This window comes from Psychromonas sp. SR45-3, assembly GCF_014163575.1.
GTDB lineage: Bacteria > Pseudomonadota > Gammaproteobacteria > Enterobacterales > Psychromonadaceae > Psychromonas > Psychromonas arctica.
The window spans coordinates 152,788-268,130 of record NZ_JACJDP010000001.1; the positions used below are offsets into that span (position 1 = coordinate 152,788).

Annotated in this window: 93 protein-coding genes, 3 tRNA genes and 3 pseudogenes (2 of these 99 only partly in view); 47 read left to right on the forward strand and 52 right to left on the reverse strand. The window is 37.5% G+C overall.

From position 1 onward, the window contains the following. From argE to H5084_RS00705, 11 genes are all read left to right on the forward strand, one after another. Positions 1–849: the 3' portion of an acetylornithine deacetylase gene (gene argE, locus H5084_RS00655; protein WP_182689217.1), read on the forward strand. The gene continues 333 nt to the left of window position 1, outside the view; 849 of the gene's 1,182 nt are visible here — the last part of the coding sequence; its start codon lies off the left edge, out of view; its stop codon occupies positions 847–849. Between the two features lie 57 nt (positions 850–906). Then, positions 907–2,331: an APC family permease gene (locus H5084_RS00660; RefSeq protein ID WP_182689218.1), complete on the forward strand. Its 1,425-nt coding sequence runs from the start codon at positions 907–909 to the stop codon at positions 2,329–2,331. A gap of 142 nt (positions 2,332–2,473) precedes the next feature. Next, positions 2,474–3,865, forward strand: a complete 1,392-nt coding sequence (locus H5084_RS00665) for an aminotransferase (RefSeq protein ID WP_182689219.1) — start codon at positions 2,474–2,476, stop codon at positions 3,863–3,865. A 452-nt stretch (positions 3,866–4,317) separates the two neighbouring features. After that, entirely contained in the window at positions 4,318–5,250 is a 933-nt protein-coding gene (locus H5084_RS00670; protein ID WP_182689220.1) for a LysR family transcriptional regulator, read from the forward strand. 137 nt (positions 5,251–5,387) lie between these two features. Continuing rightward, entirely contained in the window at positions 5,388–6,875 is a 1,488-nt protein-coding gene (locus tag H5084_RS00675) for an aldehyde dehydrogenase (RefSeq protein WP_182689221.1), read from the forward strand. Between the two features lie 76 nt (positions 6,876–6,951). Continuing rightward, positions 6,952–8,274, forward strand: a complete 1,323-nt coding sequence (gene hisD / locus H5084_RS00680; protein WP_182689222.1) for a histidinol dehydrogenase — start codon at positions 6,952–6,954, stop codon at positions 8,272–8,274. Between the two features lie 695 nt (positions 8,275–8,969). Then, positions 8,970–10,049 (forward strand): ABC transporter ATP-binding protein, encoded by a 1,080-nt coding sequence (locus tag H5084_RS00685; RefSeq protein WP_182689223.1) that lies wholly within the window; start codon positions 8,970–8,972, stop codon positions 10,047–10,049. Further along, positions 10,046–10,930 carry an ABC transporter permease gene (locus tag H5084_RS00690; RefSeq protein ID WP_182689224.1) on the forward strand — a complete coding sequence of 295 codons (885 nt, stop codon included), beginning with the start codon at positions 10,046–10,048 and terminating at the stop codon, positions 10,928–10,930. The genes H5084_RS00685 and H5084_RS00690 overlap by 4 nt, the downstream gene beginning before the upstream one ends. Then, positions 10,930–11,748, forward strand: coding sequence for an ABC transporter permease (locus tag H5084_RS00695; protein WP_259396651.1), 819 nt, complete (start codon positions 10,930–10,932; stop codon positions 11,746–11,748). The genes H5084_RS00690 and H5084_RS00695 overlap by 1 nt, the downstream gene beginning before the upstream one ends. A 20-nt stretch (positions 11,749–11,768) precedes the next feature. Beyond that, complete coding sequence (locus tag H5084_RS00700) at positions 11,769–12,797, forward strand: extracellular solute-binding protein (protein ID WP_220485859.1); 1,029 nt, start codon at positions 11,769–11,771, stop codon at positions 12,795–12,797. A 132-nt stretch (positions 12,798–12,929) separates the two neighbouring features. Further along, positions 12,930–14,546 carry a GMC family oxidoreductase gene (locus H5084_RS00705; protein WP_182689225.1) on the forward strand — a complete coding sequence of 539 codons (1,617 nt, stop codon included), beginning with the start codon at positions 12,930–12,932 and terminating at the stop codon, positions 14,544–14,546. Between the two features lie 276 nt (positions 14,547–14,822). Here H5084_RS00705 and rarD read toward each other — a convergent pair whose 3' ends face one another. Beyond that, on the reverse strand, positions 14,823–15,746 hold the full coding sequence (rarD, locus tag H5084_RS00710; RefSeq protein ID WP_182689226.1) for an EamA family transporter RarD: 924 nt from the start codon (positions 15,744–15,746) through the stop codon (positions 14,823–14,825). 453 nt (positions 15,747–16,199) lie between these two features. Beyond that, positions 16,200–17,321: an alanine dehydrogenase gene (gene ald, locus H5084_RS00715; protein WP_182689227.1), complete on the reverse strand. Its 1,122-nt coding sequence runs from the start codon at positions 17,319–17,321 to the stop codon at positions 16,200–16,202. An 860-nt stretch (positions 17,322–18,181) separates the two neighbouring features. On the opposite strand from ald, the gene H5084_RS00720 reads away from it, so the two are divergent. Next, positions 18,182–19,441, forward strand: a complete 1,260-nt coding sequence (locus H5084_RS00720) for an NAD(P)/FAD-dependent oxidoreductase (protein WP_182689228.1) — start codon at positions 18,182–18,184, stop codon at positions 19,439–19,441. A gap of 835 nt (positions 19,442–20,276) precedes the next feature. Here H5084_RS00720 and H5084_RS00725 read toward each other — a convergent pair. The 3 genes from H5084_RS00725 to aspA all read right to left on the reverse strand — a co-directional run bounded on the left by H5084_RS00725 (position 20,277) and on the right by aspA (position 25,542). Next, positions 20,277–22,391 (reverse strand): methyl-accepting chemotaxis protein, encoded by a 2,115-nt coding sequence (locus H5084_RS00725; RefSeq protein WP_182689229.1) that lies wholly within the window; start codon positions 22,389–22,391, stop codon positions 20,277–20,279. Positions 22,392–22,443: 52 nt separating this feature from the next. Next, positions 22,444–23,685, reverse strand: a complete 1,242-nt coding sequence (locus H5084_RS00730) for a malic enzyme-like NAD(P)-binding protein (RefSeq protein WP_182689230.1) — start codon at positions 23,683–23,685, stop codon at positions 22,444–22,446. A 396-nt stretch (positions 23,686–24,081) separates the two neighbouring features. Further along, positions 24,082–25,542 (reverse strand): aspartate ammonia-lyase, encoded by a 1,461-nt coding sequence (gene aspA / locus H5084_RS00735; RefSeq protein WP_182689231.1) that lies wholly within the window; start codon positions 25,540–25,542, stop codon positions 24,082–24,084. Between the two features lie 557 nt (positions 25,543–26,099). On the opposite strand from aspA, the gene H5084_RS00740 reads away from it, so the two are divergent. Beyond that, positions 26,100–27,008 carry a LysR family transcriptional regulator gene (locus H5084_RS00740; protein ID WP_182689232.1) on the forward strand — a complete coding sequence of 303 codons (909 nt, stop codon included), beginning with the start codon at positions 26,100–26,102 and terminating at the stop codon, positions 27,006–27,008. Between the two features lie 526 nt (positions 27,009–27,534). On the opposite strand, the gene H5084_RS00750 is transcribed toward H5084_RS00740, so the two are convergent. The 5 genes from H5084_RS00750 to murB form a co-directional block, all read right to left on the reverse strand. Then, positions 27,535–27,609 (reverse strand) — tRNA-Gly (locus tag H5084_RS00750). A gap of 90 nt (positions 27,610–27,699) precedes the next feature. Further along, a tRNA-Tyr gene (locus H5084_RS00755) sits at positions 27,700–27,783 on the reverse strand. A gap of 10 nt (positions 27,784–27,793) precedes the next feature. Beyond that, a tRNA-Thr gene (locus H5084_RS00760) sits at positions 27,794–27,869 on the reverse strand. 117 nt (positions 27,870–27,986) lie between these two features. After that, positions 27,987–28,958, reverse strand: coding sequence for a bifunctional biotin--[acetyl-CoA-carboxylase] ligase/biotin operon repressor BirA (gene birA, locus H5084_RS00765; protein ID WP_182689234.1), 972 nt, complete (start codon positions 28,956–28,958; stop codon positions 27,987–27,989). Then, positions 28,951–30,012, reverse strand: a complete 1,062-nt coding sequence (murB, locus tag H5084_RS00770) for a UDP-N-acetylmuramate dehydrogenase (RefSeq protein ID WP_182689235.1) — start codon at positions 30,010–30,012, stop codon at positions 28,951–28,953. Before murB ends, birA begins: the two co-directional genes overlap by 8 nt. 119 nt (positions 30,013–30,131) lie before the next feature. Between murB and H5084_RS00775 the strand changes: the two genes are divergently transcribed. Beyond that, positions 30,132–30,584 (forward strand): GNAT family N-acetyltransferase, encoded by a 453-nt coding sequence (locus H5084_RS00775; protein ID WP_182689236.1) that lies wholly within the window; start codon positions 30,132–30,134, stop codon positions 30,582–30,584. On the opposite strand, the pseudogene H5084_RS20005 reads toward H5084_RS00775, so the two are convergent. From H5084_RS20005 to H5084_RS00805, 7 genes and pseudogenes are all read right to left on the reverse strand, one after another. After that, positions 30,564–30,668 (reverse strand): annotated as a pseudogene (locus H5084_RS20005) (peptide-methionine (R)-S-oxide reductase); the annotation flags it as partial. The gene H5084_RS00775 and the pseudogene H5084_RS20005 overlap by 21 nt on opposite strands. 200 nt (positions 30,669–30,868) lie before the next feature. Beyond that, positions 30,869–31,219 (reverse strand): ethanolamine utilization protein EutQ, encoded by a 351-nt coding sequence (locus H5084_RS00785; RefSeq protein WP_182689237.1) that lies wholly within the window; start codon positions 31,217–31,219, stop codon positions 30,869–30,871. Beyond that, positions 31,216–32,532, reverse strand: a complete 1,317-nt coding sequence (locus H5084_RS00790) for an FAD-binding oxidoreductase (RefSeq protein ID WP_182689238.1) — start codon at positions 32,530–32,532, stop codon at positions 31,216–31,218. Before H5084_RS00790 ends, H5084_RS00785 begins: the two co-directional genes overlap by 4 nt. Before the next feature lie 10 nt (positions 32,533–32,542). After that, the gene (locus H5084_RS00795) at positions 32,543–33,805 is read right to left on the reverse strand and encodes an NAD(P)/FAD-dependent oxidoreductase (RefSeq protein WP_259396658.1); all 1,263 of its coding nucleotides are present in this window, start codon (positions 33,803–33,805) and stop codon (positions 32,543–32,545) included. Beyond that, positions 33,794–33,955 (reverse strand): annotated as a pseudogene (locus H5084_RS19595) (rubredoxin); the annotation flags it as partial. The gene H5084_RS00795 and the pseudogene H5084_RS19595, both read right to left, overlap by 12 nt. Before the next feature lie 145 nt (positions 33,956–34,100). Then, a complete protein-coding gene (locus H5084_RS00800) occupies positions 34,101–35,537 on the reverse strand; it encodes an aldehyde dehydrogenase family protein (protein WP_182689240.1) in 1,437 nt (478 codons plus the stop codon). Further along, positions 35,537–36,727: an aromatic ring-hydroxylating dioxygenase subunit alpha gene (locus H5084_RS00805; RefSeq protein ID WP_182689241.1), complete on the reverse strand. Its 1,191-nt coding sequence runs from the start codon at positions 36,725–36,727 to the stop codon at positions 35,537–35,539. Before H5084_RS00805 ends, H5084_RS00800 begins: the two co-directional genes overlap by 1 nt. A 311-nt stretch (positions 36,728–37,038) precedes the next feature. On the opposite strand from H5084_RS00805, the gene H5084_RS00810 reads away from it, so the two are divergent. Further along, on the forward strand, positions 37,039–38,754 hold the full coding sequence (locus tag H5084_RS00810) for a BCCT family transporter (protein ID WP_182689242.1): 1,716 nt from the start codon (positions 37,039–37,041) through the stop codon (positions 38,752–38,754). Positions 38,755–38,823: 69 nt separating this feature from the next. Here the strand turns inward: H5084_RS00810 and H5084_RS00815 are convergent, their stop codons facing one another. After that, positions 38,824–39,750 (reverse strand): LysR substrate-binding domain-containing protein, encoded by a 927-nt coding sequence (locus H5084_RS00815; RefSeq protein WP_182689243.1) that lies wholly within the window; start codon positions 39,748–39,750, stop codon positions 38,824–38,826. Between the two features lie 583 nt (positions 39,751–40,333). Next, positions 40,334–40,768 (reverse strand): annotated as a pseudogene (gene msrB / locus H5084_RS00820) (peptide-methionine (R)-S-oxide reductase MsrB); the annotation flags it as partial. 328 nt (positions 40,769–41,096) lie between these two features. On the opposite strand from msrB, the gene leuA reads away from it, so the two are divergent. Both leuA and H5084_RS00830 read left to right on the forward strand, forming a co-directional pair. Beyond that, on the forward strand, positions 41,097–42,647 hold the full coding sequence (gene leuA, locus H5084_RS00825) for a 2-isopropylmalate synthase (RefSeq protein ID WP_028868924.1): 1,551 nt from the start codon (positions 41,097–41,099) through the stop codon (positions 42,645–42,647). 71 nt (positions 42,648–42,718) lie between these two features. Further along, positions 42,719–43,348: an MBL fold metallo-hydrolase gene (locus H5084_RS00830; RefSeq protein ID WP_028868925.1), complete on the forward strand. Its 630-nt coding sequence runs from the start codon at positions 42,719–42,721 to the stop codon at positions 43,346–43,348. An 80-nt stretch (positions 43,349–43,428) separates the two neighbouring features. On the opposite strand, the gene H5084_RS00835 is transcribed toward H5084_RS00830, so the two are convergent. After that, positions 43,429–44,637, reverse strand: coding sequence for a DUF945 family protein (locus H5084_RS00835; RefSeq protein ID WP_182689245.1), 1,209 nt, complete (start codon positions 44,635–44,637; stop codon positions 43,429–43,431). A gap of 307 nt (positions 44,638–44,944) precedes the next feature. Here H5084_RS00835 and cobO point away from each other — a divergent pair, with 307 nt between their 5' ends. Then, the gene (cobO, locus tag H5084_RS00840) at positions 44,945–45,553 is read left to right on the forward strand and encodes a cob(I)yrinic acid a,c-diamide adenosyltransferase (protein WP_037071722.1); all 609 of its coding nucleotides are present in this window, start codon (positions 44,945–44,947) and stop codon (positions 45,551–45,553) included. A gap of 147 nt (positions 45,554–45,700) precedes the next feature. Here cobO and prlC read toward each other — a convergent pair whose 3' ends face one another. Next, positions 45,701–47,752, reverse strand: a complete 2,052-nt coding sequence (gene prlC / locus H5084_RS00845) for an oligopeptidase A (RefSeq protein ID WP_051369146.1) — start codon at positions 47,750–47,752, stop codon at positions 45,701–45,703. Between the two features lie 205 nt (positions 47,753–47,957). Between prlC and H5084_RS00850 the strand changes: the two genes are divergently transcribed. After that, on the forward strand, positions 47,958–49,946 hold the full coding sequence (locus H5084_RS00850) for an ATP-binding protein (protein WP_182689246.1): 1,989 nt from the start codon (positions 47,958–47,960) through the stop codon (positions 49,944–49,946). Between the two features lie 95 nt (positions 49,947–50,041). On the opposite strand, the gene yihA is transcribed toward H5084_RS00850, so the two are convergent. Further along, positions 50,042–50,752: a ribosome biogenesis GTP-binding protein YihA/YsxC gene (yihA, locus tag H5084_RS00855; RefSeq protein WP_182689300.1), complete on the reverse strand. Its 711-nt coding sequence runs from the start codon at positions 50,750–50,752 to the stop codon at positions 50,042–50,044. A 116-nt stretch (positions 50,753–50,868) separates the two neighbouring features. Here yihA and H5084_RS00860 point away from each other — a divergent pair, with 116 nt between their 5' ends. The 5 genes from H5084_RS00860 (at position 50,869) to H5084_RS00880 (ending at position 55,450) form a co-directional block, all read left to right on the forward strand. Then, entirely contained in the window at positions 50,869–51,471 is a 603-nt protein-coding gene (locus H5084_RS00860) for a cytochrome c4 (RefSeq protein ID WP_028868931.1), read from the forward strand. Between the two features lie 198 nt (positions 51,472–51,669). Beyond that, positions 51,670–52,242 carry a Der GTPase-activating protein YihI gene (gene yihI / locus H5084_RS00865; protein WP_028868932.1) on the forward strand — a complete coding sequence of 191 codons (573 nt, stop codon included), beginning with the start codon at positions 51,670–51,672 and terminating at the stop codon, positions 52,240–52,242. A gap of 12 nt (positions 52,243–52,254) precedes the next feature. Further along, positions 52,255–52,737, forward strand: coding sequence for a DUF2489 domain-containing protein (locus H5084_RS00870; RefSeq protein WP_182689247.1), 483 nt, complete (start codon positions 52,255–52,257; stop codon positions 52,735–52,737). Between the two features lie 225 nt (positions 52,738–52,962). After that, positions 52,963–54,330: an oxygen-independent coproporphyrinogen III oxidase gene (gene hemN, locus H5084_RS00875; RefSeq protein WP_182689248.1), complete on the forward strand. Its 1,368-nt coding sequence runs from the start codon at positions 52,963–52,965 to the stop codon at positions 54,328–54,330. After that, on the forward strand, positions 54,320–55,450 hold the full coding sequence (locus H5084_RS00880) for an anhydro-N-acetylmuramic acid kinase (protein WP_310735722.1): 1,131 nt from the start codon (positions 54,320–54,322) through the stop codon (positions 55,448–55,450). The genes hemN and H5084_RS00880 overlap by 11 nt, the downstream gene beginning before the upstream one ends. A gap of 133 nt (positions 55,451–55,583) precedes the next feature. Here the strand turns inward: H5084_RS00880 and H5084_RS00885 are convergent, their stop codons facing one another. Further along, on the reverse strand, positions 55,584–55,829 hold the full coding sequence (locus H5084_RS00885; protein WP_182689249.1) for a DUF3624 family protein: 246 nt from the start codon (positions 55,827–55,829) through the stop codon (positions 55,584–55,586). Positions 55,830–56,010: 181 nt separating this feature from the next. Between H5084_RS00885 and nfo the strand changes: the two genes are divergently transcribed. The 3 genes from nfo to H5084_RS00900 all read left to right on the forward strand — a co-directional run bounded on the left by nfo (position 56,011) and on the right by H5084_RS00900 (position 59,620). Continuing rightward, positions 56,011–56,859, forward strand: coding sequence for a deoxyribonuclease IV (gene nfo / locus H5084_RS00890; RefSeq protein ID WP_028868937.1), 849 nt, complete (start codon positions 56,011–56,013; stop codon positions 56,857–56,859). Positions 56,860–56,949: 90 nt separating this feature from the next. Next, entirely contained in the window at positions 56,950–59,073 is a 2,124-nt protein-coding gene (locus H5084_RS00895; protein WP_028868938.1) for a bifunctional (p)ppGpp synthetase/guanosine-3',5'-bis(diphosphate) 3'-pyrophosphohydrolase, read from the forward strand. Positions 59,074–59,185: 112 nt separating this feature from the next. Then, positions 59,186–59,620, forward strand: coding sequence for an META domain-containing protein (locus tag H5084_RS00900; protein ID WP_182689250.1), 435 nt, complete (start codon positions 59,186–59,188; stop codon positions 59,618–59,620). 80 nt (positions 59,621–59,700) lie between these two features. Here H5084_RS00900 and H5084_RS00905 read toward each other — a convergent pair whose 3' ends face one another. Then, positions 59,701–61,374 (reverse strand): DUF2813 domain-containing protein, encoded by a 1,674-nt coding sequence (locus tag H5084_RS00905; RefSeq protein WP_182689251.1) that lies wholly within the window; start codon positions 61,372–61,374, stop codon positions 59,701–59,703. A gap of 403 nt (positions 61,375–61,777) precedes the next feature. Between H5084_RS00905 and H5084_RS00910 the strand changes: the two genes are divergently transcribed. Both H5084_RS00910 and H5084_RS00915 read left to right on the forward strand, forming a co-directional pair. Further along, a complete protein-coding gene (locus tag H5084_RS00910) occupies positions 61,778–62,131 on the forward strand; it encodes a hypothetical protein (protein ID WP_182689252.1) in 354 nt (117 codons plus the stop codon). Between the two features lie 357 nt (positions 62,132–62,488). Beyond that, positions 62,489–63,454 carry a metal-dependent hydrolase gene (locus tag H5084_RS00915; RefSeq protein WP_182689253.1) on the forward strand — a complete coding sequence of 322 codons (966 nt, stop codon included), beginning with the start codon at positions 62,489–62,491 and terminating at the stop codon, positions 63,452–63,454. 92 nt (positions 63,455–63,546) lie between these two features. Here H5084_RS00915 and recQ read toward each other — a convergent pair whose 3' ends face one another. The 5 genes from recQ to plsB all read right to left on the reverse strand — a co-directional run bounded on the left by recQ (position 63,547) and on the right by plsB (position 70,647). Further along, positions 63,547–65,361 carry a DNA helicase RecQ gene (recQ, locus tag H5084_RS00920; RefSeq protein ID WP_220485862.1) on the reverse strand — a complete coding sequence of 605 codons (1,815 nt, stop codon included), beginning with the start codon at positions 65,359–65,361 and terminating at the stop codon, positions 63,547–63,549. Positions 65,362–65,457: 96 nt separating this feature from the next. After that, complete coding sequence (hemG, locus tag H5084_RS00925) at positions 65,458–66,048, reverse strand: menaquinone-dependent protoporphyrinogen IX dehydrogenase (protein WP_182689254.1); 591 nt, start codon at positions 66,046–66,048, stop codon at positions 65,458–65,460. Positions 66,049–66,051: 3 nt separating this feature from the next. After that, positions 66,052–67,509: a TrkH family potassium uptake protein gene (locus tag H5084_RS00930; RefSeq protein WP_182689255.1), complete on the reverse strand. Its 1,458-nt coding sequence runs from the start codon at positions 67,507–67,509 to the stop codon at positions 66,052–66,054. Positions 67,510–67,521: 12 nt separating this feature from the next. Next, the gene (locus H5084_RS00935) at positions 67,522–68,154 is read right to left on the reverse strand and encodes a YigZ family protein (RefSeq protein ID WP_182689256.1); all 633 of its coding nucleotides are present in this window, start codon (positions 68,152–68,154) and stop codon (positions 67,522–67,524) included. Between the two features lie 183 nt (positions 68,155–68,337). Next, entirely contained in the window at positions 68,338–70,647 is a 2,310-nt protein-coding gene (plsB, locus tag H5084_RS00940) for a glycerol-3-phosphate 1-O-acyltransferase PlsB (RefSeq protein WP_182689257.1), read from the reverse strand. Positions 70,648–70,835: 188 nt separating this feature from the next. Here plsB and H5084_RS00945 point away from each other — a divergent pair, with 188 nt between their 5' ends. The 4 genes from H5084_RS00945 (at position 70,836) to H5084_RS00960 (ending at position 75,268) form a co-directional block, all read left to right on the forward strand. Continuing rightward, on the forward strand, positions 70,836–71,192 hold the full coding sequence (locus H5084_RS00945) for a diacylglycerol kinase (protein WP_182689258.1): 357 nt from the start codon (positions 70,836–70,838) through the stop codon (positions 71,190–71,192). Between the two features lie 26 nt (positions 71,193–71,218). Then, positions 71,219–72,619 carry a replicative DNA helicase gene (dnaB, locus tag H5084_RS00950; protein ID WP_028868947.1) on the forward strand — a complete coding sequence of 467 codons (1,401 nt, stop codon included), beginning with the start codon at positions 71,219–71,221 and terminating at the stop codon, positions 72,617–72,619. A gap of 115 nt (positions 72,620–72,734) precedes the next feature. Beyond that, positions 72,735–73,799 (forward strand): o-succinylbenzoate synthase, encoded by a 1,065-nt coding sequence (gene menC / locus H5084_RS00955; RefSeq protein WP_182689259.1) that lies wholly within the window; start codon positions 72,735–72,737, stop codon positions 73,797–73,799. After that, positions 73,787–75,268 carry an AMP-binding protein gene (locus tag H5084_RS00960; RefSeq protein WP_182689260.1) on the forward strand — a complete coding sequence of 494 codons (1,482 nt, stop codon included), beginning with the start codon at positions 73,787–73,789 and terminating at the stop codon, positions 75,266–75,268. The genes menC and H5084_RS00960 overlap by 13 nt, the downstream gene beginning before the upstream one ends. Here H5084_RS00960 and H5084_RS00965 read toward each other — a convergent pair. Next, positions 75,260–77,530: a sensor domain-containing diguanylate cyclase gene (locus tag H5084_RS00965; RefSeq protein WP_182689261.1), complete on the reverse strand. Its 2,271-nt coding sequence runs from the start codon at positions 77,528–77,530 to the stop codon at positions 75,260–75,262. The genes H5084_RS00960 and H5084_RS00965 overlap by 9 nt on opposite strands. Positions 77,531–77,851: 321 nt before the next feature. Here H5084_RS00965 and lpxL point away from each other — a divergent pair, with 321 nt between their 5' ends. After that, positions 77,852–78,772: an LpxL/LpxP family Kdo(2)-lipid IV(A) lauroyl/palmitoleoyl acyltransferase gene (lpxL, locus tag H5084_RS00970; RefSeq protein WP_182689262.1), complete on the forward strand. Its 921-nt coding sequence runs from the start codon at positions 77,852–77,854 to the stop codon at positions 78,770–78,772. 218 nt (positions 78,773–78,990) lie between these two features. On the opposite strand, the gene glnE is transcribed toward lpxL, so the two are convergent. Then, complete coding sequence (glnE, locus tag H5084_RS00975; RefSeq protein ID WP_182689263.1) at positions 78,991–81,846, reverse strand: bifunctional [glutamate--ammonia ligase]-adenylyl-L-tyrosine phosphorylase/[glutamate--ammonia-ligase] adenylyltransferase; 2,856 nt, start codon at positions 81,844–81,846, stop codon at positions 78,991–78,993. 440 nt (positions 81,847–82,286) lie between these two features. Between glnE and H5084_RS00980 the strand changes: the two genes are divergently transcribed. From H5084_RS00980 to H5084_RS00995, 4 genes are all read left to right on the forward strand, one after another. Then, complete coding sequence (locus H5084_RS00980) at positions 82,287–82,700, forward strand: YjfI family protein (RefSeq protein WP_028868951.1); 414 nt, start codon at positions 82,287–82,289, stop codon at positions 82,698–82,700. Positions 82,701–82,713: 13 nt separating this feature from the next. Beyond that, positions 82,714–83,397, forward strand: a complete 684-nt coding sequence (locus H5084_RS00985; RefSeq protein ID WP_028868952.1) for a PspA/IM30 family protein — start codon at positions 82,714–82,716, stop codon at positions 83,395–83,397. A gap of 120 nt (positions 83,398–83,517) precedes the next feature. Then, on the forward strand, positions 83,518–84,165 hold the full coding sequence (locus H5084_RS00990; RefSeq protein ID WP_182689264.1) for a hypothetical protein: 648 nt from the start codon (positions 83,518–83,520) through the stop codon (positions 84,163–84,165). 2 nt (positions 84,166–84,167) lie between these two features. Further along, positions 84,168–84,509, forward strand: a complete 342-nt coding sequence (locus H5084_RS00995) for a hypothetical protein (RefSeq protein ID WP_028868954.1) — start codon at positions 84,168–84,170, stop codon at positions 84,507–84,509. A gap of 170 nt (positions 84,510–84,679) precedes the next feature. Here H5084_RS00995 and H5084_RS01000 read toward each other — a convergent pair whose 3' ends face one another. Both H5084_RS01000 and H5084_RS01005 read right to left on the reverse strand, forming a co-directional pair. Then, positions 84,680–85,825 (reverse strand): methyl-accepting chemotaxis protein, encoded by a 1,146-nt coding sequence (locus tag H5084_RS01000; protein WP_182689265.1) that lies wholly within the window; start codon positions 85,823–85,825, stop codon positions 84,680–84,682. A 316-nt stretch (positions 85,826–86,141) separates the two neighbouring features. Further along, on the reverse strand, positions 86,142–87,653 hold the full coding sequence (locus tag H5084_RS01005; protein ID WP_028868956.1) for a CYTH and CHAD domain-containing protein: 1,512 nt from the start codon (positions 87,651–87,653) through the stop codon (positions 86,142–86,144). 179 nt (positions 87,654–87,832) lie between these two features. On the opposite strand from H5084_RS01005, the gene H5084_RS01010 reads away from it, so the two are divergent. From H5084_RS01010 to H5084_RS01020, 3 genes are all read left to right on the forward strand, one after another. After that, positions 87,833–88,513: a TIGR00153 family protein gene (locus H5084_RS01010; RefSeq protein WP_028868957.1), complete on the forward strand. Its 681-nt coding sequence runs from the start codon at positions 87,833–87,835 to the stop codon at positions 88,511–88,513. A 15-nt stretch (positions 88,514–88,528) separates the two neighbouring features. Beyond that, positions 88,529–89,794 (forward strand): inorganic phosphate transporter, encoded by a 1,266-nt coding sequence (locus H5084_RS01015; RefSeq protein ID WP_182689266.1) that lies wholly within the window; start codon positions 88,529–88,531, stop codon positions 89,792–89,794. 122 nt (positions 89,795–89,916) lie between these two features. Continuing rightward, positions 89,917–90,516 carry a TIGR04211 family SH3 domain-containing protein gene (locus tag H5084_RS01020; protein ID WP_259396653.1) on the forward strand — a complete coding sequence of 200 codons (600 nt, stop codon included), beginning with the start codon at positions 89,917–89,919 and terminating at the stop codon, positions 90,514–90,516. Positions 90,517–90,723: 207 nt separating this feature from the next. On the opposite strand, the gene H5084_RS01025 is transcribed toward H5084_RS01020, so the two are convergent. Continuing rightward, on the reverse strand, positions 90,724–91,515 hold the full coding sequence (locus H5084_RS01025; protein ID WP_028868960.1) for a general secretion pathway protein GspB: 792 nt from the start codon (positions 91,513–91,515) through the stop codon (positions 90,724–90,726). Positions 91,516–91,522: 7 nt separating this feature from the next. Continuing rightward, the gene (locus tag H5084_RS19885; RefSeq protein WP_028868961.1) at positions 91,523–93,238 is read right to left on the reverse strand and encodes an ExeA family protein; all 1,716 of its coding nucleotides are present in this window, start codon (positions 93,236–93,238) and stop codon (positions 91,523–91,525) included. Between the two features lie 254 nt (positions 93,239–93,492). Here H5084_RS19885 and H5084_RS01035 point away from each other — a divergent pair, with 254 nt between their 5' ends. Then, the gene (locus H5084_RS01035; RefSeq protein WP_182689267.1) at positions 93,493–94,722 is read left to right on the forward strand and encodes a multifunctional CCA addition/repair protein; all 1,230 of its coding nucleotides are present in this window, start codon (positions 93,493–93,495) and stop codon (positions 94,720–94,722) included. Positions 94,723–94,811: 89 nt separating this feature from the next. On the opposite strand, the gene H5084_RS01040 is transcribed toward H5084_RS01035, so the two are convergent. From H5084_RS01040 to folB, 3 genes are read right to left on the reverse strand one after another with little or no spacing between them, the layout of a single operon-like run. Continuing rightward, complete coding sequence (locus H5084_RS01040) at positions 94,812–95,609, reverse strand: undecaprenyl-diphosphate phosphatase (RefSeq protein ID WP_028868963.1); 798 nt, start codon at positions 95,607–95,609, stop codon at positions 94,812–94,814. Positions 95,610–95,646: 37 nt separating this feature from the next. Continuing rightward, entirely contained in the window at positions 95,647–96,132 is a 486-nt protein-coding gene (folK, locus tag H5084_RS01045) for a 2-amino-4-hydroxy-6-hydroxymethyldihydropteridine diphosphokinase (RefSeq protein ID WP_028868964.1), read from the reverse strand. Then, positions 96,132–96,485 (reverse strand): dihydroneopterin aldolase, encoded by a 354-nt coding sequence (gene folB / locus H5084_RS01050; RefSeq protein WP_028868965.1) that lies wholly within the window; start codon positions 96,483–96,485, stop codon positions 96,132–96,134. Before folB ends, folK begins: the two co-directional genes overlap by 1 nt. A 169-nt stretch (positions 96,486–96,654) precedes the next feature. Between folB and plsY the strand changes: the two genes are divergently transcribed. From plsY to gloA, 3 genes are all read left to right on the forward strand, one after another. Then, a complete protein-coding gene (plsY, locus tag H5084_RS01055) occupies positions 96,655–97,251 on the forward strand; it encodes a glycerol-3-phosphate 1-O-acyltransferase PlsY (protein ID WP_182689268.1) in 597 nt (198 codons plus the stop codon). A 113-nt stretch (positions 97,252–97,364) separates the two neighbouring features. Then, the gene (locus tag H5084_RS19890; protein WP_409077621.1) at positions 97,365–97,784 is read left to right on the forward strand and encodes a c-type cytochrome; all 420 of its coding nucleotides are present in this window, start codon (positions 97,365–97,367) and stop codon (positions 97,782–97,784) included. Between the two features lie 85 nt (positions 97,785–97,869). Then, on the forward strand, positions 97,870–98,286 hold the full coding sequence (gene gloA / locus H5084_RS01065; protein ID WP_028868968.1) for a lactoylglutathione lyase: 417 nt from the start codon (positions 97,870–97,872) through the stop codon (positions 98,284–98,286). 89 nt (positions 98,287–98,375) lie between these two features. On the opposite strand, the gene trpS is transcribed toward gloA, so the two are convergent. The 12 genes from trpS to pilM all read right to left on the reverse strand — a co-directional run bounded on the left by trpS (position 98,376) and on the right by pilM (position 110,208). Continuing rightward, the gene (gene trpS, locus H5084_RS01070; protein ID WP_028868969.1) at positions 98,376–99,377 is read right to left on the reverse strand and encodes a tryptophan--tRNA ligase; all 1,002 of its coding nucleotides are present in this window, start codon (positions 99,375–99,377) and stop codon (positions 98,376–98,378) included. A gap of 21 nt (positions 99,378–99,398) precedes the next feature. Further along, positions 99,399–100,070, reverse strand: coding sequence for a phosphoglycolate phosphatase (locus H5084_RS01075; protein ID WP_028868970.1), 672 nt, complete (start codon positions 100,068–100,070; stop codon positions 99,399–99,401). A 12-nt stretch (positions 100,071–100,082) separates the two neighbouring features. Next, positions 100,083–100,754, reverse strand: a complete 672-nt coding sequence (gene rpe, locus H5084_RS01080; protein ID WP_028868971.1) for a ribulose-phosphate 3-epimerase — start codon at positions 100,752–100,754, stop codon at positions 100,083–100,085. A gap of 124 nt (positions 100,755–100,878) precedes the next feature. Continuing rightward, a complete protein-coding gene (locus H5084_RS01085; protein ID WP_182689269.1) occupies positions 100,879–101,697 on the reverse strand; it encodes a Dam family site-specific DNA-(adenine-N6)-methyltransferase in 819 nt (272 codons plus the stop codon). Then, positions 101,690–103,597: an AAA family ATPase gene (locus H5084_RS01090; RefSeq protein WP_182689270.1), complete on the reverse strand. Its 1,908-nt coding sequence runs from the start codon at positions 103,595–103,597 to the stop codon at positions 101,690–101,692. Before H5084_RS01090 ends, H5084_RS01085 begins: the two co-directional genes overlap by 8 nt. A gap of 6 nt (positions 103,598–103,603) precedes the next feature. Continuing rightward, positions 103,604–104,674: a 3-dehydroquinate synthase gene (gene aroB, locus H5084_RS01095; RefSeq protein ID WP_182689271.1), complete on the reverse strand. Its 1,071-nt coding sequence runs from the start codon at positions 104,672–104,674 to the stop codon at positions 103,604–103,606. Beyond that, positions 104,674–105,189 (reverse strand): shikimate kinase AroK, encoded by a 516-nt coding sequence (gene aroK, locus H5084_RS01100; RefSeq protein WP_028868975.1) that lies wholly within the window; start codon positions 105,187–105,189, stop codon positions 104,674–104,676. The genes aroB and aroK overlap by 1 nt, the downstream gene beginning before the upstream one ends. Positions 105,190–105,343: 154 nt before the next feature. Continuing rightward, complete coding sequence (gene pilQ, locus H5084_RS01105) at positions 105,344–107,482, reverse strand: type IV pilus secretin PilQ (RefSeq protein WP_182689272.1); 2,139 nt, start codon at positions 107,480–107,482, stop codon at positions 105,344–105,346. Between the two features lie 26 nt (positions 107,483–107,508). Beyond that, the gene (locus tag H5084_RS01110) at positions 107,509–108,027 is read right to left on the reverse strand and encodes a pilus assembly protein PilP (protein WP_182689273.1); all 519 of its coding nucleotides are present in this window, start codon (positions 108,025–108,027) and stop codon (positions 107,509–107,511) included. Further along, the gene (locus tag H5084_RS01115) at positions 108,027–108,596 is read right to left on the reverse strand and encodes a type 4a pilus biogenesis protein PilO (RefSeq protein ID WP_051369153.1); all 570 of its coding nucleotides are present in this window, start codon (positions 108,594–108,596) and stop codon (positions 108,027–108,029) included. Before H5084_RS01115 ends, H5084_RS01110 begins: the two co-directional genes overlap by 1 nt. Then, positions 108,596–109,150 carry a PilN domain-containing protein gene (locus tag H5084_RS01120; protein ID WP_028868979.1) on the reverse strand — a complete coding sequence of 185 codons (555 nt, stop codon included), beginning with the start codon at positions 109,148–109,150 and terminating at the stop codon, positions 108,596–108,598. The genes H5084_RS01115 and H5084_RS01120 overlap by 1 nt, the downstream gene beginning before the upstream one ends. Further along, entirely contained in the window at positions 109,150–110,208 is a 1,059-nt protein-coding gene (pilM, locus tag H5084_RS01125; RefSeq protein WP_182689274.1) for a type IV pilus assembly protein PilM, read from the reverse strand. The genes H5084_RS01120 and pilM overlap by 1 nt, the downstream gene beginning before the upstream one ends. Before the next feature lie 207 nt (positions 110,209–110,415). Between pilM and H5084_RS01130 the strand changes: the two genes are divergently transcribed. Next, entirely contained in the window at positions 110,416–112,992 is a 2,577-nt protein-coding gene (locus tag H5084_RS01130; protein WP_182689304.1) for a PBP1A family penicillin-binding protein, read from the forward strand. Here the strand turns inward: H5084_RS01130 and yrfG are convergent. Then, entirely contained in the window at positions 112,984–113,655 is a 672-nt protein-coding gene (yrfG, locus tag H5084_RS01135) for a GMP/IMP nucleotidase (protein WP_182689275.1), read from the reverse strand. The genes H5084_RS01130 and yrfG overlap by 9 nt on opposite strands. 116 nt (positions 113,656–113,771) lie before the next feature. On the opposite strand from yrfG, the gene nudE reads away from it, so the two are divergent. Continuing rightward, positions 113,772–114,323 (forward strand): ADP compounds hydrolase NudE, encoded by a 552-nt coding sequence (gene nudE, locus H5084_RS01140; protein ID WP_028868983.1) that lies wholly within the window; start codon positions 113,772–113,774, stop codon positions 114,321–114,323. Between the two features lie 109 nt (positions 114,324–114,432). Here the strand turns inward: nudE and sthA are convergent, their stop codons facing one another. Beyond that, positions 114,433–115,343, reverse strand: partial view of a Si-specific NAD(P)(+) transhydrogenase gene (sthA, locus tag H5084_RS01145; RefSeq protein WP_182689276.1) — the 3' portion only. It continues 520 nt past the right edge of the window; the window shows 911 of its 1,431 coding nt (coding positions 521–1,431); its start codon lies off the right edge, out of view; the stop codon is at positions 114,433–114,435.

A 115,343-nucleotide genomic window follows, 5' to 3' on the forward strand; every position in this document is an offset into this window, starting at 1 on the left:
GTGCTTGGCGCAATACCTAATATGGTTTCTCAAAAACTCCTGACACCAATACACCTTGCTTTTTCTTATGATGAAGAAATCGGCTGTATAGGTGTGCGTAGCTTAATTGATATGTTGAAAAGTTCTCCTGTCAAACCCGCTGTTTGTATTATTGGTGAGCCCACATCAATGAATGTGGTTACATCTCATAAGGGAAAACTTGCAGCTAAAGTAACTGTTATTGGGAAAGAATGTCACTCAGGAATGGCGCCCTATGGTGTTAATGCCATTAATTACGCTGCACGTTTGGTTTCTTGGTTAGAAAATGTTGCCATAAATAAGCAAGCTAATGGCCCATTTGAAGACTGTTACGAAATACCTTATAGCACAGTCCATACAGGGGTCATTAGTGGTGGAAATGCCTTAAATATTGTTCCAAAACACTGTAGCTTTCTTTTTGAAATCCGCAATATTGCAGCAGAAGATCCAAAACATATACTCGCTGAATTTCAAAACTATTGCTCAGAATTAACTGATGAAATGCAAAAAAATGATGTTAATTGCAAGATTGATATTGAAATCACCACCGAATATCCAGGACTAAATACACCTGAAAGTGATCAAGCAGTTACCTTTGTCCGAAAGCTTGCCCAGTCAACTAGGCAAGCCAATATTAATTTTGGAACCGAAGGGGGGTTATTTAGCCACCATTTAGGCATTCCTACCGTTGTTTGTGGGCCTGGCAGTATGAACCAAGGGCACAAACCAGACGAATATATTCATGGAGAACAGTTAATTAAATGTGAAGAATTTATAGATCGCCTAATCCTAGAACTTAGTACAAATCATGACATTAATCTAGATATGTAGAGATGACTGATTCGTAAAAGCTCTTAAAATAAATATTAGAACTCAAAGGGAATTTCAATGATAGATATTCAACAGAATCATCCACAAAGCTCAGGTGAGCATTCAACATCAACATTTAAAAGAACACTTGGCCTTGGTTCGTTACTGGCAGTATCAGTTGGTTTGGTTGTATCACAAGGTGTTATGGTACTAATGTTACAAGGAGCAGGAATCTCTGGCTTAGGCTTTATAGTGCCGCTTATTATCGCTTACCTATTGGCAATAACTTATATTTATTCTTTTTCAGAATTAGCGCTAATGATTCCTAAAGCAGGTGGGCTTGCGAGCTATACCGAAGTCGCTATCGGGCACTTTTCTGCCATACTTGCGGTTTTTTCTGGATATGTTGTGGTAACCATGTTCGCTGTATCTGCAGAGCTTTTATTAGTGGACTACGTTATCAATAAAATTTTCCCAGACATATTCCCCAAATATACTGTTGGTTTTGGATTACTGGCAATATTTACTCTTTTGAATTTAAAAGGTATTGACCTCTTTGCGAAACTACAATCCGTTTTAGCCTTCGTCATGATCACTTTATTACTTGTTATATCTCTAGGTGCGATTTCCGGATCCATGGATGCTAAACCTATCAGCCTTGATCTTCTTACAACCGATTGGAATCCAATGGGCCTAGAGGTGATCACGCTCGCCGCATTGGCTATATGGGGGTTTGTTGGTGCAGAATTCGTTTGTCCATTAGTCGAAAATGCTAAAAATCCTAATAAGAACATTCCTCGCTCAATGATTATTGGTATGACGGTTATTTTTATCACCATCTCTCTGTACTGTTTTGCTGCTTTATTATATGTACCAGCTGAACAGCTAGCGGGTTCTTCTTTACCGCATTATGATTTTGCTCTTGCTGCATTTGGTGATGTTGGGCTCATCCTTATTGCTGTAATTTCAATTACTGCAACATGTAGTACCGTCAATACTTGCCTTGCAGCTATACCTAGAATGCTTTACGGAATGGCCTTGAATGGGCAAGTATTTCCACAGCTTAAAATACTTTCAAAGAAAAATAAAACACCTTGGGTTGCAGTACTATTTGTCTCAATCATTACAGGTATTCCAATGATATTACTCGTTGACCAGCCAGACTCTATCGGTTTGCTTCTTGTTTCAGCAGCCATAGCTTGGTTAATTTCTTACATCATTACACACATCAATGTCATTGTTTTACGCCGTCGATACCCAAACTTAAATAGACCCTATAAAACCCCCTTTTACCCGTTACCACAAATTATCGGCATTATTGGAATGATCTATTCCATTTATTATGCATCGCCAGCACCAGAACTTAGTTTTCAGATATTTAGTTCGGCAGGGATTGTATTAGGTGTTGTCTCCATTATTGGTATTATTTGGGTGAAATTTGTTATGAAAAAAGGTTTATTCACTCCTGAGCCAATTGAAAAGGTTTTAAATGTAGACGAATAAACTCTACCGATTAGTAAGAATATTCAAAAAAATAAGTTTTAAGATTGTAAAAATAAATATGCTTTCCAACTACATAATTCTGTCATTTATGTTGAAAGATGTAGTTAGAAATTCTTGTAATATGATAAAAGGATTACCAACAATGAACTATTTAGATAAAGAAATGCAAAATGTTTGGCAAAAAGACAAAGATCATCACATTCATCCTTGGACTGATTTTTCATCATTCAACGAAACAGGCGCTATGATTTTATCTGGCGGAGACAAAGCACATGTTACTGATGGTGCAGGTAAAAGATATTTGGATGGTATCGGCGGATTGTGGTGTGTCAATATCGGTTATGGTCGTCAAGAGATTGCGCAAGCAATGGCAGATCAGGTAATGAAAATACCTTATTATTCGGCATTTGGTCATCATACAACTCAACCAGCAGCTGAACTGTCCGCTAAACTTGCAGAACTCGCTCCAGGGGATCTAAATCACGTGTTTTATGGCTGTGGAGGCTCTGTCGCAAATGATACTGCAGTTCGTATGGTTCATTTTTATTTTAACCAACTAGGTAAACCATCTAAGAAAAAGATAATTTCACGCATTGATGGGTACCACGGCAGTACCTATATGGCGATGTCTATTACAGGGGTTAAATTTGATCATATTGGTTTTGATATCGAAGAAGAATTAGTACATCACATCTCATGTCCTAACCCTTATCGTCGACCTGTAGAGCAAAGTCTAGAAGACTTCTGCGATGAAAAAATTCAAGAGCTAGAAGATAAGATTCTTGAGCTTGGCCCAGATAATGTAGCTATGTTTTTTGCAGAACCGATAATGGGTGCTGGTGGCGTTATTGTTCCACCTCCTGGTTACCACAAAAGAACATTAGACGTTTGTCATAAATACGACATTCTTTATATTTCAGATGAAGTAGTCACTGCTTTCGGACGATTAGGTCATATGTTTGCTTCAGAAGATGAATTTGGCATCATTCCAGACATCATCACATGTGCTAAAGGGTTGACCTCTGGTTACATTCCTCTTGGTGCGACCATTATTTCTGATAGGATTTATGATGTCATCAATAAACCACAAGCAGAAGGCGCTTTATTTACTCACGGTTACACCTATTCAGGACACCCTGTAAGCTGCGCCGTCGCACTTAAAAACATTGAAATACTAGAAAGAGAAAATATCTGTGATCATGTAAAAGAGATGGGTGGTTACTTTGAAGAACAACTACACACACTCAGCGACTTATCAATCGTTGGTGATGTTCGTGGTAAAAAATTCATGATTTGTATTGAAAATGTAGCGAATAAAGAAACAAAAGAATTAATAGATAATAAAGCAAAAGTAGGTAATAGAATTGCAGATTATTGTGAAGATAAAGGATTATTAGTACGTCCCCTTGCTCATATGAATATCTTGTCTCCTCCACTTATTCTGACAAAAGAAAATATCGACTTTCTCGTTAGCACATTAAGAAATGCTATTGAAAGTACAATCAGTGATCTAAAAGAAGAAGGCTTTCTTTAATCATTAAAGTGCCGTTATAAGGTTCCCTTGGGCCTTATAACGGACTATTTGGCCAGTTAGATTAATCACTTCTAATTTGCTCAAAACACAATTTAAAAATAACATTAACAAACCTACTTTATTAAAAAGTAAGAGCTTTTCCAAACTATAGTAATATTTCGATTTAATTATCCTTAACAAAATATCCGGGATAAAAGTCATTAACTTATTTTTATAACCGTATGAAATCAGGTAACCAGAACCATTCTCTGGCCCCCTTCTCTTACCCTTCCGCCTAAAATCAACTAATTTTAAAGAAATAGTAATAAATTACTTAAAATATAAAATGGCCTTGATGATATATCAGAAAAACATGATATAACTTTACCGAAATGAATAACTGAATATATAAAAATCATAACTAAATATATAAAAGTCATAGCTGAATAGTAGTTATCTATCAAGGATTAAGAATGACACCTGTAAATTTTACATTAAAGCAATTACGTTACTTCGCTGCAGCAGGAGAGCTCAGCAGTGTTACTCAAGCGGCAGAAATGATGTTTGTATCTCAACCATCCATTTCTTCTGCAATTATGCATTTAGAAGATGTTACAGGCCTTAAATTATTTATTAGGCATCATGCTCAAGGCTTAACACTGACTTCTCAAGGCCAGCAATTTTACCGTAAAGCGAGAAAATTACTCGAAGAAGCAAATACATTGGCGAAGTTTGCTGAAAGCCTTGGTAGTGAAGTATCAGGCACCTTAAAATTAGTTGGATTTCCTAGTTTTACTCCTCGTCTAGTACCCGTATTAATGAAGCAATTTTCTGATAAATACCCAAATGTTATTCTCGATTGTGATGAAATGCATCAACGAGATTTAATTCGAGGGATACTTGATTCTCATTATGATATGGGTATCACATACGATATGGAATTACCAAGTACAATCGACTTTTTCCCTTTAGCTTCTTTGCCTCCTTATGCTCTACTAAGCAAAGATCATAAGTTCTCGGATCGAGAATCAATCAGCTTAAAAGAGTTAGAACCTTTCCCGTTAATTTTGCTAGATTGGCCCGTTAGCCGACAGTATTTTACTTCTTTATTTTTAAATAATGGTCTTAAACCAAATATCATTCACCGAACACAATCTATTGGTATGACTAAAGGAATGATAGAAAGTGGTTTTGGTTACTCCTTATTAAATGCCCCTATTACTGATGATAAATATATTAATGACTCAGATCTCATCGCTATACCGATTTCAGATTCAGTAACAGCTTTAACAATGGGGATTGCAACACTTCACCAAAATCCACTCACTCCAGCTGGTGAAGCTTTTTTGACCATTATGAAAGATTATACAGTACAAATTACAGCTTCACTTTCTATTAAAAATTAAGAATAGATGGATTTAAAAGGAAATTATTTACGCTTAGATTTGTTTTTCAAAAGCATTACCTCAGCATTTGATATATGCAAAATGTTAAAGATATGTTCCTATAAAGTTAATTAATTATAGATAACAAAGGATAAAATATGTCTGAAACTAACACTCAAGAAAGTTGGCTAAAACTAAAAAATAAATTAGTCTACCAAAATCAAGCTTGGATAGATGGTCAATGGCATACTCCGACGGGCGGTGAAACCTATGCAGTAACTAATCCTGCAACGGGTGAAGTGATAGTGAATATGGCAGCGTGCCAGCAAGATGATGTTGATCTAGCTGTTGCAGCAGCAAAACGTACCTTTGATGCTGGCGTTTGGAGCATGACATCACCGGCTCACCGTAAAGCTGTTTTAAAAAAATTAGCTGATTTAATTAAACAAAACACTAATGAGCTTGCACTTCTTGAGTCATTGAATATGGGAAAGCCAGTTGCCGATGCACTTAGTATTGATATTCCTGGATCAGCAGCCTGTATAGAATGGTATGCAGAAGCTATAGATAAAATTTATGGTGATGTTGCACCCACTGATGCAAATAATATTGCCACAATTACACGAGAGCCAATTGGTGTGATTGGTGCTGTTGTTCCTTGGAATTTTCCACTAGATATTGCCGTATGGAAGATAGCTCCCGCGCTAATAACAGGGAATTCGATTGTTTTAAAACCAGCTGAAGAGTCCCCACATACTGTTCTAAAACTAGCAGAACTGGCTAAAGAAGCAGGTTTACCTGATGGTGTTTTAAATATAGTTACCGGAGTTGGCGCAGTTACAGGTCGTGCGTTAGGGTTGCATAATGATGTTGATTGCCTCGTTTTTACTGGTTCAACAGCAACAGGAAAACGCTTTTTAAAATACTCAGCAGAATCGAATATGAAACAGGTTTGGCCTGAAACAGGTGGAAAAAGCCCTAACTTGATATTTGCAGATTGTGATTTAGAAAAAGCTGTTACAGGTGCCATAAACGGCATCTTCTTTAATCAAGGAGAAGTATGCTCCGCCAATTCAAGAATTTTAGTTGATAATAAAATAAAAGCAGAGTTTATTGATGCTTTCATCAAAGCGGCAGAAAAATTAGTACTCGGTGATCCTTTGGATCCAAAAACTCAAGTTGGTGCAATTATAGATCAAGCTCAAGTAGAGCGTATGCTAGCGATCATTGACCGAGCTAAAAAGCAAGGAGCTAAACTGGTTTTGGGTGGTAATACTGATAAAACGAAAAGATTTTTATATCCTACTATTTTTGATCAGGTCACCCCTTCCATGGAAGTAGCCACAGAAGAAATTTTTGGCCCTGTCGCAGTTGTAATCGGTTTTGATACTGAAGAAGAAGCCATTAAAATTGCTAATGACTCAATATATGGTCTAGCTGCTTCTGTATGGAGTAATAACCTTTCTCTTGTGTATCGTGTATCCCGACGATTACGTGTAGGTACCGTTTCAGTAAATACAGTAGATGCCTTAGATTTTTCAACGCCTTTTGGTGGTTACAAGCAATCTGGCTTCGGGCGTGATTTATCGTTATACGCACTGGATAAGTTTACTCAGCTTAAAACCACTTGGATTAAACTATCCTAGTTATTAAATGTTTTTGTAAATAAATCATCTGAGTAGAAGTCTCAGATGATATTTACTAAGAGAGAATAAAGTAAAAATGACACATAATATAAACACCTGGAAATTAGACGAATTAACCATAGCAAAAAGACAGCAATTATTAGCACGCACAGAATCTGATTTAAGTGACTACCTCGCTAAAGTTCGTCCTATTGTTGATCAAGTAAGAGAACATGGAGATCAAGCTTTAATTGAATTTACAGCTAAATTTGATGATGTGACTTTGCAATTAAATCAGTTAAAAGTAACTGACAATGAATTTAAGGTCGCAGAAGAAAGCATTGATACAGCAACTCTTGAAGCAATTCGTTTTGCTGCAGATAATATTCGCCGCTATCATGAATCTCAAAAGCCAGGCGAAATGACAATGCAAGAGGTTCGCAAAGGCAGCTTTGTAGGAGAGCGTTTCTTACCGATTCCATCTGTTGCTTGTTATGTCCCTAGAGGAAAAGGATCTTTTCCTTCTGTTTTGCTAATGAATACAATCCCAGCTCTCGTTGCCGGTGTTAAAAATACAATTGTAATTACGCCTCCCGGTATAGATGGCTCTGTTGATGCGGCAACATTAGTTGCAGCAAAAGAGATAGGTATAACAAATGTTTATAAGTGTGGCGGTGCACAAGGTGTTGCTGCTGTTGCTTATGGGACAGAAACAATACCCAAATGTAGCAAGATTGTTGGTCCAGGTAGCCCATGGATGGTCACAGCAAAGAAACTCTTATCTAATATTATTGACCCAGGTATCCCTGCAGGCCCTTCTGAATCCATTGTTTTTGCTGATGATTCAATAAATGGGGGATTAGCTGCTCTTGATTTATTAATAGAAGCAGAACATGGCCCAGACTCTTCAGCTTATTTAGTAACGACGAGTAAAAAAGTTGTTGAAGAAGCTTTAGCTTCATTTCCTGATCATTGGGGAAGAATGGGAGAGCTTAGAACGTCCTATGCATCTACCGTTTTATGTGGTGATATGGGTGGCATTATTTTAGCTCCAGACACAAAAAGTGCGTTTGATTTTATAAATGATTATGCGCCAGAGCACTTACAAATATTAAGTTCTGACCCATGGCAATACCTCAACTTAATAGAAAATGCAGGTGAAGTATTACTCGGTAAGCACTCACCGAGTACCTTAGGCAATTATGTATTAGGTTGTAATGCAGTTTTACCAACTTCAGGTGCAGCGACAACTGTTTCACCGCTCGGAGTGATGGACTTCATGAAGTTTATGTCAGTCGCTTACGTCACTGAAAGTGGTTATCCAGAGATGGCAAAACATGCAGAAAAATTAGCAATATATGAAGGATTTGAGGCGCATTCTAATGCAGTGTCTGATATCAGGTCACATTACCTGAAATAATCGTTCCTCTATCTTTAAAAAGAGTGAAGAACTAACTTTTTCACTCTTTTCTTCTTACTCTTTGCGTTAATTTTTCAATTTCATAATCTGTACGTATCAAGATGTAGTAAATAGATGCATATTCGTTAATTTCTCCCCCAACTCTAAAAAACCTCCAAAAGCGTAAATTACGATCTTAGAGTCGAATGATATAGGCTAAATATAGCGACTATTTAATTGCTCTAAAACAATAGGGAATACCAATTTTTTACTTTATCCCTTCCCCTTTAGGGTACTTTTCTATAGTAATAATATCCCATCTAATAGTTAAATGAACATCCCACACAAAAACACAACCACACTTCCAAAGTAAAAATAGTGACATAGATCAGTGAACTTTTACAAATCAAAATTAGAATTTAAATTATTTTTTAAAATTCAAATTGGTGCAAAAATAACAAATAGCCTTTTAATGGTGCAATCTTCCTAAAAAAAAACAACAAAATATTTAAAATCAACATGTTGCACAATTGTAAACGCACTGTTAAAAGGTGATGTAACGCACTGTTTTTGTTCATTGAAATAACTAATACAGAGGATTCAAAAAGTATTATTTATATGAGATAGCTATTCAAGTTAGTCTGATTTTAGACATAAAGTGAATGTTTTTTAGCTTTATCCCATTAATGAAGAACTATATAAATGTGAGTTTTAATATGAGTAAGTCTGTTCAAATTAAAAATATCTCTAAAAACTACGGAACATATCAAGCAGCAAAAAATATTTCATTTGATATTAATGATAATGAATTTTTTACACTATTAGGACCAAGTGGTTGTGGCAAAACAACGTTACTAAGAATGATCGCAGGCTTTGAAACTGCATCCTCAGGAACCATAAAACTGCATGGCCGAGATATCCACCAACTTCCTGCACACAAACGACGCGTCAATACGGTTTTTCAAAACTATGCACTTTTTCCTCACATGACACTAGAGCAAAATATCGATTTTGGTCTCGAAATGTGCAAGTGGGATAAGAAAAAACGTAAAGAAAGAGTTAAAGAAATGCTAGAGCTTGTCCACATGGAAGAGTTTTCTAAGCGTTACCCTTCTCAGTTATCAGGTGGACAACAGCAACGAATTGCACTTGCAAGAGCGCTTGCACCTGAACCAGAAGTACTGTTACTTGATGAACCCCTTTCTGCATTAGATCTTAAATTAAGACAAGCTATGAGAGATGAGTTGCTAACATTACAACGTAAAACAGGTATTACATTTATTTTTGTTACTCACGATCAAGAAGAGGCATTAGCAATGTCTGATCGAATTTGTGTATTAGCTGGAGGTAGTATTCAGCAATTAGATACGCCTATTAATATTTATGAAAACCCAAGTAATAAATTTGTCGCTGATTTTATTGGGGAGACAAATTTTTTCCCTGTTGATGTCATCGATATAAATGAAAAAACCATATCGATACAAACACCTTTAGGTATTGACCTTACTATTCCCAATCTGGCGAAAACAACAATATCTGTTGGTAATAATGTAACCATGTCTCTACGTCCGGAAAAAATCTACATTAATAAACCCGAAAATGGGCCCGAACTTGCAGGCAAAGTAGCGAGTCGTAATTACATGGGGGGTTATACACATTACTCGATAGCACTAGATAATGGGCAAAGTTTAAAAGTATCAAAGCGAAATAGTGTTAGTAATGACGTCAGTTATGAGATTCAGCAACCTGTAAAATTAAGCTTTTCACCAGAATCAGTAAGGGTGTTAAGCGAATGAAAAAAATAAACATACACTTTTGGGGAGTTGTTCCTGCTTACGTGATAATGATGTTTTTAATGATTATTCCACTTTTCATCATTTTATACGTCTCGTTTATGACATCTGATCCTTATGGTGGATATAAATCAATTTATTCTTTGGATTCATATATACAGATATTATATAGCTATGATTGGGATGAAAATTTAGTTTTAAATTTTCATTATCTACAAATTATAGGTAGGACTATTGTTCTATCTTTTTTAGCTGCAACTCTTTGCTTAATAATATCTTTCCCTGTTGCTTTTTATATATCCAAACAAAACAGTCAAGTTAAACAGCTTTTACTCTACCTGGTCACAATCCCTTTTTGGGTAAGCATGGTTGTGCGTGTATATGCTTGGGTGCTAATTCTAAGTGATGGAGGAGTTCTTGAAACAGGACTTAAATTTTTTGGTTTTGTTAATGACATAGATAGCTTGCTCTACAGCAATAATGCGATGTTAGTTGGCATGGTATATACCTACATCCCCTTAATGATACTCCCTATTTACGCAAGTATAGAAAAGCTTGATAAGCGCTTATTAGAGGCAGCAAACGATTTATATTCCTCTCGAATAATGTCATTCAAAAAAATCATCTTTCCTCTATGTAAACCAGGAATTATTGCTGGATTTGTCTTGGTCTTTGTACCTTGTCTTGGAGCAGTACTGGAACCTACATTGTTAGGGGGTGGCAAGACTATGATGATGGGGAATTTAATCCAAAACCAATTCGGTGTTTCACGCAACTGGTCTTTTGGAGCAAGTTTAACAATATTGTTACTCAGTATTACATTGCTATTCATGCTATTTCAAGCATACCGATCTTCGAAACTATCTCATCAAGGAATACAATAATGAAGATGCTATCAAAGATTTTTATGAGTGCCTCTAAAGAAAAAAGTAGCTTAGGTTTAGGCTTTATTACTCTTTTATTCTTTATCTTTCTGTACCTTCCAATAATTATTATTGTTTTATTTTCATTTAATGCCAATAAGATTGCCTCTATATGGGGAGGTTTTTCAACAAAATGGTATGTAAGTGCAATTAACAATTCAGCACTTCTAGATTCATTACAAGTTTCACTCACTGTTGCTTTTCTAGCTACATTATTCGCTACCAGCATTGCGGTTGCAGCTGCTTTAGCCTTAACAAGAAGCGATGAAATTAGATTTAAAAATGTATCTAATACTGTTGTAAACCTTCCTCTTATGCTGCCTGAAATTGTTTTTGCAGTAGCAATTTTGATTCTTTTCTCTCAACTTGGTATTAAAAACGGCATGTTTAAGTTAATTCTTGCCCATACATGTTTCTGTATTCCTTTTGCTTTTCTGCCAATTAGAGCTCGTTTACAGGGAATGAATACCTACCTAGAACAGGCAGCACAAGATCTATATGCATCGCCTTGGGTCACATTTAAACGAATTACTTTACCAATCATTATGCCAGGTGTATTTGCAGGTGGAATGTTGAGTTTTGTTATTTCTATGGATGATTTTATAACAAGTAACATTTTATCCGGAGGAGGAGCAACCACTCTTCCTGTTTATATTTTTTCGTTAGTTAAGCAAGGAGTTTCACCAGAGCTTAACGCTATTTCCACTTTAATCATGCTTGTCCCAATTGTTTTTGCAACACCAATATGGTTGTTAACAAAGCAAAAAATAAAATCTTAAATAACAATAGAGGTATTTTTATGAAAAAATTTAAAATAAAACTGTTTACTACTATTTTAGCTTCGGGTTTATCACTTTCGACTCAAGCCGCTGATTCATTAAATATTTATGCGTGGGCTGAATCCATTAAACCAGAACTGATTTCAGAATTTGAAAAAGAGACTGGAATTGATGTTGTTATTGATAGTTATACTTCCAATGAAGATTTATTAGCTAAATTAAAATCTGGCACAACCAATTATGATCTTGTATCACCTAGCCAACATTTTGTTGACATCATGATTAAAGAAGGATTACTTGAAAATATAAATGCAAATTCAATGCCAGCCTTTGAAGCAGTAGACGAAAAATGGAAAAACCAATGGTGGGACAAAAGTTCTGAATACTCTATTCCATTCGCATATGGTAGCGCAGGGTTTACTGTTAATCGCGATTTATATAAAGGTCCGGCAAACTCTTGGAAAGAATTTTTTGAACCAGGCGAAGCATTAAAAGGAAAAATTGCTGTTTTTGCCACACCTGATGAGGTAATACCTGCGGCTCAATTATATTTAGGTGTTCCTTTTTGTAGTGAAGATAGTAGTGAAATGAAAAAAGTACTCGATTTACTAACAAAACAAAAAGAGTATGTAGCAGTATATAGCTCAGATAATATTGGATCTAGGGTTGGTGGCGGAGAAGTTGCAATACATAGTTGGTGGGATGGTAACTCTCTTAAAGCACGTAAAATTGATAGTGCACCTATCGAATATGCTCAACCTAAAGAAGGATTAGTTGGGTGGATCGATTCTTTAGTTGTTCCCAAAGGTGCCTCTAATGTCAATAATGCAAAGAAATTTATTAACTGGATCAGTGAAAAAGATAATGCAACAGCACAAGCCAACTACTATGGTCACTCGCCAGCCGTTGCTATCGATTTAAGTAAATCAATTTATACACAAGTTAACTCTCCAGAGTTATTCCCAACAGTTCCCGTTGTTATGGCCCGTTCATGCTCACCTAAAGCTCAAAAACTAGTAGATCGTGTTTGGACATCTTTACTCGAATAATAATGAATTTTTTGTAATTTAAAACCGAGTCATTGGCTTAGTTTTTAATTTATTTAAATACAGCATTTTATTAAGGCATTACAGTAATGCAATGCCTTATAAAAGCGAAATTCTTTTGAATAGAGGTACAAAATGACTATTGCAGGCCACAAAAAATACGACTTTATAATTGTTGGCGCAGGATCTTCGGGAAGTGTTCTTGCAAATCGATTAAGTAAAAACCCAAATACTAAGGTTTGCTTAATTGAGTCTGGTGGCTCAGATGCAACACCTAGAGTAAGTATTCCTGCAGGTACAATAACGCTATATAAAAGTAAAAAATTTAGCTGGAATTATTTCACAACACCACAAAAATCAATGAATAATCGCTCTTTACATTGCCCTAGAGGTAAGGTCTTAGGGGGATCATCTTCTATGAATAGTATGATTTACATTCGTGGCGACAAAAGTGATTACGACCATTGGGAATCACTTGGTTGTAAAGGATGGGGTTGGCAGGAAGTATTGCCATACTTTAAAAAGTCAGAGGGGAATCAACTTAACCAAGACCCTGATTACCATGGTTTTGATGGTGAGCTTTTAGTAAATAAAGCAAAAGATCCAAATAAATTTTCATACAAATTTATTGAAGCGGCTAAAAAAACATTAAATTTACCTCATAACGAAGATTTCAATGCAGCATCACTTCATGGTTGTGGTATCTATAATTTAACTCAACAAAATGGACAGCGTTGTTCTAGTTATCAAGCGTTTGTGAGACCTATTTTATCACAACGATCTAACCTTGAAGTGATAACAGATTGCACGGTTGATTCGGTAATACTTGAAGGAGCACGAGTAACAGGGGTAATGGTGCAAAATGAAAGTGGTAGCCAAGTCATTACAGCAAATCAAGAAGTAATTCTGTGTGCAGGTTCATTAGGCAGTCCACACATCTTAATGAAATCTGGTATTGGGCCCGAAACCGAACTTCAAACAGCAGGTATTAAGCTAAAACATCACCTTCCAGGAGTAGGTAAAAACTTACAAGACCATATGGATGGTTTAGTCACCGTGCGCTCCAACAGCCCAAAAACATTAGGATTTTCTTTAGGCGCTTTACCTGCAATTATTCGATCTCCATTTCAATATATTATTAACCGAAAAGGCTGGCTATCGACCAACTACGTCGAAGCAGGAGGTTTTGCATTTACTTCAGAAACAGAGACTGTTCCAGATGTCCAGTTTCATTTTGTTCCTGGCTATCGTAGCCACCGTGGTCGATTATTTGAATGGGGTCATGGATACGCTATTCATACTTGCGTTTTAAGGCCCAAAAGTATCGGTGAAGTAACAATTAGTGAAAATAAAGAGCTTAATATAGATTATAACTTTTTAACTGATGATAAAGATGGCAAAACTCTTATTGAAGGTATTCGGTTAGCACGGAAAATTCTTGCTTCTTCGCATTTTGATGATGTCAGAGGGGAAGAGATGTTGCCTGGGAAGCACTTACAATCAGATTCAGAGCTTCTCGAATATATTCGAGAGTATGGAGCAACTGTATTTCATCCTGTAGGCACTTGTAAAATGGGTAGGGATGCCATGGCCGTAGTCGATACCGATCTTAAGGTGCATGGTTTACAAGGAATTAGAGTGGCAGATGCTTCTATTATGCCAAGCTTAGTGAGTGGCAATACTAACGCGCCATGTATCATGATTGGAGAAAAATTGGCTGACATTATATTAGCAGAGAACATAACCAATTGATAATATAGAAATTAAGCTAATGGCACATTAACCTAGTTAGGGTGTCATTAGTAAAAAACTACAAGCAATAAACTCCCTTTATAAAAATTTTAAATCTAAAAAATATCAGTTAGATTAATTAGGTCATAACTATTAAAACTAACCTTGTTAAGTCACTTTCCCATATACCAGTGATTGTAAGTTGAATAGCATTAATTGTTTCAAAAAATTTAATTTTCTTCTTTTGCAATTTAAAGTTCAGTCATAAGTAATATCAACGAGTATATAGCGAGTTCTTTAACCACGCCGTTTATAGCTGTCAACAGCAATGAATACTAAGGCAAGCATAATCGCGCCATAGGTTGGCCATTGGATTAGATCAATACGCTCACCAATTAACAGACCTACACAAAATACCAATACGGGTTCTAAATAACCCAACAAGCCAAACAAGCTAAGCGGAAGTTTTTGTGAAGCGTAAAGAAATAATAACATGGGTAGTGTGCCAGCAACGGCTAAACCTAGATAGTAAGCCCAAGACCAAATTTCGATTTGTAACCAATCATTAAAGGGTTGTAAATAAAGCATAGCAAGCAGTGCAATAGGCAATAAAAAAATGTTGTCTAGGCTGAAAACCAAATAGCTAGCCATTGGATAACGTCGACGGTACATAAAGTACAACGGATAACCTAAAGCAACCACAAACACAATCCAAGAGATGCCATCGGCAATTAAATAAGCATAAATAACGCCACAAGTTGCAATGATGCATGCGAGTAGTTGCGCACGAGTTAATTTCTCACCATAAACAAAATAACCAACGGCAACCAACGTCAGAGGCAGTATAAAATACCCTAAGGCGACAGAGAGTGTTTCCCCTTGTAGAGGTGCCCAGACAAAAAGCCAAAATTGTGGTGCAATTAAACAAGCGGAAAGTAAAAATCGAGGCCATAAACGCCATTGTTTTAATTGTATCCACAACGTTGATATTCGCCCAATAAAAATTAAACCTAATATCATAATGACGGCACTCCAAATGATTCTTTGCCCGGCTAACCAATGACCGGATCCTGCAGTAACGCTTGTTTCTGGCCAAGTAGGTTGAAACTGCACATAAATGGGCAGCAATGCAAATAAACAAGAAGCAAATACTGAGGCTATTAATCCCTTTTTGTGATCCGAAATATGAAGCGATATATTATTAATCTTGGAAAAAGTCATAAGTTACCAAATTAAACTTGTTAAAAATGAAAGAAAACGTAATTAAAAAATGATTTGAGTGTTACCGAGTTGCCTTTGATTCTATTTGATCTACTTAAAATTTTTTGCACTATCGACGTATGTTTCGTAACTTATAATGATGACTCGTGCTGAAAGCCTTCTTCAAGAGCGCAAAAGCTGAGTATAAAGCAATGCTAAACCTAAACTACATGATTGATGATTTGGGCTAGATAACTATAACCAGCTTAAATTATTAGATTTTTTATCCGAATAATGGGATTAAGTGTTGTTAAGTTGAAAGCAGTTATAACTGTAATAATTAGGATAATAATAATTCTATCAAGAGCATAACTGCTTTAAAGTTACATTATTGAAAACAAGTATAAAAAGAGTACAAACGATAAATTTGTACTCTTTCTTCATTCCTTTTAATTTTGTATTAATCTCGTGAGATTATAAACTGGCTACAGCATCTTCAGGAGCTAGGTACTCATACCCTAAAACATCGGCAACAGGTTTATAAGTAATTTTTCCACCGAGAACATTTAATCCAGCCAATAAATGCTTATCATCAAGCAACGCTTGTTTAGCGCCTTTATTGGCAATTTTTACAGCAAATGGCATTGTAGCGTTTGTAAGTGCCATTGTTGAAGTACGAGCCACACCACCAGGCATGTTGGCAACACAATAATGAACAATACCATCAACAACATAAGTAGGATCTTGGTGCGTAGTTGCTTTTGATGTCTCAAAACAACCACCTTGATCAATAGCAACATCAACAACAACCGCGCCTTTTTTCATCATTCCGATATGTTTTCTTGTCACTAATTTCGGTGCAGCTGCGCCCGGTATCAATACAGCGCCAATGACTAAGTCAGCTTCTACGATAAGTTGATCCATAGCATCAGCGGATGAATAAACAGTTTTTAAACGGCCATTAAACTCAGTATCTAACTGGCGTAGACGGGGTAAAGAACGATCAAGAATAGTTACATCAGCCCCCATGCCGACTGCCATATGCGCAGCTTGAGTACCAACAACCCCACCACCAACAATTAATACTTTAGCCGGAGCAACACCCGGAACCCCCCCTAATAAAGCACCTAAACCACCTTGTGCTTTTTCTAAAGCATGTGCACCTGCTTGAATAGACATACGACCTGCAACTTCAGACATAGGGGCTAATAATGGTAACCCTCCCTCTGCAGCGGTAACTGTTTCATAAGCAATACATGTTGCACCTGAAGCTGCTAATAATGCAGTTTGCTTTGGATCTGGAGCCAAATGTAAGTAAGTAAACAATATTTGTCCAGCACGTAGCATATTGCATTCAACTGGTTGCGGCTCTTTAACTTTAATAATCATGTCTGCGGTTTCAAATATCTTTGCTGCACTATCAATAATTTTTGCGCCAGCAGCAACGTAGTGTTCATTATCAAAACCAATAGAGGCTCCGCCATTATTCTCAACGATCACATCATGACCATTTAAGACTAACTCTTTAACGCCAGAAGGCGTAAGACCGATACGGTACTCATGGTTTTTAATTTCTTTAGGTACACCAATAATCATAGTTTTCTCTCTTTTTACGTTTGTTGTAGTCGCTTATAGATAAGCTACTTATTAATTTACTGTAGTAATTAGATCCAAACTTTAAGCTGTTCACTTTTAAGACATTATGGTGCCATGAAGCATTAGTAAAATATTAATTTGTAAGCCTTTGAATAAATAAAATCTATTCATAAACATTACACACATCTAAATATCTTTTATTCCAATATTCCAATATTCCAATATTCCTTAAATTTTAAATGGAAAGCGTGCGCCGAAAAGAAAAACTATCTTTTTGTATTCAAATCATAATGACTTAATAAATGGCACTAAAAAACTTTGAAGATCTAAAATGACTCAAATAGGTTTTTCAATTGAATTGGTTGAACTTGGCTCAGCTCAGAATTTTGAAGCACAGGCCTAAATAAAGACTGCAAACATAAGTGATTAGATTATTTTTTAAATTAATTAGATTTTGCTAAATCAATCAATTATGTAGAAATGGTCGTTAACAACATGAATTAGATGATTTTTAATTATCTAATTCATAATAGCTTGAATAACTTTTTATTATTTAATTGTTAAGTTATTAATATTTTACGAATACTAACTTTCTTAATATGCTTCACTGCACCTGAAAAGGACAATAGAAGACCTTTAAAAACTTGATAAGTTAAGTGAAAGATTGCAATCCAAATAGGGTATTTCGGCACAATTACCGAACATCAGTGTTGTTAATTAAATAACGCTATAAACAATGTGAAATGACTAAAGTAACCTAAATAAGCCATTTAGTTTTACTTACAATTGGCATCAAGCTCAAGTGGAAACAATCTTCGCTTAACCATCAGCCCCTAATGAAGAAATAATAAGGAAAAAAAATGACAGTTGAAAAAATAGATACACTTGTTATAGGTGCTGGTCAGGCCGGTATTGCAATGAGCGAGCATTTAAGTAAACATGATATTCCACACATTGTATTAGAGCGTAACCGTATTGCTGAACAATGGCGAACAGGTCGATGGGATTCATTAGTCGCTAATGGCCCAGCTTGGCATGATCGTTTCCCAGGTTTGGAGTTCGAAGCACATGATCCAGATTCTTTTGTACCGAAAGAAAAGGTTGCTGATTATCTTGTCGATTATGCCAAAAAATTTGATGCTCCTATTCGCACTGGAGTAGAAGTTAGCAATGTCGAGCGTAATACCAAGGGGCAAGGTTTTATCGTTGAAACTTCTCAAGGCACTATAGAAGCTACACGTATAATATCTGCAACAGGGCCTTTTCAAATACCTGTTATTCCACCTATAGCTAAAAATGAAAAAATTACACAAATACATTCTGCAGATTATCGCAACCCCGAGCAATTAGAGGAAGGTGCTATTTTAGTCGTTGGTGCAGGCTCTTCTGGTGTACAGATTGCTGATGAACTACAGCGTTCAGGTCGTAAAGTATTTTTATCTGCTGGCCCACATGACCGTCCACCACGTTCATATAGAAATCGTGACTTCTGCTGGTGGTTAGGAGTACTAGGAGAGTGGGATCGAGAATCCCAAGAGCCAGGAACAGAGCATGTTACTATCGCGGTAACGGGGGCTCATGGCGGTAATGGCACAGTTGATTTCCGTGTACTTGCTCATCAAGGAATCACTTTACTTGGTAGGACTAAAGCATTTGCTAACGGTAAAGCAACATTCGAAAAAGATCTTAATGATAATGTTGAACGCGGTAATAAAAATTATATGGATTTTCTTGATTTGGCAGATGCATATATCGAGCGTAATGATCTAAATCTTCCAGAAGAACCAACAGCAAGAGACGTATTACCAGACCCTGAATGTATGACCCATCCTATTCTTGAACTTGATCTGGCTGAAGCGGGTATTACCTCAATTGTTTGGGCAACAGGCTTTGCCTTAGATTACAACTGGCTAAATGTGAATGCATTTGATGAAAATGGTAAACCCGCTCATCAACGTGGTATTTCAACTGAACCAGGAGTTTATTTCATAGGTCAAGCATGGTTATCTCGTCGAGGATCTGCTTTTATCTGGGGAGTTTGGCATGATGCTAAGCATATCGCCGGACATATCAGTACACAACGTACATACACTGCATATAAAGACGCTTCTCAACGCTAATATATCAACTTAAAGGGTAGGTCTAACGGCCTATCTTTTTTGTTATAGCTATAAAATTTTATCCCCTCTGAATACTGCTATTAATTCGTCCGCAGAAATTGGTTTAACTCCCTGTCCTTAGACGGTAGTTGCTTAGTACACTAAAGATAGCAAATCATGATTAGGGGCACCTTTTTATTAATGGTTATTCATAGAATGTGTTTACATGGACTCCTCATATTATGTAATAACAATTTTTAAAATATTAGATTCGTGCTTATATACGGAATTTTATTGGCTGACTATACTGATTCACTTTGATGTATTTTCACCTTCATGCCTAATCTCCTGCACGATATTATAAATATGTTCAGAGCATATTACAGACTGTTGAAATCAGAAAACTATATCAATGTAATTATTGTCACGACCAAACTTCTGCTACTGCTCCTGCCATATTTGAAAACTCGAAATAATCATTAACCGCTTGTTTTTAAAGCATTAATTCAATGACTCAATCTAAAATAGGTATTTCATCCTTATCTATTAAACGATAGGTTAGTTTCTCGTACAATAAGGCTTAGTGTATTAAGCAGAAAATAATGCAGGTGATGAAAGGACTAGACAACAAGCAAAAACTATCAGGTGTAAAAATTGATAATGTTTACTATCGCGGTGAGCGACATGATGGAAAGCGAGGTTGAGGCTAAGAAAATACCCCCCCTTTCATTTCAGCAGTTTGAAGTTGTTTAAGTATAGGCTGACTATATACAAAAAATCCTATTTATTAACAAACCACTGGCAACCTCTGCATGGGAACTAACTTAATAGGTTTAGTGCAATAAGTTCTGAAGCACTAACATTTTAAGCGACTTAACTCTTCTTCAATCTGTTCAACGACCCCTTTAGAGTAAGCACTATTTTCTTGTAGTCGTTGTCCTAACTTAGCTAAGCCAGCACTACTATCAGAGATTGAGACTAATCGCGTATTTATATCTTCCGCTACATATCTTTGTTCTTCGGCTGCTGTTGCTACTTGCTCAGTACTTTCGCTTATTACTTTGATACTATCCATCGCTTGAGAAAGTCGTTCGAAGCTAATGCTAGTTTTATCAACCGTGCTTGTAATTGAATCTTTGTTGGCATCTAGTGTTTCAACGGCTTTATTGACATCAGCTTGTAAATTTCCAATTAAAACACTGATATCTTGGGTAGACATTTGAGTTCGCGCCGCCAAGTTTCTAACCTCATCGGCAACAACGGCAAAACCTCTGCCTTGTTCGCCTGCTCTTGCTGCTTCTATTGCCGCATTCAATGCGAGTAGGTTGGTTTGATCAGCAATAGATCTAATTGTTTCAACAATACCTGTTATATCTGTGCTATGAGCGGCAACTTGTGATATTTGCTGACTTGTTAATATCATGTTTTGCTCAAGTTTTTGCACGTTATGTACACTCGCTTCTAAGATGTTCTGAGTCTCTTGTAGAAGGGAATTAGCATGTTTTCCACCATTTGCGGTTCCTACCGCAAGCTTGGCAACTTCACCTGACGCAGCGGCCATTTCAGTCATCGCAGTTGCAATACTATCTAAATTAACCTGTTGTGTTTGCGTGTCACTTTCAACTTCATGAGCAATATTTTCTAGATCTGAAAATTTACCAACGAGTTCGTTAGAGAACCTCTTAGATGATCCGATCATTTCAGCCAACTTATTAATGAATTTATTAAACCCGCCGGCCAATAGTATTAATTCTTCATGACTTTCAACATTTACTTTTTGAGTTAGGTCGCCTTCACGATCTGCCAATTCTTGAATTGATGAAGAAAGCAGTTTGATAGGTGAAGTTATTGATTTCGCAAGCCAGATGGCAAAGAATACTGCCGCGGCTAGGAATAATAATGAAAAGTATAAAAGCTCAGTCAGTGCTTTATTATAGGAATCATTTGCGTTCTCTCTCATTTCAAGTACAGAGGCTAATGCAATTTTTTCAGGTACAGAAATAAGAAGAGTCCAAGTCACATTTGCTTCGCTAATAAATACAGGAATTTTAACGTGCCAATCAGATTCCGAGATAATTGAGTTCTTAGGATCTTTCAATAGCGTTGAAAATTCTGAATTAATATCACCTGCTCTTTTAGTTAATTCATCAGGGTAACGACTTGATGCAATAAGCAGTTGTTTTTGGCTGAACAAACTGATGGATGCATTACCTTCAAATAATGATTTTGACTGTTCTGTTATCCACTTTTGTACGATAGGTAAATTAATATCAACCCCCACTAACCCCCTAAATTGGTTTGATACAATGATTGGTGCAGTTAGTGTCGTCATCAACTCTTGTCGTCCAGGCTCTATCTCGTACATATAAGGATCGAGTGTACAAGGTTTTAGAGAGTCTTTACTGCATAAGTAAAATTCGCCTTTACGAATACCATTATCGTCTTTTTCACTGTTATATTTATCTTCTGGATTTTCTGTGGGATAAAAGGTTGCTTGCCCATTCTCTTTTACCCAATAGATTTCTAAACTTCCTGTAGGGCTCGAGTGCTGCTTGAAGTCAATAAACTGAGTATCAAGTCCATCATAACCATCAACCTCAAAATGAGTATAAATCGAACTAATGGTTGGCGTTGCATCTAACATGTAACGATTCAGGTTACTTACTACTCCTCTATTGAAGGGTGTATTGGGGTGCGCTGTTTTAGATAAGGTTTCAGCCAAAATTAACACAGGTGAAAAACTTTGTTTGAGTAGTTTACTGATACGCTCACTGGACAATTTTCCCGCATCCTTCATTGACTCAAGTACAGAGCCTTGTAATAATTTTGTAGTCGATGATATTTGCTCCTGAGATAAAGAGGATAAAATACGAGAAGTTAACACTCCAAAACCAATAGCGCAGAGTAAAACAATACTAACAAATAACACAGTGACTTTTTTTTGAATTGAATGTTGCTTCATTAACAGCATGATGAATCTTCCTTGATGTTGAATTACGATATGGTTGAGCTGGATGGGGTAATTACTGCATATAATTATCAGGTAGAGGTAGGGCTGCAACACCTGAATTTACTGCAGCTTTTGCTACAGCTAAAGCTACAGCGGAGAGTAAACGTGGATCCATTGGTTTCGGAATAATATAGTCACGCCCAAAAGAGAGCGAAGTCTCACCTGATGCTGTTAAAACGTCATTTGGAACATCTTCTTTTGCGAGAGCTCTAATTGCATGCACCGCTGCCATTTTCATTTCATCATTGATAGTACAAGCACGAACATCTAAAGCACCGCGGAAGATAAAAGGGAAACAAAGTACATTGTTCACTTGATTAGGGTAATCAGAACGGCCTGTTGCAATAATTGCATCATTACGAGCGACTAACGCTAATTCAGGCTTAATTTCAGGATCTGGGTTGGAGCAAGCAAAAATAATAGGATTAGGTGCCATTAATTTAACTTGCTCAGGAGCCAGTAAATTTGGGCCAGACACGCCAACAAATACATCAGCACCTACTATGGCATCATCTAAAGTACGCTTATCAGTATTATTCGCGAAAAGCCTCTTATATTCATTTAAGTCATCACGACGAGTATGTATTATGCCTTTTGTATCAAGCATATATACATTTTCACGCTGGGCACCACACTTGATCAATAGCTCCATACAAGCGATGGCAGCGGCCCCTGCCCCTAAGCAAACAATATGAGCTAATTTTATATCTTTGCCTTGAATCTCTAAGGCGTTAATCATACCTGCCGCTGTTACTATAGCCGTACCATGTTGATCATCGTGAAAGACAGGAATATTACAACGTTCAATTAATGCTTTCTCAATAGCAAAACATTCTGGTGCTTTAATATCTTCAAGATTTATCCCACCAAAGGTATCTGCAATATTCGCAACAGTATTTACAAATTCATCAATTGTTTTGTGTTTTACTTCAATATCAAACGAGTCAATATTAGCAAAGCGTTTAAACAATAATGCTTTACCTTCCATCACGGGTTTAGACGCCATTGGGCCTAAATTACCTAAACCTAAAATGGCAGTACCATTGGTAATAACGGCAACCATATTTCCTTTTGCTGTATATTTATAAACATCATCAGGATTAGCGGCTATTTCCCTGACTGGCTCAGCAACGCCTGGACTATAAGCGAGTGATAGATCTTCACTAGTTTCAGCAGCGGTCGTTAATGTAACACTTATTTTACCTGGTGCAGGTAAAGCATGGTAATCAAGTGCTTGTTGACGAAAATCTGTCATGGTAGTTCCTAAATGTATTTGGGCTTTATTTAAAATTAATATTCAGTAAATATTGAATTATTAGGTGTAATTTTTAATGAATCGATAATTTTAAAAATAAATGAGCAACGAAAAATATTTCACAAGTGAGCATAGGTGGCGCCTTAGTGAAGTAAGCTTGATGTTAAAAGTATCTTTAAAAGTAGTGGATTATTATCCAAAAAAGCAAGAACCTCACATCAAGCTGTCATTGAATAAACTTGGATGATTAACGGTTAGAGAAATCGTTTCTTAAAAAGTCCTTAAGTTAATTACTTTAATACAGCTATAACCTGAGCATTATTCAATATTTGAACTAAATCACTTCAATTACCTTAGGCAATTACAACTACTCTGGTGCATATTTAGATAATTAGATTAGGACTTTTTCTCAAAAGAAAATTGTCGCCTAGGCTGAGTCATGTTTTCAGGATTAAGAATGTCAGCAAGTTGTAGATCAGTTAATAAGCCGTCTCGTTTAATCAAATTGATAATATTCTCCCCTGTTGCCAACGCCTCTTTCGCAATCCGAGTTGACTCTTCATATCCCAAATAGGGATTGATGGCTGTAACAATACCAATACTATTGTAAACCATTGATTTGCAATGCTCTTCATTAGCGGTAATACCTGAAATACATCGTATTGCAAGTGTATTAAATGCATTGCTTAAAAATTTTATTGATCTTAATAAATTAAAAGCAATAACGGGTTCCATAACGTTTAATTGAAGTTGCCCAGCTTCTGCAGCCATCGTTATAGCAAGGTCATTGCCTATAACTTGATAAGCAACTTGATTTACAACTTCTGGGATAACAGGGTTTACTTTGCCTGGCATAATTGATGAACCAGGTTGCATAGCAGGCAAATTAATCTCATTCAAGCCAGCTCTTGGACCACTGCTCATCAAACGCAGATCATTACAAATTTTTGAAACTTTTATTGCTGTTCTTTTTAGCATACTTGAGAGGGTAACAAATGCTCCCATATCACTTGTAGCTTCAATCAAGTTAGTTGCTCTAACGAAATGTATATCTGAAATCCAACATAATTCTTCAATTACTAAACTTGAATACTCAGGGTCAGTATTAATTCCTGTACCTATAGCAGTAGCACCTAAATTAATTTCTTTAAAATTATTCGAAACAGCCTTTAACATATCCAAATCTTCTTTCAGAGTAGCGTAGTAAGCTTCAAATTCTTGACCTAAAGTCATAGGTACAGCATCTTGTAATTGGGTTCGACCCATTTTAATCACACGACTAAACTCTACGGCTTTTTGCTTACACTGATAACCGAGTGATGCTATTGACTCGTAAAGTTCAGGTGTCGACATGATTAAAGCTAAACGTAGGGCTGTTGGATAAACATCATTAGTAGATTGTGACAAATTGACGTGGTTATTTGGACTAATTATTTCATAGCGGCCCTTTTCATGCCCAAGAATTTCTAACGCTCTATTTGCTATCACTTCATTAGCATTCATATTGGTTGAAGTACCAGCTCCGCCTTGTATCATATCGACTACAAATTGATTATTAAACTTACCACTAATAACTTCGTCGCATGCTTTCGTTATAGCCTCTGCTTTTTCATTTTCAAGTAAATTCAATTTAGCATTAGCGATAGCGCAGGCCTTCTTCACCATTCCTAAGGCCTTCACTAGATTAGGGAAGTCACCAACACATATAGAGGTAATATTAAAATTTTCCATTGCGCGTAAAGTTTGTACTCCATAATAAACTTCTTTCGGTAAGCTTCTTTCACCCAAAAGATCTTTTTCTATTCGTTCTTTAGGCGCATCTATACTTTGAACTTTACTAATCTGTTTTTTTGACATCAATCAAATCCTTACAAAATTTACAACATAATGACGTTTAAAAATAATAGTTAATAGATAGATAATGCCTATAGGCTTTGAAAGCCAAGTAGAACTATATAGAAAATAACCATTACACCTTCCGAACTGACTAAACTAACCGTTGTAGCTAATAGCCACTTACAATTACCAATTGTTAGTATTAAGAAAATTTCATCTAACTAGTTTTATTTCTATTTATTTACCAAAGACATTAATTGATAAATCACGTCCAATATCTATGTCATGCATAGTATGATTAAACATCAGTTTCCAGAGACCTTTAACGCCATATTTAGGAAAGTATTTGATAGCTATAGCTATCAAATTCCTTTATACCTACCGCGTGTTGATTTAAATTATCTTGCATTTATGAAGCATATAACTGTATACGTAAAATATAATTTTATTAAAAAATGCATAAATAAAATTTATGCAAATATTTTTTCTCACTTAAGAAGTTAATCCGTTTTTCTATATAAAAATAAATTATGCTAGAGCTGATAGACATAAATTTTCTTTACTGGTAGATTTTAAATATGATTAATTACACCTTAAAACAACTCAAATATTTTGTTGCTGTAGCCGAGTCTGGCAACGTCACAGAAGCAAGTGAGAAGCTATATATATCGCAGCCTGCGATATCAAATGCAATTTCGCAACTCGAAGAAACGTTAAATACGCAATTGCTAATTAGACATCATGCTAAAGGTGTTTCTTTAACGCCGGCAGGTAAAGAGATGGTCTCTTATTGTCGTACTTTGTTATCGCATGCAGAGGAAATTAATGGTTACATGATTCAACATAGCACCTTAATTTCAGGCACAATAAATATTGGCTGCTACGCGAGCTTAGGCCCAATTTATGCCCCTAAGTTAATTCAAGGATTTACTAAACTCTACCCAGAGGTTAATTTCAAATTATTTGAAGGGGACATTGAAGAGCTAAATGAAGCACTGGTTACTGGCAAAATAGAAATGGCCTTAATGTATGACTTAAATAACAACTGTCAAATTGAATCAACGAAGCTTGCGAAAATTAGCCCACATGTGTTGTTATCAGTTAAACACCCACTGGCGAATAGAAAAAAAATTAATTTAATGGCCTTACAAGATGAACCTTTGGTTTTATTAGATTTACCTCATTCAAATAAATATTTTCAATCATTATTTGAGCAATATGATAAAAATCCTTTCATTAAACACCGCACTAAGAGTATAGAAATGCTCCGAAGTCTAGTGGCTAATGGCGAAGGATACGCTTTGATGAATGCACATGTAAAATCAAATACTTGCTTCGATGGTTCTGAATTAATTAGCATTCCATTATCTGATTATGCAACACCAATTTCGTTAGTTATTTCTAAGGTTTTAGGCGTTAAATTACCAAAAAGGTGTGAAGCTTTTTTAGAGTTTTGTATCAAGAATTTTAATCTCGACAATAAATAGGATACTGTCAACTTATCCAAGTGGGATGATTAAAAGCAATAAAATAACCCTCAATCTAAATTTTGGACACCACTCACCCTATCCCATTCGACAAAGGAACGATCGCGGAAAAGACGATAATGTATCGCTTGCATTAAATGGCGCCCAGGTCGAAATAAGTTATTAATCACAGCAGAGTAGCTTGCCAATTTACCTGTCAAAATTTTCAACGGTATGACTCCCTGCCCTTTTAATAATCGCTAAAGAGATAAGGTAGTTATTAAATGACAATACCCAAATAGTTACGCAGGTGGAGTTAAGTGTTGTACAAATGTAGTATTAATATTTAGAAACTGAGCTTGCTGAACTTTAAGAGCTTCAAAGTAAAAAGTAAAATCAGAGGAATAGAAACGAGAAATGTATTACTATCGGCACCATTTAAAAATAGACTTTGGCACCAAATGGCCACCGAATATTTTTAAGAAAGCAGAAACAAAAAAACCAAGCACAAGTGCTTGGTTTTAAAGTTGCTTTCTATAAAGAAAGTTGGAGCGGGCAGCGGGAATCGAACCCGCATTATCAGCTTGGAAGGCTGGAGTAATAGCCATTATACGATGCCCGCAAACTGCATCTAGTAGCAAAAGCTACCAAGCAAAAAACAATGCTGTGCATTGTTATTTACTGACTCACTGTGACAAGTGAGATAAAAATATGGTGGAGGGAGGTGGATTCGAACCACCGAAGCTTTCGCGACAGATTTACAATCTGTTCCCTTTGGCCACTCGGGAACCCCTCCAGTACTTAGATGGTGCCGACTACCGGAGTCGAACTGGTGACCTACTGATTACAAGTCAGTTGCTCTACCTACTGAGCTAAGTCGGCGCTGTCTAAGTGCCGCGAATATTAAAGAACTTGAGCACACCTTGCAAGTGTTTCTTAGTAAAAAATTGGAGTTTTTTGATTGTTTGCTTAAAAACAAATCAATTTTTCACATTTAGCCTAATTATTCGCCAAACGTAACGAAATTTCTCCACCAATATACGCTTTCACTTGTTCATCTATTTCCAATAACAGGGCACCTTGATCATTAATACCTCTGCAAATGCCTTTTTGCACCTTATCAGCCACCAGTAAATTCACCTGTTGATTAATAAAGCAGTCCAATTCAAACCAACGCGCTAAAAATGGAGCCAGTCCTGTTTCTTCATAGGCATCCAATAGCGTATGCAATTCTTTAATCAATAGCCCTGATAGTTTATTACGATCAACAGGTTGTGTACTGATGCTATTTAAATCAATCCAAGGCTGATCAATCAATTTACCTTGTGCTGCTGGCATTCTCACATTAATACCAATACCAATCACGGTATGGCAAACATCTGAGGCCTGTGCATTGAGTTCGATTAAGATACCCGCAAGCTTTTTACCTTGATAATAAAGATCATTAGGCCACTTTAACCCTACGCCTTGAATTCCTAGCTTTTCCAATGCATTAACGGTGGCGATGCCAACCAGTAAACTTAAACCGGAGGCTTTTTCTATACCTGCATCTAATCGCCAATACATTGAGAAGTAGAGGTGCGAAGCAAATGGAGAGATCCACTCTCGTCCTCGTCGCCCACGTCCAGCGGTTTGATATTCTGCGATACAGGTTTGGCCGTTATCAAGCGAGGGAATTTTATCTAATAGGTATTGATTGGTTGATTCCAGAATTTGTTCTACATGTACATGTTCTGCACCACTCACAAGCTTAATCGCTTGTTGGTCCAATAATGCTAAGGGTGTGGCACTGCAATAACCTTTTCCAGTGATTTTATAAATATCTAAGCCAATCTCTTGCAAGGCTTTGATATAGTTATTAACCGAGGTTCTTGATACTCCTAATAACTCACCAATTTTTTCACCAGAATGAAACTCACCGTCGGCTAATAGCGTTAATAACTTGTTACCTTGCTCGTTTAATTCAGACATTTTGGATCACCTGTTGTAGCGATGTTTCACCAACAGCGTCAATGAAGCGCACCTCATGCTCTAATAGCACAGCAAATTTTTGTAATACTTGCTCTCTAACAAACCATGCTAATTCAATCACATCCTCTGCCGTTGCTTTTCCATTATCATTGATAAGCACTAAGGCCTGCTGTAGATGCACTGCAGCGCCACCTACTTTTTTACCTTTTAAACCACATTGGTCTATTAACCAACCTGCTGCTAATTTAACATTACCATCGGGCTGTGGGTAATGTGGCATATCCGAATGATGGGATAAAAGCTGTTGGCTTAAGTGTTCGCTGACAATAGGGTTTTTAAAGAAGCTACCGGCATTGCCTAATATTTTAGGATCAGGTAATTTTTCGCTGCGAATACGACAGACACTATCAAATATTTGCTTTGCACTCACCGACTCTTCAGTCTCATTGAGCCCTTGCAACAGACCATAACGACAATGTGCTTGCCATTGCTTAGGTAATTTTAAAGACACTGATGTAATTAAAGCGCGATCTTTTAAAGACCCCTTGAAAATACTATCGCGATAGGTGAATAAACATTGTTCATTGGAAAGTGTATTGAGACTGCCGTCGATAAGGTCAATATAATCAACACTGACACAGAAATCTTTAAGCTCGACACCGTAGGCGCCAATATTTTGTACTGGCGCTGCGCCTACGACTCCCGGTATTAATGCTAGGTTTTCTAAGCCATAAATACCTTGTTCGATGGTGCTTTCAACCAGTTGATGCCAATCTTCACCTGCACTCACGGTGAGCAAATGATGAGTTTGATCTGCACTATGAGCCACGCCCATTAATTCAACTTTAATCACTAAACCGCTGAAATCGTCACAGAATAAAGTATTACTCCCCCCACCTAATACTAAAATAGGCTTATCATTAGCGCGCATCTCTTTGATCAATGCTAATAATTCAGGTAATTGCGAAAGCTGTCGAAAATGAAAAAGAAGATGCGCATGAGCATCAATTGAAAAGCTGTTAAAAGCCTTGAGTGAGCTGTTTTTTTCAATCATGATAATCCCTTATGGCATTAATATAGTCGCCCCTACTTATCACTGATAAAAAATTCAAGTAGGCCACGGTTAGATAGTTTACCTTATCAACCACTTGAAACAAGTCACTCGGGATTTAGATGGATCTTAGCTCACTTCAATTCAGCCAATTACAAAAACATCACATTCCTTTAGTGAATCAATTTTATAAGCAGGTGTATAAAAAAGGACTCGCGAATAAAAGTGAACAAGTGTTTGTATTAAAAAACCAAGAGATACTATGTGCGGCGCGTTTAAAAGAGGTACAAGGTGCATTACTTTTAACCGGTGTCGCTTGTAATGAAGCAGCACGGGGGCAAGGTTTAGCGAGCACTTTAATATCCCAATTACTGCTTTCTCAAGTGCAAACTATTTATTGTTTTCCTTACCCTCATTTACAAACATTTTATCAACGATTAGGGTTTACACTTTTTTCTGCGGACGAATTACCCGAGAAACTCAGTATCCAATATCAGCGCTATAATAGTCGCAAACCCTTACTATGTATGAGTAGAGCACTTCCTAATGAGAATTTACGCTTCAAACAACCTTAATAAATCTGCATAACCTTGTTCTGCCATTTTTTCTTTTTCAATAAAACGTAATACAGCGGAATTAATACAGTAACGCAAACCGTTGACCTTAACTTAAATGACAAAGCTTGACGACTATTTACAGTACATTTTACTTATCAAGAAAAAATAACCACTCTATATAAGTTCCGCCAGCATACAAAACCAGAAATTGTTGCAAAAATATACTTGGAAGGTCAGCAGTCTCTAGCAACTATATAGTAGTCATATAAATCAATTAGCGACTTATCTAGCAAGTATTTTAATTATTTAATCCCGTGTATTTCTTTCCAATTACCGGGATGAACAACATAGCCGAACAAAGCATGGCCTCTATAAATTAACTCAGTCCCTTCGGGTATCCATAACATTTGACCTGGGTAGATAAAATGAACTTTATCATTCGCAGTGACTTCAAGGCACCCTTCAATAATAAAAATAACTTCATCATATAGTACTGTCCAAACAACCTCCGCTCCCTCCCACCTTGCAAACCCGACTCCAATGTTCGGTGACACTTCAGGGCTGAGTGCACGAGCGACATAAGCCATTCCAGGCATATCTCCTCTGATATTAAAATCTAGTTCCTTACTATCAACAAGCTTTACTTCTTTCATCGTTCACTCCTACTTTGCCATTTTGCCATCTGAATGCGAGCTTTTACTCCCAGACCTAAGAATGGTTCTGGCGGATTTAAACTAGGCATGCCAGTCACTTTTTGAATATCATTCAGCGCCGAAGTTGAAGCACCAACGACATAATCTGCAAGTAGAGTACCTGAGATAGTCCCCCACGCGACACCGACTCCATTATCACAGGCACTTGCATAGACGCCATCTTCTAGTTGACCAAAAAAATTAGTGAAATTTCTAGAAATAGCATAAACACCGCCCCAAGTATGAGTAAGAGGGACATGACATAACTCAGGATAACGAGCAATAAATGCCTGATAATGCTCAGCGTTAATTTGTTTTTTGGCGCTTTCATTTATGCTAGAACCATATTTAGGAACATGCTTGTAAGTATTACGGATCATGATTCGTCTATCTTTAGTCATTCTTAAAGTCGTTCCTGCATGATCCGCCGGCGTTAACCCCCAGTTTATTTTGCCGCTATAAATACTCATTTCATGATCGGTTAAAGGCCTAGTCCAGCTAGCAAAAGTCATAACAGGTAACAGTCTATTTTTTAAATACCCAAATTCTCGAGTGAAAATGCTGGTACCAAGCAGTAACTGTGGTGTTTTTATAACCCCATGCTCAGCTTGTAGTGACCAATTGCCATTTTCTTTGCTAAGTGAGCGAATAGGTGAATTTTCAAAAACCTCTACATTGTCAGGAAGATTATCCCCTAAGCCCCTTACTAGCGCGGCGGGATGCATTAAGAAACCACCAGGCGTATAAATAGCACGGTTGTAATAATTTGTTCCCAATACTTTAGATAACTCAGAACCATTAACATGCTGGTAAGGCTCTCCTAAATCCTTCATTAAGTATTCAAAGTGATCAAGATAAGCTTCACCTCGCTCACCTACAGCACCTTGATATTTACCCGTAGCTGACCACTGACAATCGATATTATATTTACCGACTAAACCATCTAACTGGTTAATTGCAGAGCGATTTAATGACAATAATTTTTGTTTATGCTCAGGATCCGGATGCTCTAATGCAAATTTATGAGGTAAATCAATCACAAACCCTGAATTTCTACCAGATGCTCCCTGTCCGATTTTTTGTGCATCAACGAGAATAATACGAGCATTCGGCTTATGCTCAGCGAGACGCCTAGCCATTGCTAGACCTGCAAAACCTGCACCTAATACAACATAATCAGCCGCTTGATCTCCTTTTAAATAAGGTTTACATTTTGCTTGTGGTAATGAGTGGTACCAGCCGCATGTTGAGTCATCATTTGGTAGGTTAATCATAATTTATTCCTTATAGCACTGTAGATTTATTAAGTGATAACTGCTCTAACCAATTTTGTCTTTGTAACTGAACTTGCTTACCAAGCAACACAAAACCAAGGAGTTGACCATTCGGTGAATAAAATGCAGCTTTATACTCATCGCCTTCTAGCTCTATATGCCAGCTTCCTTCCTGCGCGGGATGAACAGGAAACATAGATAAAGGGATGACAGGTGTTTTCACTAATATAGGGGCAGGTTTTAAAGCTATTTTAGTGAGTTGCCCTAATAAACTTTCGGCAAGTGCAGGTATCATCTGATTAATAGGTGAAATATAAGGTAACCATCCACTTTCTGTTTCGCAGCAGTCCCCCAAAGAAAAAATAAATTGATCACTAGTTTGACCATAATGATTCACTTTAATCCCACGACCGATATCAAGCCCAGCCTGACGAGCTAAGTTAACATTAGGTATTAAACCAACGGCGCTCAGCACAATGTCAGCTTCAATAATTTTGCCACTTTCTAAGTACAATGATGAAGCAGATGTAGCATTATGCTCAATTTTCGAAATGCTATCCTGCAGGCACCATGAAACACCGAGAGAAGCAAGTGCAGCTTGCAGTGACAAGCCTAGTTGCTGAGGAAGCAATCGTTCCATAGGCCATTTCCCAAGGCCAATAACCGTTACTTCGTAACCATTTTCAATAAGATCGTTTGCAAATTCACAACCAATTAAACCATCTCCTAAAATGGCAACTCGTTTTTTACCAACTAATTGAGAACGAAAGGCTCGGTAATCTTCTAAATTATTGACACTGAATAGATTTGAACAACTCCCTTTGATAGAGAGATCAATCGCAGATGCACCAGTAGCCATCACTAATCGGCTATATTTACAATCGCCGATATTGGTGTTGACTGTCATATTTTCACGATCAATATGGTTAACCTTTGTATTGGGGTAAACTCGAATATTTAATCTTTTCTCCCAAGCCAGTGCACTTTCATTTTTTAGCATCTCACTATCTTTACCCATAGAAAATGCATTCGACAATGCAGGCTTGCTATAAAGGGCACCATCACCTGCCGTAAAAACAATAATAGATATTGCTGAGGACTTCGCTCTAAGTGCAGCAGCAAGTTGGTATCCGCTATGACCACTACCGATAATAATAATTGGAGCATCAAAATAAGAGGCTTTAGTCACTTCAACGTCTTTTTGCTGAAGTGGTACTTCTGCAGAGACTTGCAATGAAATAGCCGTTATTTCTTCATCCGTAACTTCTATCATTTCAAAATCAGCTTTACCTACTAAACAATCCGGACAAACCCAATCTTCAGGCACATTTTCCCAAGTTGTCCCAGGAGCAATACCATCAGAAGGCCACCCCTTTGCTTCGTCATAAATTAAACCGCAAATTATACAGAGCCACTTTTTCATGAGTTTTCTCCCTTATTGACTCCAACACCTCACAATAACGAAGGTGTCAGAGCGCTTAAATACTTTATGATGATGGTTTCCCTCATCATATTATTAAGAGTTTCATTGCTTATTTAGTAGTAAAAAGAAGCAATACCCCGAAGTTCTACTGACTGCTATCCATTTCTAATCGGATAGCAATATTACGAGTATGAACATAACTATAAATAGCCTCTTGTCCTTTCTCTCGCCCAAAACCAGAGAGCCCAACACCACCGAATGGGGTTTCAACACCACCAGCAAACCATTCATTAATGAATACTTGCCCTCCCCTAAGCTGCTGTGCAATACGAAGTGTTTGATTTAAACTGCCACCAAAAACACCTGAGACTAGTCCAAAATCGGTGCCATTAGCGATAGAGATAGCTTCTTGCTCTGTTTCAAAAGGCGTTATAACCAATACCGGACCAAAAATTTCTTGTTGAGAAATTTGCATACTCGGGGTTGCTTCAATAATGGTAGGTGCAACAAAATAACCAGGTAAGTCTGGGGCGCTACCTCCAGTAACAATCGTCGCCCCGTCTTTTCGTGCCTGTTCAATCATTGTTAACACTTGATTCTTTTGCTCGAGAGAAATTAATGGCGTTATATCTGCTTTATCTTCCCCCTTACCGATCGTTAAACTTTCAGCCATATTCACTAGCGCCGCTTTGATTTCTTCATATCGTTCCGTATGGATTAGCAAACGAGACATCGCAGAGCAGACCTGTCCAGCATTAAAAAATATCCCAACCTTTACGCTGTTAAGCAATACATCAAGGTTTGCATCTTGCAGTGCTATAGCAGCTGATTTCCCCCCTAACTCCATGACCGATGGTGTAGCTCTTTTAGCTGTGTTTTTTAAGATCATCTGCCCTGTTGCGACAGAACCAGTAAAGACAATTTGATCCACCTCTTGGTGTCGAACCAAATGATCTCCAACCACTGAACCTTGACCGCAGAGCAAATTAATCGCTCCATTAGGAAACCCAGCTTTATCAATGGCTTCTATCAATAAAGTCATTGCTAAAGGAGAGACTTCCGGTGACTTAATAACCACTGAATTACCCGCTGCTAAAGCAGGTGCTAAAGAGCGTGCACAAATTGAGACGGGAAAATTCCAAGGAACGATTTGAACAGAAACACCAAAAGGTACGTATTGAGTAAAGTCTATATAATCTATTCCAAGTGGAATAGATTTTCCCTCTAGTTTATCTGCCATACCTGCGTAATATTCGAAATAGCGAGCAGCCTCTAGAAACTCATCTTTGGCATCAAGCAAAGTTTTACCATTTTCTAAACAGGAAATTAATGCGCCTTCATCAGCTATCTCACGGATCAACTCCGCAGCCTTAAGCATTAAAGTGGTTCTAAGTGCAGGCCGAACTGCAGTCAATACCCCTTCATCAACGCAACGTCGAGCTGCAGTCATTGCACGGTCAGCATCCTGGATGTTAGCTTCAGCGATAGTCGCGTATGCTTCTGCTGTGCCGGGGTTTATAACGACAAGCGAGTTAGGAGCATCACACCACTCCCCGTCAATATAATTAAGATAATGTTCCATTATTTTTGCTCCATCGCAATTTTCACTTCCTTTGCCACCCATGTTTGGAAGAAATGAGTTGGGACGTCCATTTCAGGTGAGAATACTCCCCCACCAAAACCAGGTGAATGACGGCCCAATTGCATTCCTTCAACCGCGCTAATATCTTCACCAAAGACCACACGCCATGATTCAACGGTTGCTGAACGGCAAGCGGCAAACTCATCTTTAACAGCATCATCGCCGACGTATAAAATGCGTAGGTGCTCTACACTTTTTTCTGCACTAATAGGCTCAATCATCATCGCAAACGCATGATCAGCTTGAATACCTAACAATACGTTTGGAAATAAAGCGATATACTCAGCGTGGCGTAACTTATCTTGTGGCCAGCTAGGAAATTTAGGAAGGTGTGTACCAGCAGTATCTGACAAGTTATATGCTAGGCTACCCTGACCTGCAAATCGCTCATCAAACATAATGTTATAATGATCTTCTAATCGCGAGTAGCTATTCAAACTTGGATGAACCCATGGTAGGTGGTAAGCTTCACAGTAATTTTCTACTGCTAATTTCCAGTTACAATTAACTTCAATTTCAAGATTCCCTCCCATATTGACACGACGCAAAAGGCTAAACCCATCATCACCAAGAAAAGATTTCCATCGTTGCTCCAACGGTGCGATATGTTCCTCAAAACTCTTCGCATCACCAGATAAATTAACAAAAACCATATCCATCCAAATAGCAGAGCGAAGAGGCTTTAATCCATGCTTTTCGCATTTGAAACGCTCATCTTTATGTTTACCTATGCCCCCAACATGCGGAGTCCCCTTAAGATTGCCATTAAGGTCATAAGTCCATGAATGATAAGGACAACGGATCATTCCCTGTACTTCCCCAGCCTCATGTACAAGTTTCATACCTCGATGGCTACATACATTGTGAAATACTTGAACTTCTCCCTGACGACTTTTCATCATTAGTAAAGGTAAATTCATAAAGTCAATTGGCTTTACAGAACCATTTTTCAATAAATCAGAAGCAAAACCAATACAGGCCCATGTATTACCGAATAAGCGGTCACGCTCAAAGGTAAAATAATCAGAGTTTGTGTAGGCATCATTTGGCATACCCGTCGCTTCTGTTATTGGATTAAAAACCTTTTCGATCATTTCAATAGGAATGATGGATTGATTAACATTGCTCATATTATTACCTCTACAGGAAAGTTAAATTACATTATTGACATGCTGCTTTTGCTTACATTCGAGCCAATTATTATTAACAATCCGATAACAAACAAACGACTTTTTTTAAGGGAACTCATGAGTTTTTATCATCACAAGATCTTAATGAAACATCAAAAGTGTGATGTAAAACAACAATTTAAAACTCATTAGTAAAACTCATGCATAGATGACAATTAATAGCTTGATACAAAACCACCTTATAATTAAGTTCACACTCCAGTAACAATTAATTAACAAGCCGTGTATGGAACACATAATGAGGTATGTATATGAAAGCAACATATGGAATGCTAAAAGGCCTAAACCCAACAGTGACGATAGCGTCTAAAATCATCATTATTGGATTTGTACTTTTCTGCGCGATTCTGGCGAACCAAGCTGGTCAATATTTTGAAACTATTTCAGGGGTATTGTTAAATAACATGAAATGGTTTTATATTGGGCTAGTATCATTGGTTGTTGGGTTTCTTATTTATTTAATGGTTAGCCGTTATGGGCACATTAGATTAGGAAAAGATGACGATAAACCTGAGTTTAGTTATCTTTCGTGGGTCTCAATGCTTTTTTCCGGCGGAATGGGAATTGGTCTTATTTTCTGGTCCGTAGCTGAACCCATGTGGCATTATTCTAGTAATCCATTTACAGAAGGGTTTACTAATGAATCGGCTGCTAAAGCAATGCAGTTGACCTTTTTTCACTGGGGGCTACACCCTTGGTCAGTTTTTATTATTGTTGCGCTAGCGCTTTCCTATTTTTCATATCGTAAAGGCCTCCCATTCACACTTCGCTCCATTTTATACCCGTTAATTGGAGACAAGATCTATGGCCCTATTGGCCATACTGTCGATATATTAACCGTCGCTGTCACTGCTTTTGGTATTTCGCAAACATTAGGTATGGGAGTCATCCAAATAAATACAGGATTAAACCTCACCTTTGGCATCGACATTAATCTCCCAACGCAATTTTTAATTATTGTCATACTTTGCACTCTCGCTGTGGCCTCAGTACTTTCTGGTGTGGGAAAAGGTATTCGTCGTCTGTCAGAATGGAATATGCTGCTCTCTTTAATTCTTGTTCTTATCGTCCTTTATGCAGGCCCTACTCGATATATATTAAATACGCTGCTAGAAACGACCGGATCCTATGCTCAGAATATTGTTGGCATGAGTTTCTGGAGTGATACACAAAATGACTCGGGATGGCAAAACTGGTGGACGGCTTATTATTGGCCATGGTGGATGACTTGGGCGCCGTTTGTTGGCATGTTTATAGCAAGAATATCCAAAGGACGAACTATTCGAGAGTTAATTGGAGGCGCGCTAATTGTGCCAACACTTATCACCTTTATATGGATGTCTGTCTTTGGAGGTTCAGCACTTAAGGTTGAAAAGGATGCTCGAATTTTGTATCAAGAGCAAGTCATTAAGGCTAAAGAAAATAACCAAGAAGCCCCACCAGCATTCACAGGAGGAGTCATATTAGAAGCCAGTAAAGCGGATACCACAAAGGCTTTGTTTACGCTGTTTGACAATATTGGCAGTGATATTTTTGGGAAAGTCCTCAGTGTATTAGCATGTTTACTTTTAGCGACCTATTTCATTACCTCAGCAGATTCAGGCACCCTTGTATTATCAACTTTAGATGCGGAAGGTGATCCTGAACCCCCTAGGTCAATACGTATTCTTTGGGGATTTATTATTGCAATAATAGCAGCAGTTCTTTTATACGCAGGAGGCTTAAAAGCGATGCAAACTGCTTCTATCATTGCAGGGTTTCCAATTGCTATTTTCATAGCGGTGATGAGTTTGACTTTATTTCATAGCTTGCGAAGAGAACCAAAGCCTTGGGCAATGCTGCCACAACATGTCCATCCTGAATCGGATAAGCTTGATGGACCGGTAATGCCACAGTCAGTGAATCCTGAATCAGATCAACTTGATGAGTCAGTGAAACCTTCATTCACTACCGAAGTCACTAGTTAATCTCAATATTCAAGCCTTAGCGCTTAATCAATATGCTGTTACTTAGCTTAAAGTAGCAGCATTCAATAATTATAATAATCCCTTCTCTCCGACTTCTTCAGGTAACTCTTTAAGTAACCAAGCTTTGAATGCCTTAACACTATTAGGTATGAATCCTCTATTTTTAGGCTCTAACAGACAAAAACTCGATGACGTTGATAAAACATGCTCAACAGGCCTAACTAGAGCACCCGATTGTAAATAGTCATCAACCAAAGATCCCCAAGCAAGCGCAATACCCTGTCCATTAATGGCAGCTTGCAACAACAATGAGTAGTTATTAATGTTCATTGTATTTCTCGGGATTATATTGGGTAAATCCACACCACTAAACCATTCATCCCAACTAAGCCAGTCTTTTTGGCCATCATCCAAATAAAGAAGAGTTCTATTCAAAATTTCTTCCGGTTTTGTTGGATACCCAATCTTACTCAAGTAACTAGGACTACAAACGGGGAATACCTCTTCAGGAAAAAGAGTCGACACCTCCATATTTGATGGTGGATTTTTACAATAAAATAATGCGATATCACAATCTAAACGCTTTAAATCAATAACATTATCAAAGGTTAAAATTCGTAGATCTATATTTTCATATTCATTTTGAAATTCAGCGACTTTTGGCAGCAACCATAATGATGCCATCGTATTAGTCGTTGCAACTGTGATTTTCTGCTCTCCCTGCCATTTTTTAACTTTTCCAGTGACTAAAGCAATATCAAGAAGTGATTGATTAATAGATTGATAATACTCAAGCCCTGTGGGTGTTAAGACTATCTTTCTACTAGAGCGCAAGAACATATCCTTACCTAAATACTCTTCAAGATGCTTAACCTGTCGACTTATTGCCCCCTGTGTGACATTCAGTTCTTCAGCGGCAAGGGTAAAACTTAGATTTCGAGCTGCAGATTCAAATGCAATTAAGCTATTTAGTGGCGGTAGTGGCTTTATTCTCATGCTTTTTCCTTAGGGGGGAGGAATTATAATTATTTTTATTGGATATTTTTCATGACTTGAGTTGGCCTCCATTGTGATTAAAATAAAAAAAACAACAAATCATGAATAGTAGAAAGTTGATCTACACCAACAATATGAGGCATTTCATCAGAGGTTAAAAAAATTGAATGGAATGAAATATTTTTTGATTGATTAATAATAAAAAGTAGTTTTTTATTATTTTAAATTAAAATAATGAGTTGCTGGCATTAATACATATTCACTGCCCTTAAGCTTAGAAAGTAATTGAGAAGGTTGGAACAACTAGTCATAAATGATCGTTAATGAAGGGAGCAATCTGATGCCATTTTTTGAACTTTAGATGTATCATGCGCACACCACGATTTAAATATCAGTAAAAACTAAGGCTTTAATCCATTACTTAAATATTCCAATCTTTTATAAAAGGGCGTCTATTAACTTACTTTTTATGATTTAATTAAAAAGATCACCCCACTTTCAGCTTTAAATCATTAACTTACAAAACTCATGTCCATAGGTAAATCAGCACCAAACTTCATATCCATTCTGTTTATTTCTTCGATTATGTAAACAACCTTAATAAATCTGCATAACCTTGTTCTGCCATTTTTTCTTTTTCAATAAAACGTAATGCAGCGGAATTAATACAGTAACGCAAACCGGTTGGTGCTGGGCCGTCATCAAAAACATGACCTAAATGCGAATCGGCTTCGACACTTCTTATTTCTGTACGTTGTGAAAATAGCTTATTGTCTACTTTCTCCGTTAGCTCTATTTCAGCGATAGGTTGTGTAAAACTCGGCCACCCACAATGCGCATCGAATTTATCTAATGAACTAAACAAGGGTTCGCCAGATACGATATCAACATAAATACCTTCCGCCGTATTATCCCAATATAAGTTATTAAAAGGTGGCTCCGTGCCTTCCTGCTGTGTCACCTGATATTGCAAGTCATTTAGTTGTTGCTTTAACTCATCTTGAGATGGTTTTTTAAATTCGCTCATTATCTTTCCTCTCTATTCAATATATTCGATAATACGACTTTATTAACGAGAATAAAACGTTACAAACACTGCGGTCATTATCTCGGTTATGGTAATAAGCGCTTGACGCACAATTTAAAAACCGTAATTATTCATATAACTATCATATATCGAGTAAATTGATGACCTTTCTTTCTGCACTCCTGCCAAATTTACTGCTGACGCTTAATGCGTACGGGGTATGAGTGTCTGAATCAATATCAGTTAAACTCTAAAAACCCGTGCACTGCGCGGGTTTTTTTATAGCCACGATAAACCACTATCTATAAGAGGGATTTCTATGTCTGAGCAAGTAATTATTTTCGATACCACTTTACGCGATGGTGAACAGGCGCTAAGTGCAAGCCTTACAGTAAAAGAAAAACTTCAGATTGCCTTTGCGCTTGAGCGTTTAGGGGTGGATATCATGGAGGTAGGTTTTCCTATTTCATCACCGGGTGATTTTGAATCTGTTCAAACCATCGCTAAAGAGATTAAAAATAGTCGCGTCTGTGCCCTTTCTCGTGCACTGCCTAAAGATATTGATGCCGCAGCACAGGCATTAAAAGTTGCTGATGCTTTCCGTATTCACACCTTTATCTCAACCTCTACTATCCATGTAGAAAGTAAATTAAAGCGTTCATTTGATGATGTATTAGAGATGGCCGTGAAAGCCGTTAAGTATGCACGTAACTTTACCGATGACGTTGAGTTCTCCTGTGAAGATGCAGGCCGTACACCAATTGATAACTTATGCCGTATGGTTGAAGAGGCGATTAAAGCAGGTGCAAGCACCATTAATATTCCAGATACCGTCGGTTACACTTACCCAAGTGAGTTTGGTGGTATTATTAAAACATTATTCGACCGCGTGCCTAACATTGATCAAGCGGTTATTTCTGTACATTGTCACGATGACTTAGGTATGTCGGTTGCTAACTCAATCACTGCTGTCGAAAATGGCGCGCGCCAAATTGAGTGTACAATGAATGGTATCGGTGAGCGTGCTGGTAACTGTTCATTGGAAGAAGTGGCGATGATTTTACATACACGTAAAGCTAAAATGGGCTACTCAACCAATATCAACCCGGTAGAAATTGCACGCACTAGCCAATTAGTTAGCCAAATTTGTAATATGCCGATTCAATCTAATAAAGCAATTGTAGGGGCCAATGCCTTTTCTCATTCTTCTGGTATCCACCAAGATGGCGTGTTAAAAGCACAGAATACTTATGAAATTATTACTCCTGAAAGCGTGGGCATTTTAACTAATAAATTAAACTTAACCTCTCGCTCTGGCCGCCACGTTATTCAACACCGCATGCAAGAGTTAGGTTACCGCGATACAGATTATGATTTAGAAGAGTTATACACTAGCTTTTTAGCGTTAGCCGATAAAAAAGGACAAGTGTTTGACTACGATTTAGAAGCGTTAATGTTCTTTAACCAAATCGATAATGAGCCAGAGTATTACAAACTATCTAGTATCAACGTACAATCTGGCTCTGGTTTGGTAGCAACGGCCACTGTTGTGATGCAAATCGGTGACGATAAGCGTGTGGTCGAAGCGGCAACAGGTAATGGCCCTATTGATGCAACTTATCAATGTTTAATGCGTATGTCTGGATTAGACATTAATATGGACTCTTACAAAATAAGCAGTAAAGGTAAGGGTAAAGATGCATTAGGGCAAGTGGATATTGTTGCTTCTTATAAAGAGCAAAAGTTCCATGGTATTGGTTTATCAACAGATATTATCGAATCTTCTGCAAAAGCATTAGTGCATGTGATGAACCATATCCATCTTGCTAAAGCTGTTGAAGTGAAGAAACAGCATTTAGCACAAGTTTAAAATAAACTCCGTTAATGAGTTTGATAAAAAGGCAACCGAGTGTTGCCTTTTGCATTATTAAGGATTAGAAAATGAAAATAGTTGTTATTCCCGTTACACCTTACCAACAGAATTGTAGTTTGGTGATTTGTGAAACAACAAAAAAAGCAGCCATCGTCGATCCCGGTGGTGAAGTGGAGCGTATTCTTGCTGCGGTTAAGAATAATAATGTCACCGTTGATAAAATCATTTTAACCCATGGTCACTTAGATCACGTGGGCGGTACCGAGCCATTAATGCAGCGTTTGAATGTACCTGTTATCGGCCCAGAAAAAGAAGATACTTTCTGGTTAGAGACGCTTGAAGAACAAAGTAAGATGTTCTCTTTCCCTAACACCAGCAGTTTTTTACCAACACAGTGGTTAGAAGAAGGTGATGTGATTGAAGTCGGTAATATCAAGCTCGACGTTTTGCATGTCCCTGGACATACACCTGGCCATGTTGCTTTATTTGATGCGCAGAGCAAACAAATTATTGTCGGCGATATTTTATTTAATGGCTCGATTGGCCGTACTGATTTTCCGCGTGGCAACCATGGACAATTGATCACTGGCATTAAACAAAAGTTACTAACGTTACCTGAAGAAACAGTAGTATTTCCTGGTCATGGTCCAACCACAACCATTGGCAGAGAAAAAGTCAGTAATCCTTATTTGCGTTAGTTTTTACTCAAAGCGTGAATAAATAAAAAGCGAGTGACATGCCACTCGCTTTGTAAACTTTAGTTGAGTACCATTAATTTTTACATTGGCACAACTTGCCCATTTACCTTCAGCTCACCTCTATCTAAACTCGATGTTAACGTTAACTGCTGATCCTGTTGTTTTAAGATACCACTAGCCATTCCCATTTGTATAAATCCGCCAACATTGGGTTGTTCGGCTAGCTTTTCCGGTAAACTCACATTTAATTCACCGTTGCTGTAATCGATTAAAGCCCATGGGTTATCCATTACTTCGGCGAGGCCTTTACCACGCTGAATATTAAGGTCAAGGTCAGCATTTAGCTCACCCCAAGGCGTATTTGAACGTAGTGTCTGTAAAGTAACTTGACCTCCTAAGCTCAAAACATGTCCCAATTTCTGCTTAATTAGGTGCGGTCTTTCTAAGCTCGATTTTAAGTCTTGTAGCGCTGCCACATTAAGCCCTGATAACAATAGTTTAATATGATTATCAGTAAAGACTTCCGTACCGTTTTTAAGCTCCTTTATCCGCCAGTCACTTACTGTATTAACCGTTTGTTGCTGTTGACCTATTTCACTTTGCCCCTCTAAACGTACCGATTTAAGCTGTAACTGTTGCTCTTCTCGCTGGAAATGAAATTGGCCAAGGTGAGCCTGGTATTGGTAGTTAAATAAATCGCTGTTTTTTACTTGTGAAAAAGTCGCTGATACCGCGATATTATCCGTGGCAAACTTTTCATCATAAATAGCGCCGCTAAATCCAGCCCAATCAATATCGAAGGAACCAGAATCGTCTTTTAAATCATATTGATAGTTAAAGAATAACGGTGCGGTATTTAAACTTTCAAGTTGATTACTAAATGCCCCTGCAACTAATGTTACTTTTCCCGTGACATGGCCTAATAAGTTGAGCTCTTCAGTCGAGTATAACCACTGATCAGTTTTGAAGTATTGTGTTAATTTTTGAGCTTGGTGCGAATCTAATAACTTAATTTTACTATTTGCTATCGCTTTATACGGGTAATGACGAATATCAGAATCAATCACGATATATTGCACACCCTGCCCTTCAACTGGGATCCTGATTTCAATTTTCGCATGTGCTGTTAATAATGATTTTTCATAACTAATCAACTGCACTTGTGCTTGTTTGTTTTGTGACTGTATCACCTGCTTCTCAAATTCAGTTTGCACCATTTCACCAACAAAATAGGTACTAACTAATAAGATACAAAACAGTGCAAGTATTGAGATAAATAATTTTTTCATTATGCCCTTATTAAAAAAATGGCTTCTAGTGAGATTCGAAATCGACCTGCCTGAGGTGTGTATTTACTTCATTATTTATTGAAAACATTGTAGATTACAATAGTTGAATCAAGTTTTTAGTCGATTCGACCAAAATAAATTCAAATAATAACTACAACGGCGTTTTAGCCTTTATGCCTAGCACCGGTTCACCTCTCGTCTTGCTGATTTTTGCATATTGAATGATAACGGGTATATTAATCCATCCATAGACCTGAATCATTCAGGCCTATGTTCATCACCTATTTAGTAACAATAAGGAAAAAACATGGCTGCTGATAAAATTTCAGAAGAAAAGCATTTAAAAAAAATGAAAGCGGTAAAAGAAAAACAAGATCAAAAAATTGCAGCAGCACAGGAAGAGCGTGGTGTGAGTATCCTGTTAGCTGGTCCTGGTAAAGGTAAAAGTAGCTCTGCTTTTGGTATGTTAGCGCGTTCATTAGGCCATGGTCATAAAGTTGCGGTTGTACAATTTTTAAAAGGTGCAATGTCCACCGGTGAAGAGAAGTTTTTCAATAGCCATGACAATGTGGATTGGTTCACTATGGGTGACGGTTTCACGTGGGAAACTCAAAACAGACAAAAAGATATCGATAGTGCTAAAAAAGCCTGGGATAAAGCCGCTGAACTAATGGCTGATGAACAATATAATTTAGTTATATTAGATGAAATTACTTATATGTTTAAGTATGAATATCTTGAAATTCAACCAACTTTAGATGCACTAAAAAATCGTCCTAAAAATATGAACGTAGTATTAACAGGTCGTGGTCCAAAACAAGAATTAATAGATGCTGTTGATACTTATAGCCTGATTTTAGCTGAAAAGCATGCATTTAAAGATGGCGTAAAAGCACAAGCAGGGATTGAGTGGTAGTAGAGTTTAGGTAAACGAATTTACACACTAGTATTTACCATTTGTTAAAACAGTTCATGTGACACAATAAAAAGGCTTGAAGTATTCCACTTCAAGCCTTTTTTAATATTTAAATTAAGTAGCTTAAGCTATTTAATTTTAGTGCGTTTATTTAATGCCAGAGTGGCGTAATAATGCATCAATCGAAGGTTCTCGGCCCATAAAGGCTTTAAACAATGTCATTGGCGCTTCACTCCCTCCTTTTTCAAGGATATTAGTTAAAAACGAGCGTCCCGTTTCTGCATTGAAAATACCTGTTTCTTCAAAACGAGAAAAGGCATCTGCAGACAAGACTTCTGCCCATTTATAACTGTAATAGCCTGCGGCATAACCACCCGCAAAAATATGGCTAAAGCTATGTTGGAAACGATTAAATTCAGGCGTTTCTATCACAGCGACTTTAGCGCGTACCTCTGCTAATACTTTTTCAACTTGACCTTTTTGATCGACTTTATAATCATGATGCAAAATGAAATCAAACAATGAAAACTCAAGCTGGCGTACCATTTGTAGTGCACTGTTGTAATTTTTTGCTTCTAACATTTTTTTCAATAGATCAGCAGGTAATGTATCACCCGTATCAACATGGCCAGAAATTAATGCTAATGCTTCAGGTTCCCAACACCAGTTTTCCAAGAATTGACTTGGCAGCTCTACCGCATCCCACGGTACACCGCTGATACCTGAGACACCCGATGATTCAACTTTAGTTAGCATATGATGAAGACCATGGCCAAACTCATGGAATAAGGTCACAACTTCATTATGTGTAAACAAAGCTTCTTGATCGCCCACCGGTTTATTAAAGTTACACGTTAAATAAGCAACGGGTAATTGCAAACTACCATCCACTTTACGACGACGCCCACGGCAATCTTGCATCCAAGCACCGCCACGCTTGTGCGCACGCGCGTATAAATCTAAGTAGAAACTACCAATATGCTCTTTTTGACGATTAAATATTTTAAAGAAACGCGCATCTTTATGCCAAGTATCAACATCTTTAAACTCTTTGATATTTAAATCAAACAGGCGATGTACAACATCAAATAACCCAGACACGACTTTACTCTCAGGGAAGTAAGGACGTAATTGTTCATCGGATATGTTGTAGCGTTGTTGCTTTAATAATTCAGCATAATAACTTAAATCCCATGATGCTAAGTTATCTAAGCCATCTTTTTCTTTTGCGAAAGCAAGTACTTGATCACGTTCTTGTTTTGCTTGCAGTATCGACTTATCTGCTAACTCTGTTAAGAAGTTGATCACTTGTGTTGGTTTTTCAGCCATTTTTGTCGCTAAGCTGTATTCGCCAAAATCATTAAAATCTAACAATTGAGCCAGTTCATGGCGGAGCGCTAATATCTGTTCAATATTATCACTATTATCAAATTCATTGGCATTAGGCCCTTGGTCCGATGCGCGTGTAGCGAAAGCGGTATACACTTCTTTACGCAATTCACGATTTTCTGCGTATGACATCACCGCTAAATAGCTTGGGAAGTCGAGTGTAAATAAATACCCTTCTAACTCTTTTTCTTGTGCGGCTTGTTTTGCTGCTGCTATCGCCGTTTTAGGTAGGCCTGCTAATATCTCTTCATCAGTAACTAACTTGCTCCAGGCAATCGTTGCATCCATTACATTGTTACTAAAAGAAGATTGTAATTGTGATAGTTGTTGCTTAATTTCACCGTAACGTTGTTTTTTATCATCACTTAATGCAATACCTGCTAATTTGAAATCTCGCAGTTCATTTTCAATGACTTTTTTCTGTTCATCTTTTAATTCAGCAAACTCCGCACTTTCAGCTATGCTTAGGTACGCTTCGTACAAACCTTGGTGTTGACCCACAAAGGTACCGTACTCTGAAAATAGGCCGATACATGCATCATGTGCAGCACGTAATTCGTCATTACTAACCACTGCATTCATATGTGACACTGGTGACCATAGCTTACCAAGATGATCATCTGCTTCATCTAATACTGCTACAAAATTGTCCCAAGTATAAGTATCTAATTCTGCTAACTTTTGTTCGATTAATGCTTTATTATCTGCAATCGTTTGTTTGACAGTGGGTTCGATTTCATCAATCTTCAACTGACTGAAAAAAGGAAGGCCATCGGTTTTTGTTAAGCTCGAGTCTTTTGTTATAGTCATAGCATTCATCTTATCTGAGAAGGAACTGATAATATGCGGTTGCAAATGATAAAATTCAAGGTATTGAATTCAGACTCACTGATATTTTTTTACCCTCAACAGTAAATTGAACCACTCACAGTACGTAGACACTGCCAGATGGCGATAAAGATATAGCTAATATCGTCGATTTATCGACATACATTTAAGTAATGGATTGACATTAATGCCTCTAAATAAAATAACTTCTATCGCAGAGCAACCTCCTCTTAAAATAAAAAGCAGCTTATCGATACGTCTACTTTCTTATATTTTAATTTGTAGTAGCGCCTTAGCCATTATTATTACCTTGTTGCAATTATTATTAGACTATCAACAAGATAGAGAAAAAATAGAAGAGAGTATTGAACAGGTCAAATCAAGTTTTATTCAGCCGCTCGCGGTTAGCTTATGGAATTTTGATAAAGAACAAATAGATATTCAGAGTAAAGGCATTATGAACTTGCCTTATATACAATACATAAAAGTACAGGAAGTCGTTGGTAATACCGAAGTAGCGATTTCACATCAGGGCACTAGCCAAGAGCATTACGATATTAGTAAAAAGTTTGAGCTAATACATCAAGGACAACTCGTTGGAACCTTGTTTGTAGCTGCTTCTTTAGACCAAGTTTACGATAATTTAATCGAAAAATCGTTACTGATCCTAGTTGGGCAAACCATTAAAACCATGGTGGTATCCATTTGTATCTTAATGATTATCTATTACATGGTTATCCGCCATATTAATAAAATCGCTGTTTATACTCGTAACATTAAACTCAGCGCAAGTAATAGAGATTTAAGGTTAGATGGACGTGACCGTTATATGTCGTCAAAAAGTGATGAACTAGATGAACTTGTTTATTTACTTAATAAAATGAAAAAACGTATTGTGGCGGAACTCACTGACAAAGAAATAGCAATTAAAGAACTGCAGCAAGAACGAGACTTCTCTGCCACCATCATCAACTCATCGAGTACTATTATTTGTTGTCTAGATGCTAACTTTAAAATATCCACTATAAACCCTGCTGCTGTTATTCTGACGGGCTATTCACAGGAAGAATTAAATCAAAAGAATTGGTTAGATATTTTTGTATCAGAAAGCCGTAAACAAGAGTTACTAGACAAACTCGCAGAGAACGAACCGTTACAGGGCATTGAAATTGAGATGCACGATCAGATGGGAGAAGTTAATACACTGTTATGGACCTTTTCCGCTTTTTATGAAGGCATGGATATTAAATATTTGATTGGATTTGGCCACGATATCACCCCACAAAAACAAGTAGAGCAAGAGATGTTGTTACTTAATGACCAGCTTGAAGAAAAGGTCACTAAACGAACAGCGGCTTTAACCGCCAGTAATAGTCAAATGATCCAAACCGTTGAACAACTGAAACGAACTCGACAGACCTTAGTAGAATCTGAAAAAATGGCTTCTTTAGGTAGTTTGGTTGCCGGTGTCACCCATGAAATTAATACCCCAATTGGGGTTAGCGTCACCACAGCAACAGCGCTAAAGGAAGAGATTGCTGGTTTAAAAAACAAACTCGAAGATGGTCAACTTTCAGACCTTTATTTACACGGTTTGATCGAGCGTTTTTCAGAATCGGGTCGGTTATTACACAGTAATTTAAAGCGTGCTGCGGATTTGATTAATAGTTTTAAACAAGTTGCTGTGGATCAATCTTCAGAGGCTTGTTATACCTTTAAATTAAAAGAAAATATTGAGCAGGTCGTTACCTCGTTAAAGTATAAAATAAAACAAAGCCAAACCACCATCACCATCAACTGCCCTGAGAATCTTGCTATTTATAGTTTCCCCGGAAGCTTTGTGCAGATTTATTCCAATTTAATCATTAACTCTCTAATCCATGGGTTTCAGCAATGGGATGCAGAACGTCAGATTTTTATTGATATTGAATTGCAAGGAACAACGCTTGTAATCGATTATCGAGATACGGGTAGAGGCATTCCAGAAGACATGAGTGAACGTATTTTTGACCCTTTTGTAACCACTAAGAAAGGATCCGGAGGAAGTGGTTTAGGCACTCATATTGTTTATAATATTGTGACTCAATTGTTTAAAGGTGAGATTGAATACATACCCTCGTCGCCCGGCGCGCACTTTGTGATGAGAATACCTTATCGAGCATGTATGAATTCTTAGTCGTTTAGCGCTATATAAAAACGCCGATAAATAACATAAAAACTGCCGAAGTTAATCTTTCGGCAGTTTTCGGCTTTACTCGGCTATATCAAGTTTTACTCAGCTATAGTCATTGGCTGTTCTGCATCAAGCTCGGTATTTACTTCATTTTCTTCCGCTGCTGCCGTTAGTAAATCATGTTCACCATACCATTGCGCTATTTTACGCTCTAATACATCAACACCTAACCCTTTCAAAGATGAGAACAATTCAACCTGTACATCACCTTCAAAGTTTTCTGCTTCTTCACGCATTTTTAACAACGTGGTTTTACGCGCGCCCTGTTTTAATTTATCTGCTTTAGTGAGCAACGCTAACACCGGAATATTGGCATCAATAGCCCAAAATATTAACTGTTGATCTAAATCTTTGAAAGGGTGGCGGATATCCATCAATACCACTAATCCTTTTAGTGACTCTCTTTCTTGCAAGTACTCACCCAACGATTTTTGCCATTTTAGCTTCATTGCTAACGGTACTTTTGCAAAACCATAACCCGGTAAATCAATCAGTCTTTTGCCTTCTTCGATTTCAAATACGTTGATTAATTGCGTACGACCAGGTGTTTTACTTGTTCTTGCTAAACTTTTTTGACGAGTAAGGCGATTTAATGCACTAGATTTACCTGCATTAGAACGACCAGCAAACGCGACCTCGATACCACTTTCCACCGGTAAATGCTTATCTAAATGGCGAATATCAGGTGCACTAATTAAAAAATGTGCCTTTTGAAAATGTATTTTTGGAAATTCCACGATATGCCTCATATGTTTGTGTAGCAAAATTGTTACTTTACTGAAAACTTGTGTAAACTACACAAGCTTTATTTGCGCACATTGTAGCACGCCTAAAATAACAACTTTAAGAATTAGATTGGATAGTTATGAATAAATTATTAGTAGCAGTCATCGCAGTATTGAGTTTTATTAATGTAGCTCAAGCACAAGGCGATATAGAAGCAGGGAAAACTAAATCAACGACGTGTGTAGCTTGTCACGGCGCTGACGGTAATAGTCCATCAAATCTATATCCGAAAATAGCAGGACAACATGCCTCTTATCTTGTAAAACAATTACAAGAGTTTAAAAGTGGTGATCGTCAAGATCCTATCATGGCGGGTATGGTAGCGGGACTTTCAGAACAGGATATGGAAGATTTAGCAGCCTATTTTGCTTCTCAAACAATGACGCCTGAAACCGTTTCTCCAGAAGTGGCAGAAGCAGCGAAGAAGTTTTACATGGGTGGTGATTTAGATCGCGGCATCCCAGGATGTACTGCTTGTCACGGTCCTAGAGGTAATGGTTTAGAGCTTGCTAAATTCCCTAAAATTTCAGGGCAACATCCAGCTTACTTAAAGTCTCAACTTGAAAAATTCCGTAGTAATCTTCGTCATAATGCACCTAATGGTATGATGAAAGATATCTCAGCTAAGTTAAGCGACGCTGATATCGAATTATTATCTGAATATATTTCTGCGTTACATTAATCATTTCTGATTAAATCGCTAAAAAGGCATATCTCTAAAGATATGCCTTTTTTTATATGCTTTTTTAAGTTTTATAAACCTGTTATTCTGCGCAACACTAACATCCCCCATTTTGGTGCTAATCACACCGCTATCATTGATGTTGAAAAACGCTATCCGTAGCCATACATTATGATCGATATAAAAAGGTAACTAAACATGTCTCGTACTAAAAAAAGCCGTAGCGCAGGTAGCTCTGAACCTAAATTTGATGGCAGCAGAAAAGAAACGTCATCACAAGCCCAGGCATCACGCGATAAAAAACGCAAAGATAAATTAAAAGGTAATAAAGCGGGTAACCGTAATGCCGTTGAATCAAAGCAAAGCGCGCAACAAAATCAACGACAAGCCAATAACGACAAACGTATTGGCAGCAAAAAACCGATTGCCTTAACAAGCAATGATCAAGCCCAAGAAACTGTTAAGCCAAAGGTTCAATTACAACCCAAAGCGAAAGTCATTAAAAGCGCGGTACAACAAGCTCCAGAAGTTCCTAAGTTGTCACCTGAAAAAGAACTTTCGGAACTTGAAAACAATGAACGCTTAAATGATTTATTAGAGCAAATGGAAACGGATCAAACTTTATCAAAAGAAGACCAAATTTGGGTTGATAAACAGATGAAGCGCCATCAAGAACTAATGAAGAAATTAGGTTGGATTGATGATCAAGGCGAAGAAGACTTATTACAGCAATTTGAAGATGCAAGCTCAGCTTTAGATGAATTTAGATAGGCGAAACCCTACATGGACATGATGATGATATTAGCAACCTTAGCGGTTGTGATTGTACTTGCTCTGGCTTTTTATGCTGGCATGTTGCTCAATAAATTAAAAATGCAAAAAGTACAGGCTTTGAAACTTGAGCAGCAACAAGAATTAACAAAACAGCAAAAAATTGAAGATAGAAACAATAACATTGTTGAAAGTATTCGCTTTATCGCTAAAGCGACCGCACAAAAGCAATGCAATGTATCGGAAGCTGCTATTCGTTTAACGGTATTATTAGAAACATTACAACTTTCAAAACCCATTGATATAGCGGCTACTTACCCAGCTTTAACGGCAATGTATGAAAAAGTAAAAGATATGCCAACCCATGATGAGCGTAAGAGTTATCCAGTAAAAGAGATTAAAATAATGGATATTAAACGCGAATTATTTGAAGTAGAAGTTGAAGAAGATATCATTAAAGAAAGTGCAAAATTAGCTGAGTTTACTATTCTATAGCCGTTACTATTCAACGCTGGCAAATCACCTTGCCGAAAGATGAGCAGATTCTCGGTATAAAGGTGCATAGCTAATAGCCATAGTTAATGAGCATAGTTAATGAGCATAGTATAACAATAACTTAAGTATGCTTTTTTTAGATGGACTGATATAACGCAATATAACTCGCTTGAAGTGGTGCTAATATTGCGTTTCTAACCTACAAAATAATAAAGAGAGTTGAAAATGCAGCAGCTTGTTTGGGATCAGGCCCTAATTGAAAAGTATAATTATAGCGGCCCTCGTTATACTTCCTACCCAACAGCATTGGAATTTGCTGAAAGCTTTGAACATGCGGATTTGATACAAGCAACGGATACCTATCCCAACCGCCCTTTATCTTTATATATCCATATCCCTTTTTGTCATAAGCTTTGCTATTTTTGTGGTTGTAATAAAGTGATCACTCGTCACCAAGAAAAAGCAGACAAATACTTAGATTATTTAGAAAAAGAAATAGCTAACCAAGCCATTTACTTCAAAAATCGTACAGTGAGCCAACTTCACTGGGGCGGTGGCACCCCCACTTTCTTATTACCGCCACAAATTACACGATTAATGACCTTATTACGTACTCATTTTACTTTCTCAGAACAAGCAGAATTAAGTATTGAAGTCGATCCACGTGAAATTGAATTGAGTACTATCGACCACTTAGCAAAAGAAGGTTTTAATCGCCTTAGTTTAGGGGTTCAAGATTTTAATAAAGACGTTCAAAAAGTGATTAATCGTGAGCAAGATGAAGATTTCATTGAGCAACTTTTAACTCGCGCCAAAGAACAAGGCTTTCAATCCACTAATCTCGACATGATTTATGGACTGCCACTACAAACAAAAGAAACCTTTGCTTTCACGTTAGAAAAAGTTTTAGCGCTAGATCCTGCACGTTTATCCATTTTTAATTATGCACATATGCCAAGCCTTTTTGCCGCGCAGCGTAAAATCAATGAAGAGGATATGCCCAAACCTGCAGAGAAATTGGCCATGCTACAACATACTATTGAGTTTTTGACGACATCAGGTTATCAATTTATTGGTATGGACCACTTTGCTAAACCCGATGATGAATTAGCGATCGCGCAGCAACAAGGTGTTTTACATCGAAATTTTCAAGGGTATACCACTCAAGAAGACGCTGATTTATTAGGCTTAGGTGTATCCGCAATCAGTCAAATTGGGCACTGTTACTCGCAAAACCAGAAGAAGCTTAGTGATTATTATCAACAAGTTGAAGAGTTAGGTCATGCACAATGGCGTGGTGTTGCACTCAATAATGATGATTTAATTCGTCGTGAAGTAATCAAACAATTGATCTGTAATTTTAAACTTAATAAACGTGTCATTGAAAAGCAATTTAATATCCAATTTGAAGACTATTTTGCAGAAGATATCATTTTATTACAGACCTTTATCGATGATCAGCTTGTGGTAATTGATACTGAAAAAATTCAAGTTTTATCAACTGGGCAATTATTGATCCGTAATATCTGTATGTGTTTTGATGTTTACCTACGCAGTAAAGCACGCCAACAGCAGTTTTCGCGTGTCATCTAAGCCGCTAACATCTGTGCCAACACGACCGATTTATTATATTGGTTTAATGTCTGGCACTAGCTTAGATGCGATCGACGTTGCTTTATGCCAGCGCCAAGGAAGCCACTTTGAACAAGTTGCCGGCACCGCGGTAGCACTAGCGCCATCATTACGTGAGCAATTACTCACCATCTGCAATGAAAAAAAGGTGACCTTACAAACATTAGGTGAAGTGGACCATCAATTTGCTTTAGCTTGTGCAGAAGCAGTGCTTGAGCTGTTGAAGATTCACAACATAGAAGCCAGTAATATCACAGCCATCGGCAGTCATGGACAAACTATTTTCCACTCACCCGATACTCACTACGCTTTCACACAACAAATTGGTGATGGCAATTTAATTGCAGCTAAAACACAGATCCCCTGCGTAGCTGATTTTAGAAGAATGGACATGGCCTATGGTGGTCAAGGAGCGCCGTTAGTTCCAGCCTTTCATCAGGCTTTATTTGCACAAGAAAAGCAACAACGCGTGATCCTTAACATTGGTGGCATTGCTAATATTAGTATTCTCAATGGGACTGAACATGCTTTTGGCTATGATACCGGCCCAGGTAATATGTTGATGGATGCTTGGATCCATTTACATCACCAACAAGCCTTTGATAAAGACGCTTGGTTTGCTGCCACTGGTAAAGTTAATCAACGCTTATTAGACATTTTATTAAACGATCCTTACTTTGCATTAAGCGCCCCGAAAAGTACTGGTCGAGAAAAATTTAACCTAAATTGGTTACAACAAAAATTAACCACGCAAGTAATAAGTAAAGAAGATGTGCAACACACCTTATTAGAATTTACTGCGGTGACAATTTGTGACCAAATAAAGCAACAAAGTGAAGGATGTGATGTTTACGTGTGTGGAGGCGGTGCACTTAACCCATTATTAATGCAGCGTTTAAAAGACTTAATGCCAGAGCATAAAATACAAACAACACAAGCTTTAGCAATTGATCCAATGTATGTAGAAGCAGTGGCATTTGCTTGGTTGGCTGAGCAGCGTATATTAGAAAAGACGGTACCATTAAAAGCAGTAACTGGCGCACAACGAGATGCGGTTCTAGGCTGTGTCTACTTACCTTAAAACTATCTATCTATCTATCTATCTATCTAAAATTACTTACCTTAATAACTTGCTTACTTCAACAACCACGACGCCATAAGCGAAACACAGGGCATAGCAAGATTGTTAAAGATAGTTACCTCCTTTGCTATCATTAAAGTTTTTTACTTCCTTTCCACCGATAGAAACTCCAAGCACTTAAATGTGCGACCATCAATAATCCTAAACTACCTAGAAACATGATAAAAGCAACACGTTGCACCGCTTGTAGTGTATTAATATCAAACCAATAGTAAATACTGCCCGTCACTGCCAACAAGATAAAATTAATCCACATACATTGTGTACAACGACCTAATTTTTGCTTAATCAGTGCTGTGGTACAAACATCACAAGACATATATTACCTCTATTTCAATGACGTTATTAGTCGACATCTATTCGCCCCCACCAGTGATAGCGACCTATAAAAAGCCCCCTATTATAGGTTTTATTCTAACATGCACACCTAACAGTGATTCTGTATCTTGGTGTGGTTTAAGTATATACTCGTTATCCATTCAAATTTTAGGTTATTATTAATGAAGTACATTGGTGCGCATGTAAGCGCTGCAGGAGGGGTTTTTAACGCCCCAAAAAATGCCCATGATATTGGTGCAACAGCCTTTGCATTATTCACCAAAAACCAACGTCGCTGGGAAGCGAAACCGCTTGATGAAAATAGCATTCGCAAATTCAAAGCGGCTTGCAAGCGTTATAACATTAATAGCGATAATATATTACCCCATGACTCATACCTTATTAATTTAGGTCATCCAGAAGCGGAAGCTTTGCAAAAATCTAGAGCGGCTTTCTTAGACGAAATGCAACGCTGCGAACAATTAGGATTAACGCTATTAAACTTTCATCCTGGCAGTCATCTTAAAAAGACGACCCCAGAAGATTGTTTAAAACGTATTGCAGAATCGATTAATATTGCTTTACAACAAACGACCTCTGTCTCAGCCGTGATTGAAAATACTGCAGGGCAAGGTACAAACTTAGGATATCGTTTCGAGCAACTTGCAACGATTATTGAGCAAGTAGAAGATAAACAACGTGTTGGTGTATGTATAGATACTTGCCATACTTTTGCTTCGGGCTATGATTTACGAGGCCACCAAGCAACTGAAGCTACATTTCAAGCTTACTCTGATATTGTTGGATTTGAATATTTACGCGCGATGCATATTAATGACAGTAAAGTCCCTTTTGCTAGCAGAGTTGACCGCCACGCGCCCTTAGGTGCTGGTGAAATTGGTTGGGAATGCTTTGAATTTATTATGAAAGATCATCGTTTTGAGCACATACCATTAATTTTAGAAACAACCGATGAAAGCTTATGGCCACAAGAGATAAAGCAGTTAAAACTTTGGGCTGCTTGTATTTAATGGGTATTTGTTACTTTATAGCATTAAACACTTTGAAACTCATTAAACAGAGATTATGCTACTAAAGTAGCACTAAAATTAAGGAAAGTGATATTTATGTTTCAAACACTAAAAGCGTCTATTCAAACCTATATGACAGAAGAGCAATGTGCCTTTGTCGAACGTGCATATCATTATGCATATGCAGCACATGATGGTGTGAAAAGAGCAAGTGGCGAACCTTATATTACTCACCCCGTTGCAGTGGCTGAAATACTTGCGGCGATGAAATTAGACTATGAAGCTATTTCAGCGGCATTAATGCACGATGTGTTAGAAGATACTGAGACCACCCATCAAGAACTTTCCGATGCATTTAATCCAAACGTTGCACAACTGGTTGAAGGTGTTACTAAGCTAGATAAATTTAATTTTGAAAATCGCGAGCAGGCACAGGCCGAAAATATCAGAAAGATGTTAATCGCGATGTCTAAAGATTTCCGAGTGATGCTAATAAAACTCGCGGATCGCGTACACAACATGCGCACCTTAGATTCACTACGATTAGATAAACGTCAGCGTATTGCGCAGGAAACCTTTGAAATATTTACACCTATCGCTAATCGCCTTGGTTTACATCATTTAAAAAACGAATTAGAAGAGTTAGCCTTTAAAGCACAAAATTCAGCGCGTTATCATGTACTGAAAGAAGCAATCACCAAAGCACGTGGTAATCGCAAAGATTTTATTGCCAGTATTTGTGATGAAATTTCAGATCAGCTTGAGTCAATGTCAATTGATGCACAAGTCATTGGACGAGAAAAACATCTCTATAGTCTGTATAAAAAAATGCGTAAAAAAGGCTGTCAGTTCCATGATGTAATGGATGTTTATGCATTTCGTATCATCGTTAAAGATTTAGATACTTGTTATCGCGTTTTAGGGCAAATACACCACCTTTACCAGCCTAAATTAGAATACTTTGAAGATTATATTGCGCTGCCTAAAACCAATAGTTATCAGTCATTACATACTACGCTTATTACGCATGAAGGTGTGAATATAGAAATCCAAATTCGCACTGAAGATATGGATGCCGTTGCTAAGCATGGTATTGCGGCCCATTGGAGTTATAAAGAAAGTGCACAAAGTTCTAATATAGCAGCTCAATTACAAACCCGTAATTGGTTCCAAGGTTTAACAGAACAAGAAGACCAGAATACTAACTCCGTTGTTTTATTAGAAAATATTAAACAAGAGTTAGGTAAAAATGATATTCATGTATTAACACCACAGGGTAAAATTATTGTTTTACCGGCATTAGCCACAGCCGTTGATTTTGCCTATGCCTTACATACAAAAATAGGCCATCACTGTATTGGTGCAAAAGTGGATAATGAGTACTCATCATTAAGCCAGAAATTAGAAAGCGGACAAACGATTGAAATTATTACCGCTAAAAAACCTAATCCAAGCCCTGAATGGTTAAATTTTGCTGCGACACACAGAGCGCGAAATAGTGTGCGTAATTATCTTAAACAGTTACCACAATCAACCACGATTCCAATGGGCAGACGCTTATTAAAACAAGCGCTGAACGCGACCAACTTGACTGATATTCCACAAGAAAATATTGATAAAGTCATTGCCGATCATCATTTAGATGGTTTCAATGATCTATTGCATGCTATCGGCAGCGGAAAACTGTTAAGTATTATCATCGCAAGGCGTTTACGTGGTAATGCGGACGAGTTAACTGAGTCTCATCATAAACAACAAATTAGACAAAGTGCGATTAAGGGCGCTGAAGATATTATGCTGTCCTATGCCAACTGTTGTAAGCCATTACCAGGCGATCAAATTGTTGCTCATACAAGCTCCGGTAAAGGCTTAGTTGTACATGTTAAAAGTTGTCATAATGTAATTGGGTTTGAAAATGAACTAGATAAGTATATTGCTGTCGAATGGGACATGAACTTTATGAATCAATATGAATACTCAAGTGATTTGAGCATTCAAATGGTCAATCATAAAGCAGGTTTAGCAAGAATGTTTAATGTAATTGCTAAGAGTAATGCCAATGTAGTGGACTTACAAACAACTGCAGTCACTAATCAAATTTATTCGATTAATGTGACATTAACAGTTATTAACCGAGTACATTTGTCACGTATTATGCGACAAATTAAGAAACTAACTGGTGTTAAAAGTGTCAAACGAAGCAATAAAAAGTAATAAAAATAGTTAATTTTTAATTATCACCTACTGCGAGTTATAAACTGCATTCGCTGCAGTAGGTTAGTTGATGTTATATCGTAAAAATTTATACCCATTGGATTACATAATTATGAAAACCGTTAAAATGATGATACTAACTGCAAGTATCATTGCGCTTGGAGCTTGCTCTTCTGAGACTCAAATTGAACCGCAAAAAGTAAACGTTGAACAACTACAGCATAATTGGAAGTTGACTCACGTTGATAACATTCAATTAGCCACCATTATTAACAGTTCCTTACATATAGACAGTGATAACAAAAGTTCTGGTAACTTAGGTTGTAACCAATTTTTTGGAATGGCTGAATTTAGCAATAATCAATTACGTATTGGCGATATGGGGAATACACGTAAGATGTGTGAACCATTAAAAAATGATGTAGAGATGGATGTTAGTGAAGTATTAACTCGCTGGGCAAATGTTATGATTGATGATGAAACATTAATTATTAGTAATAAAAAGCATTCATTAACTTATCAGCTAGCGGATCCAATAACAGAATAATAATGACACAATTAACTTCAATTGCGTGGTCTGTGAATCACCACAACTGCGCAACTAGCCTGTTTTAAAACGCTATTTTATTAACCCGATTGACTGCGTGCCATGCCTACCAATCGGGAAAAAAGCCGTTTGAGTAATAGCGGAACCAATTCAACTCCTTGCGACTCTACTGCTTCAGCAATAGCAATCCCTAAACCTGGCTTGGAATATTTGTGCACTGCTTTTTCAATCACTTTATTGGCATTTAATCTCGCTAAGTCTTGTTTACTGTAATTTGCGGCTTTTAGGTAAACCTCTTCAAAGCCATTTTCAAAAAATAAATGTTCAATATCATGAGCTGGCAACACGGTTAAACGAGCATGGATAGAATCCGACTCGCCTAGCATCTCTTTGACTCGACTTGCATATTTTTGCCCTGCACTATCACCATCGGTTAGTACATGCCATTCAATATTCAAATCCTGTGCTAATTTAATCAGTGGTTTTAAGCCGCATTGTGCGAATTCAATAACCTGAATCCCTTCAACTAACAAGTGATGACCACATAACCTCGCTAAGTCAGTTAACAACCAAGTTTCGGTTTCTCCTTCAACTAACAACCAAGCACGTGCGAATAGACTTTGTGGGCGATTCATTCGCAAATGAAAGGCAATACGTCTTAGGTCATTATTTGAGTAATGCTTACGATTAACGGTATAACTTTTGATCATATCCGTTTTGCGCACTAGACGTTGGATCCGACTTAACGGAAAAAATGATAATAGCTGCGCAGAATTAGTACTGACTAACTTCTGCATGGGTAACAAGGAAAAGAAACGCCATGTGATCGCCAAATTGACAGGGTGTAAATTATTTTCAGGCTCTTCTAATAACAAAATAGGTGTCGCCCCACGACGAAATAAGTGCTCTCCTCGCTCCTCTAAGAATTGCCCCAATACTAGTAGTAGCATCGCGCGATCTGTTTTATGCCCATCCTTTAATAGATCATTAAAACGCGTCAGTGCGTTAAAGGAAAAGCTGTGATCCACATACCTTAACTTTTCATCATTAAGGTAGTTTGGTAAATCACCATAGCGCTTGCATAGATAGTGATCAAAAAGATACACAATTGAATCACACCCTTTCTTTAATTCTACTTCGGATAATTGCTGTGACGAACTTGTTATACGCTGAAATATTCGTTTAATACGCGCTTCAGAGCGTGCTCTATGGCTGTTTAATAAATGTTTAACTGGTCGATAAGCTTGCTGACTATCGTTTTGCTCACTGCCTAATCTTAAAACAGGAACAAAAGATATAAATTCATTCACCAGATTATTTAAATCACTTTGAGAGAAGTGCTTACGGTGCCCCTCTTGGTCTAAAAAGTGTCTGTCTGTAAATACTTCTCCGCTGCTATCCACACTGCCGTCTACTTGATAAATAATATATTTATTTCGATCGGGTAATGTTACCCAAGCATCGCTAATACTGGCAAAATGACGTTGTAAAGACTCTTCTGGGTATTGCTCTTTAAAGGTAAAGATAAGATAAATATGGTTAATGATAGGTAGGTCAGAAATAGGTGGCCGATGAAAATCATCTAGCGTGAAGCGATAACTTTTTTTAGCTCCCGATAAAAACAGAGAGAGTGCCTCGAATAAACTCGATTTACCCCAGCTATTCTCACCTAATAATGCACTCATCTCATGCATACTAATGGATAAGCGATTAATTCCACGAAACCCCACTACTTCAATGTGTTCCAATAGCATATCGACTCCTAATACCAACCAGAGTAATTAAGTGCTTTATTCTACTTGTTAAATGTTGAGCACCTGTTTAAGACAATCGGTATAAATCAAAAATTTGATGATTCTAAATATCAGAAACTTACTATAAAACAATTAGTAACAGATCACACAAAAAACACAAAATAATAATCAAATTATTAGTATATTGTCATGAATCTATAATAAATATCCTTTATACTTACTTTTATAACCACTAAAAAATAGTGGATATAAGTTACCGTTATTAGCCTCGTATTGCTTATTAGTTTCTATTATATAGCGCTTTATTTTGTACATATTAAGCGAACGGCAAGTTTAGTGGCTCGTAATAGGTGATTTCAGTAATAAAAAATAATTGAATGTCCAATGAATAGAGGAGTCTACTATGAGCAATCTACATCAACTTAATATTTTACCTGAGCAAAGGACTATCAATTTAATTGCTTCTTACAGCAACGACTTTGAACGTGATAATTTTGATTATCCCCAACTTTTGGAGAAACTACATACTACTATCTCACGTAACCATTTTATGGACCAGCAAGACAATGCTGCTTGGATGAACCATAGAGGTAACGATTACTTAGCGAATCCAAAGCTATTTGCACATGCTCCTTTAACTTATTTATGTGCTTTTTTAAGTGAATTATTTAAAAATAATCAGTTGGATGATATTGAAAAAAATATAGAGCCCAACATATTTGAAGCTATTTTAAAGCGTTTAAATGATTTTAAATAACGCTCTTTACTTGAATTCAAACTTCAAAGAAGAGTGAAAAAAGAATAATGCGGTTAAATAACCATAGATAATTTACTTTATATTAAACAGTACCGTTACTATTATGTTGATCAAAAAAGAATCAAAAATATCGTTAGCGATTGGCAGATGATTAGGCAGAAATACACAATAATAGCGGTGCTATTCTAATTTAGTGATCAGGTTTAAAGTTAACAAGAGTTAAGGGTCTAACAAGCTAAACTTAAATTCAAATAATAACTTCAACTGATTTTTCAAAAATTAAACACTACCTAATTTGATTTATTATTAGCCTTAGTTACATTACACTGACTCTACGATTGAACGTGTAGAGTAATTATGGACTCCTTAACTCAAATAGCCCTAGGGGCAAGTGTTGCAGCTGCAGTTGGTTTCAAACCTTTTGGACGTAAGGTACTGCTAGCGGGTGCTATCTTAGGTACACTGCCTGATTTAGATGTGTTAATAAGCTATCAAACTGCTATTGATAACTTTACTTTTCACCGCGGTTTCAGTCACTCCTTGATTGTATTAAGCGCTTTCAGTGTGTTTTTATATAGGCTTGCTTTGTACTTTAGGCCACAATGGAAAACCTCTAAAAAATCATTATTTCTGACTATATTATTACCTTTAATTACACATCCGTTATTAGATGCATTTACCAGTTATGGCACTCAATTATGGTGGCCGATCCCAATACAACCTACCTCTTGGTCAAGCATTTTTATTATTGACCCCCTTTATACTTTGCCATTATTAATAGCGGTTTTAGGGCTATGGTTGCAAAAAAACACCTTAAAATGGTACAAAATAAATAGCGTTGTTTTGTGTATTAGTTGCGCTTACTTAGCACTAGGACAGGCACAATTTTGGTATTTAAAACAAAAGTTAACTGTTGATACGGTAGTTAAAAATAGTCAGATATTTATCTCGCCAACACCCTTTAATATCTTTGTATGGCGGATTATTAGCTATCAAGATGATACTTATTATGAAACCTTCAGCAGTGTTTTAAATATTCAAAACACTGAATGGCAAGCCTTTGCAACAGGCCGCTCACTGTCCAAGCATTTTAATTCAACAGAGTTACAACGCTTAGAGTGGTTTAGTGATGGTTTGTTGAGCTTTAATGAGAGTCAAGGTCGGCTGATTGTGACGGATTTACGCATTGGCTTATCACATTATTACCCATTCTCTTTTAGCATTGCAAAGCGAGAACAGCATCAGAACTGGTTAGTGATCCCCTCGGAAAAAATGCCGGAACCAGAGGTGAGTTGGAAAGTACTAATGGAAACACTGCAATAGTTCACTTATTCAAGGCGACATAAACAAAGATATATTTTATGAATATAAGGTGATGATGTTGCTTAAAGCAAAAAACGCAATATTACTGAAGATTATAGCTGATCAACATATTGCTTAATTTCAGCTAAAAAATCTTCTCCATACTTATCTAACTTAATATGGCCAACACCTGTGATTGATAAAAATTGCGAGTCATTGGTGGGCATTAATTCACTCATTTCAGACAAAGAAACGTCACTAAAAATAACATAGGGAGGTAAGTTTGCTTGATCAGCTATCTGCTTGCGTAAATGGCGTAATTTAGCGAATAATTTATTATCTGCATTAACAGACACACTACGTCGCTTTTGTTTGGCAGTGGTTTTCACTAACTGCAATCTTGGAACAGCAAGCATTAAGCTATTCTCTGATTTAAGCACTGAACGAGCAGCTTCTGTTAATTGTAAAGCAGAACCTCGAGTTAAGTTTTGCATTAATAATCCACAATGGATCAATTGCCTAGCAATACTAAACCAATGTTCGGTTGATTTATCTTTACCAATACCAAACGTTGATAATTGATCGTGGCCAAGGCTTTTGACACGTGCAGTTTGTGCACCACGTAATACTTCAACCACGTGTGTGATCCCAAAATACTGCCCAGTTCGATAAACACAGGATAGTATTTTTTGCGCATCCACCGTTGCATCATAACTTTGCGGCGGATCTAAGCAAATATCACAGTTACCACAGGCTTTGGGGCTGTATTCACCAAAATAATTTAATACCACTCGACGACGACACGTTTGTGCTTCCGCGAATGCGACCATTGTATTCAGTTTATGTAACTCAATACGCAGTTGCTCTTGATTTGGGTTCTTTTCTAACAAGCTACGAATACGTGCAGGATCCGCTGGGTCATAAAATAACATCGCTTGCGCAGGTAAACCGTCTCGACCTGCTCGTCCTGTTTCTTGATAGTATGACTCAATATTCTTAGGTATTTCATAATGCACCACAAAACGCACATTGGGTTTATCAATACCCATACCAAAAGCCACGGTCGCAACGACGATTTCAACTTCATCTTTAATAAATAAATCTTGTACCGTTTGACGCTCTTCTAAGGGTAATCCCGCATGATAACAACGAGAATTCAACCCCTTTGCGGCTAATTTTTGTGCAATCTCTTCAGTTCGCTTACGACTAGTGCAATAAATAATTCCGCTTTCGTCTTTATGCTGATCTAAATAATTAAATAATTGTGATAATGGGCGATATTTTTCAATCAATAAATATTCAATGTTAGGGCGATCAAAACTACGAATTTCTATTAAAGGTTGATTGAGCTGTAAGCGCTGTAAAATATCTTGCTGTGTTGCATGATCTGCCGTTGCAGTTAAAGCCACTAAAGGAATATTAGGAAAATATTCTTTAAGATTGCCTAATTGTGCATATTCAGGACGGAAATCATGCCCCCAGGAAGAGATACAATGGGCTTCATCGATGGCAAATAAATTAATAGGCAAGTGTTGTAGTCGAGCAACAAAGTCAGGACGTAAAAGACGCTCAGGTGCAACGTATAATAGTTTCAGCTGCCCACGATGTAGGGAGTTAATAATATCATTTTGTTGTTGATAGGAGAGACTAGAATTTAAATAGGCTGCTGCGACACCACAAGCTTGTAGGGTATCCACTTGATCTTTCATAAGAGAGATCAAAGGTGATATAACGATGCATATCCCCTCTCTCACTAATGCAGGAATTTGAAAACATAAACTTTTACCGCCGCCCGTAGGCATAACCACCAGTGCATCACGTCCTGCGATCAACTCGTTAATAACGGTTTCTTGACCATCTCGAAATTGCTTGTAACCAAACACATCAAATAAGACGTCATGTGCAGTACTAGTGATACTCTGGCTCAAAATATAGCAACCTATTGATAATCTAAGCGGTGAAACGGGCTCGTATTGTAAATCAGCGTCGACATTATTTCAGCCTAAATTTTCTTATCAGACAAACTAACGTGCTGCAAAGTCCTGAGCAAAAGAATCAACTTTTTCCCAATCGGTTAATTCTAAGTCCTGTGTTTTATTAGTACTACCGCCAGTCATTTTCATAATCAACTGAATTAACAGGGTTTGCCACCAATTATAGCGAGAGTACAACAGTGCTCCGGCAAATACTCCTTTTAACTGAGGTTGCCATTGTGAAAGTTGATCAAATTTTTTCATATAGGCATTATTTTCCGGCACCGCTTTTTCTGGCTTACGTGCTGTTAAACAAACCACAAAAAAAGCATTACATACTGTATCTAATTGCGTTTTATGCTGATTAACAAACTTAATTATATTGGGACGAAAGTTGCCATAACGAATAGATGCACCGATTAAGACTTTTTGGTACAAAGCAAAATCAATGGTCGGATTATCATCAATATTCAATACAATCACTTCCCCAGTAAGGGGTTGCTTAATCCGATTAATTATTTTTAATGTTTGTCCATCGACAGAGGAATAAAGAACTAAAGTTTTGCTTACTGCACAATTTTCAGTTTGCTTGGTTTCAGTCTGCTTAGTTTCAGTTTGCTTAGGTTGAGCTTCATTAGACATAATTTAATTTTTCCAGAATACAGGTGTAAATAACACTAATAATGTAAAGACTTCTAATCGACCGAATAACATGGCAATAATCATTACCCATTTTGAAGCATCACTAACATCATTAAAATGTACCGCGACTTCACCTAAACCAGGCCCTAGATTATTAAGCATGGCGACTACAGAAGAAAACGCACTCAGTTCGTCCATCCCGGTCATTAATAATGCCAGCATACAGACAATAAAAACCAACGCATAGGTAGAGAAGAATCCCCACACTGCTTCAACAACACGATCCGGTAAGGCTTTGTCACCTAACTTGATTTTATATACGGCCTTGGGATGCACTAACCGCTTTAATTCACGTTGCCCTTGCAAGTTAAGTAATAATACACGAATCACTTTCAAACCACCGCCCGTGGAGCCAGCACATCCTCCGATAAAACTAGAGAAAATAAGTAAAACAGGCAGCAACAAAGGCCAATCTGAGAAAGAAGTGGTCGTAAAACCTGCCGTGGTTGAAATTGAAACGGACTGAAATAGTGCATGGGAAAAGGTGGTTTCTATACTGTTATAAACATCGTGCCCCATTAACATCCAAAAGCAGATAATAGTTAGAAACACTTGAATAAAGATAAATGCACGCACTTCAGGATCGCGTCGATAGACATCAAAGCTGAGTTTTTTAGCAGAGAATACCGTGAAATGCAGCGCGTAGTTAATGCCCGAGATAATTAAAAAAACCACGGTGATAATGTTAATTACTTCACTATCAAAGTGCCCCATACTGGCATCGTAAGTAGAAAATCCACCAATCGACACGGTTGAGAAGCTATGACCAAGTGCATCAAACAAACTCATACCGGCAATCCAAAATGCTAACATACAAGCAACCGTTAAGCATAAATAAACATACCATAGCGCTTTAGCTGTTTCGGCTATACGTGGGGTCATCTTTGAATCTTTCACTGGCCCCGGTGTTTCTGCTCGATACAACTGCATGCCACCGATACCTAACATCGGTAAAACCGCAACGGCTAATACAATGATCCCCATGCCACCAAACCATTGCAACATTTGTCGATAAAATAAAATTGATTTTGGCAAGTCATCTAGCTGAGCAATAGTGGTTGCACCGGTAGTGGTTAACCCGGAAAAAGATTCAAAAAAGGCAGTCGCAAGATTCATGTCTACGCTGGAGCTCATTAGAAATGGAATTGCACCAACACTGCCTAGTGTTGCCCAAAACAACACCACAATTAAAAAACCTTCACGCGCCTTTAATTCACCTTTGTGGCGTCGATTCGGCAGCCAAAAAACAAAACCGATGAATAAAGTCACAAAAAATGCAGCTAAAAAGTCATTACCGCCACCATCTTGATAGATGAAGGCAACAAAAACAGGTGGTAACATGGTCAGGCTGAATAGACCGATCAACATCGCCACAATCCTGATAATTGAACGAATGGCCACTAGCTAGCCCAACTAGTTAGCATTAGTTGAAGTATTGATTTGTTTCGCAATGATCTGTCCCTGCATCGATGATTGTAATTTTTGCTTAAATTGAATGATTTGTTCGCTATCGACTTCAATTAATGCCACTACCATTTGTTGATAATCGACTTTAATGATTCTTCCTGAATGTGAAGCTAATATATGCTCTACCGTTGCCATTTGGGCATAGTTACATTGTAACTTAAATTGTTGGAAAAAACGCTTCTCTATTGTAGGCATAGTTGGGCACAATTGCTGCAAACCATTACTGTAAGCACGTACTAAACCACCCGTTCCTAATTTAATGCCACCCGAATACCTCACTACGACAGCGACCATTTCACCAACATTTGTACCTTGCAAAACAGCAAGCATAGGCTTTCCAGCAGTACCTTTGGGTTCTCCATCATCACTACACCCCATGTTAACGCTATCTTTAGGGCTGCCACCGATATAAGCCCAGCAGTGATGGCGTGCATCTTTATGCAAGGTTTTTATTTCGGCAAGGTATTGCATCGCAGCAGCCTTACCTTGAGCTGGACTGATAAAAGTTAAAAATCGGCTTTTTTTAATTTCTTCTTGAAAAAAGACCGGTTGCTGTAAAATTAAATAGGGTTTATTCACTGTTAACTAAAAGACCTTGTGTTTGCATGCCATAAAACCATCAACTACAAAATAGGCATTTTGATAAAGCATTTGCTGTCATAATACTGCAGTCAATATTCTAGTGCGCCAGATAATAAGTAAGCTGTGCAGTCAACTTGTCACTGGTGAGCGAAATTAGCCAACTCTATAGCATACTCACTTCTACTTCATTGATAAACAAGCTAATAACTCTTCAACTTGTTTAGGTTGTAATGTTTCTCTATCGAGTTGCTGAATAAAAACATTAATCACTTTGGCATCAAACGGTTCAATACTGCTACCCAATAATCGTTTTTTACTGGCTGCTAATAATGCCTCATCGCTTTGATCAAAATCTGCAAATAACAAACTCAATACACAGTGATAACGCAATCGTGTTTCGCTTAAGTGCCTGCTTAATGTCTGGATAAATGACAGATCGCTCAGCGTTATTATGTCACCTTCAACACGAACAAATTTACCCAGCTGTAATTGTACTAAAACACTAGTGACTCGCTCTTTAAGCGTTTCTGTCGAAGGCGCTAGGAAATATTCTGCATTGATAAAGCCTAATAAACTACTTACTAACTCGGTTAATGTGGCACAACTAATTTTATTATTTTGATTGTTTAATTTAATTAAGCCATAACTCACCAATGAAGGTAGTGCAAATACATGCACAATGGTATTACGGTAATAAGTTAAATGTGCACTTTGTTTTTGGTCGCAACTTACCACATAATTAGTTTCTGAGAACTTATTCATGGCTAACGCTTGTTGATAAATGAGTTCAGGAGGTTGTGTTGGATAAGTGATTCTAGAGTCCTGACTCGTATTAGCTAATAACTGTTGATGTAATTGCAATAAAGCCAGCATACGATGTTTACCTAGCTGATGATTAGTACTGGCCAATAATATAGCTGCGCACAAAGGTAAGGCATTCACTGCTGTTGCTTGATTTATTCCCTGCATAACATTATTGCCCAAGTGGTTAACTTGCGTAGCAAATTGCTGCTCAGTAAGGGCTTGATGTCGCCAATTAGGCTGATGTTGATCGAGATATTGCTTGAGATTAATTGGCTCTCCAAAGTTAACAAAAGCACGCCCAAAATTACGTAATTTTTTAATAATACCTAGGACTTGCCACGCACTTTCTTGTTGTTTTTTCTGCCCAGACAGTTCTTTCATGTAAGTGCTTACTTCCATGATATGGTCATAACCAATATACACAGGCACAATCATCACATTACGTTCAGGCTGATCTAAAAAGGTTTGTACACTCATTGCCAGTAAACCCGTTTTAGCGGGTAGTAAGCGCCCGGTTCTGCTGCGTCCTCCTTCGGTAAAGAACTCAATCGGATAACCTTGTTTAAATAGCATCGCAAAATAAGCTTTGAATACTTTGCCATAGAGAGGATCATCTTTAAAACTACGGCGTAAAAAGAACGCACCAGAGCGCCTAAAAATGCCACCAGCAGGAAAAAAGTTAAGATTCACTCCGGCTGCTACATGTGGTGGTACTAAACCTTCTCCAAATAATAAATAAGATAATAAGAGATAATCCATATGGCTGCGGTGACAAGGCATATAAATAATTTCTGCCCCACTTTGTGTTGCATCACGCACCGCTTGCGCATGATTAACTTCGATCCCTTGGTAAATACCATTCCAGACTTTAGACAAAATAGATCGGAAAATACGTAAAAATCGATATGAAAAATTACTACTAATCTCTTCTAAATAAGCATGGCATTGCTGAGTAACCTGTCGTTCACTTCGACCACTTTGCTGGCTTTCTTGTTGAATGGTTTGTTGCATCATCGAGCTGGCGATAACACGTTTGATCATCGCTTTACGATTAGGGATTTGAGGCCCACGACTAGAACGATTTTGGGTACTAAAATAGTGCAAGGCTACTCGCGCAAGCTTATGTGCTAAATGTTTTGAGCGTTTGTTTTTTTCTACTAACGATCGAACAGATATGGGCACATTAAAACGTATTAAATGATCACTACCCGCAGTGATAATGGACCATGCTTTTTGCAAGCTACTTACATTATTATGTCCCTGAAAAGCTTTTCGTGGATTGCTTTTACCTGGATTTCTTCCCCAGAAAAATGTCACTGGTACTAATTGCACATCAAGCTTGGCATCCAGTTGGTGCAACGATAATAAGTGTTGGTATTGCGCTAAATAAGCAGACTGCTGTTGCTTTAGCGGTTTCTTTTTAAAAAAATACCAATCATGTAAATAAATAACAGCAGGCAGTGTAATGCCATGCAATTGCAAAGGCTGATAAGGATCGGGTAAAGCTTGCTTAACGCAGGCTTTTTGTAATGCTAATAAATCGCTAGCACTGTTTTGTTCCAACACATAAATAATAGGACGAGATAGGTCTAATTTTAACTCAGTAACAGGGTTTTGTGGCACCACCACACTCTTCACCCAAAAACGACTGATCATTTTAGACCAAAAGGAGCCTTTAACTAGCACATACTTTCCTTGTTATTGTCCATTATATTGCCTTTAGTTTAACATACAAAGCTAGTGCGTATAGGCGTTGACAAGCATTCTGAGACCGCTGGCAAATGATTCCTCTCAATCAACAGCTAAATGATGACCAAGTGATGTCGATTTGTTAAAGTGTGCGCTTCAATTAATACACACGAGATTGCTTATTAATGCAAAAAAATACTGGAATAAAACGAATATTTCTTGCTTTTGGTTATTCACTAAAAGGCATCAAAAGTGCTTTTAAACATGAGGCTGCTTTTCGTCAAGAGGTTTTGCTAGCACTTATTTTAATCCCTATTGCCTTATTAGTAGACGTCACTCAAGTAGAACGTATCCTTTTAATTTCACCAGTGATCTTGGTATTAATATTTGAAATAATTAATTCAGCCATTGAAGCCGTTGTAGATAGAATTGGCAGTGAATTCCATGAACTTTCTGGGCGCGCTAAAGATATGGGCTCATCAGCTGTATTAATTGGTTTATTATTAACCGCGTATATTTGGATTGAAATCCTGTTTATTTAACTTACTTCACTCATTAGGATTCTAATATGGCGGATAGACCTGCTTTTACTAAACAAAAAAATAAAACGCATTCACCAATCAAAACGGTTCCGCACTCTTTTGAAGCCGAACAAGCAGTCATTGGCGGTTTATTATTAGACAATGATACTTGGTCAGATGTTTCTGAACGCGTTGTTGACCGTGATTTTTATACACGTGCACATCGCCTTATTTTTTCAACCATTGAAAAACTAAGCAGTAATGATATTCCCGTAGATATCGTTACGCTGTCAGAAAAACTCGAAGATACACAGGAATTAGAAGGCATTGGTGGCATTGCTTATTTAGCGGAGCTGTTACAGAACACACCAAGTGCAGCTAACATCAATAACTATGCGGATATTGTTCGTGAACGCGCGATTGTTAGAGAACTAATTGGTGTTGCCAATGATATTGCAGAAGCTGGCTATGACACAGAAGGCCGTGATAGTGCTGAACTACTAGATTTTGCAGAAACCAAAGTATTCCAAATTGCAGAGGCTAGAAATAATCAAAATGAAGGTCCGCAAGCGATTAAAGACATCCTCAAAGAAACAGTCGCAAAAATTGATGATTTATGTAAAAACCCTCGCGATGGTATTACCGGATTGTCCTCTGGTTATAACGATTTAGACCAAATGACCACGGGCTTCCAACCCGGCGATTTGATTATTGTAGCAGCGCGTCCATCAATGGGGAAAACGACCTTTGCCATGAACTTAGCGGAACATGCGGCCCTAAATGCAGACAAGCCAACCATTATTTTCTCACTGGAGATGCCTTCAGACCAAATCATGAATCGTATGTTGGCTTCTTTAGGACGTATAGATCAAGGTAAAATTCGTACCGGTCAATTAGATGAAAACGATTGGGCTTCATTATCTTCTACTATGTCTATTTTATTAGACCGCGGTAAAATGTTTATTGATGATAGCTCTGGTTTAACACCAACGGAATTACGTTCACGGGCGCGTCGTATTGCACGTGACCACGGAGGGGTTAGCATGATCATGGTCGATTATTTACAATTAATGCGTGTGCCTTCTTTAAGTGAAAACCGTACCTTAGAAATTTCTGAAATTTCACGCTCTTTAAAAGCATTAGCTAAAGAGTTACGTTGCCCGGTTATTGCCTTATCTCAGTTAAACCGTGGTCTTGAGCAACGTGCTGATAAGCGCCCTATTAACTCAGACTTACGTGAATCAGGTGCGATCGAGCAAGATGCTGATTTAATTATGTTTATTTATCGAGATGAAGTTTATCACGAAGACAGTGAGCACAAAGGCATTGCTGAAATTATCATTGGTAAACAACGTAACGGGCCAATTGGTAAGATACGCTTAACGTTCCAAGGGCGTTATTCTCGTTTTGATGATTACACCGGCACTGCTTATCATGGTGATGAATAGTAAAAGTTGATAGTGTCTATGACTAACCGCTTGAAAAACTACTGAATACGCTCAAGTGAGACGTGACTTACGCGACAATTAACGGCTTACTTAAATAATTTAGAAAAGGACAACAATGGACAAGTTTGATCAACTATTTGATTTTTCAAATAAAAAATTAAGCTTGTACCGTTTTTCATTGCCCCTTAAAAAAACCATCAATTTTAAAGCTCATCATTTAAACACCCGTGAAGGACTGTGGTTAATTGAACACAACCCACATGGGCAAGATTATATTGGTGAAGTATCGCCATTGCCTGGTTTTAGCCAAGAAACGCTTGCAGCATGTCAAACACAACTAATCAATGCCTTAAAAGTACGAACTGCAACCAATCAAGACATGTGCAAACAACAAACAAATCATCAACAAGCACATTTGACAACGCCTTTTTTACCGAGTGTCAGCTTTGCTTTATTTTGTTTACAGCAACGCATTCCTTGGGCATTACAAACACGTAATGTAGCGCAAGATATTACCTTAATTACCATCCCTTTATTACAAGGTAGCCTAAACGAGATCATCAAGCGCTATAGAGAGCTAAATTATCCAGCAACAGTAAAATTGAAAGTAGCGCGTTTATCGGTGGCAGAGGATATCAAAGTGATAAAAAGCCTTATTGAACTTAACCCCACTGTTCAGCTACGCTTAGATGCCAATCAGCAATGGACTGCAATTCAATATATCGATTTTCTAAAAACGATTGACTGCAAATGTATTGATTATATTGAAGAACCAACGCTTTCCATTGAGGATAATATATCTATTTCAACACAATTTAAGGTCTCTATTGCATTAGATGAGAGCTTATTAATATGCCATGCATTGCCTACCAGTAACTGCATTAAAGCATTGATCATCAAACCCACTTTGATTGGCTATCCTGCTCATATTCAAGCTTTATTAACACACGCACAACAGCAACAATTAAGTCTTAGCATCAGTGCGAGTTTTGAATCGCCGATCGCTCTGCAGCAGCTGGCTTATCTAGCAAAGCAATGGCAACAACAAACTCAATTAAAGGTCAGCTTAGGCTTAGACACCTTACACGCCTTCCAACCTGAAATAAGTCATGCTATTAAAGATAATTTAGACTTACAAAGGTTCATGACATCTCAGGCAACTTGTATATGGCATTATTAATTAACCACTGCCCCGTTCGCTGGCATGCTATTTACCATAGTCACTTGACTGCACTACAATATGATCAACAGTCGATCACTTATCAGCAGTTAGATCAACTATTATGCGCATTGCAAGAGCAACTACTGACACAAATTGACCTAAACACTCAACCGTCAATGATCAGACTTGCTTGTGTCGCCAGTAACAGCATTGAGTTGCTATTAATGCAATTATTATGCGTACGAACAGGCTGGCTATTTTGTCCGCTAAATCCGCGTTTTACCGCTACTGAGATTGCACAAAGGTTGGCAGTATTAAATACACCTTACTGTTGGATTGAGAATGCGCAAGCTACAGATTTCCTATCTGCCTCGTTACCTCAATTACAGATAGATTTTGAATTACTGCTATCAAATCTGCACCAACAGGCATCATATTCTATTACAACAAATATCCCTTCTTCTGCAGTAAAGCTCGCACCTTTACTGATTGAACCAGAACAAGCTTGTAATATTATTTTTACTTCTGGTAGCAGTGGCTTTCCTAAAGCTATTGTCCATAATTATCGTAATCACTTTTTCAGCGCACAGGGCTCACAAATGCTGATCCCTCTTGCCCCACAGGACCACAACTTATTATCGTTACCACTGTTTCATATTGGTGGTTATGCAACGGTATTACGAACCATTATTGCAGGTGCATGCATACATCTAACAACGGCTCCATTAACAGTTGCCTTATTACAGCAACACAGGATCACACACTTATCCCTAGTTTCAACGCAATTGATCCGCTTATTGGCAGATTCATTATTTAACGCCAAGCAATGTAGCATCAAACATGTTTTATTAGGTGGAAGTGCTTTTTCAGAAGCACACCTAGCAGCGTTAGCCGCACGCGGGTTTCACTATCACTTAAGTTACGGCAGTACTGAAATGGCCTCGCAAGTTGCCACCTCAGAGAACAGTAGTCAGCTGCAGGTTTTGCCATATAGAGAAATAAAGATACACAAAGGTGAAATCTATATTGCTGGCAAAACAAGATTTATTGGGTATTTCCAAGATAATGCAATACATAAAATTGCAGCAGAAGAATGGGTTGCAAGTGGTGACTTAGGAACTCTGAACAAACATCAATTATCCATTATAGGGCGTAAAGATAGGCAATTTATTAGTGGTGGCGAAAATATTCAGCCGGAAGAGATAGAGCGAGTATGTTTACAATATAGTCGTGTTAAACAAGCTTATATTTGTCCCACCAAGGATCAACAATATGGGCAGCGCATTGCCCTTTTTGTATTATTTTCAGACTCGACTCAATTTGATCTAGATTGTCAGCAACTTAAACATTACCTTGGCCAACAACTGATCGGTTATAAACAACCAGATCATTATCTTGCTTGGCCTTTGCAATTAGCAAATAACCAAGCATTAAAAGTACCCAAACAAGTTTTCACAGACAGCTTAAGTAAGCAAGGACTAACCTAAAGTACGTTTGATACTATGCTCATATACCAATTGTTCTGCATCATTGATTAAGGACAGTAAATCAGTATGATTTTCTTTTTTATACTCAACAATTCCGGTATCAATCACTAAACGACTTTTTCTAATGGAGCTTGAATTAAACTTTTTAACGTTATTGTCTAAGCGAGGAAACAACCCAGTATCAGTAATATGATATTCACTATCTGTCATTAAAATAACAAATTCATCGCCACCAATACGCGCTACTAAATCGGTTTCTCTAAAGGTGTCAGTCAATATTTTTGCAAAAGATATTAATAATTGATCTCCTTCTGCTTCACCATGATCTAAATTAGCCTTAGTCATGCCAATGACATCAATATATAGAGCAAAGAAAGGTTTGTTAGCACGTTGGCTTAAACGGAAATAATTTTCTCCGGCACTGACAATACCACGATGGTTTAATAAGCCTGTTAGTTCGTCGGTTAGCATCAATTCATAATTTTTATCTAATAAAGATTTATCAACGGTAATATCACGGGTGATTTCAATAATCCCTTGAATTTGTTTTTCTGTTGAATAATAGGGATGCTGAATAACTTCATAGGTTCGTGCCTCGCCTGTTGCAGTATATTTAATAGTTTCTATGCGATGCACTTGCTCTGTATTCTTAGTTTTTAGTAGAGGACACACACTTTTATTACATTGCAAACACGTAAATAGAGCATCACAGTCTGTATCTAATAAATCATCCACTTGATGCCCGCTTAATTGTGCCAACACTTTATTGACAAAAGTAGTGCGTCCTTGAAGGTTAAAAATACGCACGCCTAATGGTAATAAATCCATAAATTGCGTTTGATCGAATACGGATGATTTTAAAGATTGATTGAGTGATTTACGGTCACTAATATCTTTAATGTAACCAATATAACCAATCATTTCTTTACTCAATTGCGAATTTGCATAATAGAAAATCTTATAACTTGAAGGATCATTTTCTTTTAATTTCTCGGGTTCTACTTCAATGCAACCACCGGCTTGATTAATATCCGCAATAGACATGGTTAAGGCCTCAGGTTCAATTGCTGCACTCTGTTTTTTATCTAATAACTGCGCTCTAGTAAGATTAAAGAAACGATAAAACGCTTTATTAGCAACAATATATTCATTATTAAAGCCTTTAACAAAAATAGGGAAAGGTAAACCATCTAAAAAACACTGGTAGCGTAATTGCAACCGACTCAGAGCCATACACTTTCTAATGGCATACGCTAACGTTAATAGCAACATCAATAATAGAATAACTGTGATCGCATATCGATCAGATTGCGAAATATACAACTTCATCATCGGAGAAAAAGTGAATACGCCACCTACCGCATAACCACGCGTATCATGAACTGGCATAAAAACAGCAATGCCATCTTGTCCTGCAATACGAGTATTGACTGAAAAGCGTTTCAATTGCATTAGTTTTGTTTCTTCTGCTAGGCTTAAGCTCTGCTTTAATTGCGCCAAATTAGCCGCACTTAGCTGTCCCAATGCAAAGTTTGATTTGTTTTCGTTGATGCCAATATAAAAAGCATCAGAAAAGGCCGTTTCTTGATATAACTTAGCTTTTTGTTGGGTCGATAAGAGTGGTCTTTTTGCTAACAAATATTGCGATTTGACTTCGCTAGTTGCAGTTAATATTTGTTTCATTGCAGTTAATGGCATAGCAATTTCTACCACTGCGATGAAACTATTATTGCGATTAAAAACAGGAAAAAAGTAGCTATATAGATAACGGCCATTTTTCAAGGACAAACCAAATGACGCCTCTTTACTTTGTAATACCTTTCTCAAGGTTGTATTGTCGACGTTATTTTTATTACTTGGTTCTGTAAATTTTTGCAATGTTAACAACGATTCACCATTACTGAGATACACCTGTTGATGTTCAAAATATTGGAGACTGCTACGAAATAAAGGATGTAATTTTTCATACAAGCTTTGCTTAATCGAGGCTAAAACTTGAGGGGCGTTTATATTGTTATTTGCCTTTTCTATTAAGGGTAAAATCGCTTCATTATGATATTGTAAAGTATACAGTAAGCTAGCATTAGACTTCACTTGAGCTAATGCAGAGACGTAACTATTGTATACTGCACGCTCAACTAATTGACGTTGTTGTTTTTGGCTTTGATCATTGGACATGAACAGAAAAATAGAAGTGATTAAGATGACAATGAGTACCACAAAAATAAAGTCAGAAGAGTGGAAACGCTTTGCTCTCAACATGGTAAACCCAAATAAATATACAAAAATTAATAATGAGTATATATCAATTAGACTAGGCACAGTTGATATTTTAAGGGTGTTTTCGAAGCAATTAAACCACTGTCAGGTAATGACTCTTTAACAACAGATGATAACGGCATCATTATAAAAAGTACAAATGGCTAAAAATACTTCAATATTTTTCGCTAAAAGCCTATTAAGCTTAACCTTCAACAAAAGTAATGACAAAAGACTAATCAACACAATAAGATGCAAAGACATAATAGGTATTTCTAATATTATTCGTTAGAATCATACCTCCCCGATAGCAGAGAGCAGTTTATGGATATTTACAAATTAAAATCTAGCTTTATTCACCCAAGATATTGGTTAGCTTGGATAGGGATCTTAATTCTCTTTTTATCATCATTATTGCCTTATTCAACAATATTGAATATTGGTAAATACCTAGGGCGACTAGCGATCCCTTTTGCTAAAAATCGATTTCATACTGCACGTCGTAATATTGAATTATGTTTTCCTGAACTAACACCAGAACAAGTTGATCAGAAAGTAAAAACTAACTTCGAAAATACTGGTATTGCTTTATTAGAAATGGGAATGGCTTGGTTTTGGCCAAGTTGGCGTGTACGCGGTTTACTAACTGTGCGAGGCATTGAACATCTAAAAAAAGCTACGCGACAAGGTAACGGTATTATCTTTTTGGGCGCACATTTTTTAACTTTAGAAATGGGCGCACGTGCATTAGGCTTGATTCACCCAAGTTATGCAGTGTATAGAAAAAATAGTAACGAAGTCTTAGATTATTGGTTTTACTGGGGACGTATGCGAGAGCATAAAGCCATGCTAGATCGCAAAGATTTTAAAGCGATGTTACGCGTATTAAAAACTGGACAGGCATTATGGTACGCGCCCGACCATGATTATGGTCGACACAAAAGCAGTATATTTGCACCCTTTTTCGATGTAGAGAATGCCAACACAGTATCTGGCACAAGTACGTTAGCTCGCGTTAAAAATAGTGTTGTTATTCCAGTATTTTTAAAGCGTTTACCTGGTTCAGAGGGCTATGAGTTAATTTTTTATGAGGCGTTAAGTGACTTTCCAAGCCAGGATTTAAAGGCTGATACCACTTATACTAATCAACAGATAGAGCGCATGGTTAGCGAGTGTGATGATCAATATATGTGGTTACACCGTCGCTTTAAGACCCGACCAGAGGGAGAACCTTCGGTCTATTAATAGCACTTGTGAATAAAGCTTGATTTAACCAGAATTGAGGTTAAATAAACGAATAAAGGCGAGTTACGTTACAAAGCAATCTCGCCTTTATTTTTATCCCTCTTAGTTCGCCGATCCCTCTGTGTCTTGATTTATTTTAAAAACATTAGCTGTGCCAAAAACCAGCTACTAATTTAATCTAAAACAAGATATTAGCTTAATCCAAAAAAAACACTGACTTAGTCCAAAAAAAGCTGCTCCCATACGGCAATGACAGCATTACGATCTTCGACTAATTGATCTATATGTGTAATACGTTTCTTTTTACCCAAGCTTAAACGATGGGCCGCATCTCGAATATGGCAGTAGGCATCGATTAATTGTTTTGCTTGCAACTCAGTTAATAACCCAAGCTGTTCGCAAGCAGCAAAAATGCGCAAATTATCCGACCACTCTGTTAAACGCTCAGGGAACTCACTGGCATGAGCTAGCACCAGATACTGTGCGATAAACTCAATATCGACCATCCCCCCAGGAGACTGCTTAAGATCAAATTCCTGACTTTCAGCACGATTCAAATGATCACGCATTTTAGCACGCATCTCTGATACGTCTTTTTTTAACAGCTGTTGATCTCGCGTTTGACTTAATATTTCTGCCCGTATTTGCGTGAACTCTTGCTGCATAATGCTATCAATAAACACTGGGCGAGCGCGGACCAAGGCTTGATGCTCCCATGTCCATGCATTTTCTTTTAAATAGCGATGAAACCCAGCCATACCTGCGACAAGCGCCCCAGAATCGCCAGATGGACGCAAACGCATATCTATTTCATACAAGATGCCAGAATTAGTACGAGAGCTAAATAAGTGAATAATACGTTGCGCTAAACGGAAATAAAATAACTGATTATCGATACTACGAGAGCCGTTGGTTACTCCTGATATATTAGTATCATGTAAAAATACCACGTCTAGATCTGACTCATAGCCAAGCTCTAAACCGCCCATTTTACCATAACCAATAACAGCAAACCCCTTACGGTCAGTGTCCGCAACATTACTTGGTATACCAAATTTTTCAGTGATTTGAGCCCAAGCTATTTGCACCACATACTCAAGAATAGCCTCACTTAAACAAGTTAGATGATCACTTACCTGGGGTAATTTAATCCCCTTTGCAATATCAGCGGTGGCAATATGTAAAAATTGCATCTGTTTAAATTGACGCAACGCTTCCATTTGCTGTTCCATATCCTCTTCAGGAATACGCAGCATAAACTGCTGTAACTCGCTTCTATAGTTACTTAACTCAGTTGGATGATAGAGTTTTTGAGGGTCTAACAACTCATCCAGTAAGATAGGATGGCGTGCCAACTGTGCTGACACTCGAGGACTGGCTGAACATAATTTCAATAACTGATTTAGAGCCCCCTCATTTTCATTTAATAACTCCAAATAAGCAGTACGGCGCATAATATTTAAAATCAAATGATGAATGCGTTCAAAAAGACTGTCCGGATGAGTAAAGGCACAAGTTAAAGCAATAATTCTTGGTAATAATTTATCAATTGTCTCTTGTCCTCTTGGGCCAATCGGACGGCGACTAATATCTTCTTTTAAAGAGACAATCATTTTTGAAAATGCTGCAACCTGCTTAGCGGACTTGCTGCTTTGTTTAATATGTTTACTTAAAATAGGCTCAATTTCTTCACTAGAAAGCTGCAACTCCCACAATTCAACAAACTCTTCTTGTGGTTCATTTTGTTGCTCATCAGATTCTCCAATAACCCAATTGAACTCCTTATGTACGTTTTCCATTACTTTATTTAAGCGTGCATAAAAACTTTCCCAGTCTTCAAACTTCATGACTTTAATTAAGCGTAGCTTATCTAATTCGTTATTCGGTAAGGTCTGCGTTTGCTGATCGCCAATTTGCTGCAATACATTTTCCACTGCACGTAAAAAATGATATGAATCTAATAAACAAGCAACCCTATCCGCCGGCAATACCTCTGTTTCTGCAATCACTTTTAAGGTTTGTTGTAACCCTTTGCATTGCAATTGCAAATCCCTTCCACCGTGAATAAGCTGAAAGGCTTGAGCAACAAATTCAATTTCGCGGATCCCGCCCATACCCAATTTTATATTATCTTTTAAACCTTTACGACGAACTTCAGCACTGATCATTGCTTTCATTTTTCGTAATGATTCAATGGCACTAAAATCAATATAACGCCTAAATACAAAGGGCCTAAGCATCGCTTCAAGCTCTCGCTTATAGGCTCCTTCTTTGCCTAAAACACGCGCTTTGACCATCGCATAGCGTTCCCATTCTCGACCATGAGTTTGATAATAGTCTTCAATAGAATTAAAGGTTGTTACTAATGGTCCAGACTCACCAAAAGGACGTAAACGCATATCCACACGATATACGAAACCATCAACGGTTATTTGGTGTAATGCTGCAATTAAACGTTGCCCTAATTTAGTGAAAAATGCAGAGTTTTCAATAACCCGTCTCCCGCCTTCGGTTTGGCCGCGTTCAGGGTAAGAAAAGATAAGGTCAATATCAGAAGAGAAGTTGAGTTCTTTACCACCTAACTTACCCATGGCAAAAATATACATGGTTTGTTGCTCTCCTGACTCCCCGATTGGCGTACCTTGCTCTTGGCATTGCAACTGATATAACCAATTTAAGCTTTGTAAAATTAACTGATCAGCTAATAATGAAATGTGGATAAAACTTTCCTGTAAAGTACTTAGGTTTAAGAGCTCTCGCCAAGCAATCACCACCATATGCTTGCGCCTAAAAAAACGTAATGTTTGGTGTAATTGCCCTTCATTTTCAATCTCTGACAGAGCAGTTTTTAGTTCTATTATCAGTTGTTCAGTACGATCCGCTGTAGTTAATAAATTACTTTCAAATAAGCAGGGAATAAGAGTTGGTTGCTTTATTAAAGATTCAGCAACAAAATCACTTAATGCAAAGACTTCATGTAATTGCTGAGTGTGATCTTCACTTAAACTCGATAAATCAAAACGTTCACCAAGTTGCTGTATATATTTTTGTGCTACTTCGTTTAATAAAGACATACATTACTCACAATAAGATTCGATGGTTGAGGAAGGCGCTACTTTGATAGAGTTTACCTTCCTGAAAATAAAAAGTGAGGTAAAAAAAGCATCATAAGCTGATCCTTAGTCTAAAATTCATGATCCTACGCACAGAATAAAATATTACTAATGACGCAATAATCAGCCCTAAAGCTCACCATGACAAACCTACTCTACATTTTTACAATGATAGTCATTGAAAAGTGCTTTTAAAGCGCCATTATTATCACACTAGCAACGATTTAACATAGATAATTAGCTGACTAAGATAGTGACAACGAGTAGACTTTAATAACAGCATTCACACCGAGTTAAGTAAAACGACGAAAATAAACGCAGAAATCCATTGACATATAATGACTTGGCTACTAAATTAATACTCACATGACATTTAATGTCAAACACGGTTAAGGAACACGATGAATATTCATACTATTGCTACCCATTTAAATAAATTAGCAGACGATACCGAAACGGGCTTCAATTTTGACTGTACGCCAATCAATGGTGAAATAGATGTACTACAAGTAGAGATTATTGACCGCGAAGAGATCCCTATTTTTGTTTCTATCAGTGACAACCAAATTTTATGTATTGCCTATTTATGGGGTGAAGATGAAATTAAATCAGAACTTAGAGCAAATATGATGGAAGCAATGTTAGAAATGAACATTCCTATGCCGCTTTCTTCTTTTGCTAAAGTCGAAGACAAGTATGTTGTCTTTGGCGCGCTATCAATCAACTCAAGCTTAGAAGATATAGAGCTTGAATTGGTTACACTAAGCGATAACAGCCTTGAAGTGATCAGTGAAATGGATAGCTACTTAAATTAATTCGGAGTTTAAAATGAACATATTTAGAAAAATAATCACTGCTGTACGTGGTGGTGCAACTGAAGCTGGTGAAGCAATTGTAGATGCTAACTCGACTAGAATTTTTGCTCAAGAAATTCGTGATTCAGAAAAACATATCACTATTGCCAAACGTGATTTGACTACTGTGATGGCTAAACAAATGCAAACAGCTCGCGAATTAGCGCAATTACAAGCCAGCATCAAAGAGCATGAAGGTTACGCAATGCAAGCGCTAAACCAAGGCAATGAACCGTTAGCGATTGAAGTCGCTGAAAAAATAGCGGAACTTGAAAGTAATGCAGCAGATCAACAACAAGCAAATGAAAGTTTCTTAAATAGTATTGATCGCTTAAAAGAATTGATTAAAAAGAGTGAGCGCAAATTAACTGAATATAAACGCCAGTTAACCATGGTAAAAACCACTGAGAGTGTACAAAAAGCGACGTCTGCAATTTCAGATAACTTTACTGCAAGCAACTCTAAATTATTAAATGCCAAAGATTCGCTAGAACGAATCAAACAAAAACAAGCAATGTTTGATGATAAGCTGCAGGCAGCAGAGCAATTAGCCTCTGAGAACACGGACCAATCGTTAAAAAATAAACTGCAAGATGCTGGCATTGGCGCTCAACAAAATAGTGCGCAATCAGTATTAGATCGATTAAAAAATAAATAAATTATATTTTGAAACATCACTAATACAGTTACTATAACAATAAAGCACGACTTGCTTAGGCAGTCGTGTTTTTTTGCATCTACCTAACGCTTACCATCACATATTTGCTAAAGGATATTTATGCGTTTTTTAAAATCGTTATTTAGTAAACAAGCAACGACACCAACACGTGCTTTGAATCAACCTGATCAGCTGTTAATGGGTGATATTTTTTGTTTCGGTGATAGTTTTGCATTACCTGAAGTAATGCGTAAACAACAGCTACAAGTTAACGACGTCATTACCATTGAATTTAAACATCAGCATTATGTACAATTGATTGCGCAAGGTAGTGATCAAAAATTGGTTTATCTGAGTTTCCCTAAAAACCCTAAAAACCTTATGCAGTGCAGCCTATTATTGACACGTGCTGAAGTAGAAGCTTTATTTGATATGGATGCTTTTTCTGAAATTTTTGAAGCCCCTGGTAATGCCCGTTTAATACCGACAGCCAAACAACACGCTTACGCAGATATGTTAGCCGCGGAATATATTCAACAAGACTTTTCAACATCTGGTTACATTCATCAAGCCGATTATCGGGACAGTAAACCACCACAACATACTGATCAGGAACATAGCCAAGAATTTGAATATTATTCACTAGAAGGTAATGAAGGTTTACGTAAGATAGAAATCTTTATTTTTGAGAATGGTGATACCGATGTATATTTATCAAGCTTGCGCCCTGCAAGTGATATTGCAGAATTATGGATCAAAGGAGAATAAACATGCCAAATGGTGAATTACCTAAAAAATGGCAGCAATCAGCAAAAGTTGTCAAAGCAGTACAAATAGCTTTCGATATGGATAGCAAGCTGCAATATAGCATTCGCCGTAGCGCATTAGATGAAGGGATCAGCCCTTCAGAAAAGATCAGAGACTTATTAGAATTAACCACACACAAAAAGCCTAAACGCCCACGTTTAACAGTTAGCTTAAGTACAGAAGATTATATGCAACTGGGGCAACGCTATAATATTTCAGCCGAAAACCAATTAGATATTAAAAAATGTGTGATCGAGGAGTTAACTAAATTTGCTTCTAACAGTGAATATTTTAAAGAAAAATAAATACAATACTCTTTACCAATCAAAAGGCTTTAGCTCCTTGAATGGTAAAGGGTACATGACTACAGAGCAACTGCACTTGTTAGCAATCAACTGGTTATAGGTTTATAACCAGTAACTTTGTGCAACAAACATCTCAGCCAAAAAATAATCCTATATAGTGTTTAGCAATATTAAACTTTGGTTAAAAGCACCGTATAACCATAAATTTCTTTAGTCATATCAGTCACTTCTTTCAATACAACCACAGAACCTTCTACTGTTTCTTTCACTTGTACCAAGCTGTTATTGATTTCTTCAGCAACTGTTGCCTGATCCTTAGCAGCAGAAGCTATTTGATAATTTAGCTCAGAAATATGATTTACTTTACCAACGATGTCAGAAAGTTTAATACCCGCTTTGGTCACTTCTTTCACCCCAATTTCAGCTTCTTTAACGCTACTATCCATTAAACCAACAGCTTGTTGTGCACTCTTTTGTAACTGTTCGATCATTGCTTGAATTTCAACTGTCGCATCTTGTGTTCGTTTGGCAAGGCTTCGAACTTCATCAGCAACCACCGCAAAACCACGTCCATATTCACCGGCGCGTGCAGCTTCAATCGCTGCATTTAAGGCTAATAAGTTGGTTTGGTCAGATATACTGCGGATCGTGTCAACCACACTTCCAATACTCTCAACTTTACTTTCTACGTTATTAACGGCAATTGCTGAATCATCGATATTTTTAGACAATGAATTAATGGAAGTGATCGTCGCATCAACAGCACTGCGACCTTCTTCAGCGACATTTGTAGCTTCCAAGGTAGAAGTTGAGGCACTTTCTGCATTACCTTCTACTTCTTTTACGGCAGTAGTCATTTGATTCATTGCCGTCGCTAGTAACTCTATTTGCTCAAACTCTTCAGCCACGGATTCATTGATAACTTCCATGCATGCACCAAATTGTTCAGTCACTTCATGCAATTGAGTCAAGGTACCAGCTGCACTTTCACTATACTTTGTAGCCTCTTCAATCTGGCTATTTGCAACGAGATAAAGCTGAGAGAAAGCCCCTTCTAATTGTTCTGGTTTTGAGGTACTAGGGTCTTGAAGATATTGTTGCAAAACTGCGAGTTGCTTATGGTTACAGTAATGTTGCCATACCACGACTAAAACTAATAAAAAGACAACAATAAAGGTAGCCACTAAATTAACCACAAAAAACTGATTAATAACTAATATAAACAATGCTCCGAGGAAAAATAGAATAAGACCTTTGGTCAGAGAAGACGTATTAACTAATTTTTTTTCTAAGCTATTTAACTGTACTTGTGCCATATATTAACTCGATTTAATAAAAGAAAAAGGAAGAGGGATAGTAATCTATCAATTGTAATCGAAAAATATTAGTTGAAATATTTTCAAAATCTACTCAATTATAGTTAAAAAAGCACATTTATTATTATTTATCTAACCTTGGCTTCTTATTGTGCATCATTGAAATATAAACAGAAAAAATTGTATTTATTTCATACAAAAAAGACATGGGTTTTGGAAGCACTGATTGAAGCAATAACTATTTATAGCTTCAATCAGTTAACCTAAAAAATAAAGGAAGTAATAATGGGGTCGTTCAAGTTACCTTGAACTTGGTTTAATTATCAGGGTCAATCCAATACATTTCATTTAATAGTGCACGTTGTTTAGATTGTTCAATCGCACTTAATAAAGAATATTGCTTACGCTTAACCCACTTGAGATATTCATTTTTCGTTTCGCTACTTTCTTCATCAAGAGCTACTTCATATATAGTATCAAGCATCGATAACTCATGAATTCCCTGATAAATATCTAACCATGGATAACAATACTCAGCAATTCGTTCCGTGCTAAATAAATTACCAAAGCTAAACCCTGTCATTAAGTTTGCCGCTAGCAACCCTTGGTGTGCGAGTAGTTTGTCAATACTTAGTAAGGGTTCAGAAGATAATGCTATTTTTAATTTAGACCATCCCTCGGTTAATGCAGTATCAGAAAAAGAGAGTAATGATACTGGCTGCTCGTCAGTTTGTGGTGTTTTTTCAAGCTGAATTAACCATTCCGTTAACCCTAAAACAAAGTGGCAATAGCGAGAACTGTGCAACATATTAAAAATATCTTCTTCGCTTGGAAGCGCCTGATCAGCTAAACGTAGTTTTTTCTGTAATTGCTTTAATCTCGGTAATTTTCGAATATAGTAAGCTTTATTCTCTAATAAATTTCTAAAAACTAAACGTTCATCTACCCATGAAAAGCTTCTAGCAAGCCATTGTAGGTCTTCAATCCAAGCACAACCGACAAAAGAGACGCCAGCTTCCTTAAAAAGATGAATATTTTGATGTAAAAACATAATACTTTTTTGCAACTCCACTAAGGCGCTAAAATCACCTCCTTCAAGGTAGCAATTTTCATGATACTGCAAATGTTTTAAACCATGTTGAAAATTTACTGACATCGCTTCTTGTAAATTCATATCATGATTTAAAGTAGAAAAGTCGATTGGTTTAACGACAAAATCAGCTCCTTCTGTGAGCATATATCCACGCTGAGCTTTACTTACATTGCCTAAACGTACTTGCGGTAATGAGGCAATATCTTGTGCTAAAACAAATAATTTAGATTCATCACCTTTCACTAATTCTAATTCAATTTCACAAATATCAGCTTCGCCTTGCGTAGCAATAATTTTCCCACAATCATAAGCGACTTCAATTAATGTCCCATCAGGCATTTCCAACAACCAATGTAAACGATTGAAATCAGTACTAAATAAAGGAGATAACTGTGATTGTAATTGATTTATATTACAATCTTCTGGCCAAATTTTACTGTTAAATCGGGACAGTTCTGGTTGCAACCCTTCTATCGGTTCATTGTATTCAGGTCGTTGATGCAAGCCCCCTATCACTCGACCAGAGGTTTTAATCGTTTGCGTACATTGGTCATCAATTCGACGTACTCTTAATCCCATATCCATGGTTCTTAGCGCACGCAGAGGAGTCTCAAAATAAACGTTATATAGCATTTGGTTTTTATGAGAAATGACTTTGTATTGGCTTATTTTAGCCAATAGTTCATCGGCAAAATGCGCATTAAAAAAGAACTTAATTTCTATCTCTGTTTCCATAATTTATACCTAAAATAGCCCTTCATTTAATAACCAAGATCATTTTTAATCGTAAAATTTCCTCAATTATACTAAATTGATGTTCTATTGTGTGCAAAAGAAAGTTAACATGCGCCGCATATTAGATGTTCTATTTGATCATTATGTGGTTACCAAACCATCAAAAATTAAGGTGAATCATGCCAGTTAATTCGATATTTGGAGTGTTTGCAAAATCTCCAATCAAACCGATCCAATTACACATGGACAAAGTTGCGACTTGTAGCGAATTGCTACTTCCATTTTTTGAAGCATGTTCAAAAAATGATTGGGTAGAAGCAGAAGTTGTGAGAAAGCAAATATCTCAATATGAGAAACAAGCCGATGAGCTAAAACGTGAATTACGCTTAACGCTGCCAAAAGGTTTGTTTATGCCTATTGACCGCGCTGATTTATTAGAGCTAGTTAATCGCCAAGATAAAATTGCTAATACAGCAAAAGACATTGCTGGGCGTACTTTTGGGCGCCAATTACAAATCCCTAATGAAATCTTCGTTGATTTTATGGCTTATGTACAACGCAGCCTAGATGCTATACAGCAAGCAAAAAATGCAATTAATGAGCTAGATGAATTGCTTGAAACGGGCTTTAAAGGTCGTGAAGTAGATATCGTTACTAAAATGATAGAAGTACTTGAAACGATTGAAGATGATACAGACTCATTGCAAATCAAACTTCGTCGTAACTTATTAGCCATTGAAGATAATTACAAACCTGTAGATGTCATGTTTTTGTATAAGATTCTCGAATGGGTAGGTAGTCTAGCCGATCACTCAGAATTAATCGGCACCCAGTTAGAACTTATTCTAGCTAGATCGTAGCTCTAAGGACTTTTTATGGAAATTTTAAACACATACGGCAGCATGTTAGTTATATTTGCTGGTGCAGTAGGCTTTTTAATGGCTTGGGGCATCGGTGCAAATGATGTTGCTAATGCAATGGGAACCTCTGTTGGTTCAAAAGCGTTAACCATTAAACAAGCAATTATCATTGCAATGATTTTTGAATTTGCTGGTGCTTACTTAGCAGGCGGAGAAGTAACCTCTACGATCCGTAAAGGGATTATTGATGTCGCTTACTTTATTGACCAACCCGAGTTGCTCGTATTTGGTATGACTGCAGCACTATTAGCCGCAGGCTTATGGCTAATTATAGCCTCTTACTTCGGCTGGCCAGTATCAACAACGCATTCTATCGTTGGTGCTATCGTTGGTTTCTCTGCTGTTGGTGTCGGTGTTGATAGTGTCACTTGGAGTAAAGTAGTCGGTATTATCGGTAGTTGGATAATCACACCGCTAATTTCAGGGATTATTGCTTATTTCATTTTTATGAGTTCGCAAAAGCTAATCTTTAATACCAAAGATCCTATTGCTAATGCAAAACGCTTTGTACCTTTTTATATGTTTTTAGCTGGTTTTATCTTGTCATTAGTGACGATAACTAAGGGCCTTAAACATGTGGGCTTACATGTTAGTACCATGGAAGCCATCGTTTCTGCGGTGATCATTGGTTTGCTTGTGGCAATAACAGGTAAATTCTTTATTAATCGCGTTAAAATTGATCCACAAGCTGACAAACATATGCACTTTGCGAATGTTGAAAAAATATTTGCTGTATTAATGATTGTAACGGCATGTGCAATGGCATTTGCACATGGCTCAAATGATGTTGCAAATGCTATTGGACCACTTGCAGCGGTTGTCAGTATCGTTGAGCATAATGGTCAAATTGCAGCAAAAGCAGAGCTTGCATGGTGGATTTTACCACTAGGTGGTATTGGTATTGTATTAGGCCTTGCTATCTTTGGTAAACGCGTGATGGCGACCATAGGTAATGGTATTACACATTTAACACCTAGCCGAGGTTTTGCCGCCGAATTAGCCGCTGCCTCAACGGTTGTAATTGCATCGGGTACCGGTTTACCTATTTCTACTACGCAAACTTTAGTTGGTGCTGTATTGGGTGTAGGCATGGCACGTGGTATCGCTGCATTAAACTTAGGTGTTGTGCGTAATATTGTTATCTCTTGGATAGTGACATTGCCTATCGGCGCCGGTTTATCAATTGTATTTTTCTACATCTTAAAGAGTGTTTTTTCTTAATAAACGCTCATTAAGTCATGTATTGATCGAAAAAAGAGAGCTTAGGTTCTCTTTTTACTTTTACTGAGCTTTAATAACTTTTAGAATGACCACTCAATTTATTTGCTAAAAAGGTATTTCTTTTGAAATCAATTAAGTTTTTCTTATGTATGCTGTTCTCTTCAAGCAGTTTTGCAGCCACACAATATGTCAGTGATAATCTTTCAATTTATATGCATTCAGGTCCTAGTCTTGAGTACCGCATTATCGGTACAATCGAAGTCGGCACTGCTGTCAGTACTTTAAAATACAATAGCAAAACAAAATTCATGCAAGTCAAATCTCCGACTGGCAAAGTCGGCTGGGTAAAATCAGGTGAGATTCAAGAGCAACCACCAGCAAAATCCTTATTACCTGAGCTACAAAAGAAATATCAAGAAAGCCAAGACAAGTTAAAAACCATTAACGATGATAATAAACAAGCATTAACAGAAAGTGAGCAAGCGATTATCGATAAAGATAGTTTAATCGCTCAGCTTGATAGTGAAAAAAGAGCATTACGCGATACCATTGCTGATTTAGAAGAACGTAATATGGAGTTAGATTTATTACAATCGACTAAAGATGAACGCATTAAGATGGAATGGTTGATGTACGGCGGTAGTGTTTTATTCTTTGGTTTATTAATTGGCTTAATTATTCCTTTTTTACCGCGCCGTAAAAAACGCACTGATAATTGGTAATTGGCAATCGATAGCTAGTAATAATCATGCTTACTCTTAAAGGTTCAAAGAGTAAGCGTGTTGCACCTAACAAGGCATATAATAAAAGCTAACGACTGTAAAAAGGTAGTGTTTAAAAGTTACTACAATGCTTCTCAAACTCTTTTTGATTTTTATACCTACTTTATTTATTAGGTGACCAATACTGCGCACGACAAAGAAATCAACTTAACCTTTCCAATCCTTTAATGACTCTAGAGTAAAACGCTGTTTTCCTAAACGAAAGACACTCTGTTGAGGCATTATTTCTACCAATTCAACCGCTCCAACATAATCACCAACTCGCATATCCACACCATTAATACGGATCCAACGATCACTAGCTTTAGTTGAATAAACATGAGAGTCATAGCTCATCACAGGAACTTGATATTGGAATTGTGCCGGCATTTTTGTAATGTCAGATTCTACAACAGGTTGATCATTAACAACTTGGCTCGGTACTGATTGCTGGCCTTGCTCAAGTTCAACAGCTAACGCGAAACGTTGCTGTAAATCACTGGGCACATCGGCTAGTGCAAGACTATTTTCAACTTCATCACTTTTTGTTGTGGTAAGTTCTAATTTATCATTCTGTGTGTTTTTTTCTGCAGATATAAAAGTTTGTGTACTCGTAACTAGCGCTTTTTTCTGTAATTTGGGTAAAGGTTTAGTTTTGAAATCAATTTCACTAACCTCATGAATAGGCTCTCTTACCCATTTGGGCTGTTGTGATATAACAGGTACCACTTGAACGCTAGATGTTTGTGTAGGGCTTGCGGTGATGGTTACACGATTAGTATTTGCTGTCACACTCTCTACTGGTTTAAATAATAAATACAAAACCAGCACTAATAACAACACGATTATCAATAAAGCGGCTGCCACCACTAATTTCCAATTTTTATCTGTTGATTTATCTATCAATAGCGTCTCTGGATGATGCTTATTTTTTTCTAAAGCTTTTAATATCGTAGACATAACGATCCTATAACAACGATGGAATATTAGGTTCTGTTTGTTGCACTAAGAACATCAAGGTACGTCGCCCTACAATGCCGTCAGCAACTAACCCATTATCATTTTGAAATTCAATTACTTGTTCCTTGAGCTTCCAATCAAAGCGTTGTTTATTAGTCGTTTTCAGACCATACAAGTTATTTAATTGTGTGCTTAACCATACAACTCGCTGGCTTTTTTCACCGAATTTTAGAGGCTTACTAATATCAAAGGGAGTTCGCCATAATAAAGTCAGGCCGCCATTCCAATACTCTTCTAACCACTCTTCGGATACAGATATTTTTTGCTTACCTATTAACACTTCATATTGCGCTTTACCTTGCTGCTGGGTTTTATAAAGCACTGCATATACAACATCTTGATCGCTAGCCAGCTTAACCACCGCAGGATAATTTAACTGCTGTAGTTTTTGTAACGAAGTATTATCAGAAAAACATAACAATGAAGCAACCTCCCCCTGTTCACAGGTTGCATCCGCCAAATCAACTTGATAACCCCAAACTGCATATAAGGTTTGCAGCGCGTTTGCAAAGTAACCCTGGCTTAAGTCTAATTCAGGATAACTATCGAACCAGGTATAAATATCACTTTCTGAGTTTATACTTTCTGTCATTGTAGAAGGCAAAAGACTCACGTCATTAACTTCTGATTCTGTTTGCAGCTGTTCTGCTTTAACTTCTGCTACTTGTATTGATGTAGAGACCGATGCAGATGAGTCAGAAAAACTAAACTCCCTAAGAGTTTCAATGGCTTGTTGAGGTTGATTAAAATGGTGATATATTTTGGGTGCTTGCCAGACTGTGAACCCCGTTAACAGTAATAATAAAACAAACCGCCAAAACAGCTTAACGGATTCAGTTGCATGACCATCGTCTAGACTCAAATCAATTTCTTTTACCGCTAAATCGATCATTTTAGCCGTTACTTTAGGCGAACTTTGGCTATATGCACAGAGCATACTTCGATCGCAAATAAGATTAATTAAACGTGGGATACCTCGGCTATATTTAAATATACGCTTTAATAATCGAGTTTCAAAAATAGGATAGCTTGCCCCCGCTACGTTGAGGCGATGTTGTATATAATATTCACTTTCTTGCAAAGTCAGTGGCAATAGATGATAACGTGCAGTAATACGTTGTGCCAATTGGCGTAATTTATTTTCTTTAAGTTTTTGTTGTAGCTCCGTCTGTCCAATCAAAATAACTTGTAATGGTTTTTTATTGTTGGACTCAATATTAGTTAACAACCTTAATTGCTCTAGCACTGAAAAACTTAAATGTTGCGCTTCATCAATTAGCACAATTGCACTACGTCCTTTCTCTAAATTGTTCAACATCCAACCACTGATCGCATCAAATAAAGTTTTTAAACTCGCTCTACTCTGTTCATATTCAATATTGAGTTGATCACAAATAGTCGCTAATAACTCAACTTCTGTTTGTGCTGGGTTCAGTATGAAAGCGATATCCGTTTCTGCTGGCATATCCTCTAACAGTGCTCGGCATACCGTAGTTTTACCTGTACCGACTTCTCCTGTTAATAAAACAAAACCACCATTGCCCTGTAAGCCATACATTAAGTGTGCAAGCGCTTCTTTATGGCGATCACTTAAAAATAAAAAGTCGGGATCGGGAGAAATTGAAAATGGTTGTTCTTTTAACGAAAAAAATTCTTGATACATTTTAAACCTTAAACAATGTGTTGAGCCTATTGGATCAGGATCAGAGAACCAGCTTGCCTTAATGAATATCATAAACGATTTATTGGTGAAACATTTTAGAAACCAATTACTACTTCGACATTACTCAAGCTTAACAAGAGTTATAACTAATATTCAGCGAGATACCTGCTATTATTTTAGAAACACAATGACAAGTTTCTGCATCTTCAGATAGTTTCAGTATAATAACCAAATAATTCATTAAGGGGGAAACTATGCGTGTATTTTTAGTTGGCGGCGCAGTTAGAGATCAACTATTAGGGCTCGAAGTTAAAGACCGTGACTTCGTGGTAATTAATAGTACCCCAGAGCACATGCTAACACAGGGCTTCAATCAAGTAGGCAAAGACTTCCCAGTATTTTTACATCCTAAAACAGGAGAAGAATATGCACTGGCAAGAACAGAGCGCAAGCAAGGGATTGGTTATACAGGTTTTAGCTGCTACGCGGGTCAAGATGTCAGTTTAGAAGATGATCTCGCACGACGCGATCTCACCATCAATGCAATAGCTCAATCTGCAGATCAAAAATTAATTGACCCCTATGGTGGCCAACAAGATTTAGAGAGGAAAACATTACGTCATATCAGCCCTGCATTTAGTGAAGATCCCTTAAGAGTTTTACGGGTAGCTCGCTTCGCAGCACGTTTCGCTAAACTTGGTTTTAGCATCGCAGAAGAAACACAGCAACTAATGGCTAATATTGCTAAAAGTGGTGAGCTACAGAGCTTAAGCCCAGAGCGAATTTGGACTGAAACAGAAAAAGCCTTACAAACCGATAGCCCACAAACATATTTTCAAGTGTTACGAGATTGTGGTGCTTTAGCGGCACTATTCCCCGAAGTTGATAACTTATATGGTGTACCCGCCCCTAAACGCTGGCACCCAGAGATAGATACCGGAATTCATACCTTAATGGTGGTGGAGCAAGCGGCTTTACTCTCTGATTCTGTCGCCTTTCGGTTTGCTTGTTTAGTACATGATTTAGGCAAAGCATTAACTCCTGATAGTGAATGGCCAAGCCATAAAGGCCACGGAATGAAAGGGTTATCAGTGATTAAAAAGTTCTGTAAGCGCTTAAAGATACCTAATGATTGTCGAGATTTAGCACTGTTAGTTAGCGAACACCATACTAATATCCACAGTGCTTTTGAATTAAGAGCAAGCACCATGGTGGGGATCATGGATAAATGTGATGCATGGCGTAAACCTGAACGCTTCCAACAAATGTTGCAATGTTGTGTCGCAGACTCAAAAGGACGTACCGGTTTTGAGTTATTACCTTATCCAACAGCCGATTATATGTGGCAAGCATTTCAACAAGCTTTAAAGGTTGATATCCAAGCGATTATCAAAGCAGGTTTTCAAGGTGTGGAAATCAGACACAAACTAAATGAACAGCGTATTCAGAAAGTGCAAGCATTCAAAGAGCAGCATTCACGTTAAGTAAACCTGACTAAAGAAACAGATAACGCTCTCTTTAGTCAGGGTTTAGTAAAAGTAAACAGTGAGCAAAAATCGACCTTTATTAAAAATCACGCTAATACATAAAATAAAGCGGCGCCTAATAATAAACGATAGATAACAAAAGGCAGCATACCGACCTTATTCAGTAGTATTAAGAAAACATGAATGCATAAAATAGCACTGATAAATGAAACACCTGCGCCTAACAATAACGACGGCCAATCAACATACTCGTCCGATAAAATAAACTTTAATAAGTCATAGCCTGATGCCATAGCAATAATTGGAATTGACATTAAAAAGGAAAAACGTGCTGCAGCATTACGTGTTAAACCAAGCATTAAAGCGGCCGTTATCGTAATACCTGAGCGAGACGTCCCAGGAATAAGCGCTAATGCTTGTGCAAAACCTAAGAAAATAGCCCCTTTTAATCCCGTTTGATACTCTGTTTTTACTTGTTTTGCTTTGCTATCCGCCCACCATAATAATAAACCAAATAAGATGGTCGTCACTGCAATCACATAACCACTACGTAAATACAATTCAACATAATCTTTGCCAAAAAAACCAATCGCAGCAGCAGGAATAGTAGCGAGAATAATCCACCATGCCAATTTACTGTCTTGACTATGATTTTTATTCTTAACTGAATCAACCCAAGCAACAGACATATTGACCACTTCACGGTAAAAATAAATAAGAACAGCCGCTAAGGTGCCTATATTTAATACTAAATCAAAGGCTAAGCCTTGGTCTTGCCAGCCAAATAATACCGACGGTAAAATTAAGTGGGCTGAGCTAGAAATAGGTAAAAACTCAGTTAAACCTTGTATCAAGGCTAATACTACAACTTCTAAAGTACTCATTGTGTTCTCGTTTAATAAAATAGTAATGGCTTTATTGTTAGAAAATAGGTCTAACTACTTCCCATAATTTTTGCGTATGTTTAGGGTACTCTGCCCAAAGTTGTTGATAACTAATCGCTAATATAGGATGCTGTAAAGTTGGGGCTAATTCCGCTAAAGGCTGCAATACAAATGCATTTTTAGTAATTTCAGCCCGCGGAAGATCATAACTCGCGTCAACCTTTTGATCATATAATAATAAGTCTAAATCTAAGGTTCTTGGTGCATATTTAATCGCTTTTAGTGGCCGCCCTAACTGTATTTCTATTGCTTTTAATATCGCAATTACCGCTTGGACAGATAACTCACTATTAAATTCAGCGACTAAATTATAAAAATTACCACCGTCAAAGCCAACGGCTTCACTTTCAAATACTCGAGATAACTGAAGATCTGGAAAGTGTGTTTTCAACAGCAAGACACCTTGACGAATATTTTCATCACGATCGATACTTGAACCGATACCAATAAAAATATGCGCCATTACTTACTGCCACGCTCTATTTGCACACCTAAACTTTGTGCATTCGCTAATGCGCCAGGTTTATGTAACGTTAATTTAATCCATGGCACCGAAAACTCTTGCATAATCAAGGCTGCAACACGCTCAGCCATTGTTTCAATTAATTCAAACTGATTTTGCTGGGCAAACTTATTAACGCACTCTGAGACACTAAAATAATTTAGGGCTAGATTAATATCATCGCTGTCGGCAGCTGGGCGATTATCGAAAGCCATTTCTAAATCAAAATACAATTTTTGTTGAACCGATTTTTCCCAGCCATACACGCCAATTGTACTAATCACTTGTAGCTGCTTAATAAAAACAATATCCATTTTAAACCCCATGATGTGTCTATTTTTTAGTCGCTGATACTTTTTTTTGTAGTGCTTAACGCGTAAACTCGACACGTTATATTGAATATTATAATAAGATGGTCAAATTTTTATCTTGATATCTATTATGATGCGCCACATTTTACCTGATTGGGATTAAATAAGTACCATGATTATACTGGCTACACTTATTTTTAGCATATCTGCTTATTTTATTGGCGGGCTAAATGGCGCAATTTTATTATGTAAAATAAAAGGTTGGCCAGATCCTCGCTCACAAGGCTCCAAAAATCCTGGTGCAACTAACATCCTTCGCCTTCACAGTGCGCAAGCAGCCAGTTTAGTGTTTATTTTCGATCTTTTAAAAGGTGCTTTCCCTGTTTATTTTGCTTATTACCTTGGTATCCCACCTTTTGCTATTGGTTTTATTGGTATTGCGACTTGTTTAGGGCATATTTTTCCACCTTATTTTGATTTTAAAGGGGGAAAAGGGGTTGCAACAGGATTAGGCATATTATTACCCTTAGGTATGGACATGACTGGATTAACTTTAATTACTTGGTTATCAGTCATTGCTATGAGTGGCTACGCTTCATTGGCAGCAATCATTACTGCTATTGCTGCTCCAGTCTTTGTCAATTATATTAAACCAGAGTTCACATTACCTGTTCTAATGTTATCGTGTTTAATTATTGTGAGTCATATCAGTAATATTAGAAGGCTACTGACAGGTAAAGAAAAGAAAATAGTGAACTGGAAACAATAATATCCATAAAGAGATTGGTAGTTAATGGCAATCTCGTTATAATTAATACTTTAACAACAAGCTAACTTGAATATTAGTTTTTATTAACATTTACAGGAGTTCACGTGATCCTTATTAAACGTCTTAGCCTATTTATTGCGCTTTCATTAAGCCTATTTAGTGCACCAAGCTTTACACAAGATCTATCTGAAGAAGCGATTGCGAATCGTATCGCCCCGATTGGTGATGTTTATATTGATGGTGAAATTGAAACTGCAAGTGCAGGTAACGATTCAAGTGAACCAGCAGGTCCTCGATCAGGTGAGAAAATTTACAATACATATTGTGTAGCATGTCATGCTACTGGAGCCGCTGGCGCACCTATCAAAGGTAATGCAGATGCGTGGCAGCCTCGTGTTGCACAGGGTGAAGAAACTTTAATTACCCATGCAATACAAGGATTTAATGCTATGCCAGCTCGAGGTACTTGTAGCGACTGTAGCGATGATGAAATCGCTTCAACGGTTAAGTTTTTAATTAAAGATTTATATTAATCAACTAATTAAACTGCTCTTTCAATAAAAAAAGCGAATTGATATTCGCTTTTTTTGTTTTTATTTTATGAAAAGGAAATAAATTATGCGTTTATTACACACTATGTTACGTGTAGGTGATTTACAAAAGTCATTGGATTTCTATCAACAAGTATTAGATATGAAACTATTACGTCAATCCGAAAATGCTGAGTATAAATATACTCTTGCTTTTTTAGGTTACGGTGATGAGCTTAATACAACGGTGATAGAGCTAACTTACAACTGGGGAACAGAGAGCTATGACTTAGGCAATGCTTACGGACATATTGCAATCGAAACTGATGATATTTACCAAACTTGTGAAAAAATAAAAAGTTTAGGCGGTGTGATCACTCGTGAGCCGGGCCCAGTAAAAGGCGGCACCACAGTGATTGCATTCGTAAAAGACCCAGACGGTTATATGATTGAACTGATCAATAAAAAGGATGCAGGTAAAGGCTTAGGTCACCCCTCACTTTAAGTTGCTACTGCTGAACAACTGAAAGCAAAAAGGCTGATTCAAATCAGCCTTTTAGAATCATTAGCAATCAAGAGACAAACATTAGCGACTTATTTTGGTAAGAAACCCACTTTGTCATAAACTTTTGCAAGTGTTTCTGCAGCACGTTGACGTGCCTTTTCAGCGCCTACTCTTGCCATTGCTTGTAATGCCTGCTCATCTGCACGTAATGCTTTAAAACGTGATTGAATTGGCTCAAGTAATGTCACAACAGCATCTGCGGTATCAGATTTTAAATGCCCATACATTTTATCTTCATACTCTGGGATCAAGCTTTCGATGCTTTTACCCGTAGAGCATGAAAGTAAGGTCAATAGGTTAGACACGCCAGGTTTTTCAACTGTATCAAAATAAATACGCGCTTTGTCATCAGAGTCTGTCGCTGCACTTTTTATTTTTTTCATGATCTTCTTCGGATCTTCTAATAATGCAATAAAGTTCTTCTCATTGTCATCGGACTTAGACATTTTTTTGGTCGGTTCTTGTAAACTCATAATGCGCGCACCATGCTCTGGAATCGCAGGTTCAGGCACAACAAACGTATCGCCATAAGCATTATTAAAACGTGAAGCAATATCCCGTGCAAGCTCAAGATGTTGTTTTTGATCACTGCCTACAGGTACACTTTGTGGACCATATAAAAGAATATCCGCAGCCATTAATACTGGATAGGAGAATAATCCGGCAGTAATATTACTAACATTTCGCTGTGATTTTTCTTTGAATTGCGTCATACGATTCAATTCACCCATTTGTGTATAGCAGTTCAAAATCCATGCAAGCTCTGCATGCTCTGGCACTTGTGACTGAATAAACATAGTGCTTTTTTGTGGATCAATACCCACTGCTTGATACATTGCTAATCCATCATAGATAGCACTACGCAATGCTTTAGGATCTTGACGTACAGTGATGGCATGCAAATCAACAAGACAAAATAAGCAATCATGCGTCTCTTGCATAGCAACCCATTGACGTAGGGCGCCCATATAGTTGCCAATAGTTAAGCCACCTGAAGGCTGACAGCCACTTAATACAACTGGTTTAGTCATCTTTAATTTCCTTCATTACTTTTATAGTAATGTTAATAATTCATCGAAATGATTAATAATATAATCAGGGTTAATATCTGCGATGGGCTCACCATAGTTATAACCGTAAGTTAGTGCGATTGTTTTTATCTTTGCATTTTGCCCAGCTAAAATATCATTACGCGAATCACCCACCATCACCGCTTGAGATAATGCGACATTAAAATATTCACAGGCATGATTTACTTGCATTGGATCAGGTTTATTTTTACTCAAGGTATCACCACCCAGTAGTAAATCAAAGCAACGATTAATACCAAAATAAGCCAGTAATTTCGGTAAAAATTGCTCCGCCTTGTTGGTGATTAACGCAATTTTGTAGCCTTTATCTTGGAGTGAAAATAAAGTACTTCTAACCGCAGGGTATAATCCAGATTCGGTATTTAAAAATTGCTGGTAATACCCTTCAAATATAGAGACTGCGTGAGTTAATTCAGCTTCAGAGCTTGCTTTACCCAGTACATGTAGCAAGCTACGCTCGACCATTTTAGGAATACCATCACCAACCCAGGTTTTAACCAATAGATCATTAACATGAGGCAAAACCAAGTCATCTAGCATCGCATTTAATGCTAAACGCAAATCCGGCACACTGTTCACGAGTGTGCCATCAAGATCAAAACAAATTAGTTTAATATCAGTTAATTTAGGCATAATAATATTTCACTATTTTGCTTGTGCTAATTGCTCACGCATTTCGTCAATCACTGCTTTATAATCAGGCTGGTTAAAAATAGCTGAACCGGCAACAAACATATCAGCGCCCGCTTCTGCGATCTCTTTAATATTGTCAGTTTTAACGCCGCCATCTACCTGTAAGCGAATATCACGGCCACTTTGATCGATCAATTTTCTTACTTGGCGTAATTTTTCAAGTGTATGAGGAATAAATGATTGCCCACCAAAACCAGGGTTTACTGACATTAGAAGAACAACATCTAACTTATCTATAACATGGGTTAATTGTTCTAGTGAAGTCGCAGGATTTAACACTAAACCCGCTTTACAACCATGGTCTTTAATTAATTGTAATGAGCGATCAACATGTTTTGATGCTTCAGGGTGGAAAGTGATAATAGAGGCACCTGCTTCTGCAAACTGAACAATCATGCTGTCTACTGGTTCAACCATTAGGTGAACATCAATGGGTGCAGTAATACCATAGTCACGTAGTGCTTTACATACCATCGGACCGATCGTTAAGTTGGGTACGTAATGGTTATCCATTACGTCAAAATGCACAACATCTGCACCATCATCAAGTACTTTTTGAACGTCATCACCTAAACGCGCAAAATCTGCAGATAAAATTGAAGGTGCAATTAAATAATCAGTCATGGTAGTGCTTCCCTAAATAGAAATGAGCTAAATAATGAGTGCATTATTCTACCTAAGGCGGCTCTAACACACTAATTTTTATTTGTGATGTGGCGACTAAATAAGTTATTTTTGAAGTTTGTCTCTAGGATCCTTTTTTAGCGGGAAAAAAGGCAAATAACTCTGCAACAGGTTTACGATCCGTAGACTTGCTACTGATAGTTCGCGATACAAAAATTTTGTCACAATCAGCCTCTCTGTATAACTCTTGCGTTAGCGTCGTATCATGATTACTCAATAATACTGCAGCTTTACTTTCCCTTGCCAATTTTGCTAGTTGGGCTTGATCATCTAAGCTAAAACCTTGTGTTGCATAACTAGTAAAAGAAGCACTTTTACTTAAAGGTACATAGGGAGGATCACAATACAGTACGTCACTATCACGTAAATACAAAAAGAGTTTTTGATAAGGTTTGCAGGTAAACGTGGCTTTTTTTGCTTTTTCAGCAAAAAACAATAACTCAGCCTCTGGAAAATAAGGTTGTTTATAGCGTCCAAAAGGTACATTAAAACCGCCGCTTTTATTATAACGACACAAACCATTATAACCATGACGATTCATGTATAAGAATAATAATGAACGTAGATATACATCCTGACTGCCGTTAAATTTATCTCGTAATTTGTAATACACAGCCTCTTGATTATATTCAGGCTGAAAATAGATTTTTGCATCACGAATAAACTGCTTGGGTTTACGCTTAATAATTTTATACATTTCAATAAGATCAGGGTTGATATCATTGAGAACATACTCATCATAATCACTGTTTAAAAATACAGAACCCGCACCAACAAAAGGCTCAATTAAACGCTTTGCAGCAGGTAAGCGAGCATTAATTTGCTCCGTTAATGTGTATTTACCACCAGCCCATTTTAAAAAGGCTCTATTTTTTTTATTCATTATTTAACCGCAAATCATTATGTACTACTTGCCATTTTTTAACCCAAGAAGACCTATTTCTAAATGCATTGGGTAAGTTTTTAGCTGCTAATTGGGCAGACTTTACTGAGTCATAATCACCATAAATAATGACATACCAAGGTTTTGCCTGACGAACTGTTTGATAGATATATATATTTTCCAACGATGAACGATATTGTTTTTGAAATTCAATTAAATATTCACGAGAAGCCATACCTGAAAGTTGTAACGTGTAATGGCTCGCATTCTTTGCAAACAGAGTCTCTGAGTCGGTAAACAAGCTATCTTGCTTAACACTTGTGTTTGCATTATTGACCTGTTGAATTGTGGTTTCTACTAGCGCATTATTAATATTCACTGGTAATTTCTCTGCAACACTTAACGGCTGTACTTTATTATTAAGCTCATTACCACTGCCTAGAGCTTCGTTACTAGCATCTGAGACTGTTTCGATAGTATCTTGTTTGTCTAACGGTGTTTCTTGTATTGTCGTTGCAGATTGTTCACTATTTAATAGACTCTTTGAGTCATTTAAATTATCTGCAACCATTTCATTTTCAAATAAATTATTTTCGTTATCAACCGGGAGCCTTAACAATAAAGGGACTTGCTGTTCATGCTCTGTTTGATTCACTTTATCAGTAGATACTTCACTGCTAGTTAAGGGATCAATCGAATCATCCTCAAGCAACGCTTGTTCATTTGCATCAACATCTTTTGCGTCAATCGCAACGGATAATTCTAATAGTTGCTGTCCAGATATCACCACTCGCTTCTCTGTCGCATCAGATAAACCGACTAGGCTTTGGTTGTCGATAACGTCAAGATCAAGATCTGCCCATGAAGCGGCTAGCTTTTCCGGTCCTTTATTTAGCGCTGTTGGAGTAGCTGAGGCGTTACGTTTTAAGCCTTCACTGTCTTCTTCACTACCTTCTACAGCATTCACTTCGATACTATTGTGCTCTTCGGGCATCCCCTCCATTGCCTTAATTTCTTCTAAGGCAATATAATTGCTATCAATGGGCGCCTCTGCATTTGCAGCTTCTAAGCGTGATTTATTGGGAATAAATTTGGGGTATAGGTAAACTGCAAAAGCACTCACAATAGCAACTAAAACAAGCATCAAGGCAAGAGCAGGTAATCGTGTTTGAACCCATGAAGTAGTAATAGGCTTCAATAACCCTTGGCTTAAATCATCGGCCAGTTTAATTATTTTTTGTGGGTTACCATGACATAACTTAAGTTGTTTATTTAGTGCATCTTGATGTTGAAGTTTTGCATGATAGTCAACTTGTTGAAAGTTATGCTGTAATAACGCATTCGCTTCCTGTGTGTTAAGTACTGGTAGTGTTAATTCAACGTGGTTTAAAAAATCTTTAGTTCGACTCGCAAGATGGGTATCTATATAGTTTAAATACTGCTCGGTGGCTGCTTGATCAGTGAGTAACAGGACATTAAGTGTATTGTCTTGCGCAAGACTGCTATCTGACAATAACTCGCATAATTCGACGATAAAATCAGCGGGCAAATGCTCAGCATTATCGATAATAATGAGTCGATTAAGAGAACGGTTTTCAGCCTGTTGTAGGCGTAAAATACTATCCAACAACTTATCTTCTGCATTGAATAACGCTTTATCAAATAGCTGGGCGATTATTTGCTGGCGCAACTTAGCAGCTGTTGGTTCATTAACCAATGAAACATAAACCTGTTGTAAATCAGCAGATAATGTATTGGATAAGTTTTCTGTCAGTGTACTTTTCCCAGCGCCTGCTTCACCAGACACAAAGATAAGAGAAGAAGATAAGTAGATAAGGTGTTGCAGCCTTTCTATCAGCTGCAACTGAGAAGGGAGCGAAATTAATGTCCTTTCGACCATGATTGATTATGATTCTATAACGTCACGAAGAACAACATCACTCACATTATCAAATAATGCACTGGTACCGATTGATGTCGGCAGTACTAAACGTAATTGTCCGTTAAGCACTTTTTTATCTAATTGCATATGCTCTGCAAAATGTTGATATTGCATTTCAGGTGGTGCAGCTAATGGCAAATCAAAGGCTTCAATAAGATCAATAATTTGTTCTACTTCTGTATGTTCAATTAAACCTAATACATAGGATGTTTCAGCAGCTAATACCATTCCCACAGCCACGGCTTCACCATGTAACCAATTGCCATAACCTTGCTCAGCTTCAATAGCATGACCAAAGGTGTGACCAAGATTTAATAGCGCTCGAATACCATGTTCTTTTTCATCTAAAGCCACTACTTCAGCTTTAATAGCACAACAACGTTTAATCATATAAGTGATAGCTGTTGCATCAAGTGACTTGATCGCTTCAATATTGTTTTCTAACCAAATAAAGAAATCTTGATCGTAAATAATGCCATATTTAATCACTTCGGCCATGCCCGCGGCAAACTCACGCGCAGGTAATGTTTTTAAGCATTCAATATCAATAACAACAGCTTGTGGCTGATAGAAAGCCCCAATCATATTTTTACCTAGATGATGATTAACAGCTGTTTTACCGCCTACGGAAGAATCAACTTGTGATAACAAAGTGGTTGGTATTTGTATAAAAGCAATACCGCGCTGATAACATGCAGCAGCAAAACCTGCCATATCTCCAATAACACCGCCACCTAATGCAATAATAGTGGTATCTCTGGCATGTTTTTTTGCTAACAGCTCACTTAATATCGTCTCAAATGTGCTTAAATTTTTATATTGCTCGCCATCAGGTAAAATGACTTCATCTATTTGATAATCTTTTAATGTGTTTTTACACGCTTCTAAATAAAGCGGAGCAACCACATCATTAGTCACAATCATGACCTTTTTGCCGCTAATAGCGCCACTAAACAATGAAGTATCTGCTAATAAGTCTGGCCCAATAGAGATAGGGTAACTACGATCACCTAGATCAACGAGTAATTTTTCCATTAAAAATCCAATAAAGCGATGATTTGACTTGCAACAACTTTTGCACTTTGCTCGTCAGTTTCAATAACATAATCTGCAGCTTCTTCATACAGTGCGTTGCGATTTTCTGCCAATGTTTCTAGGACTGATTGAGGATCATCTGTTTGTAAAAGAGGTCTACGTTTATCTTTTAATGTTCTTGCTAACTGTTTTTGCACACTTGTTTTTAAATAAACGACAATGCCACGAGCAGATAGGTGAGTTCTGTTTTCTTGACGAATAACCGCTCCACCGCCTGTTGCTAAAACAATGCCATGCTTTTTAGTTAGTTCATCTAACATTTCTTGCTCGCGGTTTCTAAAACCTTCTTCACCTTCCACGTCAAATACCCAAGCAATATCTGCGCCGGTTTTACGTTCAATTTCACTATCTGAATCAAGAAAGTCTAAGTGCAGCATTTGTGCTAGTTGACGGCCAATTGTGCTTTTACCAGCCCCCATTGGGCCAATTAGAAATATATTACGCTGTTCTGCCATGTTGAATGTTTACTCAAGTGGTTGATTACTGGGAAGCCCCTTAAAAATTAAAGAGAAGTGCCTTATTATCGCAATTGTTAATAAGGTATTGCAAGCCATAAAAAAATAAGCCTGAAGATAAACCTCAGGCTGATAGTAAAAATTGAGTATCTAATTAATATTTTGTTTGCATTACGATACGTGGTGTAACAAAAATTAATAACTCAGCTTTGCTGTTATTCTGACTGGTACTTCTGAAAAAGTAACCTAGGTAGGGAATATCGCCTAACAATGGTACTTTCTTAGTCGAGTGTGTAACTTGCTGCTGGTAAATACCCCCCAGTACTAAGGTTTCACCGTTATCAACTAATACCTGTGTTGCAATTTCTTGTGTGTTAATTGAAACGACTTCACCTGTACCCGTGGAGATAGTATCGCCAATAGAGTCTTGAGTAATCACCAAATCCAAGATCAGTTTATTATCGGGTGTAATTTGTGGTGTCACTTCTAAGCTGAGTACCGCTTTTTTGAAACTCACCGAAGTAGCGCCTGATGACGACGATTCTACATAAGGTACTTCCGTACCCTGCTCAATATAAGCCGTTTGTTGATTTAATGTGGTAATACGTGGGCTAGCAATGATTTCTGCTTTATTTTCTTGCTCTAATGCTGATAGCTCTAAATCTAAAATATCACCATTTGCGAATCTAGCGACTTGAAATGCAATTGAACCAGCAACTGATGAAGCAGGCAGATTAACGTTTAAGCGATCATTAACATCACCCGTTGTTCCTCCTTCAATACCAGCAATAGATCCAGAGGTAGATAAGCTATTATTGGATGAGTCATCTGTTTTTGTAGCTGAAACTCCCCATTGAATACCTAAATCTTCACCTACGGAATCACTGACGGTAACCATGCGCGCTTCGATAACAACTTGGCGCACAGCAATATCCAATACCTCAACCATTTCTTTCACTGAATCAATCACAGAGGCTGTATCTTTAATTAATAACGTATTGGTACGCGCATCAATACTGACATTTCCGCGTTCAGAAAGTAGGCTTGCACTATTGCCTGATAACATAGCCGCAATATCCGCTGCTTTTGCATAATTAATTTGAATAAATTCTGAATATAAAGGGGCCAAATCTTCAACTTGTTTATTCGTTTCTAGTTGTTCACGTTCTTTAGCAGCTAATTCAGTGGCAGGTGCGATCATCAGCACATTACCATCCATGCGCTTACCTAAACCTCTTACTTTTAAGATAATGTCTAAAGCTTGCTCCCAAGGAACATCATCAAGACGTAAAGTGATATTGCCGCTAACAGAGTCAGTGATCACCAAGTTGAGGCCATTAAAGTCAGCAATCAACTGCAATACGGTACGTACAGGAATATCTTGAAAGTTAAGCGAAATAGCCTTTCCTTCGTACACGGTCTCTTTTTTATCTTTTGGTTTTTCAGACACTTCAATCATAAATAATGTATCTAACTGATCGTAGCGGTAGTTGTACTCATCTTTGATATTAAAAACAAAACGTGTTTTACCATCTTCTCTGAAGGTTTCGACTTTTTCTACGATTGTAGAAAAATCAACCACATCCATTATATATAATAGTTCGTTAGGAATATAAGTACTTTGAAATTCGGCAATTAACTGTTGGTCACGGCGGCGAATATCAACGGCAACACTGGAGTTATCTAAATAAACAAACAGTTTGCCTTGACCTTCGGAACCTCGTTTAAAATCAATATCAGAAATGGTATTAACATAACCCTTCGGTTTTTCAACTGATGCGGTGGTTGACTTCTCTTTAGTTGATTTAGTGACACTATTTTGTGAAGTTTGAACACCTGTATTTTGTAAAATCGCAGCAGCAATACCAGCTTCTGATTGCGTTGTTATCGATTTTTGTACTGCATCACCAAAGCGAACGGTCAAATAATTGCCCTGTTGGAAGATGCGATAAGGCAGTAACCCGTCGAGGTTAATCACTAGTCGAAGACCATCGGAAGTTCGACTAGTTTCAATCTCATTAATACCATTTTTATTAATTTCGACAGGGTTAATCTCAAGCACTGAAGTGGCATCTTTAATATCAATGACTAATTTATTTGGACGATAATGCAACTTATCTGTGTAACTATTAATCAGTGCATTAAACCCAAATCTTAGTTCCAACCTACCATCAGACATCGGATTGACATCCAGTTTATTGAGTTGCGGCTCAGCAGCCACAAAGGAAGACAACAAAAACAATGTAACCCCAATACATGACAGCATTGTTTGTTTAATATTTCTAAATTTCATGATTTAAATTTCATCCCTGATTAAATTCATTGTAACTGTAATGTAAGCTGAGTAATTCGTTCTTGCCAACATCCGCTGCTATCTGATGCTAACTCTAATAGATCAATTTGTGAGGTGGTCACTTTTAATACTTTGCCATGATTTAACCCTAAAAAATACCCGGGTTTAACTCTATGTATTTCATTGCCTGCAACTTGTACTAATGCCCACAGTTGACCATTAATCTCCAAAGTCCCACGCATTTTCATACCGCTAAGAGAGAACATTTCTAATGCTTCTTTCTTGCGCTCAAAGTTAGGTTGGGGACAACTTTTAGGTGTATTTCTGACTTCTGTAGCAACTTCTGCTTGAGGCTGAGAAAAAGGGCTTCTAGCTTCTTCCTGAGTGTAAGTCAGCGTATCGATTTTTTTCAACACAGGAATGTCATCATTTAACGGATAGACTTTAGACTTGCTCTCAGCAACAAATACCTCTAGATCATCGACTTGTACATCAACACAGGCAACCAAAGAAAAGCTCATTAACAAAGGTAATAATTTTTTCACTAAGGCTCCTCTTTATAACGATAGCTTTTAGCAACTATCTCTAACAATAGAGTATTTTTATCATTATGTTTTAAACGCAAGTTATCCAATATCACAATACGAGGAAGTGCTGCAATATCCGCTGAAAATTTACCTAGTTGTTCATAAGTACCCACCACTTTAATACTAATTGGCACTTCTTCAGCAAGCTCTAATTGTTTTTTAACCCCCCAATTTAAACTATTAAATTGAAGGCCATTATTAGAACCAATAAAGCTAATATCGTCTAACAGGCTTGCTAGCTCTTTTTTACTTGGTAGCTTATTGACTAAGCCATCTAATATCACTTCGATCTCTTTCATTTGTTCACGATAGGCTTCAAGATTTGAAGAAATAGCCGCTTTAACAGTAAATTCTTTTTTAAGGGCAATTTCTTTTGCTTCTACTCGCTCCAATTGTTTCAGTTGGTCATCAATCACATAGTAATAAAAGCCACCTACGAACAGAATACAAACGATTAAAATGGTAATTGCTTTATGTAGGTTAGGCCAGCTACCGATAGTTTCTAAATCTAACTCGTTAAGATTCATTATTTTAATCCTTCTTCAGGCAGAACGATAAAATTCATTGCAAACTTATAAAGCTTAATCGGTTTATCAGGACCACTAACAATAGAAGGTAATGATGCATCACCTAACCAACCAGAATTATCAACATTTCTGACCATATTACTAACTCGGCCATTAGACTCAGTCAGCCCTTTCACATCGATACGACCATCTTTAAAGGCCACTGAATCAACATAAACACCGGCGGGAGTGACTACGGGTAATGTATTAAAAAAACGTGTGATCAAATTACGACGCTCTTCCAATTCTTGAATCAAGTTAATACGTCGTACTAACTCTGCTTTTTCCTTTTTAATATTACGAATTTCTGCAATGCGGCGATCTAAAATAATTGTCTGAGTCTGTAAAAATTGGTTACGTGAATTCTGTGCTCCAATTAACTCATCTACATATAGTTTGCCTAAATAACATAAGCTTAATGTGATTAGACAACACATACCTAGCAATACAAAAAAGGCTATTTTTTTCTTCTTTTTGTACTCTTCACGCCAGGGTAATAGGTTTATATTTGACACTATATAACTCCTCTTAATGCCAAACCTAGCGCCATCATATACTTGCTACCTGATTGCGTAAGCACTCCTTTATCAGCCTTGTTTTTGAATTCAAAACCTAGATAAGGATCTGCAACTTCAACTTCAATATCTAATTCAGCTCTTAACTGCTCTACTAACTCAGGCATTAACACACCTCCCCCTGTTAATATTAACTTAGTAATAGCAACGTTATTAGGAGAGTTAGTAAACATACGTAAATCAAAGCGCAGGTGATTGACCGTCATACTCACAAATGGCGCGATGACATCAGATTGGCAGTCGACGGGTAAGTCATTCTCTAATTTTGCTTTTTCTGCATCCAGAAGTGAAAGCGTATAACGATCAGCAATCATTTGCGTGCATACTGCACCACCATGATTTTTATTACGAGTAAAAATAACATTACCTTGGTATAAAACACTCAACATCATTTGTGAGGTGCCAATATCCACAACAGCAATGCCATGATTGTAATCTTCTGGGGTAAAAACTAACTCAGAGGATCGAGCAAGAGCATGACTTGCCACATCAACAATAGTAGTGGTTAAACCACTTTCATCAACACACTGTGCCTGTGATAAAACACGCTCTTTTCGAGCCGCACTGACCAAAATATCATTTAAAGCGCTATCAGCTTCATTCGGCCCCATTATTTCAAAATCGATAAAGATTTCATCCAATGGAAAAGGAATAATTGTTTCTGCTTCTAACTCAATACGAGCTTCCAAATCTAATTCATTTAAATCGGAACTCATGGTTATAACTTTTGTCATAACGTCTGCACCCATTACTGCAATGGCTGCGTTTTTATAATTGCTAGGAAAGGATTTTCTTAAACGTTTAATTATTAAGGTTACTTTATCAATATCTTCTAAGCGGTTATCAACTATCAACCCTTTTGGAACCGCAGCCTCTGCGACACCATCAATTTGATAGGTTCCTTGCCCCTTAGAGAGTGCAATAGCTTTGATTGAATGTGAGCCGAAATCAATGCCAATGACACCGCTCGGACCTAATCTTTTAAACCCAGAGAACATAACTTCCTTGCTGCAGTAAATGTTAATAAAAATAGTTAATTGAAATAAAATACGAGCTTGCGTCTCAATTAGATAACGTTCAAATTGAATAAGTCACAGTTCCCTCTTTAACTCATGATTTATAACTATATACTACATATCCAATATATCTAATATTAAATAAAAAAAGTGACATGCTCACAACATAGATGGAATGATTCGAATATGATGAAATGGATAAAGCGACTTTTCATAGTAGCTATTTTCTTGGGTGTTATAGGTGTTGCAGCAATAACATTTATCTACTTCCAGCTGAAAGCAGATTTACCTGACGTAACAAGTATTCAAGAAATCCCTTTGCAAGTACCAATGAAAGTACTCAGTAAAGACGGCGAACTGATCTCTCAATTTGGTGAGAAAAGACGTATCCCATTAACACGTAAAGAGATACCAGATCAGCTTGTTAATGCTTTTATTGCTACCGAAGATAGTCGTTTTTATCAACATATTGGTATGGATCCGATTGGCATCATGCGTGCAGCTAGTGTTTATGTATTATCTGGCAGTGCAAAACAGGGGGCGAGTACAATCACCCAGCAAGTGGCGCGAAACTTCTTCTTAACCAATGAAAAAACTATTTTGCGTAAAGTCCGTGAAATATTCATTGCTATACAAATAGAGCAAATATTAACCAAAGATGAAATTTTAATGTTGTATCTCAATAAGATAGCATTAGGTCATCGTTCATTTGGTGTGGGTGCAGCTGCCCAAGTGTATTTTGGCAAAACAGTTTCAGAATTAACGCTTTCTGAAATGGCCGTATTAGCAGGCCTTCCCAAGGCACCTTCACGTTTAAACCCTATCTATTCAGTAGAAAGTGCAACAGAACGTCGCAATCTTGTTTTACTGCGTATGTTAGATGAAAATTATATTACTCAAGAAGAGTATCAAAGTGCACGAGATGAAGCCGTCTTAAGCCGCTACCATGGTGCAGAAATTACGCTATCAGCACATTACGTTGCTGAAATTGCACGTAATAAATTAATTGAGTTATACGGTGAAGAGCGAAGCTATAATGAGGGCTTCAATGTATACACCACGATCACTAAAAAAACACAACAAGCCGCAAATAAAGCTGTCATAGAAAACTTGCATAATTACGACATGCGCCATGGTTACCGTGGTGCGACTAAGGTGTTATGGACTAAAGATGAAACACCGTGGACAGCAGAAAAGATAGAGGAAGCATTAGCACAAGAAGCCACCGATGTTGATTTAAAACCAGCGGTAGTCGTTGCTGTTAATGAGAAAAGTATTGATGTCATCATCAAAGGTGATAAGAAAAAAGTATCAACCATTGAGTGGGGCGGCTTAAGTTGGGCACGCTCATTTAAATCCGACTCAAGACAGGGTAATCCACCAAAAAAAGCAAAAGATATTGTCAGCGTGGGAGAGCAAATTTTGACTCGGGAGATCGATGTTGAAGTCAAAGATAAAAAGCAAACGACTTCCGTCAAACAATTGCAACTATCACAATACCCAGCAGTGAGTGCCGCCTTTGTTTCCCTAAACCCTCAAGATGGCGCAATCACCTCACTAGTCGGCGGTTTTAGTTTTACACAAAGTAAATTTAACCGTGCGCTTCAAGCTAAGCGTCAGGTTGGTTCTAATATCAAACCATTTATTTACTCTGCCGCTCTTGATAATGGCTATACCTTAGCGACGTTAGTAAACGACACCCCCATTAATGAATGGAGTGGCAATGAAGCTTGGCGCCCAAAAAACTCACCAAACATTTATTTAGGCCCCATTAGATTACGTCGAGCATTAGGACAATCGAAAAATGTGGTATCAGTTCGATTAGTACAAGACTTAGGTATTGATAAAATTATTGATCAACTCACTAAATTTGGGTTTAAACCAGAAGACATGCCAAAAAGTAACTCTATAGCACTGGGCTCAGCATCAATAACACCGCTGGAATTAGCTACGGGTTTTGCAATCATTGCTAATGGCGGGTACAAAGTTGAACCTTATGTGATTGAACGTATTGAAGATGCATACGGCACTGTTTTATACCAAGCGGAACCTAAAATTGTTTGTCCAGAATGCATTGAAATATACCAAAGACAAACAGAGAAAACAGATCCATTAGCTATTGAAACAATGATAGATGGCGATGCTAAGGTATGTGTTATTGCCGCAGTCGATGAAGCACAAGTAGCACCTTCAGCGATCTCTCCTGCAACAGCATTTTTGACCCGAGAGCTATTACGTACTGCAGTTTGGGGTGGTGGCGACTGGGCGCATAAGACTCGTTGGAATGGCACTGGGGCACGAGCAGGAAAAGCAATTAAGCGTCAGGATATGGGCGGCAAAACAGGTACCAGCAATGACTCCAAAGATGCTTGGTTCTCTGGTTTTGTTGGTAATAGTGTTGCCACCTCATGGGTTGGTTTCGACGATTTTAAGCGTGAGCTAGGACGTACAGTTTACAATAGTAACTTAGGGAAAAGTCAATCTTCAGGTGGAGAATATGGATCAAGTACAGCCTTACCAGCCTGGAATGCATTTATGGTTGAAACCATGGCAGGAGAGCCGACTTTTTCACCTCAACGACCAGATAATATTGCTAACGCGCGAATTGATAGGGCAACAGGATTCCTATCGACGGTCACTGACCATACAACGCTGATTGAATACTTTAAAAGTGGCACAGTGCCTATTTACTATGCACCTGAGCAAAGTAATTACAATCAAAGCAGTGACTCTTCAACAGAAGGATATGATGAAGAGCTATTTTAATAGCTGATAGTGAGGGTGAAAAAACTCTTTAAATTCAGTGATAGTTGAAAAGTTCTGCATCGCTTGTACAGGCTTTTCACTATCTGGTTTGTTAATACCTACTAGGTATTCAACACCGGCAGACTGAGCAGCAACTAAAATTTTCTCGCTATCATCAATAAAAATGGAGCGTGAAAAGTCTGTATTCAGTTGCTTCTTCACTGCTTCCCAAAAAAATGTACTTTCTTTTTCATAGCCGATTTCATGACTAGAAATAGCGAGATCAACATGAGATAACAGCTGCGTTTGTTGATCTTTTAACGCAATACCACTTGGGTGAGCATTGGTTAAAATAACAATTTTCTTACCTAGTTTTTTTAGTTTTTTCAAAAACCAAAGCGTATCTTCTCGCCATTGAATCTTATGCTTATTAGCATGTTGTAAATGATGGATATCCAAGCCTAAGGTTTCAGTCCAATAATCATAACTGTACCAAGGTAACGTTCCCCACACGGTTTTGTATTGTTCAAAAACATAAGTAGTGGCTTGTTCAATAGATAAACGATGCAATAATGCATATTGGCTGGGTACAAACTCTAGCCAAAAATGAGAATCATAATGCAAATCTAATAATGTACCATCCATGTCTAGTAAGACTAAATCTACATTTTTCTCTAAAAACATATTATTCCTAATCCAGTGCACCCAAAGTAAAATAGATTAAATGAATACAGTATCGTAAATAAGATAAGCATTGTAAGATAACATTTATATTAACTAATGATAGTCATGGGGTCTCTATGAGCAATTCCTTACCAACCTTACCTGAAATATTACATAAAAGTGTTGTCGCTTGTAGTCGATTTTTCAAGATAGAAACATTACAGCTCAAGTTTAGTAATGGTGAGCAACGAGAATTTGAGCGTATGAAGGGAGGTAATCAAGGGGCCGTATTGGTCGTGCCTTTTTATGATAAAGATACCTTATTGTTAATACGAGAATATGCGGCCGGAACACATAGCTACGAGCTAGGTTTTCCAAAAGGCTTGATTGATCCCGGCGAAAGTGCTCTAGAAGCAGCTAATAGAGAATTAAAAGAAGAAGTTGGCTTTGGGGCTAAAAATTTCACGGCATTAAAAAAAGTAGTGATGGCACCTAGCTACTTTAGTAGTACGATGACTTTATTTATGGCTGAAAATTTATATCCTGAAAGTTTACCTGGTGATGAACCAGAGCCTTTAGAAGTGATAAAATGGCCAATCGCTAAAGCAGATGAATTGTTAGCACGGGATGATTTTCAAGAAGCACGTAGCATTAGTGCTTTATTGCTAGTGATGAAAAATTACCGTTAACTTCATCCCGCCTTTATTATTTCAACAAAGTACTAATACGTGAGTAGTACAATATAGCTACATAACTATACAACTATATAACTACTCACGTCACGCTTTGATTTCCCTATTAAAATAAGCGGTTCAAACCGTTTAATGCAGCAACACGATACGCTTCAGCCATGGTTGGATAATTGAAGGTTGTATTAGCAAAATATTCAATCGTATTACCAGGGCCTTCTTGCTCCATAATAGCTTGACCGATATGAATAATTTCCGCTGCTCGCTCACCAAAACAATGAATACCTAATATTTCCTTAGTATCGCGATGAAATAGAATCTTCAAACTACCCACATCCGAACCAAGAATCTGAGAGCGCGCTAAATCTTTGAATTGTGCACGCCCCACTTCATAAGGCACTTTTTGTTGCGTCAAAATTTGTTCTGTTTTACCCACTGAACTGATCTCGGGAATAGTATAAATACCAGTAGGAATATCTTTGATCAGTTTTCTTTTCCCTTCACGGGTAATAATTAAGTTAGCCGCGATTCGACCTTGATCATAAGCCGCACTAGCTAAACTAGGATAGCCAATCACATCACCTACGGCATAAATATTATCCACTGATGTTTGATAATTTTCATTAATTGCTAGTTGTCCACGGCCATCAGGTTTTAAGCCTACAGCTTCTAAGTTTAATAGGTCAGTATTACCTGTGCGCCCATTCGCATACAGTAAGCAGTCTGCCTTCATTTTTTTACCTGATTTAAAATGAATAACGACCCCCTCTGAAGAATGCTCAACTTTTTGGTACTCCTCATCATGGCGTAAAATCATGCCTGAGTTTCTGAAGTGATAAGACAATGCATCTGACATTTCAGCATCTAAAAATGATAACAACCTATCTCGTGTGTTAACTAAGTCTGTTTTAACACCCAACCCTCTAAAAATAGAAGCATATTCACAGCCAATAACACCTGCACCATAAATGACAATATGTTGTGGTTGATAATCTAGGGAAAGAATAGTGTCACTGTCAT

Coding starts and splice junctions, on each gene's coding strand:
- H5084_RS00730 (WP_182689230.1), bottom strand. CDS start 23,685: ATGACAGATTTTCGTCAACAAGCACTTGATTACCATGCTTTACCTGCA.
- dnaB (WP_028868947.1), top strand. CDS start 71,219: ATGGCGGATAGACCTGCTTTTACTAAACAAAAAAATAAAACGCATTCA.
- H5084_RS00990 (WP_182689264.1), top strand. CDS start 83,518: ATGCGTTTTTTAAAATCGTTATTTAGTAAACAAGCAACGACACCAACA.
- rarD (WP_182689226.1), bottom strand. CDS start 15,746: ATGACTTTTTCCAAGATTAATAATATATCGCTTCATATTTCGGATCAC.
- yrfG (WP_182689275.1), bottom strand. CDS start 113,655: ATGTTTTTAGAGAAAAATGTAGATTTAGTCTTACTAGACATGGATGGT.
- H5084_RS00785 (WP_182689237.1), bottom strand. CDS start 31,219: ATGAAAGAAGTAAAGCTTGTTGATAGTAAGGAACTAGATTTTAATATC.
- H5084_RS00915 (WP_182689253.1), top strand. CDS start 62,489: ATGGACTCCTTAACTCAAATAGCCCTAGGGGCAAGTGTTGCAGCTGCA.
- H5084_RS00945 (WP_182689258.1), top strand. CDS start 70,836: ATGCAAAAAAATACTGGAATAAAACGAATATTTCTTGCTTTTGGTTAT.
- plsY (WP_182689268.1), top strand. CDS start 96,655: ATGATTATACTGGCTACACTTATTTTTAGCATATCTGCTTATTTTATT.
- birA (WP_182689234.1), bottom strand. CDS start 28,958: ATGTCTGAATTAAACGAGCAAGGTAACAAGTTATTAACGCTATTAGCC.
- H5084_RS00995 (WP_028868954.1), top strand. CDS start 84,168: ATGCCAAATGGTGAATTACCTAAAAAATGGCAGCAATCAGCAAAAGTT.
- H5084_RS00835 (WP_182689245.1), bottom strand. CDS start 44,637: ATGAAAAAATTATTTATCTCAATACTTGCACTGTTTTGTATCTTATTA.
- H5084_RS01010 (WP_028868957.1), top strand. CDS start 87,833: ATGCCAGTTAATTCGATATTTGGAGTGTTTGCAAAATCTCCAATCAAA.
- H5084_RS01040 (WP_028868963.1), bottom strand. CDS start 95,609: ATGAGTACTTTAGAAGTTGTAGTATTAGCCTTGATACAAGGTTTAACT.
- yihI (WP_028868932.1), top strand. CDS start 51,670: ATGTCTCGTACTAAAAAAAGCCGTAGCGCAGGTAGCTCTGAACCTAAA.
- cobO (WP_037071722.1), top strand. CDS start 44,945: ATGGCTGCTGATAAAATTTCAGAAGAAAAGCATTTAAAAAAAATGAAA.
- aroK (WP_028868975.1), bottom strand. CDS start 105,189: ATGGCAGAACAGCGTAATATATTTCTAATTGGCCCAATGGGGGCTGGT.
- H5084_RS01025 (WP_028868960.1), bottom strand. CDS start 91,515: ATGTCTACGATATTAAAAGCTTTAGAAAAAAATAAGCATCATCCAGAG.
- glnE (WP_182689263.1), bottom strand. CDS start 81,846: ATGTCTTTATTAAACGAAGTAGCACAAAAATATATACAGCAACTTGGT.
- H5084_RS00985 (WP_028868952.1), top strand. CDS start 82,714: ATGAACATATTTAGAAAAATAATCACTGCTGTACGTGGTGGTGCAACT.
- H5084_RS00900 (WP_182689250.1), top strand. CDS start 59,186: ATGAAAACCGTTAAAATGATGATACTAACTGCAAGTATCATTGCGCTT.
- H5084_RS01085 (WP_182689269.1), bottom strand. CDS start 101,697: ATGAATAAAAAAAATAGAGCCTTTTTAAAATGGGCTGGTGGTAAATAC.
- H5084_RS01090 (WP_182689270.1), bottom strand. CDS start 103,597: ATGGTCGAAAGGACATTAATTTCGCTCCCTTCTCAGTTGCAGCTGATA.
- H5084_RS01015 (WP_182689266.1), top strand. CDS start 88,529: ATGGAAATTTTAAACACATACGGCAGCATGTTAGTTATATTTGCTGGT.
- menC (WP_182689259.1), top strand. CDS start 72,735: ATGGACAAGTTTGATCAACTATTTGATTTTTCAAATAAAAAATTAAGC.
- H5084_RS00860 (WP_028868931.1), top strand. CDS start 50,869: ATGAATAAATTATTAGTAGCAGTCATCGCAGTATTGAGTTTTATTAAT.
- aspA (WP_182689231.1), bottom strand. CDS start 25,542: ATGTCAAAAAAACAGATTAGTAAAGTTCAAAGTATAGATGCGCCTAAA.
- H5084_RS00670 (WP_182689220.1), top strand. CDS start 4,318: ATGACACCTGTAAATTTTACATTAAAGCAATTACGTTACTTCGCTGCA.
- trpS (WP_028868969.1), bottom strand. CDS start 99,377: ATGACTAAACCAGTTGTATTAAGTGGCTGTCAGCCTTCAGGTGGCTTA.
- H5084_RS01035 (WP_182689267.1), top strand. CDS start 93,493: ATGCGTGTATTTTTAGTTGGCGGCGCAGTTAGAGATCAACTATTAGGG.
- pilQ (WP_182689272.1), bottom strand. CDS start 107,482: ATGAAATTTAGAAATATTAAACAAACAATGCTGTCATGTATTGGGGTT.
- H5084_RS00810 (WP_182689242.1), top strand. CDS start 37,039: ATGAAAGCAACATATGGAATGCTAAAAGGCCTAAACCCAACAGTGACG.
- H5084_RS00815 (WP_182689243.1), bottom strand. CDS start 39,750: ATGAGAATAAAGCCACTACCGCCACTAAATAGCTTAATTGCATTTGAA.
- H5084_RS01075 (WP_028868970.1), bottom strand. CDS start 100,070: ATGCCTAAATTAACTGATATTAAACTAATTTGTTTTGATCTTGATGGC.
- rpe (WP_028868971.1), bottom strand. CDS start 100,754: ATGACTGATTATTTAATTGCACCTTCAATTTTATCTGCAGATTTTGCG.
- H5084_RS00775 (WP_182689236.1), top strand. CDS start 30,132: ATGGATCTTAGCTCACTTCAATTCAGCCAATTACAAAAACATCACATT.
- H5084_RS00695 (WP_259396651.1), top strand. CDS start 10,930: ATGAAGATGCTATCAAAGATTTTTATGAGTGCCTCTAAAGAAAAAAGT.
- aroB (WP_182689271.1), bottom strand. CDS start 104,674: ATGGAAAAATTACTCGTTGATCTAGGTGATCGTAGTTACCCTATCTCT.
- H5084_RS00960 (WP_182689260.1), top strand. CDS start 73,787: ATGGCATTATTAATTAACCACTGCCCCGTTCGCTGGCATGCTATTTAC.
- H5084_RS00850 (WP_182689246.1), top strand. CDS start 47,958: ATGCCTCTAAATAAAATAACTTCTATCGCAGAGCAACCTCCTCTTAAA.
- H5084_RS19885 (WP_028868961.1), bottom strand. CDS start 93,238: ATGTATCAAGAATTTTTTTCGTTAAAAGAACAACCATTTTCAATTTCT.
- hemN (WP_182689248.1), top strand. CDS start 52,963: ATGCAGCAGCTTGTTTGGGATCAGGCCCTAATTGAAAAGTATAATTAT.
- H5084_RS00830 (WP_028868925.1), top strand. CDS start 42,719: ATGAAAATAGTTGTTATTCCCGTTACACCTTACCAACAGAATTGTAGT.
- H5084_RS01130 (WP_182689304.1), top strand. CDS start 110,416: ATGAAATGGATAAAGCGACTTTTCATAGTAGCTATTTTCTTGGGTGTT.
- gloA (WP_028868968.1), top strand. CDS start 97,870: ATGCGTTTATTACACACTATGTTACGTGTAGGTGATTTACAAAAGTCA.
- murB (WP_182689235.1), bottom strand. CDS start 30,012: ATGATTGAAAAAAACAGCTCACTCAAGGCTTTTAACAGCTTTTCAATT.
- H5084_RS00910 (WP_182689252.1), top strand. CDS start 61,778: ATGAGCAATCTACATCAACTTAATATTTTACCTGAGCAAAGGACTATC.
- hisD (WP_182689222.1), top strand. CDS start 6,952: ATGACACATAATATAAACACCTGGAAATTAGACGAATTAACCATAGCA.
- H5084_RS00720 (WP_182689228.1), top strand. CDS start 18,182: ATGACAGTTGAAAAAATAGATACACTTGTTATAGGTGCTGGTCAGGCC.
- H5084_RS00685 (WP_182689223.1), top strand. CDS start 8,970: ATGAGTAAGTCTGTTCAAATTAAAAATATCTCTAAAAACTACGGAACA.
- H5084_RS01005 (WP_028868956.1), bottom strand. CDS start 87,653: ATGGAAACAGAGATAGAAATTAAGTTCTTTTTTAATGCGCATTTTGCC.
- H5084_RS00800 (WP_182689240.1), bottom strand. CDS start 35,537: ATGGAACATTATCTTAATTATATTGACGGGGAGTGGTGTGATGCTCCT.
- H5084_RS00700 (WP_220485859.1), top strand. CDS start 11,769: ATGAAAAAATTTAAAATAAAACTGTTTACTACTATTTTAGCTTCGGGT.
- H5084_RS00790 (WP_182689238.1), bottom strand. CDS start 32,532: ATGATTAACCTACCAAATGATGACTCAACATGCGGCTGGTACCACTCA.
- H5084_RS00675 (WP_182689221.1), top strand. CDS start 5,388: ATGTCTGAAACTAACACTCAAGAAAGTTGGCTAAAACTAAAAAATAAA.
- H5084_RS00905 (WP_182689251.1), bottom strand. CDS start 61,374: ATGCTATTGGAACACATTGAAGTAGTGGGGTTTCGTGGAATTAATCGC.
- H5084_RS00725 (WP_182689229.1), bottom strand. CDS start 22,391: ATGCTGTTAATGAAGCAACATTCAATTCAAAAAAAAGTCACTGTGTTA.
- hemG (WP_182689254.1), bottom strand. CDS start 66,048: ATGTCTAATGAAGCTCAACCTAAGCAAACTGAAACTAAGCAGACTGAA.
- H5084_RS00885 (WP_182689249.1), bottom strand. CDS start 55,829: ATGTCTTGTGATGTTTGTACCACAGCACTGATTAAGCAAAAATTAGGT.
- H5084_RS00705 (WP_182689225.1), top strand. CDS start 12,930: ATGACTATTGCAGGCCACAAAAAATACGACTTTATAATTGTTGGCGCA.
- H5084_RS00660 (WP_182689218.1), top strand. CDS start 907: ATGATAGATATTCAACAGAATCATCCACAAAGCTCAGGTGAGCATTCA.
- nudE (WP_028868983.1), top strand. CDS start 113,772: ATGAGCAATTCCTTACCAACCTTACCTGAAATATTACATAAAAGTGTT.
- ald (WP_182689227.1), bottom strand. CDS start 17,321: ATGATTATTGGTGTACCTAAAGAAATTAAAAACCATGAGTACCGTATC.
- prlC (WP_051369146.1), bottom strand. CDS start 47,752: ATGACTATAACAAAAGACTCGAGCTTAACAAAAACCGATGGCCTTCCT.
- folK (WP_028868964.1), bottom strand. CDS start 96,132: ATGGCGCATATTTTTATTGGTATCGGTTCAAGTATCGATCGTGATGAA.
- folB (WP_028868965.1), bottom strand. CDS start 96,485: ATGGATATTGTTTTTATTAAGCAGCTACAAGTGATTAGTACAATTGGC.
- H5084_RS00795 (WP_259396658.1), bottom strand. CDS start 33,805: ATGATAGAAGTTACGGATGAAGAAATAACGGCTATTTCATTGCAAGTC.
- H5084_RS00740 (WP_182689232.1), top strand. CDS start 26,100: ATGATTAATTACACCTTAAAACAACTCAAATATTTTGTTGCTGTAGCC.
- H5084_RS00665 (WP_182689219.1), top strand. CDS start 2,474: ATGAACTATTTAGATAAAGAAATGCAAAATGTTTGGCAAAAAGACAAA.
- H5084_RS00870 (WP_182689247.1), top strand. CDS start 52,255: ATGGACATGATGATGATATTAGCAACCTTAGCGGTTGTGATTGTACTT.
- H5084_RS01115 (WP_051369153.1), bottom strand. CDS start 108,596: ATGAATCTTAACGAGTTAGATTTAGAAACTATCGGTAGCTGGCCTAAC.
- H5084_RS01000 (WP_182689265.1), bottom strand. CDS start 85,825: ATGGCACAAGTACAGTTAAATAGCTTAGAAAAAAAATTAGTTAATACG.
- lpxL (WP_182689262.1), top strand. CDS start 77,852: ATGGATATTTACAAATTAAAATCTAGCTTTATTCACCCAAGATATTGG.
- leuA (WP_028868924.1), top strand. CDS start 41,097: ATGTCTGAGCAAGTAATTATTTTCGATACCACTTTACGCGATGGTGAA.
- yihA (WP_182689300.1), bottom strand. CDS start 50,752: ATGAGGCATATCGTGGAATTTCCAAAAATACATTTTCAAAAGGCACAT.
- H5084_RS00980 (WP_028868951.1), top strand. CDS start 82,287: ATGAATATTCATACTATTGCTACCCATTTAAATAAATTAGCAGACGAT.
- H5084_RS00690 (WP_182689224.1), top strand. CDS start 10,046: ATGAAAAAAATAAACATACACTTTTGGGGAGTTGTTCCTGCTTACGTG.
- pilM (WP_182689274.1), bottom strand. CDS start 110,208: ATGTTCTCTGGGTTTAAAAGATTAGGTCCGAGCGGTGTCATTGGCATT.
- H5084_RS00965 (WP_182689261.1), bottom strand. CDS start 77,530: ATGTTGAGAGCAAAGCGTTTCCACTCTTCTGACTTTATTTTTGTGGTA.
- nfo (WP_028868937.1), top strand. CDS start 56,011: ATGAAGTACATTGGTGCGCATGTAAGCGCTGCAGGAGGGGTTTTTAAC.
- H5084_RS00805 (WP_182689241.1), bottom strand. CDS start 36,727: ATGAGCAATGTTAATCAATCCATCATTCCTATTGAAATGATCGAAAAG.